The sequence below is a fragment of the Aeromonas sp. 600479 genome, assembly GCF_049175515.1.
Taxonomy (GTDB): Bacteria; Pseudomonadota; Gammaproteobacteria; order Enterobacterales; family Aeromonadaceae; genus Aeromonas; species Aeromonas veronii_A.
This window is the reverse complement of record NZ_JAAKVF010000010.1, coordinates 1-115343: the sequence shown is the minus strand read 5'-3', so window position 1 is coordinate 115343 and position 115343 is coordinate 1. Positions and strand designations below refer to the sequence as shown.

Annotated in this window: 98 protein-coding genes, 3 tRNA genes and 1 pseudogene (1 of these 102 running past the window's edge); 68 read left to right on the top strand and 34 right to left on the bottom strand. The window is 56.7% G+C overall.

Annotation, left to right across the window (positions count from 1 at the left end; translation table 11 throughout):
• From rsxD to G5149_RS12275, 5 genes are all read right to left on the bottom strand, one after another.
• Positions 1-881, bottom strand: the 5' portion of a protein-coding gene (gene rsxD, locus G5149_RS12295) for an electron transport complex subunit RsxD (protein ID WP_005337606.1). Its footprint begins 172 nt before the window's first position; 881 of the gene's 1053 nt are visible here — the first part of the coding sequence; the start codon lies at positions 879-881; its stop codon lies beyond the left edge, outside the window.
• An 11-nt stretch (positions 882-892) separates the two neighbouring features.
• Positions 893-3649, bottom strand: coding sequence for an electron transport complex subunit RsxC (gene rsxC, locus G5149_RS12290; RefSeq protein ID WP_421212518.1), 2757 nt, complete (start codon positions 3647-3649; stop codon positions 893-895).
• A gap of 14 nt (positions 3650-3663) precedes the next feature.
• Positions 3664-4242, bottom strand: coding sequence for an electron transport complex subunit RsxB (gene rsxB / locus G5149_RS12285; RefSeq protein ID WP_108541074.1), 579 nt, complete (start codon positions 4240-4242; stop codon positions 3664-3666).
• 2 nt (positions 4243-4244) lie between these two features.
• Complete coding sequence (rsxA, locus tag G5149_RS12280) at positions 4245-4826, bottom strand: electron transport complex subunit RsxA (protein ID WP_005337600.1); 582 nt, start codon at positions 4824-4826, stop codon at positions 4245-4247.
• Between the two features lie 181 nt (positions 4827-5007).
• On the bottom strand, positions 5008-8151 hold the full coding sequence (locus G5149_RS12275; RefSeq protein WP_421212528.1) for a DUF3427 domain-containing protein: 3144 nt from the start codon (positions 8149-8151) through the stop codon (positions 5008-5010).
• 214 nt (positions 8152-8365) lie between these two features.
• On the opposite strand from G5149_RS12275, the gene G5149_RS12270 reads away from it, so the two are divergent.
• Positions 8366-8629 carry a hypothetical protein gene (locus G5149_RS12270; RefSeq protein WP_042056561.1) on the top strand — a complete coding sequence of 88 codons (264 nt, stop codon included), beginning with the start codon at positions 8366-8368 and terminating at the stop codon, positions 8627-8629.
• A 204-nt stretch (positions 8630-8833) separates the two neighbouring features.
• Positions 8834-9202, top strand: coding sequence for a VOC family protein (locus G5149_RS12265; protein ID WP_127005825.1), 369 nt, complete (start codon positions 8834-8836; stop codon positions 9200-9202).
• Positions 9203-9325: 123 nt separating this feature from the next.
• Here the strand turns inward: G5149_RS12265 and G5149_RS12260 are convergent, their stop codons facing one another.
• Positions 9326-10906: an alpha/beta hydrolase gene (locus G5149_RS12260; RefSeq protein ID WP_421212517.1), complete on the bottom strand. Its 1581-nt coding sequence runs from the start codon at positions 10904-10906 to the stop codon at positions 9326-9328.
• 345 nt (positions 10907-11251) lie between these two features.
• Between G5149_RS12260 and G5149_RS12255 the strand changes: the two genes are divergently transcribed.
• Entirely contained in the window at positions 11252-11374 is a 123-nt protein-coding gene (locus tag G5149_RS12255; RefSeq protein ID WP_258721269.1) for a hypothetical protein, read from the top strand.
• Complete coding sequence (gene rluF, locus G5149_RS12250) at positions 11364-12380, top strand: 23S rRNA pseudouridine(2604) synthase RluF (protein WP_421212516.1); 1017 nt, start codon at positions 11364-11366, stop codon at positions 12378-12380. The genes G5149_RS12255 and rluF overlap by 11 nt, the downstream gene beginning before the upstream one ends.
• An 80-nt stretch (positions 12381-12460) precedes the next feature.
• On the opposite strand, the gene G5149_RS12245 is transcribed toward rluF, so the two are convergent.
• On the bottom strand, positions 12461-13735 hold the full coding sequence (locus G5149_RS12245) for a cyanate transporter (protein WP_421212515.1): 1275 nt from the start codon (positions 13733-13735) through the stop codon (positions 12461-12463).
• Entirely contained in the window at positions 13728-14249 is a 522-nt protein-coding gene (locus G5149_RS12240; RefSeq protein WP_421212514.1) for a nucleoside deaminase, read from the bottom strand. Before G5149_RS12240 ends, G5149_RS12245 begins: the two co-directional genes overlap by 8 nt.
• Before the next feature lie 109 nt (positions 14250-14358).
• Here G5149_RS12240 and G5149_RS12235 point away from each other — a divergent pair, with 109 nt between their 5' ends.
• Entirely contained in the window at positions 14359-15201 is an 843-nt protein-coding gene (locus G5149_RS12235; protein WP_421212513.1) for a LysR family transcriptional regulator, read from the top strand.
• Positions 15202-15248: 47 nt separating this feature from the next.
• Here the strand turns inward: G5149_RS12235 and rsmS are convergent, their stop codons facing one another.
• From rsmS to G5149_RS12220, 3 genes are all read right to left on the bottom strand, one after another.
• Positions 15249-15404 carry a pleiotropic regulatory protein RsmS gene (rsmS, locus tag G5149_RS12230; RefSeq protein ID WP_076493688.1) on the bottom strand — a complete coding sequence of 52 codons (156 nt, stop codon included), beginning with the start codon at positions 15402-15404 and terminating at the stop codon, positions 15249-15251.
• Between the two features lie 94 nt (positions 15405-15498).
• Positions 15499-15969 (bottom strand): acyl-CoA thioesterase, encoded by a 471-nt coding sequence (locus tag G5149_RS12225; protein WP_337072759.1) that lies wholly within the window; start codon positions 15967-15969, stop codon positions 15499-15501.
• Between the two features lie 20 nt (positions 15970-15989).
• Entirely contained in the window at positions 15990-16292 is a 303-nt protein-coding gene (locus tag G5149_RS12220; protein WP_088869296.1) for a hypothetical protein, read from the bottom strand.
• Between the two features lie 141 nt (positions 16293-16433).
• On the opposite strand from G5149_RS12220, the gene G5149_RS12215 reads away from it, so the two are divergent.
• Positions 16434-17072 carry a tellurite resistance TerB family protein gene (locus tag G5149_RS12215; protein ID WP_042656069.1) on the top strand — a complete coding sequence of 213 codons (639 nt, stop codon included), beginning with the start codon at positions 16434-16436 and terminating at the stop codon, positions 17070-17072.
• 242 nt (positions 17073-17314) lie between these two features.
• Positions 17315-18385, top strand: coding sequence for a hypothetical protein (locus tag G5149_RS12210; RefSeq protein WP_263717544.1), 1071 nt, complete (start codon positions 17315-17317; stop codon positions 18383-18385).
• Between the two features lie 51 nt (positions 18386-18436).
• Here the strand turns inward: G5149_RS12210 and G5149_RS12205 are convergent, their stop codons facing one another.
• Positions 18437-19855 (bottom strand): PLP-dependent aminotransferase family protein, encoded by a 1419-nt coding sequence (locus G5149_RS12205; protein WP_421212512.1) that lies wholly within the window; start codon positions 19853-19855, stop codon positions 18437-18439.
• 122 nt (positions 19856-19977) lie between these two features.
• Between G5149_RS12205 and G5149_RS12200 the strand changes: the two genes are divergently transcribed.
• From G5149_RS12200 to G5149_RS12165, 8 genes are all read left to right on the top strand, one after another.
• Positions 19978-21549 (top strand): cytochrome ubiquinol oxidase subunit I, encoded by a 1572-nt coding sequence (locus tag G5149_RS12200; protein ID WP_421212511.1) that lies wholly within the window; start codon positions 19978-19980, stop codon positions 21547-21549.
• Entirely contained in the window at positions 21549-22688 is a 1140-nt protein-coding gene (cydB, locus tag G5149_RS12195) for a cytochrome d ubiquinol oxidase subunit II (protein ID WP_421212510.1), read from the top strand. Before G5149_RS12200 ends, cydB begins: the two co-directional genes overlap by 1 nt.
• A 16-nt stretch (positions 22689-22704) precedes the next feature.
• Positions 22705-22815, top strand: coding sequence for a cytochrome bd-I oxidase subunit CydX (cydX, locus tag G5149_RS12190; protein WP_005337572.1), 111 nt, complete (start codon positions 22705-22707; stop codon positions 22813-22815).
• A gap of 146 nt (positions 22816-22961) precedes the next feature.
• On the top strand, positions 22962-23921 hold the full coding sequence (locus G5149_RS12185; RefSeq protein ID WP_042081514.1) for an MBL fold metallo-hydrolase: 960 nt from the start codon (positions 22962-22964) through the stop codon (positions 23919-23921).
• Positions 23914-24240: a hypothetical protein gene (locus tag G5149_RS12180; protein WP_216978461.1), complete on the top strand. Its 327-nt coding sequence runs from the start codon at positions 23914-23916 to the stop codon at positions 24238-24240. The genes G5149_RS12185 and G5149_RS12180 overlap by 8 nt, the downstream gene beginning before the upstream one ends.
• Complete coding sequence (locus G5149_RS12175) at positions 24228-25085, top strand: DUF692 domain-containing protein (RefSeq protein WP_421212509.1); 858 nt, start codon at positions 24228-24230, stop codon at positions 25083-25085. Before G5149_RS12180 ends, G5149_RS12175 begins: the two co-directional genes overlap by 13 nt.
• Positions 25078-25872 (top strand): putative DNA-binding domain-containing protein, encoded by a 795-nt coding sequence (locus tag G5149_RS12170; protein ID WP_421212508.1) that lies wholly within the window; start codon positions 25078-25080, stop codon positions 25870-25872. Before G5149_RS12175 ends, G5149_RS12170 begins: the two co-directional genes overlap by 8 nt.
• The gene (locus G5149_RS12165) at positions 25869-26477 is read left to right on the top strand and encodes a DoxX family protein (RefSeq protein ID WP_421212507.1); all 609 of its coding nucleotides are present in this window, start codon (positions 25869-25871) and stop codon (positions 26475-26477) included. Before G5149_RS12170 ends, G5149_RS12165 begins: the two co-directional genes overlap by 4 nt.
• A gap of 114 nt (positions 26478-26591) precedes the next feature.
• Here the strand turns inward: G5149_RS12165 and G5149_RS12160 are convergent, their stop codons facing one another.
• Together G5149_RS12160 and G5149_RS12155 are read right to left on the bottom strand one after the other, a co-directional pair.
• Complete coding sequence (locus G5149_RS12160; RefSeq protein WP_216978464.1) at positions 26592-27263, bottom strand: NAD(P)H-dependent oxidoreductase; 672 nt, start codon at positions 27261-27263, stop codon at positions 26592-26594.
• Between the two features lie 143 nt (positions 27264-27406).
• Complete coding sequence (locus G5149_RS12155) at positions 27407-28585, bottom strand: MFS transporter (RefSeq protein WP_216978465.1); 1179 nt, start codon at positions 28583-28585, stop codon at positions 27407-27409.
• Between the two features lie 226 nt (positions 28586-28811).
• On the opposite strand from G5149_RS12155, the gene G5149_RS12150 reads away from it, so the two are divergent.
• Both G5149_RS12150 and G5149_RS12145 read left to right on the top strand, forming a co-directional pair.
• Positions 28812-30782, top strand: coding sequence for a TonB-dependent receptor domain-containing protein (locus G5149_RS12150; protein WP_421212506.1), 1971 nt, complete (start codon positions 28812-28814; stop codon positions 30780-30782).
• Entirely contained in the window at positions 30772-32280 is a 1509-nt protein-coding gene (locus G5149_RS12145) for an AbgT family transporter (protein ID WP_421212505.1), read from the top strand. Before G5149_RS12150 ends, G5149_RS12145 begins: the two co-directional genes overlap by 11 nt.
• A gap of 114 nt (positions 32281-32394) precedes the next feature.
• On the opposite strand, the gene G5149_RS12140 is transcribed toward G5149_RS12145, so the two are convergent.
• A complete protein-coding gene (locus G5149_RS12140; protein WP_216978466.1) occupies positions 32395-32778 on the bottom strand; it encodes a DUF6404 family protein in 384 nt (127 codons plus the stop codon).
• A gap of 195 nt (positions 32779-32973) precedes the next feature.
• Here G5149_RS12140 and G5149_RS12135 point away from each other — a divergent pair, with 195 nt between their 5' ends.
• On the top strand, positions 32974-33876 hold the full coding sequence (locus G5149_RS12135; protein WP_216978467.1) for a LysR substrate-binding domain-containing protein: 903 nt from the start codon (positions 32974-32976) through the stop codon (positions 33874-33876).
• Between the two features lie 171 nt (positions 33877-34047).
• Here G5149_RS12135 and G5149_RS12130 read toward each other — a convergent pair whose 3' ends face one another.
• The 4 genes from G5149_RS12130 to G5149_RS12115 form a co-directional block, all read right to left on the bottom strand.
• Complete coding sequence (locus tag G5149_RS12130; RefSeq protein ID WP_421212504.1) at positions 34048-34281, bottom strand: hypothetical protein; 234 nt, start codon at positions 34279-34281, stop codon at positions 34048-34050.
• A gap of 193 nt (positions 34282-34474) precedes the next feature.
• Complete coding sequence (locus G5149_RS12125; RefSeq protein ID WP_069555018.1) at positions 34475-36451, bottom strand: methyl-accepting chemotaxis protein; 1977 nt, start codon at positions 36449-36451, stop codon at positions 34475-34477.
• A 225-nt stretch (positions 36452-36676) separates the two neighbouring features.
• The gene (gene glpK, locus G5149_RS12120) at positions 36677-38179 is read right to left on the bottom strand and encodes a glycerol kinase GlpK (RefSeq protein ID WP_421212503.1); all 1503 of its coding nucleotides are present in this window, start codon (positions 38177-38179) and stop codon (positions 36677-36679) included.
• A gap of 54 nt (positions 38180-38233) precedes the next feature.
• On the bottom strand, positions 38234-39082 hold the full coding sequence (locus tag G5149_RS12115; protein ID WP_005350866.1) for an MIP/aquaporin family protein: 849 nt from the start codon (positions 39080-39082) through the stop codon (positions 38234-38236).
• Between the two features lie 490 nt (positions 39083-39572).
• Between G5149_RS12115 and glpT the strand changes: the two genes are divergently transcribed.
• From glpT to G5149_RS12070, 9 genes are all read left to right on the top strand, one after another.
• Entirely contained in the window at positions 39573-40931 is a 1359-nt protein-coding gene (glpT, locus tag G5149_RS12110; protein WP_005337540.1) for a glycerol-3-phosphate transporter, read from the top strand.
• A 102-nt stretch (positions 40932-41033) separates the two neighbouring features.
• Positions 41034-41792, top strand: a complete 759-nt coding sequence (locus G5149_RS12105; RefSeq protein ID WP_005347045.1) for a DeoR/GlpR family transcriptional regulator — start codon at positions 41034-41036, stop codon at positions 41790-41792.
• A gap of 317 nt (positions 41793-42109) precedes the next feature.
• Positions 42110-43597: a glycerol-3-phosphate dehydrogenase gene (gene glpD / locus G5149_RS12100; protein ID WP_421212502.1), complete on the top strand. Its 1488-nt coding sequence runs from the start codon at positions 42110-42112 to the stop codon at positions 43595-43597.
• 106 nt (positions 43598-43703) lie between these two features.
• Positions 43704-44792 carry a glycerophosphodiester phosphodiesterase gene (gene glpQ, locus G5149_RS12095; protein ID WP_421212501.1) on the top strand — a complete coding sequence of 363 codons (1089 nt, stop codon included), beginning with the start codon at positions 43704-43706 and terminating at the stop codon, positions 44790-44792.
• Between the two features lie 218 nt (positions 44793-45010).
• Positions 45011-45493 carry a serine protease inhibitor ecotin gene (eco, locus tag G5149_RS12090; protein ID WP_005337529.1) on the top strand — a complete coding sequence of 161 codons (483 nt, stop codon included), beginning with the start codon at positions 45011-45013 and terminating at the stop codon, positions 45491-45493.
• A 297-nt stretch (positions 45494-45790) separates the two neighbouring features.
• Positions 45791-46162: a DUF413 domain-containing protein gene (gene maoP / locus G5149_RS12085; RefSeq protein WP_005337527.1), complete on the top strand. Its 372-nt coding sequence runs from the start codon at positions 45791-45793 to the stop codon at positions 46160-46162.
• The gene (gene hdfR, locus G5149_RS12080; protein ID WP_164536511.1) at positions 46162-47034 is read left to right on the top strand and encodes an HTH-type transcriptional regulator HdfR; all 873 of its coding nucleotides are present in this window, start codon (positions 46162-46164) and stop codon (positions 47032-47034) included. The genes maoP and hdfR overlap by 1 nt, the downstream gene beginning before the upstream one ends.
• 171 nt (positions 47035-47205) lie before the next feature.
• Positions 47206-48147 (top strand): hypothetical protein, encoded by a 942-nt coding sequence (locus tag G5149_RS12075; protein ID WP_421212500.1) that lies wholly within the window; start codon positions 47206-47208, stop codon positions 48145-48147.
• Positions 48148-48292: 145 nt separating this feature from the next.
• The gene (locus tag G5149_RS12070) at positions 48293-49483 is read left to right on the top strand and encodes an amino acid aminotransferase (protein WP_219264082.1); all 1191 of its coding nucleotides are present in this window, start codon (positions 48293-48295) and stop codon (positions 49481-49483) included.
• 106 nt (positions 49484-49589) lie between these two features.
• Here the strand turns inward: G5149_RS12070 and G5149_RS12065 are convergent, their stop codons facing one another.
• Together G5149_RS12065 and G5149_RS12060 are read right to left on the bottom strand one after the other, a co-directional pair.
• Positions 49590-50093 (bottom strand): DUF2062 domain-containing protein, encoded by a 504-nt coding sequence (locus G5149_RS12065; RefSeq protein ID WP_421212527.1) that lies wholly within the window; start codon positions 50091-50093, stop codon positions 49590-49592.
• Positions 50087-50605, bottom strand: coding sequence for a DUF2062 domain-containing protein (locus G5149_RS12060; protein ID WP_219264081.1), 519 nt, complete (start codon positions 50603-50605; stop codon positions 50087-50089). The genes G5149_RS12065 and G5149_RS12060 overlap by 7 nt, the downstream gene beginning before the upstream one ends.
• 27 nt (positions 50606-50632) lie before the next feature.
• Between G5149_RS12060 and G5149_RS12055 the strand changes: the two genes are divergently transcribed.
• The 12 genes from G5149_RS12055 to G5149_RS12000 all read left to right on the top strand — a co-directional run bounded on the left by G5149_RS12055 (position 50633) and on the right by G5149_RS12000 (position 62315).
• Positions 50633-52834 (top strand): DNA internalization-related competence protein ComEC/Rec2, encoded by a 2202-nt coding sequence (locus tag G5149_RS12055; protein ID WP_421212499.1) that lies wholly within the window; start codon positions 50633-50635, stop codon positions 52832-52834.
• A 104-nt stretch (positions 52835-52938) separates the two neighbouring features.
• Positions 52939-54702, top strand: coding sequence for a lipid A ABC transporter ATP-binding protein/permease MsbA (gene msbA / locus G5149_RS12050; RefSeq protein WP_157160501.1), 1764 nt, complete (start codon positions 52939-52941; stop codon positions 54700-54702).
• Positions 54702-55697, top strand: a complete 996-nt coding sequence (gene lpxK / locus G5149_RS12045; RefSeq protein ID WP_421212498.1) for a tetraacyldisaccharide 4'-kinase — start codon at positions 54702-54704, stop codon at positions 55695-55697. The genes msbA and lpxK overlap by 1 nt, the downstream gene beginning before the upstream one ends.
• 123 nt (positions 55698-55820) lie before the next feature.
• Positions 55821-56009 carry a Trm112 family protein gene (locus G5149_RS12040; protein WP_005347033.1) on the top strand — a complete coding sequence of 63 codons (189 nt, stop codon included), beginning with the start codon at positions 55821-55823 and terminating at the stop codon, positions 56007-56009.
• Positions 56006-56755: a 3-deoxy-manno-octulosonate cytidylyltransferase gene (gene kdsB / locus G5149_RS12035; RefSeq protein WP_279502422.1), complete on the top strand. Its 750-nt coding sequence runs from the start codon at positions 56006-56008 to the stop codon at positions 56753-56755. Before G5149_RS12040 ends, kdsB begins: the two co-directional genes overlap by 4 nt.
• Before the next feature lie 212 nt (positions 56756-56967).
• Complete coding sequence (uvrY, locus tag G5149_RS12030) at positions 56968-57612, top strand: UvrY/SirA/GacA family response regulator transcription factor (RefSeq protein WP_005337448.1); 645 nt, start codon at positions 56968-56970, stop codon at positions 57610-57612.
• 127 nt (positions 57613-57739) lie between these two features.
• A complete protein-coding gene (uvrC, locus tag G5149_RS12025) occupies positions 57740-59593 on the top strand; it encodes an excinuclease ABC subunit UvrC (RefSeq protein ID WP_421212497.1) in 1854 nt (617 codons plus the stop codon).
• 199 nt (positions 59594-59792) lie between these two features.
• The gene (gene pgsA / locus G5149_RS12020; protein ID WP_031227442.1) at positions 59793-60347 is read left to right on the top strand and encodes a CDP-diacylglycerol--glycerol-3-phosphate 3-phosphatidyltransferase; all 555 of its coding nucleotides are present in this window, start codon (positions 59793-59795) and stop codon (positions 60345-60347) included.
• 181 nt (positions 60348-60528) lie between these two features.
• A tRNA-Gly gene (locus G5149_RS12015) sits at positions 60529-60604 on the top strand.
• Between the two features lie 35 nt (positions 60605-60639).
• Positions 60640-60713 (top strand) — tRNA-Cys (locus G5149_RS12010).
• A gap of 41 nt (positions 60714-60754) precedes the next feature.
• Positions 60755-60841 (top strand) — tRNA-Leu (locus tag G5149_RS12005).
• Between the two features lie 160 nt (positions 60842-61001).
• The gene (locus tag G5149_RS12000) at positions 61002-62315 is read left to right on the top strand and encodes a tyrosine-type recombinase/integrase (RefSeq protein WP_408855175.1); all 1314 of its coding nucleotides are present in this window, start codon (positions 61002-61004) and stop codon (positions 62313-62315) included.
• Between the two features lie 40 nt (positions 62316-62355).
• Here G5149_RS12000 and G5149_RS11995 read toward each other — a convergent pair.
• Positions 62356-62820: pseudogene (locus G5149_RS11995) on the bottom strand (ATP-binding protein); the annotation flags it as partial.
• A gap of 149 nt (positions 62821-62969) precedes the next feature.
• Between G5149_RS11995 and G5149_RS11990 the strand changes: the two are divergent.
• From G5149_RS11990 to G5149_RS11920, 15 genes are all read left to right on the top strand, one after another.
• On the top strand, positions 62970-63206 hold the full coding sequence (locus G5149_RS11990) for a helix-turn-helix transcriptional regulator (RefSeq protein WP_201922935.1): 237 nt from the start codon (positions 62970-62972) through the stop codon (positions 63204-63206).
• A 10-nt stretch (positions 63207-63216) separates the two neighbouring features.
• The gene (locus tag G5149_RS11985) at positions 63217-63549 is read left to right on the top strand and encodes a hypothetical protein (RefSeq protein WP_408855174.1); all 333 of its coding nucleotides are present in this window, start codon (positions 63217-63219) and stop codon (positions 63547-63549) included.
• Entirely contained in the window at positions 63546-65807 is a 2262-nt protein-coding gene (locus G5149_RS11980) for a DUF5906 domain-containing protein (RefSeq protein WP_408855173.1), read from the top strand. Before G5149_RS11985 ends, G5149_RS11980 begins: the two co-directional genes overlap by 4 nt.
• 696 nt (positions 65808-66503) lie before the next feature.
• Positions 66504-67091, top strand: coding sequence for a hypothetical protein (locus G5149_RS11975; RefSeq protein ID WP_421212496.1), 588 nt, complete (start codon positions 66504-66506; stop codon positions 67089-67091).
• 348 nt (positions 67092-67439) lie between these two features.
• On the top strand, positions 67440-68363 hold the full coding sequence (locus G5149_RS11970) for a WYL domain-containing protein (RefSeq protein WP_408855171.1): 924 nt from the start codon (positions 67440-67442) through the stop codon (positions 68361-68363).
• Entirely contained in the window at positions 68360-68758 is a 399-nt protein-coding gene (locus G5149_RS11965; protein ID WP_408855170.1) for a hypothetical protein, read from the top strand. The genes G5149_RS11970 and G5149_RS11965 overlap by 4 nt, the downstream gene beginning before the upstream one ends.
• Before the next feature lie 26 nt (positions 68759-68784).
• Positions 68785-70905 carry an HsdM family class I SAM-dependent methyltransferase gene (locus tag G5149_RS11960; RefSeq protein ID WP_408855169.1) on the top strand — a complete coding sequence of 707 codons (2121 nt, stop codon included), beginning with the start codon at positions 68785-68787 and terminating at the stop codon, positions 70903-70905.
• Positions 70905-72428, top strand: a complete 1524-nt coding sequence (locus G5149_RS11955; protein WP_421212495.1) for a hypothetical protein — start codon at positions 70905-70907, stop codon at positions 72426-72428. Before G5149_RS11960 ends, G5149_RS11955 begins: the two co-directional genes overlap by 1 nt.
• Positions 72429-72487: 59 nt before the next feature.
• Positions 72488-73663 (top strand): hypothetical protein, encoded by a 1176-nt coding sequence (locus G5149_RS11950; protein ID WP_408855167.1) that lies wholly within the window; start codon positions 72488-72490, stop codon positions 73661-73663.
• Positions 73656-77942 (top strand): hypothetical protein, encoded by a 4287-nt coding sequence (locus G5149_RS11945; protein ID WP_421212494.1) that lies wholly within the window; start codon positions 73656-73658, stop codon positions 77940-77942. The genes G5149_RS11950 and G5149_RS11945 overlap by 8 nt, the downstream gene beginning before the upstream one ends.
• Positions 77939-78769, top strand: a complete 831-nt coding sequence (locus G5149_RS11940) for a hypothetical protein (RefSeq protein WP_421212493.1) — start codon at positions 77939-77941, stop codon at positions 78767-78769. Before G5149_RS11945 ends, G5149_RS11940 begins: the two co-directional genes overlap by 4 nt.
• 3 nt (positions 78770-78772) lie before the next feature.
• A complete protein-coding gene (locus G5149_RS11935; protein WP_421212492.1) occupies positions 78773-79915 on the top strand; it encodes a hypothetical protein in 1143 nt (380 codons plus the stop codon).
• Complete coding sequence (locus tag G5149_RS11930; RefSeq protein WP_252377465.1) at positions 79912-81597, top strand: ATP-binding protein; 1686 nt, start codon at positions 79912-79914, stop codon at positions 81595-81597. The genes G5149_RS11935 and G5149_RS11930 overlap by 4 nt, the downstream gene beginning before the upstream one ends.
• On the top strand, positions 81590-82168 hold the full coding sequence (locus G5149_RS11925) for a hypothetical protein (RefSeq protein WP_408855163.1): 579 nt from the start codon (positions 81590-81592) through the stop codon (positions 82166-82168). The genes G5149_RS11930 and G5149_RS11925 overlap by 8 nt, the downstream gene beginning before the upstream one ends.
• Positions 82165-83637, top strand: a complete 1473-nt coding sequence (locus G5149_RS11920) for a protein kinase domain-containing protein (protein WP_408855162.1) — start codon at positions 82165-82167, stop codon at positions 83635-83637. The genes G5149_RS11925 and G5149_RS11920 overlap by 4 nt, the downstream gene beginning before the upstream one ends.
• Positions 83638-85415: 1778 nt before the next feature.
• Here G5149_RS11920 and G5149_RS11915 read toward each other — a convergent pair.
• Positions 85416-85760, bottom strand: a complete 345-nt coding sequence (locus tag G5149_RS11915; RefSeq protein ID WP_421212491.1) for a hypothetical protein — start codon at positions 85758-85760, stop codon at positions 85416-85418.
• Between the two features lie 513 nt (positions 85761-86273).
• On the opposite strand from G5149_RS11915, the gene G5149_RS11910 reads away from it, so the two are divergent.
• From G5149_RS11910 to G5149_RS11885, 6 genes are all read left to right on the top strand, one after another.
• Positions 86274-86975 carry a hypothetical protein gene (locus G5149_RS11910; RefSeq protein WP_005346840.1) on the top strand — a complete coding sequence of 234 codons (702 nt, stop codon included), beginning with the start codon at positions 86274-86276 and terminating at the stop codon, positions 86973-86975.
• Between the two features lie 132 nt (positions 86976-87107).
• Entirely contained in the window at positions 87108-87761 is a 654-nt protein-coding gene (locus G5149_RS11905) for a hypothetical protein (protein WP_421212490.1), read from the top strand.
• A gap of 326 nt (positions 87762-88087) precedes the next feature.
• Positions 88088-88567: an AAA family ATPase gene (locus G5149_RS11900; RefSeq protein ID WP_421212489.1), complete on the top strand. Its 480-nt coding sequence runs from the start codon at positions 88088-88090 to the stop codon at positions 88565-88567.
• Positions 88537-89544: an ATP-dependent nuclease gene (locus G5149_RS11895; RefSeq protein WP_421212526.1), complete on the top strand. Its 1008-nt coding sequence runs from the start codon at positions 88537-88539 to the stop codon at positions 89542-89544. Before G5149_RS11900 ends, G5149_RS11895 begins: the two co-directional genes overlap by 31 nt.
• The gene (locus G5149_RS11890) at positions 89525-89785 is read left to right on the top strand and encodes a hypothetical protein (RefSeq protein ID WP_421212488.1); all 261 of its coding nucleotides are present in this window, start codon (positions 89525-89527) and stop codon (positions 89783-89785) included. The genes G5149_RS11895 and G5149_RS11890 overlap by 20 nt, the downstream gene beginning before the upstream one ends.
• 1 nt (position 89786) lies before the next feature.
• Positions 89787-91397, top strand: coding sequence for a UvrD-helicase domain-containing protein (locus tag G5149_RS11885; RefSeq protein WP_421212487.1), 1611 nt, complete (start codon positions 89787-89789; stop codon positions 91395-91397).
• A 283-nt stretch (positions 91398-91680) separates the two neighbouring features.
• Here G5149_RS11885 and cysS read toward each other — a convergent pair whose 3' ends face one another.
• Positions 91681-93057: a cysteine--tRNA ligase gene (gene cysS, locus G5149_RS11880; RefSeq protein WP_421212486.1), complete on the bottom strand. Its 1377-nt coding sequence runs from the start codon at positions 93055-93057 to the stop codon at positions 91681-91683.
• Positions 93058-93269: 212 nt separating this feature from the next.
• On the opposite strand from cysS, the gene G5149_RS11875 reads away from it, so the two are divergent.
• The 4 genes from G5149_RS11875 (at position 93270) to G5149_RS11860 (ending at position 99704) form a co-directional block, all read left to right on the top strand.
• A complete protein-coding gene (locus G5149_RS11875; RefSeq protein WP_005337417.1) occupies positions 93270-93767 on the top strand; it encodes a peptidylprolyl isomerase in 498 nt (165 codons plus the stop codon).
• Positions 93757-94554, top strand: coding sequence for a DUF4269 domain-containing protein (locus tag G5149_RS11870; RefSeq protein WP_421212485.1), 798 nt, complete (start codon positions 93757-93759; stop codon positions 94552-94554). The genes G5149_RS11875 and G5149_RS11870 overlap by 11 nt, the downstream gene beginning before the upstream one ends.
• The gene (gene lpxH / locus G5149_RS11865; protein WP_421212484.1) at positions 94551-95306 is read left to right on the top strand and encodes a UDP-2,3-diacylglucosamine diphosphatase; all 756 of its coding nucleotides are present in this window, start codon (positions 94551-94553) and stop codon (positions 95304-95306) included. Before G5149_RS11870 ends, lpxH begins: the two co-directional genes overlap by 4 nt.
• A 279-nt stretch (positions 95307-95585) precedes the next feature.
• Positions 95586-99704, top strand: coding sequence for an ImpA family metalloprotease (locus G5149_RS11860; protein WP_421212483.1), 4119 nt, complete (start codon positions 95586-95588; stop codon positions 99702-99704).
• Between the two features lie 168 nt (positions 99705-99872).
• Here G5149_RS11860 and nrfD read toward each other — a convergent pair whose 3' ends face one another.
• The 4 genes from nrfD to pdsA all read right to left on the bottom strand — a co-directional run bounded on the left by nrfD (position 99873) and on the right by pdsA (position 102946).
• Positions 99873-100826 carry a cytochrome c nitrite reductase subunit NrfD gene (gene nrfD / locus G5149_RS11855; RefSeq protein ID WP_421212482.1) on the bottom strand — a complete coding sequence of 318 codons (954 nt, stop codon included), beginning with the start codon at positions 100824-100826 and terminating at the stop codon, positions 99873-99875.
• Positions 100827-100895: 69 nt separating this feature from the next.
• Complete coding sequence (locus tag G5149_RS11850) at positions 100896-101564, bottom strand: 4Fe-4S dicluster domain-containing protein (protein WP_005346807.1); 669 nt, start codon at positions 101562-101564, stop codon at positions 100896-100898.
• Positions 101561-102181, bottom strand: a complete 621-nt coding sequence (nrfB, locus tag G5149_RS11845) for a cytochrome c nitrite reductase pentaheme subunit (protein ID WP_005346804.1) — start codon at positions 102179-102181, stop codon at positions 101561-101563. Before nrfB ends, G5149_RS11850 begins: the two co-directional genes overlap by 4 nt.
• Positions 102182-102334: 153 nt before the next feature.
• Positions 102335-102946 carry a periplasmic diheme shuttle PdsA gene (gene pdsA, locus G5149_RS11840; RefSeq protein WP_337072735.1) on the bottom strand — a complete coding sequence of 204 codons (612 nt, stop codon included), beginning with the start codon at positions 102944-102946 and terminating at the stop codon, positions 102335-102337.
• A 245-nt stretch (positions 102947-103191) separates the two neighbouring features.
• On the opposite strand from pdsA, the gene G5149_RS11835 reads away from it, so the two are divergent.
• From G5149_RS11835 to G5149_RS11820, 4 genes are all read left to right on the top strand, one after another.
• On the top strand, positions 103192-105276 hold the full coding sequence (locus G5149_RS11835; protein WP_288729484.1) for an OmcA/MtrC family decaheme c-type cytochrome: 2085 nt from the start codon (positions 103192-103194) through the stop codon (positions 105274-105276).
• A gap of 55 nt (positions 105277-105331) precedes the next feature.
• A complete protein-coding gene (locus G5149_RS11830; protein ID WP_227342431.1) occupies positions 105332-106306 on the top strand; it encodes a DmsE family decaheme c-type cytochrome in 975 nt (324 codons plus the stop codon).
• Between the two features lie 11 nt (positions 106307-106317).
• The gene (locus G5149_RS11825; RefSeq protein ID WP_421212481.1) at positions 106318-108303 is read left to right on the top strand and encodes an MtrB/PioB family decaheme-associated outer membrane protein; all 1986 of its coding nucleotides are present in this window, start codon (positions 106318-106320) and stop codon (positions 108301-108303) included.
• 252 nt (positions 108304-108555) lie between these two features.
• Positions 108556-109911 (top strand): 8-oxoguanine deaminase, encoded by a 1356-nt coding sequence (locus tag G5149_RS11820; RefSeq protein ID WP_337072731.1) that lies wholly within the window; start codon positions 108556-108558, stop codon positions 109909-109911.
• Between the two features lie 170 nt (positions 109912-110081).
• On the opposite strand, the gene G5149_RS11815 is transcribed toward G5149_RS11820, so the two are convergent.
• From G5149_RS11815 to G5149_RS11790, 6 genes are all read right to left on the bottom strand, one after another.
• Entirely contained in the window at positions 110082-110900 is an 819-nt protein-coding gene (locus G5149_RS11815) for a substrate-binding periplasmic protein (protein WP_005346788.1), read from the bottom strand.
• 104 nt (positions 110901-111004) lie between these two features.
• Positions 111005-111769, bottom strand: a complete 765-nt coding sequence (locus tag G5149_RS11810) for a substrate-binding periplasmic protein (protein WP_005346786.1) — start codon at positions 111767-111769, stop codon at positions 111005-111007.
• Positions 111770-111896: 127 nt separating this feature from the next.
• Complete coding sequence (locus tag G5149_RS11805; RefSeq protein WP_005346783.1) at positions 111897-112643, bottom strand: substrate-binding periplasmic protein; 747 nt, start codon at positions 112641-112643, stop codon at positions 111897-111899.
• 71 nt (positions 112644-112714) lie between these two features.
• Positions 112715-113233: a GDYXXLXY domain-containing protein gene (locus G5149_RS11800; protein WP_337072728.1), complete on the bottom strand. Its 519-nt coding sequence runs from the start codon at positions 113231-113233 to the stop codon at positions 112715-112717.
• Complete coding sequence (locus G5149_RS11795; RefSeq protein WP_421212480.1) at positions 113230-114234, bottom strand: DUF4401 domain-containing protein; 1005 nt, start codon at positions 114232-114234, stop codon at positions 113230-113232. Before G5149_RS11795 ends, G5149_RS11800 begins: the two co-directional genes overlap by 4 nt.
• Positions 114227-115165 carry a DUF2157 domain-containing protein gene (locus G5149_RS11790; protein ID WP_337072726.1) on the bottom strand — a complete coding sequence of 313 codons (939 nt, stop codon included), beginning with the start codon at positions 115163-115165 and terminating at the stop codon, positions 114227-114229. Before G5149_RS11790 ends, G5149_RS11795 begins: the two co-directional genes overlap by 8 nt.
• Positions 115166-115343 lie beyond the last annotated feature (178 nt).

The window sequence follows — 115343 nt, the reverse complement described above, 5'->3', positions numbered from 1 at the left end:
GTGGTGCAGGCACTGACCGGATCGGTGGCGATAAAGAAGGCTCCCAGCATAGTCGCGCCGCTGAATAGATGGAACATGGGCGTGGCAGTCGCATCCGGGCTCACCAGATAGCCGATGGTGGAGGCCGCCAGCAGGGCACCGAGAATGGCGGTGGGAATGCGCCAGTTGATCACCTTCTGTTGCAGCAGGAACAGGCCGCCCAGCAGATAGCCGAGGTTGACCCAGCTCCAGCCGATGCCGCCCCAACCCTCAAACAGCGGGCCGCTCAGGATCTCGCCGGTGGTGAGCCCCTGAGTCAGGCCGGTTTTCAGGGTATCGAGCGGAGTCGCCATGGTGAGACCATCCACCCCCTGCTTGAGCTGGGCCATGCTGTAGCCGTCGAGGCTAAAGCCGGTGAAGATCACCGACGCTGCATCGCCAAAGCCGAGGCTGTAGGCGCGCACGCTCTCCGGCGGCAGCCAGCTGGTCATCTGCACCGGGAAGGAGACCAGCAGCAGCACATAGGCGACCATGGCCGGGTTGAACAGGTTCTGACCCAGTCCGCCGTAAAGGTGTTTGGCTACGATGATCGCAAAGGCCGTGCCCACCACCAGCATCCACCACGGCAGCAGCGGCGGCAGGGAGAGACCGATCAGCACGGCGGTGAGCGCCGCACTGCCATCCATCAGGGCTGGTTTGATGGCGCGGCCACGGAGCTTGAGCACCAGCGCCTCGCACAGCAGCGCAGTCACCAGCGCCAGCAGGATCTGGATAAAGGAGCCCCAGCCGAAGAACCAGGTCTGGGCCAGCAAGCCCGGCACGCAGGCCAGGATCACCAGCAGCATCAGGGTTCGGGTCTGTTTGCGGTTATGGGCAAACGGCGCAGTCGCGATATTGAACATGAGTCTGTCGATTACCTTGTGGTTGTTCGGTCGGCTGACGGGGCATCTTCAGCGGCGGTCTCTGCGGCTCTGGCCGCCTCGGCTGCCAGCTTCTTCGCCTTGGCGCGGGCCACGGCGGCTGCAATGGCCGCTTTTTTCGGATCAACCGGGGCATCAGCCGCAGGGGCGCTCGCTTCAGGAGCCTCTGCGACGGCAAGTGGTTGCTCACTGCTGGCTGCATCGGTTTGCATCGGCTCAGCCAGTGCGCGCTCACCCTCAGCTCCGGCACTCTCTACCTGAGTTCCGGCACTTTCTACCTCAGCACCGGCATTTTCTACCTCAGCACTGGTACTTGCGCTCTGCTGGGCCAGCTTTTTGGCTTTGGCACGGGCGATGGCTGCGGCGATAGCGGCCTTCTTGGGAGCGACCGCTTCACTTGCAGCCGTATCGCTGTGGCTGGTGGTTACTTCGCTCTTGGCTACCGCCACGTCGCGGGTCTCCTCGCTGGCAGTTGGCTCACTCTGCGCACCCTCAGCACCGGCACTTTCGCCCTGCTGGGCCAGCTTTTTGGCCTTGGCGCGGGCAATGGCAGCAGCGATAGCGGCTTTCTTGGGATCGACCGCTTCGCTGGCCGCAGATGGCGCATCGTTTTGGGTTGCAGCGGATTCGCTGGTGCCTGCGGTTGCAGTCAGATCGCCCTCAGCGCTGTCGCTCTGCTGGGCGGCCTTCTTGGCTTTGGCCCGGGCGATGGCGGCAGCGATAGCCGCTTTCTTGGGATCAACTGCTTCGCTGGCAGCAGATGGCGCATCGCCTTGCGAGCCTGCGTCTGCTACCGCGCTGTTGGCTGTGCTTACCGGTTCACCATTCGCCTCGGCCTTTTTGGCCTTGGCTCGGGCGATGGCGGCGGCAATCGCCGCTTTTTTCGGATCAACCTCTGCCTTTTGCTGAGCAGCATCTACTACTGCAGGGGCAGCAACGGCTTCGGCAGTCACAGGCTCGGCGCTATCGCCAGCCTGAGCGGCTTTCTTGGCCTTGGCGCGGGCCAGTGCGGCAGCGATGGCCGCTTTCTTGGGATCGCTGGCGGGGTCAACCGCCTCGGCGGATTGGGGCGCTGCGGCGGCAGTGTCGCTGTTTGCGCTCTCCGCCAGCTTGGCGGCGCGGCGCGCCTCCGCTTCCCGTTTGCGGGCTTCGCGGGCGGCAATCACCGCGCTGTTGTCAGGCAAGCCCTCGGCGGTGGCGGCAATGGCAGTGATGGGGGCATCCTGCTTGGCCTTGATGCGGGCGAGAGCCGCTGCCACCGGATCTTCGCCGCCTGCGGCCGTCATGGTCTGACGGCGCTGGGCGGCTGCTTCGGCATGGCGCGCTTCGCGGGCCGCTTTCTCCCGCTCGAAACGGGCCTGCTTGGCCTCGAAACGCTGCTTGGCGCGCTCGGCCTTTTCGGCCTCGGCACGGGCTTCGCGAATGTCGTCTTTGGCGATCTTGTAGTACTGCACCAGCGGGATCTCGCTCGGGCAGACCCAGGCGCAGGCGCCGCACTCGATGCAGTCCATCAGGTTGAGCTTCTCGGCCTTGTCATACTCCTTGGCCCGGCTGTACCAGTAGAGCTCTTGCGGCAGCAGGGTGGCCGGGCAGGCATCGGCGCAGGCGCTGCAACGGATGCAGGGTTGCTCCGGGCCGGGGGCAGGCAGTTCGGCCTGCGTCGGCGCCAGCAGGCAGTTGGTGGCCTTGACCACAGGCACCATGGCGTGGGGCAGGGTAAAGCCCATCATGGGGCCACCCATGATCACTCGCTGCTCCGCTTCCGGTTGCAGCTCGAAACGCTGCAACAGCCAGCGCACCGGCGTACCCAGGCGCACCCAGGCGTTGCCGGGCTTTTTGAAGCTGTCGCCGGTGAGGGTGACGATCCGCTCGATCAGCGGCTCGCCGTCGATAATGGCGCGTTTGATGGCAAACACGGTGGCCACGTTAAGCACCATGATGCCGATATCGACCGCGCGGCCCCCCTTGGGTACCTGACGGCCGGTGAGCAGCTCGATGGTCTGTTTGGCACCGCCAGAGGGGTACTTGGTCGGCACCGTTTTGACCAGCACATCCTCATCGATGGCGTGGCGGGTCAGCTGCTCGATCGCCTCGGGCTTATTGTCTTCTACCCCGATCAGGGTGAGTTTCGGTTTGAGCAGGTGCTTGAGCACCCGGATGCCATCCATGATCTCGTCGGCATACTGCTGCATCAACCGATCGTCGGTGGTGATATAGGGCTCGCACTCCAGCCCGTTGACGATCAGGATCTCGGTGAGCTGGCCGCGGCCGTCGAGCTTGCTGTGGGTGGGGAATACGGCGCCGCCAAGGCCCGCTACCCCCGCCTGCTGGATGCGCTCGAGCAGCTCGCCCCGCTCCAGATTCCAGTAATCGGGTTTGCCATTGCGCTCGCCCCACTCATCCTCCCCATCGGGGGTGAGAATGACACAGAGATCGCCGAGCCCGGAGGGGTGGGCAACCGTGTGGTTGCCAATCTCGGTGATGGTGCCAGAGGTGGAGGCATGGACAGGGACGATCCGCCCCTTGGCATAACGGGTCAGCGGCTGCCCTTTTTTGACCTTGTCGCCCACCTGCACCAGCAGATCGCCGGCGGCGCCTGCGTGCTGGCGCAGCGGAATGATGAGGCGTGGCGGCAGACCGGCGTCTACCACCGGGCTCTGGCTTGATTGCAGCTTGTTGTCGGCGGGGTGAATGCCACCGTGAAAGTCCCAGAGCGTGCCGGCTTTGATACGTTCGAGTAAGGAATGCATGGTTGCTCCGCTGTTTATTCCACTATCTTGACCGGAATCTTGCCCGGAACATGCACGTTATTGAGATCCCACTTCCAGTTATCGACCGTGGTGGGCACCGGGATCATCTCGATGCAGTCGGTCGGGCAGGGATCAACACAGAGATCGCAACCGGTGCACTCGTTGGCAATCACGGTATGCATTGCCTTGGTGGCGCCGACGATGGCATCCACCGGGCAGGCCTGAATGCACTTGGTGCAGCCGATGCACTGATCTTCGTGGATAAAGGCGACCTTTTTGACTGGCACGGCGGCCTCGTCACTGTCCCCCAGCGGCTGGGGCTCGACCCCCATCAGATCGGCAATCTTGCGCATGGTGGCCTCGCCACCGGGCACGCACTTGTTGATCTGATCGCCGTTGGCGAGCGCCTCGGCGTAGGGTTTGCAGCCGGGATAGCCGCACTGGCCACACTGGGTCTGGGGCAGCAGGGCATCGAGCTGATCGACGATGGGGTCTGCTTCCACATGAAACTTGACGGCGGCAAAGCCCAGGATAATCCCGAACGCCAGCGCCAGCAGGGTGAGCACCAGAATGGCAAAGAGAATATGGATCATGGTTATATCTTGATTAGGCCGGTAAAGCCCATAAAGGCCAGCGACATCAGACCGGCGGTGATCATGGCAATCGATACCCCGCGAAACGGCGCGGGCACATCGGCGGCGACCAGACGCTCGCGCATGGCGGCAAACAGGATCAACACCAGCGAGAAGCCGGTGGCGGCGCCAAAGCCGTAGATCACGCTCTGGATAAAGTCGTGTCGCTCATTGATGCTGAGCAGCGCCACCCCGAGCACCGCGCAGTTGGTGGTGATGAGGGGCAGGAAGATCCCCAGCAGGCGATAGAGGGTCGGGCTGCTCTTGCGCACCACCATCTCGGTAAACTGCACCACCACGGCGATCACCAGAATAAAGGCGAGGGTGCGCAGATAGGCGATATCCAGCGGCAGCAGGATATAGTGCTCCACCAGATAGGAGCTGGCACTGGCGAGGGTCATCACGAAGGTGGTCGCCAGCCCCATGCCGATGGCGGTTTCCAGCTTGCCGGAGACCCCCATAAAAGGGCAGAGGCCGAGGAATTTCACCAGCACGAAGTTGTTAACCAGCACGGTGCCGATCAATAAAAGCAGGTACTCAGTCATCAATTACCGTCACTGAAAGTCGGGTTATCGGGGTTTGAAGGCGGGCGGTATTATCTGACGTTAGGGCCAGTTAAACAACCGCAAGGCCGCATGGTTATTATGCAACTGGATAATTTAGCCGGGGTTTTGGGCGAGAATCCGGTGGGTTTTGCGTCATCTTCCCACCGGGTGAGAAGCCTTACTAACCAACAGCCAGTTTGGCGGCCTCTTTCCACATAAATGGCGGCATCGGAGTAGTGAGACGCCATTTAATGTTCATCGGTTGGCTGCCAGTGTGGGATACGTACTCCACCTCACCAAAGTTCACAAAGCCAAGGGTGTGGCCAAATTCATCTTTGCTCTGCTCACGAACGAACAGAAACAAGCGCTTACCTTCTGCTCTGTGGTTTATGTAACTCAGCCCTTTACCCCGTTCTGGGCGAGCGCTGTTTTGGCTCTGCCAATGAAACAGCGACTCGTTGATGGCGTAGTCGTGATAACGGGTAGTGGGGGAGAAGTGCTGTTCCGTTTTGTTCAAGGTCACGAACAGCAACTCGATATTTTGCTCTGCGATGACATAGACCCCTTCGCGAGCCGTGGGTTGCTGCGCGAAGGTGGTCGCGCCAAAGCCAACCAGCACCTGCTCTCTGGCATAGCGAGCATGCAGTTGCAGCGGATTACCGGGAAGGTTTGGCATGGCGCTTTGTTCGTGTTGCACCCGGTTGAGCAGCATGGGCAACAGATCTGCCAGCTCGGCCCTTAACTCTGGTTGATTGAGTTGTTTCAGGCTGTGCGCCAAGGAGCTAAAGCCTGCATTGGGGCCGCTCTGTTGCCAGAAGTCGTAATGGCACATCAAGGCCATACGTTCATCGTGTTCGGCCGTTAAGGTAAAGGCGTCTGCCACCAAGGTTTGTAAGAATTTCAAGTAATGGAGCGCATCGCAGCCCAATAGCCGGGTTTTGATGGCCCGGGTGTAGAGGGTCGACAGCTTCTCATCGCTCATTTCAGAAATGGTATGGTTGCTAGCCTGTTTGACCAAGGCGCTCCAGTTACCGCGCTTGTAGATCTCCTCAAGGCTGATGTGAGGGTAGAACTTCAAAAAGTTCGCCAGCGTCAGCGGTAAATCACAATCCAGTGAGAAACGGCGGATCAGGCCCATGAGGCGCGAGGTATTGAGGGTCGCCTTTTTGATATTGCTCAGAATTAACTCTTGGGTCTGTTTTGAGAGTTCGATGCGGCAGCCCAAGGGGGCGTGAGGGAAGCCCTGTTTGATTTCGTGGCTGATCGCCTTGTTGGTTTTGCCCACCAGTGCCCGGAATTTCTGGGCAAAGTCATACTCCGCACGGGCATTCCCAACAAAGTCCAACACGGTGCAGCACTCTTTATCGCTCGCCAGCCGCAGGCCGCGCCCTAATTGCTGTAAGAAGATGGTGAGACTTTCCGTTGGTCGTAAAAACAGCAAGGTATCGACTTCCGGGATATCAACCCCTTCGTTGAAGATGTCCACCACGCAGAGAATATTGATAACGCCGGTACGCAAATCTTGTTGTTTACTATGCCGCTCGTCTCGGTTATCGCTGGTGAGGATGTCAGCCTTGATGCCCTTCAATAAAAATGCCTTGCACATAAAGTCGGCATGTTCACGGCTCACACAAAATGCCAGTGCTTTGATCTTGGTAATATCGGTGACGATCTCATTGAGGCTCTGGACTATTTTCTGTACCCGCTGCTGATTGTGGGTATAGATATTGGTGAGTTCAGTGATGTCATAACGGCCATTTTTCCAAGCCACTTGGCGCAAGTCAGTATCATCATCGATACCAAAATATTGGAACGGACAGAGATGGCGACGATTGATGGCCTCGGGCAAGCGGATCTCTGCTGCGATGACACCACAAAAGTCGGCAAGAATATCATCGCCATCATGGCGCTCTGGCGTTGCGGTTAATCCCAACAGAATGTGAGGTTCAAAGGCGGCGAGCAAACCACGATAACTGGCCGCAGCAATATGGTGAACCTCATCAATGACGATGTAATCGAAATAGTCTGGGCTAAGACGTAAATTAGCCAGCTGGTTATTTAAGGATTGCACCGAGGCAAATAGTTGACGGTAGTGGGTTGGCACGGTGCCGCCGACCAAGAGTTCGCCAAAATTGGATTGCTTGAGCACTCCGCGGTACGAGGCTAATGCTTGGCGCAAGATCTCCTCTTTGTGGGCGACAAACAGAAACTTGGCATCGGGTTTGGTTTTCAAAAAACGCGCAAAATCAAAGGCGGATATCAGGGTTTTCCCTGTACCGGTAGCCGCTACCACCAAGTTACGAAAGCGCTGATGTAAAGCGCGTTCCATCGCCAATTGTTCAAGGATCTCCAGTTGATGGGGAAACGGCGTGATATCAAAGAAATAGGCAGGGCTATTTTTGTCCCCATCCCCACGGGCCTCTTGCAGCGCATGCTGCAATTTTGTACGGCTTTCGAGCTTGCCATCAAACAGCTCAAAATCATCGGATTCCCAATAGGTTTCAAAGGTACTCAGGGATTTCTCGATAATATGAGGGATCTCTTGCGAGGTGATTTTTAGGTTCCACTCCAAACCGCTGGTGAGGGCAGAGTGAGAGAGATTGGAGGAACCTATATAGCCGGTATGAAAGCCGGTATTTCGGCAAAAGAGATAGCTCTTGGCATGCAATCGCTCGCGCTGGGTGTTATAGCTGAGTTTGACCTCGGTATTTGGGAGGTTGGCTAAAAATTCAACTGCCTTGGCATCGGTCGCTCCCATATAAGAGGTAGTAATTACTTTTAATTGGCGGCCGCTGCGAGTGAACTCTTCCAGCTCATGACGGAAAATCCGGATACCTGCCCATTTGATAAATGAGACCAGCCAGCAGATGCTATCTGCAGACAATATCTCCCGTTTAATCTCCGACTCCATCGACAAACCCGCATTGCTGCCACAAAACAGTTCGCTCTGAGTGAGACCTGTCAGAGGGAAAATATCCTCGGCATATTGCTTTAAATTGGCGGAGATGGGGTTATCCAACTGGTAGAGCGCGGTCAGAATTTTCCCCTGACTATCGATGAGGTTCTCGCCAATAAAGTCTGGGTCTTGGGTGCGATCCCTTAGCCAAAGCAATAACTGGTTAGCCAGCTCAATCTGCCGTTGCAGCTGATTCTCTCCAGTTACCGAACCCACCGCATATTCCAAAACCCGACTCAGAAATCTGGATAACCAAACTGCCGCTTCGGCAGGTTCAAGTTGGCGTTCCCCTACGTAAAAGTGCTCGCGGTCGAGTCGAGATGTCAGCAGTTGAGTAATGAGCTGTTCATAAATACCGCATTGTTGCATCACGCACGAGCCTCGAACATTGTCTATAGAAGAAAGAGATAATATCATTTTTTTCATCTAAATCAGCATGTTATTATCGGTGGCATGTTTGGTTATGGAGCCCGTATTATTAATTTTTTCACGTGGCTCACAGATTCAAGATGTGGCAGCATTTTTTTCTTACCCCATGCAGGGCTTTATTACTGCCACTATCTGCAGTGACTGAGGAGTACAGATGTTCAAGAAACCGGTAGCGGTTGAACTGGAGGCCATCAATCAGGAAGGTGAGATACAGGTGGTGCGTGACAGCGGTCTGACCGTTCAAGGCTACAGCGTTTACCTGCGAGTCGAAGAGAGCAACGGCTGTGCCTTGGCAACCTGTGTGGCAGACTACGACACCATCGGCCCTGCCTACGAACTGGCGGAGCGGTTGAGTCAGGCGCTGGCCATCCCGCTCATTGTGATGACTCCAGAAGCATTAATGCCAGTGAAGAGTTAGCCAAACGCGACAACAGCAGCCATTGCAACGCCCAACTGAACACCCCTTAAAAATTACATCATCATTTGCGCTCGCTTTGCGCGTCACGGCACACATGGGCTTCCCCTTGCCGGGTATGATGGGGTAGCCCGCCGTGGCGACGACAGTCGGATGCTTGCGGGCATATGTCAGTCACATCAGCCAGATCACCACCAGGAGGTAACCATGATCAGCCATATCGACCATCTGGTATTGACGGTCAGCGATATCGAACGGGCCGTGGCGTTTTACAGTTCGGTGCTCAATATGGAGGCCATCACCTTCGGTGCGGGGCGCCGGGCGGTAGGGTTTGGCAACCAGAAGATCAATCTGCAACTGCTGGGGCAGGAACCACGCAATCGGGCGCAGGTGGGGTCGGGGGATGTCTGCCTTATCACCCGCTGGCCGCTGGAGCAGGTGATGGCCCAGCTGGCCTGCCACGGGGTGGAGATTGTCGAGGGGCCTGTGACCAAAAGCGGGGCTTGCGGGCCTATAGAATCTGTCTATTTCCTCGATCCAGACCAAAACCTGATTGAGGTCAGCCGTTATCCCTGAGTCCACCAAGCCATCAGTTCCATCGCCATCATCAATAGAAAGGGGCCGTCAATTGACGGCCCCTTTCTCGTATCGCTATCGCGCCAAGTGCCCGCGCAGCTTCGCCGATTCGCCACACACGCCCTAGAAAGGCGCGCTGCTCTCGTCGCTCTCCTGTAAAAACTGCTCCAGTTCGGCCTGATAGGCCGCATCATATTGACCACTGCTGGTTGGGGTTACGGCGGCAGACGGGGCGACGGGAGGGGCGGTGAGGGTCTCCATCACCCGCTGCTGCAGATAGGGGTAGAAGGGGTTGGAGGAGGTGCGGGTGAGGGCGCCGGGGTTGACGATCAGCACGCCGCGCTCGCCACGCAGGGCCAGACCACCGAGGTTGATGCCGTATTGCTCCCGCTGCTGCGGGCGCGCTGCCATGCCATAGAGGGGGTCGTCCATCGGGAAGGGGAGCGCCACATGGGAGAGGGAGTAGATCTCCTTGGGATAGTCGATACCCAGCGAGCGGAGCTGCTCAGGCTGATCTGCGCTGGCCAGCGTTCTGGCCTGCGTCGCGGGGGCGGTTGGTGCGACATTGCCCACCACGGTGAGGCGATAGTGCCCGGGGGCGTTTGGCAGCAAGCGGTGCAGCGCCAGCTCGGAGGCCGAGCTCATCAGCGGGCCAAACAGGGTGCTGCGGTTGATATCAAACAGCACCAGTTCGCTGCCGTTGGCCGGCAGGTAGTGGTAGAGATCGGCAATGATGGAGCGGGTGCTGACGGTATAGTCCATCACCGACTGGAAGGTGAGGGCGGGGGGAAACGCCGCCAGCTCGCCACTGGCAGCCAGTTGGCGCACCTGCTGCTGGATGGCGTGGGTCAGGCGGTAGGACTGGCGCGCGCCGTTGACCGGAAACGAGTTGTATTTGAACGGGTTGAACTCCGGCATGGTGTCGAGCCAGGCTGCGTTGGCAAAGGCGGGCAGCAGTGCAGGCACGGCCTTGAGCCCGGCGAAGCGGGCAAAGCGGGTCACCCCGATCATCGGGGAGATCAGCACCAGCCGATCCGGTTTTGCCAGCGTGCCGCTCGGGTCGGCCAGCGCATCGAGCGCATATTTCACCGCCAGCGCGCCGCCGTTGGAAAAGCCCACCAGATGCAGCGGCCGCTTGCCCGGCGCCAGCAATCTGGCCTCCCGCACCGCCAGTCGGGTGGCGGCCAGCCAGGTCTCCCAATCCACATCCACGAGGCCAGCGGGCACTGTGCCGTGGCCGGGGATCCTCAGCCCCAGCGCGATAAAGCCCTGCTGCTGATAGCGTCTGGCCAGATGGCGCAGGCTGTAGGGGGAGTCGGTCAGGCCGTGCAGCAGTACCGCCACCCCTTTGACTTCCCCCTCGGGGCGCAGCAGGTAGGAGCGGTTCCAGTTCTGCTGAAAGCGGGCGGGATTGATGGGGGCGTCCTGATAGTAGCGATTGCTGGCCAGTTGCTGATCGGGCGGCGCTTTGGCGACTACCTCGGTGGCTACCAGTTCGAACAGCTCTGCTTCGCGGGCCAGATAGGCTTGCCAGTCGCTGCTGTCGAGCTCATCGGCGCTGAGTTCGGGGGGCACCACTGTGTGCCACAGCTGCAGCGGCGCTGCCTGCCAGGCGAAGTAGGCGATCACCGCCCATGCGGTCAGCAACAGCAGCAACAGGGTCAGCAGAGCACGGCGGATGAGGCGGCGAGTGTGAGCCAGCATGGTGCAATCCTTGGCGATAGGGGGGGATCCGCCTCTGGGCGGGCAAGTTTGGCGCAGCACATCGGGCGTAGCCAACCGGCTTAAAGCCTAATGGAAACAAGGTGATATGTATAGTTGATGGCGTTCGTCCGCGCTGGCTGTGGGCGCCTAATCCCGCCGTTGGCATCAGGCTGGCCGTTCGAAGGCTGCATCGCGGGCCATCTGGCGGCGTGAACTTATCCGCAGATGCCCGCTTGGGTGCTGCGAACTTGCAACTATCTGCCCCTTAAAGAGGGCAATTATGCTACTGTAGCGGCGTTTTTTGATGGATAAGCTGGCATTGGCCTTTTTTGAAGATGGAATGGTATGCAGAACTTTGACGTAGTGAATTGGCTGATGCAGCAGACAGCCTCCCCGGCGCAGCCGGAACAGGCGATGGCACAACCGGGCGCGGCCCAGAACTTGTGGCAGGTGCCCCATGCTGGCTAACGAATCCATGCGCCTGAACAAATACATCAGCGAGAGCGGTATCTGCTCGCGCCGCGAGGCCGACCGCTTTATCGAGCAGGGCCATGTCTTTATCAACGGCAAGCGCGCCGGGATTGGCGATCAGGTGCAGGTTGGCGATCTGGTCAAGGTGAACGGTCAGGTGATCGAGCCGCGCGAGGCGGACAGTCTGGTGCTGATCGCCCTCAACAAGCCGGTGGGTATCGTCAGTACCACAGAGGCGGGCGAGAAGGACAACATCGTCGATTTCGTCAACCACAGCACTCGGGTCTTCCCCATCGGGCGTCTCGACAAGGATTCGCAGGGGCTGATTTTCCTCACCAACCACGGCGATCTGGTCAACAAAATCCTGCGGGCGGGCAACGATCACGAGAAAGAGTATCTGGTGACCGTCGACAAGCCGGTGACCGACGAGTTTGTGCGCGGCATGGCGGCCGGGGTGCCGATCCTCGGTACTGTGACCAAGAAGTGCAAGGTGAAGAAAGAGGCGCCGTTCGTCTTTCGCATCACGCTAGTGCAGGGGCTTAACCGCCAGATCCGCCGCATGTGCGAGTACTTCGGTTTTGAAGTGACCAAGCTCGAGCGTATCCGTATCATGAATGTCAGCCTCAAGGGGCTGCCAGTGGGCGAGTGGCGCGATCTGACCGACGACGAGCTGATCGATCTGTTCAAGCTGATTGAGGACTCCTCCTCCGAGGTGAAACCGGCCAAAGGCGACAAACCGAAGGCGGCCAAGGCCCCTGCGGCGCCAAGCGCCAAACCGGCCCAAGGCAAGAAGCCGCGCCGTGATGATGATCATGAGATTGGCGGGCGTCCCAATGTGCCGGGCCCGGAAGCCTTCGAGAAGAAGCTGCCGGTGGGCAAGGGTGGCGCGGGCAAAGGTGCTGCCAATAAAGGTGGTGCTGGCAAAGGGGCACCCAAGGGTGGCAAACCGGCCGCTGGCAAGCCGCGCACCGCTAACACCGGACGGCAGAAGAAGGGGCGCTGAGTTGCCCCTCTGAGTGGCATCAGCCGCCAGTCATCTCCAATACGGTTATCCCCAACACTATTATCTCCAACACACCGGCCTCAGGCCGGTGTGTTGCTTTGGGCCGCAGAGCTGGTTGGGAGGGGCGCCGAAAGGGTTGGCTCGCTGGCGGTCGGTAACCCCATGACGCGAGGGTAGTGGCGCGGGTCGAGGCGCAGCACCAGCAGGCTCATCAGCAGCAAGCCTCCCAGTTGCCACTGCCAGGCGGCGGCGAAGTCACCGAACAGGTGATAGAGGCGGGCGGCGACCCAGGGGCCGGTGGCGGCCAGCATAAAGCCGAAGCCCTGCATCAGGGCGCTCAGGGTGCCGGCGCGGCGCGGGTCGGGCAGGTGATCGAGCGCTATCACCATGATCAGCGAAAAGCTGCCGCCCAGACCGGCACCGCACAGCATGCACCAGAGAATGGGGGCACTGGCTGGCGCCAGCCAGAGGCCGCCAAATCCCGCCAGCTGCATGGCGATGGCCAACCCCATCCATGGCCGCCGATCCTGACTGCGGGCGGCCAGCAGCGGCAAGCCGAGGCCGCTGGCGGTCTGCGCCAGTGCCAGCCAGGTAACCAGCTCGCCAGCCTGCGCAGCGTTCCAGCCCTGCGCCATATAGGCGGGGGCCAGCCAGGCCACCACGATGCCGTACCCGCTATTGATGATGCCAAAGCAGACGATCAGCAACCAGCTGCGGGGCAGGGTGATTAGCCGCTGTTCGCCGTGTGGAATGGCGACCGCCGTGGCCCGTGGCAGACGCACTTTCCACCCTAGCCAGACGAGGGCCAGCAGCACCGGCAGGCTCCAGATCGCCAGTGCCTGCGACCAGTCGAGGCTCGCCGCCAACCGTGGCGTGAGGCTGGCGCCGAGCGCCCCGCCCCCCATCATGCAGGCAGAGAAGATCCCCATCACTTGCGGCACCTTGCGGGCAAAGTGCTGCTTGATAAGGGCGGGCAGCACCCCCTGCACCAGCGCCGAACCCAGGCCGCAGAGGGCAGCGGTGGTGATCAGCAGGGCGCCGCTCTGGGCATCAAAACGCAGGGCACTGCCCGCCGTGAGCAGCAGCAGGGCCAGCCCCAGCAGGGTGATAGCACTGGCAAGGCTGCGCAGGCGCGGGGTGAGCAGCACGCCGACCCCGATCAGCCACAGCGGCAGCAGGGTGAGCCAGGCCAGGGTATCCATCTCGAGCGACAGGGCGCGGCCAATCTCGCCGCTCAGCGGGCCGATGGCGGTAAGAAAGGGGCGCAGGTTAAGGCCAGTCAGGATCACCAGCACCAGCAGGGCAAACTGCTGGCGGCGCGCCTCTGCCGGGCGTTCGCTTGTCCCCTTACTCATGATCAGGCGCTGCTTGTTGCGGCTGGTGGCCGTAGAGGTCTGCCGCCGTCAGGGTGACGGCCAGTTTGACCAGTGGCAGAGGTGGCGGCGCCAGCGGCAGCCCCAGCTTTTGATAGGCGGCGGTGCTGTCAAAGCCGAACGGGGCTGCATCGGCGTTATCAAAGGCGTAGTAGACGGCGGCGATGCCGTTCATCACCAGCGCGCCGAGGCACATGGGGCAGGGGTGACCGCTGGCATAGACGATGCTGCCCGCGAGCGGCCCGCACTGGCTTGCCCTGCGCAGCGCCTCCAGCTCGGCGTGACGGGTCGGATCCCCATCCAGATGGATGCCGTTGACCGCGCTCGCCACCAGCTGCTCATCGCGCACCAGCAGGGCGGCGAAGGGGCGGCCACCCTGCTGATGATTTTCTCTTGCCAGTTGCACCGCCTGCTCCAGCCATTGTCGGTGAGTCTGGAGTGAGGTTGATGGGGTGAGCGAGCGAAGAGGGGTAGACGCTACAAGAGGCTGTGACATGATGAAAAACCCTGATTTGACTGAACAAATGCCAGCCTAGCGGCGAAACAAACCATTTGGAAATTAAATGATAAAATGAGTTTCAGTGGTTTTATAAATGGAGAAACCCATGCTGGATCCCCTGTTACTGCGCAGTTTTGTCGCCATTATCGACACCGGCAGCTTCACCCGGGCCGGTGAACGGGTCCATCTGACCCAATCCACCATCAGCCAGCAGATGCGCAGGCTCGAACAGCAGATCGGCTGCCCGCTGCTGGATCGCTCCGGTCGGCAGGTGGTGGCGACGGCCGAGGGGGAGCAGCTGCTGGGGCTGGCCCGCCGCATTCTGGCGCTGCTGGCACAGGCCGAGGAGCAGGTGAGCGAGGGGAGCATATCCCTCAGCCTCGGGGTGCCGGAGGATTTCGCCGCCGGTGCCATCACCCCGGTGCTGGCCGCCTTTGCCCGCGACTACCCCGAAGTGCGGCTGGAGGTGGAGAGCGGCCTGAGCCACCACATCTGGCAGCGCTTCGCGGCGGGGGAGCTGGATCTGGCGCTGGTCAAGCAGGTGCGCGGACAGGGCTCGCCGCTCGCCAGCTGGAGTGAGCCGCTGGTGTGGGTCGATAGCCGCGACTGGCCCGCCCGGGAACGGGATCCGCTGCCGCTGGTGGTGTTCCCGAGCGAAGGGCTCTATCGGCGCCAGATGACCGAGGCGCTCGATGGTCTGGGGCGGCGTTGGCGTATCGCCTATGTCAGCGCCAGCCTCGCCAGTTTGCAGGGGGCGGTGAGCGCGGGGATCGGGGTGAGCTTGCTGCCCAAACGGCTGATGCCCGCCGATCAGCTGGCGCTGACCCAGTGGCCCAAGGTGGCGCCGGTGGAGCTGGCGCTCCATGCCGGGGGAAGCGGGAGCGAGCCGCTCACCCGCTTGAGTGCGGCCCTAATCGCCCTCTGTGACGAGGTGATGGGGCCGCAGTGAGTGGCTATGTGGTGAAAAACTGAAGTCGGAAAGATAAAACGGGGGGATCAGTGATCCTTCCCCTCCGCCAGCTTGCGCTCGTAGTCATTTTTTACGATGGTCAGCGCCGCCAGCACCAGCTCGGGGGCCAGCTCATTGGTTTCCAGCAGTTCAATCAGATCCACCGCGAGTTTCACCTCGGGCGGGGCAGTTTCCAGTGACATGGGCAGGGTTCCGGTTGCGGGAAGAGGGGGGATTATACAGGGGCGCCGTCGTTGGCCGAAAGCGCCCGCTCTGTCGGGTTGTGAGGCACCAAGGTCAGAGGTGCTGGCGCATCTCCTTGTCGATCTCCTCGCGCAGGGCGATGAGCTTTTTGGCGTACTGCTGCAACTGCAGATCGCTCTCGCTCACCGGCTGCCACTGGGGCACCGGGGTCGGTTTGCCCTGCTCATCCATCGCCACAAAGATGATGATGCAGTGGGTGGTCTTGTGGCGCTCGGTGTCGGTGGGGTGGCGGCTGTAGACATCCACCGCCAGATGCATGCTGGTGGTGCCGGTGTGGATCACCTGAGCGTGCACCTCCACCAACTGGCCAATCTGGATGGGGCGCAAAAAGCGGATCCCCCCCACATAGACGGTCACCGCATAGCCGCCACACCAGCCAGCGGCGCAGGCATAGCCCGCCTGATCGATCCACTTCATCACCATGCCGCCATGCACCTTGCCGCCGAAGTTGACGTCAGAGGGTTCGGCCAAAAATTGCAGGGTCAGTTCACGGGGGGGGATCATGCTCTCTCCTTGGTTCGGGGTCATTGACGGTAGCTCTTGCGGTAGGCGTCAGCCTGTTGGCAGGGGGGCAGGTTGTTGAGGTCGGGCCGCTTGTTGCCCTCGCGCTGGCCGAAGCTGGCGAACTCCTGCTGGCACTTGTCGGCCTTGCCGCCCTCCTTGATGCAGGCGTCGATCCGCTGTTGCTTGCCCTGCTCGACCAGTTGCTGCTGAGCTTGCTGGCAGGCGGCATCCAGCTTGGCCTGCTGGGCTGAGCGATCCAGCTCGCTGGCGGCACTGGCAGTGCCGCACAACAGCAGAACCACGAAAGGGGTGATGATGCGCATCCTGATGCTCCTTGTTGACCTGTTTCAGGTATACCGCGAATGGCGGCAGGATGCACAGGGGACGGCGCAATAATGGGGCCCATTCACTCTTGGTTCATGACGCCAGCGCCAGCATGGGGCGAACAATAGCGAGGTGTCACGATGAAACAGATGCTGGAACAGTTGCTGGGGGCTGGCAAAGGCTGGCTCAACGAAGGCGGCGACAAGCGCAAGGGGCAGATGCAGGGAGCGCTGGCCGGTGGCGCGCTCGGTCTGCTGCTGGGCAATAAAAAAGTGCGCAAATATGGCGGCAAGGCCGCTGCCGTGGGCGGCGCGGCGGCCCTTGGCGGGCTGGCCTACAAGCTCTATCAGGATTGGCAGGCCCAGCAGGCGGCACCCGCCCAGCCCACCCATCCCATCAGCGGGCTGGAAGGCAATGCGCTGGATGCCCGCGCGGCGCTTTTGGTGCGCGCCATGGTGGCTGCGGCCCGGGCCGATGGCCATATCGACGGCGCCGAGCGCCAGAAAATTCAGGAGTACCTGACCGAACAGGGTCAGAGCGATGTCGCCCGCTGGATTGACGCCGAGCTGGCCCGTCCCCTCGACCCCCACGCGCTGGCGCGGGAAGTGACCGACATGGAGCTGGCCACCGAGGTCTATCTCGCCTCCCTGCTCGCCATCGAAGTGGATCACTTTATGGAGCGCGGTTATCTCGACGAGCTGGCACGCGCCCTCAAACTCGATGACAACCTCAAAGGGAGCATCGAGCGGCAGGTGGCCCAGCTTAACGCCCCCGCCTGATATCCCTCATCGCCATGGATTGCCGATAACGCCCCGCTCAAGGGGCGTTGTTGTTTAGGTTGCTCGTCAAAAGATGCGGATGAGCCTATTTGGATTGCGGGACACAGCCCCTAAGATGGCGCAGGACCATCACTTTTTTGCAAGGAGCAGTAGTGGGAAATGCGACACTCGTTTATTAACTGAACTCCACATCATGTTAATGTCAAAGAACAATATCAACGTTTGCACAAGGAGCGTGCGTAATGTCAACTTCCCCGGCCGAGCTGGCCAAATATTATAGTGTTGATGATTTAACCAGTGCAACAACGGGTGGAGGCAGGCTCAATAACCTGCTTTTATCAGTTCAAAAAGGCTTGCCACTATCTATTTGGAGTCAGCAATACCTTGAGTCTAAAGGACTTAATGCCTTGCTCGGTTTTCTTACCGGGTCGTTATCCAAAGAGGAGTTTTATAGACGTGCCTTATTAGAGCGAGAACAGCGTATCGCAATTGCTAAAAAGCGGCAGCTTGAACTTGAAGCCATTAAAATAGCCGAGCAGAAAGCTGCCGCCTTGAGGTATGAAATGCTCCAGGCTCAATATGAAGCTGCACGTATAAAACGTGAGAACGATCCAAAGTTTATTGCGAGGAGAAAAAACCAAGAGCTTCGTCGGAAGTTTGGAATTGAATCCTTTGTGGAAAAACATCATTTCAAGCAACTGATGCAGATTTTGCGTACGCTGGATGCCAAGTCACGACTTTCTGAACTTGATTCTATATGGCTAAAAGTTGAGGGGCGGGACTATCAGACAGATGAGATATGGCATGCTTATCATCGAATAGAAGCTGATTTTTATATTTCAGAGTACAAGAAAACCTGCGATCCATGGCAAGCAGTCAATGCCAGTGCGCATCTTCGAAAATGTGCAGCAGCAGCCTCGGCTGTTGAATTGCTCTCGGCTATTCCAGTTAAAGACCAAGAGCATGCGAAGCTCAAATCTGCGATTAGAACAACCCATGGTGGGGCGTTGCGTGACTTGGGAAAGCGTACAGATGCTCTGAAAATGGGGGCTGAGGCTCATGCATTGCAACCGAATAATTTCAGACCATGCACACTGTTAGGTGCGCTCAATATTGAGCTGGGGAATATTGAAGAAGGACATAATTGGTATCTCATGGCGGAGGCTCGTGGTGCTAAGCGGGATAGTATCGAATACGAATTGCGTTCTCTGCTTTTGCGTATGAGTGAAGATAAGCGTAATGCGACTATTGCAGAGCTATTGAGGGTTGCCCCTCGAGAATATGGCTGGTTACGCCGACCATTGAAGAGGTAATTACAGCTGCACTTGGGTTCCTGTGTCATGAGCAGAATTATTGGCGTCATCTTACGTGCCTTGGGCAATTTGGCGATTGATAAGCTCGGCAAGTTTGAATAGGGCCTGCTCCAGCTGTTCGCTCCAGGGATGGGAGCTGTTGAGGCGCAAGCAGTGGTTGTGTTGCCCCTGACTGGAAAAGAGGGCGCCGGGGGCTACTGAAAAACCACTGCCCAGAGCCTTGGCGTGCAGGGCGCGGCTGTCGAAATGGGCAGGCAGCGCCAGCCAGAGGAAGTAGCCGCCATCGGGGGAGGAGATCCGCACTTCGTCCGGCAACAGCCGTTGCATGGCCGCCCGCATCTGCTGCTGGCGCTGGGCCAGGGTGTGGCGCAGACGGCGAAAGTGGGCATCGACCCCGCCCTGGCGCAGCATCTCGGCCAGCGCCAGCTGGCTCGGTACATTGGTGGAGAGGGTGGACATCAGTTGCAGCCGCTGCACCCGCTCTGCATGGGGCCCCGCCACTACCCAGCCGACCCGAAAGCCCGGTGCCAGACACTTGGAAAAGGAGCTGCAGAGCAGGCTGTCACCGCGCTGATCCCAGTGCTTGATGGGTTTGGGGCGCTCGCGGCCGAAGTAGACCTCGGCATAGACGTCATCCTCCACCAGCGGCACCCCATGGCTGTTGAGCAGCGCCATCAGCTGCGCTTTGTGACCATCCGGCATGGTGTGGCCCAGCGGGTGCTGCACATTGCCCATCAGCCAGCACGCCTTGATCGGCATCTGGCTGAGGGCGTCTTCCAATAGCGCCAGATCGATGCCCACCCCCGGGATGACCGGGATCTCCACCGCCTTGAGTTTCAGCCGCTCGATGGCCTGCAGGGCGCCATAGAAGGTGGGGGACTCCACCACCACCCAGTCACCGGGCTCGGTCAGCACCTGCAGGCTGAGGGAGAGTGCCTCCATGGCGCCGGTGGTGATGATGATCTCCTGCGGATTGACCGCCACCCCGTCACTGGCGTAGCGCTGGGCGATGGCGCGGCGCAGTGCCTCGTTGCCGGGGGGCAGGTCGGCCAGCGTGCTGAAGGGATCGAGCTTGCGCATGCAGCTGGCCAGCGCCCGCCCGAGCTGGGGATGGGGGAACAGGGTCGGGTCGGCCACCGACATGCCAAGGGGCACCAGATCCCGTGATTTGCTCGCCTGCAACACCTCGAACACCAGATCGTTGATATCCACCGAGCCGCTGTAGTGGGTCTGGCTCGGCGTGTGCTGCACGACCTGTGGTGAGGCGGCCTTGACGTAGTAGCCGGACTGGGGGCGGGCGAGGATCCGCCCCTGACTTTCGAGCAGTTGATAGGCCTGCAATACCGTCATGGGGCTGAGCCCGTGGGTCTTGCAGCTCTGGCGAATGGAGGGGATGCGCTCCCCCGGTTGCCAGATACCATCGTCGATCTGGCTTTGCAGGCGGTCGGCCAACTGCTGGTAAAGGGACATGATCTGGATCAACTGTTATAGGTGTAATTCAATATAACTGCATCTGTTATAGGTGTCATGCTCCGTGATGTACTTGTCACGCACGAAACGTGCAAGGCAAATACAACAAAAGAGAGTGACGCATGATCAATCCGGATGACGTGGTCAGCCTGTCTCGCCTGCAATTTGGCGCCACGGCCCTGTTCCACTTCCTGTTTGTGCCCCTCACGCTGGGGCTGTCCTGGATCCTGGTGATCGCCGAGTCGGCTTATGTGATGACCGGCAAGGTGATCTATCAGGACATCACCCGCTTCTGGGGCAAACTGTTTGGCATCAACTTCGTCATGGGGGTCACCACGGGGATCACCATGGAGTTTCAGTTCGGCACCAACTGGGCTTACTACTCCCACTATGTGGGGGACATCTTCGGTACTCCGCTGGCCATCGAGGGGCTGATGGCCTTCTTCCTCGAATCGACCCTGGTGGGGCTCTTCTTCTTCGGCTGGGACAAGCTCTCTCGCGGCAAGCACCTGCTGGTGACCATGCTGGTGGCGCTCGGCTCCAACCTCTCCGCGCTCTGGATCCTGATCGGCAACGGCTGGATGCAAAACCCGGTGGGGGCCGAGTTCAACCTGCTGACCCAGCGGATGGAGCTGGTGGATATTGCCGCCGTGCTGTTCAACCCGGTGGCGCAGGTGAAGTTCGTTCACACCGTCGCGGCGGGCTATGTGGCCGCCTCCATGTTTGTGATGGGGGTGAGCAGTTGGTATCTGCTGCGCAAAACCGAGGTGCAGTTTGCCCTGCGCTCATTCGCTATTGCCTCCGGCTTTGGGCTGGCAGCCATTCTCTCGGTCATTGTGCTCGGGGATGAGTCTGGCTATCGCACCGGCGAGGTGCAGAAGGTGAAGCTTGCCGCCATCGAGGCGGAGTGGCACACCGAGCCGGCGCCCGCTTCCTTTACCCTGTTCGGCTTTCCGGATCAGCAGGGGGAGACCACCCACGCCGCCATCAAGATCCCTTATCTGATGGGGATCATCGCCACCCGCTCCCTCGATGAGGCGGTGACCGGCATCAAGGATCTCAAGGTGCAGCACGAGGCGCGCATTCGCAGCGGCATGGTGGCGGCCGAGGCTCTCGAGCTGATCCGGCAGGGTGATGACAGCCCGGCCAACCGCGCCCGCTTCGAGCAGCACGGCAAGGATCTCGGCTACGGCATGCTGCTGACCCCCTATGCCAGCAATATCGCCAAGGCCGGTGAGGTGGAGATTGCCAAAGCGGTCGATGACTCCATCCCGCCGGTGGCGCCGCTCTTCTGGGGCTTTCGGGTGATGGTGGGGCTTGGTGTCACCATGCTGGGGCTGATGGTGATGAGCTTTGTTCAGCTCTGCCGCAACCGGCTGCAAGACTCGCCACGGCTGCTCAAGACCCTGCTCTGGAGCATTCCGCTGCCCTGGATTGCCATCGAGGCGGGCTGGCTGGTGGCCGAGCTCGGCCGTCAACCCTGGACCATCAGCGATGTGCTGCCGGTGTCGGCCTCGGTCTCTTTGCTTCAGCCGGGCCAACTCTGGTTCAGCCTCATTGCTATCTGTTCCATCTACACCCTGTTGCTGGCTGTGGAGTTGTTCCTGCTGCGCCATGTGATCCGCAAGGGGCCCGCCATTCTCCATACCGGCCGCTACAGCGGTGAACAACCCGAACTTGCGAGGATCGCCTGATGGATTACGCAACCCTGAAACTCATCTGGTGGGCGCTGGTGCTCTTCATGATGGTCGGTTTTATCGTGATGGATGGCTTCGATCTCGGCATCGCCATGTTGCTGCCGGTGGTGTCGAGAGATGACGACGACCGCCGTCTGGTGATCAACAGCGTGGGACCGGTGTGGGAGGGCAATCAGGTGTGGCTGATTGCCGGTGCCGGTGCCCTGTTTGCCGCCTGGCCGCTGGTTTACGCCGCCGCCTTCTCGGGGCTTTACATCCCCATGGTGGTGCTGCTGCTCGGGCTATTTTTGCGTCCGGTCGGTTTTGACTATCGCAGCAAGCTGGCCGATCCGGTGTGGCGCCGCTGGTGGGACCGGGCGCTGGTAGCCGGTGGCCTGATACCGGCGCTCATCCTCGGTGCGGCTATCGGTCTGGTGATGGAGGGGCTGCCGTTTCGCTTCGACACGGCGCTGCGCCTGCACTATGGCGCCTTCGACTTCCACTGGGGCTGGCTGCTCTCGGTGCTGGCCACTGCCATCAGCCTGTTGCTGCTGCACGGCGCCGGTTTTCTGCAAGCCAAGGTGACTGGCACCCCAGCGCTGCGCGCACGGGGGATCGCCATCCTGCTGGCCCCGCTGGTGAGCCTCTGCTACCTGCTGGCTGGCTGGCATCTGGTGGATCTGCAAGGGTTTCAGCTGACCGGTGTCGGCACACAACCTTTTGACCCAAATGCTGCCATCAGCCCGCTGATGAAGGGGGTGATCCCCCACGCCGGTGGCTGGCTGCGCAACTATTTTGACTATCCGCTGCTGTGGCTGGTGCCGATCATCGGGGCGCTGGCGCCGCTGGTGAGCGGGATTGCCTCCTGGCTGGAGCGGGGCCGAATTGCGCTGCTGGCCAGCGCCATCGCCTGCGCCGCCATGCTCTGCTCGGTGGCCATCGCCCTGTTCCCCTTCGTGCTGCCCTCATCCCTCGATGCGGTCAGCAGCCTGACCCTGTGGGACAGCACCTCCAGCTACAAGACCCTGGCCATTATGTTCGGCCTCGTGCTGGTGCTGATGCCGGTCAACCTGGGCTACACCGGCTGGGTCTATCGGGTGGTGCGCGGCAAGCTCGACCGTGCCCGCATCAAGCGCGACAGCCATCAACTCTACTGACCTCAAAGGATCTGCTATGTGGTACTTCACCTGGATTTTGGGCCTCGGATTCGCCCTGCTGCTGGGCCTGTGCAACCTGCTCTGGCTGGAAGCGCGCTGGCAGGCCGATGAACGGGACGGCAACTGACGGCGGGGTTCGCGCCCCGCCACGGCCGGTGGTTGGCGTTCACCCGTCGCCATCGGCCCCTCTCTCCCCCTCTTTAAACGACACAAACGACACAAACGACACAAACGACACACTTTCAACCGACAACCAACCGACAGGTAATTGTGATGAAACAGAGATTGAAAGCGGTGGCGCTGGCCATCGGGTGCGCGCTCACCGTCGCCCCGGCCTGTGCCGAACCGGTACAACTGACGCCACTGGATAAAACCTTCACCCTGCAGGTGCTCGGCAGTGGTGGCCCCATCTCCGACGACCTGCGCGCCTCCTCCAGCGAGGTGATCTGGTGGAAGGGGAAATCCCGCATCCTGATCGATGCCGGTGGCGGCGTCTACCTGCGCTTCGGCCAGGCGGGGGCCAAGCTCGAAGAGGTCGATTTTATCGGCATCACCCACTTTCACACCGACCATGTGACCGACCTGCCCGCCCTGCTCAAGGGGGCCTACTTCTTCGAGCGCAGCGATCCGCTGGATCTGGCGGGGCCCGAGGCGGGTTCGGCCTTCCCTAGCATGAGCGGCTACTTTGATGCCCTCTTCAACAAGGACAAGGGCGCTTATGCCTACCTGAGCGGCTTCAAGGATGGCACCGATGGCCTCTTCCCTATCACTCTCCATGATGTGCCATACCAGAGCCCGCAGCCTCACACCGTCTATCAGCAGGATGGGCTGACCATCACCGCGCTCGGTATCCCTCACGGTGACGTGCCCTGTCTGGCCTATCGTATCGAGAGCGCCGAGGGGACCATCGTTATCTCGGCGGATCAGAACGGCAGCAACCCGGCCTTTGTGCCGTTTGCCAAGGGGGCCGACATTCTGGTGATGCCGCTCGCTATCCACGAAGGGGCCGACCCGGTCTCCGCCTCACTTCACGCCAAGCCATCTGTGGTGGCCAAGATTGCCGCCGAGGTGAACCCCAAGCTGCTGGTGCTCAACCACTGGATGGGGGTTGGCCTCAATCACAAGAAAGAGGCGATGGCCATCGTCAAACAGCAGTTCCACGGCCAGATCGTGGCCGCCCGCGATCTCTCCAGTTACCCCGTTTCATCAGTCAAGGAGTCCGCCCATGAGTAACTCAAGCAGCAACAAAACCAACAAACTGACCCTCTCCATCGCCATGACCAGCCTGATTGTCCTGACCCCGGGGCTGGCGCTGGCGGCCACCCCGAGCGATGCGCCTGTCAAGGCCGCCCCCAGCGAACAGCACGGCGGCAAGTGCGCGGCAGGCAAGTGCGGCACCGAGAAGCGCTTTGAAAAGCAAGCCCTCGACAGTGATCCGCAGGGGCGGCTGGTGCGCGCCCGCGATGGCAAGTGTGGCGTGGCGGGCGAGGGGATTGATGGCGACAAATCCAGCCAGGGCAGCAAGATGACGGAGGGGGTATGCGGCCAATAAGCTCCCGCAGTCGGGGGATCGGGCTGCGCCAGGAGCATCTGGATGCGCTCTGCTCCTGCCCCGTCCGCCCCGGCATCGACTTTCTCGAGCTGGCGCCGGAGAACTGGATGGCCATCGGCGGAGCCAAGCGGGCGCAGCTGCATCAGCTGGCCGAGCGTTACCCGCTGGTTGCCCACGGCCTCAGCCTCTCCCTCGGCGATTGCCAGCCCCTCAATCGCACCCTGCTCAGCCAGATCCGCACCTTTCTGGATGAGTTCGGCATCGAGATCTACAGCGAGCACCTGAGCTTTTCCCGCGACCAGCAGGGGTATCTTTACGAACTGCTACCGGTGCCGCGTCAGTGGGAGAACATCCCCTATCTGGCAGAGCGGATCGCGCAGGTGCAGGAGGCGCTGGCCCGCCCGCTGGTGCTGGAAAATATCTCCTACTACCACGGCTATGACCATGAGATGCCGGAGGAGGATTTTCTCGCCGAGCTGGTGGCGCGCATCGGCTGCGAGCTGCTGCTCGATATCAACAACGTCTTTGTGAACAGCCGCAACCACGGTTACTGCCCCAAGCGGATGATCGCCGGGCTGCCGAGCAATGCGATCCGTTACTTCCATATCGCCGGTCATCTGGAAGAGGCAGACGGCACTTTATTGGATACCCATGGCAAACCGGTGTGCGAGGAGGTGGTGGCGCTGGCCCGTTATACGGTGCAGACCCACGGCCTGCGCCCCCTGCTGCTGGAGCGGGATCACCATCTGCCACCGCTGGCAGAGCTGGAGGCCGAGCTGGCGAGGGTGCATGGCTCCTGTTGCGAGGCGATTGACAGTCAGGTGCGGGAGGTGCGCTATGGATAGACGGTTATCTCTGATCACTGCGCCCAAAACGGCGCCGCAGCGGATGCAGCAGCAGACCGCCTGGCTGGCGAGCCGGGTGCGGCTGCCGCAGGATGGCATTGCCTGCCACTATGCCCGCAGCGTGCGCGCCAATGTGGCGTCGGTGCTGGAGAGCGCTTTTCCGCTCACCCACGCTCACTGGGCGCCGGTGGACAGAGGGCTGCTGGTGGAGGGCTTTGTCATCGCACACGGCGCCGAAGCCCCCGAGTTTCACCATATCGCCACCGAGTTTGTCCGCTATGTACAGCATCGCCACGGCGAGGGTTCCCTCAACTGGCCAAGGCAGCGGCTGGCGCTGCTGGAGTACGAGTGGGCCTGCCTCTGTGTCGAGATTGATGAAGGGGTAGTGCCGCAAGTTATATCGGGGGTTGAGGTGACGGCGGAGAGTCCGCTTGTGCTCAATCCCACCCTGCAACTGCTGGAGCTCCCCTTTGCCATTCGTCGCAGCGGCGTGCTGCCGACCCGGCAGGGCAGCCACTTCTATGGCCTGTTTCGCAGCCCGGAGCATCAGGTGGTGACCCAGCGGTTGCGCGAATGGGATGTGGCGCTGATCCAGCTGCTGCAACAGCAGCCTGGGATCACCCAAGCCGCGTTCCAGCAAAAGGTGCAACAGGTTCGCAGTGATTTTGATCTGATCGAGTGGGCGCGCCATTTTCGCCGGCTGGGTCTGCTTACCCTGCCCGTTGGCGAGCGCCTGCCCGGCACCCCCTTGCCCCCATTTAGCAAACACCAAGGAGAATTCCCATGAACAACACCCTGATCCAGTGGTACGAGCGGGCGGTAGCCCAGTGCAAGCGGCTCGATTTTCTGGCCCTGCTGGCCATTCGTCTCTATCTCATTCCGGTCATCTATGTGGGGGCCCACTCCAAGGTGATGGGCTTTGCCGGCACGGTCGCCTGGTTTGGTGCGCCAGTCTCGGAAGGGGGGCTCAACCTGCCGTTCCCGACCCTGCTCGCCTTTCTGGCGGCGGGCACCGAGGTGCTGGGCTGCATCTGCATTGCCCTTGGCCTCTTTACCCGCATCATGGCCATTCCCACCATCTTCCTGATGAGCGTGGCGAGCGCCATGGTGCACTGGAAGCACGGTTGGGATGCCATCGCTACCGGCAGCATGGAGGCTACCTTGCGCCTCAACGGCTTTATCGAGTGGCTGGTCGCCAATTTCCCCGGTCGCTACAACTACATCACGGAGCTCGGGGATCCCGTGATGCTCAACAACGGGATGGAGTTTGCCGCCACCTACTTCGTGATGCTGTTGGTACTGCTGGTTTACGGCGGGGGCCGTTACGTCAGCCTCGACTACTGGCTCAAACGTGCCGTGACCGGCAAAGCAGGCGTGCAACAGGCGGCATAAGACCCGCCAACGGATAACAAAAACCATAACGACAGAGCGTGAAAAACAGCGAGCGGCCGGGTGCCGCTCGCTGTTTTTGTGCTTTTGGGGGGAGAGTGTCAGCTGCGTCAGCCGTTACTGGTAGCGGCCGACCGCGATGGGGGACTCCTGCTCAATCTGGCCAAGGCGCTCGGCCCACTGGGCGAGCCAGGCTTCCCGCTCTTCTTGCGAGACCCGCACCGGGGCATAACAGATATGGGGGCGCAGCACGTCGAAGCCGACAAATTGCAGGATCCCGCGCTGGATGGGGCGCAGCACCCCGTCGATATCGCCGTTGAAGCCGTCGGGCAGATAGGTCTCGGCAGGGCCGCCGGTGGTGAGGCTCAGCAACGCCCGCTTGCCGCGAAACTTGCCGCTCTCGTAGATATGGCCCTGACCGTAGACCCGCCCCATGGCAAAGACCCTATCCACCCATCCCTTGAGGATGGCGGGCAGGCCAAACCACCAGAGCGGGAACTGGAAGATCAGCAGGTCGGCCGCCTCCAGCTTTTGCATCTCCTGCTCCAGCGGCGGGGCAAAGCTGCCCTGCTCGGTGGCAGCCAGCTCTTCGAGTTGCAGCTTGAGAAAATCGGGATCGCTGGCGGCAGTGAAGTTGCGCCGATCCGAGACGGGATCAAAGCCCATGGCATAGAGATCGCTGGTCATCACTGTGTGGCCCGCCTGTTCCAGCGCCCTGATGGCGTGGCAGAAGAGGGCACCGTTGAAGCTTTTGGGTTCGGGATGGGCATAGACGATAAGCACCTTCATAACAGACTCCGTGGCAAATGATGCGAGGGTGACCGGCTTGGTTGCTGAAACAGTTGCCGGGTTGAGGCTGTGTCACAGCATAGAAGCCTGCCGCGCCGATTGCAGCAGGCGCCACGCCCTTGCGTGACGCCTGCTGGCGCAACTTATGCCTGACAGGCGGCGAGCCGGAGGGCTTCGCGGCGCTCGCTGACATGGGTCAGCCCGTAGGCCAGCAGCACGATAAGGGCGCCGATCCAGGGGGTATGCATCAGGCCGAGGTGCTCTACCACCAAGCCACCGACCACGGAGCCGAGCGCAATGCCGACGTTGAAGGCGGCAATATTGAGGCCCGATGCCACATCCACCGCCTTGGGGGTGTGCAGCTCGGCCTGCTTCACCACCAGTACCTGCAGACCCGGCACGTTGCCGAAGGCAAAGGCGCCCCACACCAGCACGGTGAGCACGGCCAGCACCGGATGGGGTGCGGTGAAGGTGAGGGCCAGCAGCACCAGCGCCAGACCGGCAAACAGCAGTTTCAGTGCGGGCAATGGGCCCATCTTGTCGGCCAGCTTGCCACCCCAGATATTGCCGACGGCAACCGATACCCCGTAGACCAGCAGGATCAGGCTCACCGCACCGGCGCTAAAGCCGCTCACCTGCTGCAGGATGGGGGCGAGGAAGGTAAACGCAGTGAAGGCGCCACCATAACCGAGGGCGGTCTTGGCGTAGACCAACAGCAGTGGCTTCTTGGTCAGTACCGAGAGCTGTTCGCGGATGGTTGAGGCTGCCCCCTTGGGCAGGTTGCCCGGGATAAGCAGCAGGCTACCCACCATGGCGACCAGACCCAGCAGGCTCACCACCAGAAAGGTTTCACGCCAGCCAAAGACCTGACCAATCCAGGTACCGAGCGGTACGCCGGTTACCAGCGCCACGGTGAGGCCGCTGAACATGATGGCGATGGCGCTCGCCGCCTTCTCTTTGGCCACAAGACCCGTGGCGATGGTGCTGCCCACCGAGAAGAAGACCCCGTGCGCCAATCCGGTGAGGATGCGGGCCACGATCAGGCTCTCGTAACCCGGGGCCTGCCAGGCCAGCAGGTTGCCGGCGGTAAAGAGTGCCATCAGCCCCACCAGCAGCCACTTGCGCGGCACCTTGCCGGTGAGCGCCGTGAGCACAGGAGCGCCGATGGCTACGCCAAGGGCATAGAGGCTGACCAACAGGCCCGCCGAGGGAAGCGAGACATTGAGCTGCTGGGCTATGGTGGGGATAAGCCCCACAATCACAAATTCGGTAGTGCCGATCGCAAAGGCACTTAAGGTAAGGGCAAATAACGCCAGTGGCATAACAACTCCTTGGTTAGGGACTCCCGACGGGAGAATGGCGCCAGTATGCCGATGGGTTTTGTTGGCAAAAATGATGACAACATCAAATTACTTTTGCCAAATCAGCAGCAATGATAAGGCGTATCAGGCGGCAGGAACGGTTGAGAAAAGGACACCGGTAATCCGGGATAGAGGAAGTAACGACTAATAGGCTGATTTGGGTCATAAAGCCGTTTTTTAATCACCCATGAATATCAGTAATGAAAAACAATGCAAAATGATAATAATTTCCATTATAATGCGCATTTTATCGTATAATAAATCACTTAAAATGAATATAAATAATCTAAAAGTCCGAACGCCTTACATATTGAGTGCACTGATACTTCCTGCACATGTTGCAATTGCCGAGAATATTGCTGATGAAACCATGGTGGTAACAGCAACCGCCGGAAAGGAAAAAAATCTTCTTGAAGCCCCTGCAACCATGACCTTGATCGATGGTCAGGAGCAGAGTAAATATCAAATGACGGGGGATGTCGGTGATCTTTTGGTCGATGCTCCGGGCGTCAATATATCAACCCAGGCTAATGGTTCCCGTAGCATTCGCATTCGTGGCCTGAGCAATGATTACACGCAAGTGTTGTTGAATGGTCGCCGTTCTTATACCAAAGAAGCGCTTTGGCGTGGCAGTGACAGTGCATTAAGCCTTACCCCTACAGTAGCCGTTGATAGAGTCGAAGTTATTCGTGGCCCGATGTCTACCCTTTACGGTGCCGATACCATGGGGGGCGTTGTGAATGTGATAACGCGCAAACACAATGGTGCTGCTGAAGGGGCAATGAGTGTTGAAGGGCAATACAACCAGGGTGATCGAGGTGGTAATGGCCAGGTTTATGGATTGTATTACTCCATGCCTGTCAACGATGCATTGAGTTATACCGTATATGGCAACTATCTGGATATCGCCGAGTCATTTTATGCTGACTACCCTGATGCGACCAAGCGTCGCGGGCAAGAAAACTACAACTTGGTAAATACCTTCGATCTTGCTATTAATGACCAGCATTCATTAGCGCTTGATATTCAGCTATCCAATGAAGAGCAGTTGGGTACTGCGATGTTCAACAATCGGTATTATGAACAGCAACGCCGTCTGCAAAGCTACACGCTAGGATATGGCTACCAATCCTCACGACTGAACGTTGATGCCAATCTCTATTACAGTGACTTTGATGTCCAGTATGATCTCCTCACATCAAATAGTACTGAGCATAATTATGGTGGTGATGCCAAAGCCATATTATCGTTCAATCAATATGACATTACGTTTGGCACTGAAACCCGCAATGCCAAAGTAGACAATATTAGTTTTAAGGGGGGCTCCGCAGACAGAAAGAGTTCTGCAGCTTACGTTGAATTCAATCATGCATTGACTGACGCAACTACCTTGACCCTGGGTGGGCGATATGATCATGATTCATTGTTTGGCAGCGAGTTTACCTACCGTGGCTATCTCACCCAAGGGGTAGCTGAGAACTGGAGTATGAAAGCTGGTGTGGGGACGGCATTTAAAGCACCCAGCCTGGCTCAAATATCCCCATATTATTCAGCTCCTGGCTGTGGCGGTCGCTGTAATATTTATGGTAACTCGGCCCTGAAAGCAGAAACTGGCACATTCAGTGAATTGGGGATGTATTATACCAATGGTACTACGTTAGCCAGCGCAACAGTATTCTATAATCAGGTTGATGACATTATTCAACAAGCAAAGAAAAAAAATGGTGACTACACCTTCGTCAATATAGACAAGGCCACTCTGAAAGGCTTGGAACTGTCTGCTACGCATCAATGGGAATATATTGGTCTGGATGCTTCATATACATATCTTGATGCAAAAGATGATTATTCCGGAGACAGACTGGTTGGTACGTCAGAGCATGAAGCTTCGCTCAAGGCGACATGGTATGCTAACTATGCATTAAATATTTTCACTCGGTTGCATTATCGTAGTGAAGTGCGTGGCGAGCTTGGCAATAATGATGTGTCTGATCCATATACCACCCTGGATCTTGGCATGAGTTACGACCTTGCCAATGGAGTGGCACTGAAGATGGGGGTTAACAACCTGATGAATAAAGATGTGTCCAGCCCGGATACGTACACTGAGGTCATTCAGGGAAGAACTTATTATACCGGCATTAATTATGAATTCTAAAACCATGAAAAGGTCTGTTTTTGATAGTATTGAGCGATGGGGAAATCGACTTCCCCATCCGGTGTTCTTGTTCATTTGGCTATCTTTGATAGTCATGGTCGTCTCTTTTATTGCTGCCAAAGCACAACTCTCTTACACCCTGCCTGGCGAGAACACTCAGTACGTTCATAATATGCTGTCATTGGCCGGTATTCGAGAATGGCTTGGTGGCAGTGTTAAAGAGTTTATTAACTTCCCTCCTTTGGGCATAGTCATTATAGCGACGATAGGTATCGGGCTTGCTGACTCTTCCGGATTGATTAGCTACTCGGTGCAACGGTTAGTAAATAAAACTGGAAAATGGCAACTGACCATCAGCATTATGGCTCTGGGGATAGTTTCGAATGTGGTTGGCGCAGTTGGTTATATTGTTTTGATACCTCTGGCGTGCCGTGCCTATCAGGCTGCGGGTCGCTCACCCTTGGTCGGACTTGCAACGGCTTTTGCCGGTGTCGCGGGAGGGACGCATGCAACTATATTCATTACAACCTATGATGTGGTGATTGCTGGTATCACTACATCGGCAGCCCAGCTCATCGATCCTGAATACAGTGTTAGCCCATTGGCGAATTACTTTTTTATGAGTGCCAGTGTCCTTCTATTAGTCGCAGTGGGGTCTTTTATTTCTATCATGGTAGTAGAAAAACGGCAGCATCGGCTAATTGATAATGATGCTACCGATAGTCATCTAATTAGCCATGATATTCCCTGCAATAAGAAAAATGACAGGGCCATGCTGGCTTCTGGTAGCGTATTTATTTCTGCGATCATCTTCTTTGTTTTATCGGCGGCAGTGCCGGGGAATTGGCTGGCACCCAATGAAGGGCAGCAACTCGCTCGCAGCGAAATCATTAGTGGTCTACCAATAGTTATTTCTATTACTTTTGGCTTGAGTGGTTTAACTTACGGTTATCTATCTGGTAGTTTTCGGGGTGAGCAAGATCTCATCAAGGCATGCCAAAAGAGTTTAAGTCAGCTAGGATTATTTTTGCTGATTATTTTTGTGGCATCCCAGCTGATATATATATTCAAGTTAAGCCAACTTTCAGGCGTGTTGGCCATGTCGATGAGCAACATGGTTGCAGATCTGTCATTGCATCCTGCATTCATTTTGCTACTGGTTGTTATTCTCTGTGCGTTCCTCAATCTCTTTATGGGTTCACCTGTTGTCCAGTGGAGCCTTATGGCGCCAGTGCTTATACCATCACTGTTCTATGTAGATATACCTTTGGAGGTGACCCAAGCTGCATTCAGAATCGGTGACTCGGTAACCAATATCATTAGTCCACTGTTTGGCTACTTGGGGCTTATATTGGCGACGGCGCAAGACTATGACAAAAATGCCAAGTTAGGCACATTAATGTCATTAATGTTGCCGTTTAGCATGGCGTTCTTGTTTGCATGGACGGCCCTCTTGCTGTTCTGGGTATATGTATTGCAGTGGCCCATGGGGATGTAGCAGGAGATTGTCATGCCCCTCATTCCAATGAGGGGCTCTTTTCAACCTGATTTCTGACGGGCAAAGGCAATAATGTGCCCAGAACTCCTGCTTCATAACAATGCCAACGGATTATCAATCCGGTTGCTTTGTGATATCTGTTGCCGAGGATGGCAATCTTTCCCAAGGGGTCAGTTTAAGCTGCCTGGAGCGTAGCCTGAAGAGACTCGCCATGATGATGCCTGTTAATCCGGCAAACAGGGCTGTCTGGCGTAGGGCAAATAGTGGGTCTATCTCTAAGGGTTGCCAGCTGAAAAACCACAACAGAATGCTCCAGATCAGGCCAAGGCCGATGCCAAATACCAGAAAGTTGGTTAGCCAGCCCTCGTACTGAGGCGGTTTGACAGACCAACCCAGTTGGCGCAACAACCAGAACAAGGGGGGATTGTAGTTGGCATGCCATACCCCCTTGTTAGCCAGCTCCTGATGGGCGGCGGCCAGCCGTTCTTCAAATGTCATGTTATTCATCCTTGTGAAATTAAAGGTGCCATACGGTGCTTTTTAGGCTGCATTGTACTGACAAATCGCGAGCATGATGTGGGCTCGTGGTCACGTTCTTTCTCTGTAGAAAAAAAGAACTGGCCTCACCGCACGCTTGCCAATCCACAGCAGCTACGCCTATAAAGACTCATTACTCTTGTCCGGATAACAGTAATGAAGACCCATTCTGATGAACTGACCCTGTTTGTGGCGGTGGTGGAGGCGGGCAGTTTTCGCCAAGCGGCGGAGAACCTCGGCATGGATAACTCGGTGGTGAGCCGTGGCATCAAGCGGCTGGAGGAGAAGCTCTCCACCGTGTTGCTCAATCGCACCACCCGCCGTGTCAGCCTGACCGAGGAGGGGAGCTGGTTCTATCAGCGGGCGGTGAAGATCCTGACCGAGATGAGCGAGGCGGAGGGGCATCTGCTGATGCGCCGGGAACAACCCGAAGGGGTGTTGAGAGTCGATGCCGCTACCCCCTTTATTCTGCACCGGCTGGTGCCGATCATCGGCGAGTTTCGCCGCCGCTACCCTGCCATCGAGCTACAGCTGCACAGCTCGGAGGGCTTTATCAATCTGATGGAGCGGCGGGTGGACATGGCCATCCGCATCGGCGAGCTGACCGACTCCTCCCTGCGCGCGCTGCCGCTGGGCCGTTCGCGGTTGCGGCTGCTGGCCTCTCCTGCTTACTTGAGCGAGCGCGGCACCCCACGCCAACCGGCGGATCTGTTGAGCGGTCACGAGCTGCTCGGTTTTTTGCATCCCGATCACCTCAACCACTGGCCGCTGCTCAGTGCCGAGCAGGGGGATCGCTTTGCCATCACCCCCACTCTGCGTGCCAGCAGCGGCGAAACCTTGCGTCAGCTGGCGCTGGCGGGGCAGGGGATCGTCTGTCTGTCGGATTTCATGACCGGGCCGGATCGGGAGAGCTGCGCGCTGGTGGAGGTGCTGGCCCGCAGTAACAGCGGCGCCTCGCGCCCCATCAATGCGGTCTTCTACTCCGATGCCCAGAGGGATATCCGGCTGCGGGTTTGGCTCGATTTTCTCAAGGAGCAGCTGGGCAGCCATACCCTGTAGTTCAGGTTGGTTTGTGCGGTTTGTTTGAACGGTTCGTCGCTGCGGTTTGCTTAACGAAAAACAAGCCGCGCCTTCGTTGCGGCCCATCAGCATTAGCCTGGCGGCAGATAAACAGACGGCCGACTTGAGGGTCGGCCGCCGGTTCGGGAAGGTGTGTGAGCTGAAGCGCAGTTAGCGGGGCAGTTTGCCCCATACCCAGCTGAGCAGGGCGCCGCCGATCACCGGCGGAATGGCCAGCAGCAGGGTCCACTGCCAGGAGAGGCCGCCGACGGTGGCAGCCAGTACGATACAGGTGAGCACCACCAGTTGGGCCACCATCATCAGGAAGGTGCCTTCGCGGGGGGTCAGTGTCTCTTTTTGAGTGGCGACGTGAGCTACGGGCGCTTGATTGGTGGTCGGTTTCATGGCGATATCCCTCTGTTGAGTCTGATATCACTAAGCAATGGCCGTTCCACATTTTTTTATGTTATTTATCAGTGATTTGTACTGTTTTTCGTCATTCCCGTTTCGAGAGCGCAGGCAAAATGATTTGCAAAATGAAAACGCCACCCTGAGGTAGCGTCTTGGTTATTGAGAGGGAGAGGGGGAATCGCCGGGTCTAGCCAATCCGGTATTGGCGGATCTGCTCGTCGATGGCTTTGGCCAGTTCGAACAGTTCGCGGCTGGCAGCATTGCTCTCCTGCGCGTGTTCCCGCTGGTGTTCGGCCACCATGGCCAGCTCGTCAAGCGCCGTTCTGGCTTGCCCCATCTGTTGATTCTGCGCCTGCGCCAGCGCGCTGATCTCGTTGATCTCGAGGGCGGTCTGGTTGATCTGGCTGGTGGCATCAACCAGCACCTCTCTGGCCTGATTCATCCGGTTGTATCCCTCTTCGCTCAGGTTGCGGGAGTCTGCCATCGAGCTGCTGGCCTGCCGGGTTCCCTCCTGCAGGCGCAAGATAAGATCCTGCACATCCTTGGTGGCGGTCTGGGTACGCACCGCCAGCTGGCGTACCTCGTCGGCCACCACCGCAAAGCCCCGTCCCATATCCCCTGCCCGAGCCGCTTCGATAGCCGCATTGAGGGCGAGCAGGTTGGTCTGGTTCGAGACATCGCGGATGAGGTTCATGATCTGGGTGATGTTGTTGCTGTCTTTCACCACCTCATCGAGCAGGGCCGAGGAGCTGCCGATGCTGCTGCGCAAGCTGTCGAGTTGCGCGGCGCTCTGGGTCACATCCTGCTCGATGCTGAGCATATGGTTGGCGATGCGTTGGGTCACGTCGTTGACCCCTTCAGAGCGGCTGGCGATCTGCTCGGCGTTGTCACCGATGGTGGTGACCACAGTGGTCAGCTCCTGAATGCTCTGGGCCTGCTGGCACGCTTCTCCTGCCAGTGCCTGGGCCTGCTGCATGGATTGGGACGACTGGGCGGAGAGGGCGCTGCCTGACTGCTGGAAGCGGGAGAAGCTCTGGTTCAGGCTCTGGATCAGCCGATTGAAGCTTTGGGCCATCAGCCCCAGCTCCGACTCGTCAGAGAAGTCGAGGCGGGTCGCCAGATCCCGATCGGCGGTGATGTGGTGCATGCCATCGGCAGCCTGACGAATGGGGCGACTGATGGAGTGAGCCAGCCAGGCGGAGGCCAGCATGGCGATCCCGCCGATGGCGAGCGACACCATGATGATCAGCTGGCGGGATTCCTGCAGTCCCTCTTCCAGCTCGGCGCTGTTGATCTCGCCAATCAGCAGCCGGTTGAGGGTGGGGATGTAACGCACCGCGATGAGGTAGGTTTGTCCCTCCAGCGTTAGCGCCTCTACGGCCACCTGTTCCCGGGCATTGGGAATAAGCCGCTTGACGGTATCGAGGAAGGATTGCTGGTGGTGGGCGGCCCCCTCCACCTCCTGCTCGGGGTGGATCTCGATATTGCCCTCCATGTCCGCCAGATAGACCTGACCGCTCTTGCCGATCCGGTAGCCGCTGATGAGCTTGCTCAGGGCACTCATGTCAATGGAGGTGCCTGCCACCGCCAGAGTCTTGCCCTCGTGGGTGACGGCGGTGTTGATATAGAGGGAGGCTCGCTTGTCAAAATCCGAGATGTCGAGGTTCAGCTCATAGGGTTTGCTGCGTTTGAGAAAGCCGAAAAACCACCCATCTTTCGGGTCTGATTCGCTAAGCGATTTCTGGGCGGTGGGGCCGCCGCTGAAGTTGATCAGGGTGTTGCTCTGGCGGGGGGCGATAAAGACGTTGCCGCCGATCCGCCGTTGCAGATCCTGAAAGTAGCGCTCCATGGCGGGCCACTCTTGCTCTGGCATGCCAGCGGTCAGCCAGTCGATGACAAAACGGTTGCTGGCCAGCGCCTGCGCTTCGGTCAGGTGCTGGATAAGCTGCGCTGTGAGCTGGTTGGCAATGCGATCCACGCTGCTTGGCAGCTCGTAGCGCTCGACCCGCTGCTGGGCCTGACTGTGGGATATCTGCTCGAGGATCAAGGTGATGCAGCTGATGGCGATGGCCATCAGTATCGCCACGCCAGCGAGGATCCGGGTGCGGATCCCGAGCCCTGACCAGAGTGAGTGCAGTGTAAAACGGTGTATCGCCCTCTCCATATCGCTCTCCTCATAAATAAGGTCGCATATGCGACCCAGATGATGATTATAGATAGAGAACTCAATTGCGTTGTGACGGATGGTAACAACAGAGGGCGGCAGAAAAACAGGAGGGAGCAATGAGCGGGGAAGGGGGCAGAAACCGGCAAGGGAAAGCAAAAAAGAGAGGCCGACATTGCGGTCGGCCTCTTTGGTGTTTATCTCAACGGAATGTCGGGTGCCTGATCAATCCTCTTCAGCCCAACGGCGTGAACGCTCAACCGCTTTTTGCCAGCCGCTGTAACGTTTGGCGCGATCGTCTCTGTCCATCTGCGGGATGAACTCGCGGTCCACGCTGAACTTGTCTTCCAGCTCTTCCGAGCTCTTCCAGAAGCCGACGGCCAGGCCAGCCAGGAAGGCGGCGCCCATGGCGGTAGTCTCGATACGGGTCGGACGCACCACGGGGGTGTGCATCATGTCGGCCTGGAACTGCATCAGGAAGTCGTTGGCCACGGCGCCGCCGTCCACCTTCAGGGCCGCCAGCTTGATGCCGGAGTCCTGCTGCATGGCATCCAGCACGTCGCGGCTCTGGTAGGCGATGGATTCCAGCGCCGCACGGATGATGTGGTTGCGGTTCGCGCCCCGGGTCAGGCCGACCATGGTGCCGCGAGCATACGGATCCCAGTAGGGGGCACCCAGACCGACGAAGGCCGGTACCAGGTAGACGCCGTTGGTGTCGCCCACCTTGGAGGCGAAGTAGTCGGTGTCGCGGGCATCGTGGATGATCTTGAGCTCGTCACGCAGCCACTGGATGGTGGCGCCGCCCATAAACACGGCACCCTCGAGGGCATAATTCACTTCCCCTTTCGGACCGATGGCGACCGTGGTCAGCAGGCCGTTGCTGGAGCGAACCGGCTCGGTGCCGGTGTTCATCAGCATGAAGCAGCCGGTGCCGTAGGTGTTCTTGGCCATGCCCTTCTCGAAGCAGAGCTGACCGAACAGGGCAGACTGCTGGTCACCGGCGATGCCGGCGATGGGGATGCGGGCGCCGCCGCCACGGGTGGTGTAGCCATACACCTCGGAGGAGGGCTTCACTTCCGGCAGCATGGACATGGGGATGCCCAGCTCGTCCAGCATGCGCTGATCCCACTTCAGATCGCGGATGTTGTAGAGCATGGTACGGGAGGCGTTGGTCGGGTCGGTGACGTGCACTTCGCCGTTGGTCATCTTCCACACCAGCCAGGTGTCGATGGTGCCGAACAGCAGCTCGCCGTTCATCGCCTTCTCGCGGGCCCCTTCCACGTTGTCCAGGATCCACTTCACCTTGGTGCCGGAGAAGTAGGCGTCCAGCACCAGGCCGGTGTTCTCGCGCACATACTCTTCCAGGCCGCGGGCCTTGAGCTCCTCGCAGATGGCGGCGGTGCGGCGGCACTGCCAGACGATGGCGTTGTAGATGGGCTTGCCGGTGGCCTTCTCCCACACCACGGTCGTTTCACGCTGGTTGGTGATGCCGATGGCGGCAATCTCTTCGCTGCGCAGGCCGGTCTTGGCCAGCACTTCGGTAAAGACGGAGGATTGGGTCGCCCAGATCTCCATCGGGTCGTGCTCTACCCAGCCCGCTTTCGGGTAGTGCTGGGTGAATTCGCGCTGGGAGGTACCGACAATGTTGGCATCCTGATCAAACACGATGGCGCGGGAAGAGGTGGTTCCCTGGTCCAGAGCGACGACATATTTCTTTTCAGCAGACATGATGTTCTCCACGTTTCTATTTTCCACGTTTTTATACGTTGGAGGGGGCCGCTCTTATGCGGCAGCCTCTTCTTTGGCGGTTTGGGTCGCTTGCTCGGTGGTGACGACACGGTTGCCCGGGACGCAGGGAGCCAGCACTTTGACATACAGAGCGGTACCAATCTGGGCGCCAACGATGGGGCCAAGGATCGGAACCCAGAAGTAGGGGTTGTCACGACCACCGGTCAGGGCAACATCACCCCAGCCAGCAAAGAACGCGAACAGTTTCGGACCAAAGTCACGGGCCGGGTTCATGGCAAAACCGGTTAACGGGCCAAGGGAGGCGCCGATCACCGCGATCAGGATACCGATCAGCAGAGCGGCTGCGAAACCTTTGGGGGCGCCATTGTTGTTGTCACCCAGCGCCATGATGCCCAGCATCAGGACGGCAGTGATCACCAGCTCGACGGCAAAAGCTTGCATATTGGTCAGCAGGGCATTGGGATAGGTGGAGAAGATCCCGGCGGTGCCGAGGCTCTCGACGCTGCCGCGCACCACGTTATGGGTCACTTCCCACTGGGTGAAAAGGTTACCATAAAGGAAGTAGACAAGGGCGGCGAAGCAGAAGGCACCGGCCATCTGGGCGATGATGTAGGGTACCACTTTGCGCTTGTCGAACCCGCAGAAGGTCATCAGCGCCAGGGTTACAGCCGGGTTCAGGTGAGCACCTGAAATGCCGCCGGTCACATAGATGGCGATGGCCACACCCAGACCCCAGGTAATGGAGATTTCCCACTGCCCGAAGTTGGCGCCTGCCAGCACCAGTGCCGCCACACATCCGACGCCGAAAAATATCAGCAGGCCGGTTCCGATAAACTCGGCGATGCACTCGCCAAGCAGGGTATTGGGTCTTTGTATGCTCATAACGTTGTTCCTTATATCCACCCGTAGAGGCTTGATGTTCTGTTTTATCTTTTTTGTGTCTATCCGTTGTTGCCGAAAACGTTTCCCTGTTGTTTTTGTGTCTTGCGCAAACGATGTGCTCGTTTTCGCTCGTTATCGGTCGTGACAGAAAATAACCCTTCCCGTTAATTTCACCATCCCCCCGCCATGGGAAATGTGGACAAGATCCCACTCATTGCTAAGAAAATGTGACGTAAAGCAACTCAATTGCTAGTAAATACCACTTATTGGGTAAGCTATATCCCTTGCTGCACAAGGGATAGGGCTTGCTGAGCAATTGCTCATTTGGAGCTTTTTTTTGTAATAAAACTGCAATATTTGAGTATGCATCACAGATTAAATGAGCGTATATGAGCACAATTGGCTCGCTTACGAATCAATGGACTCACATGATTCGTCAGAATGATCAGGGCATCCTCAACCGCCCATAACAACAATAAGGAAGCAGAACATGCTTAGTCTCTTCAGGCCTGCGGCACATATCGACAGGCTCCCGGCTGACAAGGTCGACCCCTTCTACAAACGCATGCGTTGGCAGGTGTTTTTCGGGATCTTCTTCGGTTACGCCGGCTACTATCTGGTACGGAAAAACTTCAGTCTTGCGATGCCCTATCTGATCGAGCAGGGCTTCTCCCGTGGTGATCTCGGTTTCGCGCTCTCCGGGGTCTCCATCGCTTACGGCTTGTCCAAGTTCCTGATGGGGAACGTCTCCGACCGTTCCAACGCCCGTTACTTCCTCTCCGCCGGTCTGCTGCTCTCGGCTGCCATCATGTTCATGATGGGTACCATGCACTGGGCCACCTCCAGCATTGCCATCATGTTTGTGCTGTTGTTCCTGAACGGTTGGGCACAGGGCATGGGCTGGCCGCCCTGCGGTCGCACCATGGTGCACTGGTGGTCACAGAAAGAGCGCGGCGAAGTGGTTGCGGTCTGGAACGTGGCTCACAACGTGGGCGGCGGCATGATTGGCCCGCTGTTTATCCTCGGGATGGGCTGGTTCAACGACTGGCGCAGCGCCTTCTATGTGCCTGCGGCTGCGGCGGCCGCCATCGCGGTGATCGCCTTCTTCGTGATGCGTGATACCCCGCAATCGGTCGGTCTGCCTCCCATCGAAGAGTACAAGAACGACTATCCGAAGGATTACAACGAGAGCCACGAGCAGGAGTTCTCCGCCAAGGAGATCTTCGTCAAGTACGTGCTGCACAACAAACTGCTGTGGTACATCGCGATCGCCAACGCTTTCGTTTACCTCATTCGTTACGGTGTGCTGGACTGGGCGCCAACCTACCTGAAAGAGGCCAAGCACTTCACCGTCGACAACTCCTCCTGGGCTTACTTCCTCTACGAGTGGGCCGGTATTCCGGGCACCCTGCTGTGTGGCTGGATCTCTGACAAGATGTTCCAGGGCCGCCGTGCACCGGCCGGTATCCTGTTCATGGTGTTGGTGACCCTGGCTGTACTGGTTTACTGGTTCAACCCGGCCGGCAACCCGACCATCGACATGATGGCGCTGGTGGCAATCGGCTTCCTGATCTACGGCCCTGTCATGCTGATTGGCCTCTATGCTCTTGAGCTGGCACCGAAGAAAGCAGCCGGTACTGCGGCAGGTTTCACCGGTCTGTTCGGTTATCTGGGCGGCGCCGTGGCAGCCAACGCCATGCTGGGTTATACCGTTGACCACTTCGGTTGGGATGGCGGCTTCATGGTGCTGACCGTCTCCTGCGTGCTCTCCATCATCCTGCTGGCGATGACCCTCAAGCATGAGAACATTGCCGTTGCGGCCAAGAAAGCGGCTGCCCATAAGGCATAAAACGTGATCCTCAGCTTATTGATCCCAAAGGGGATCAGGTAAACTGCCAAAAGGCCCCGCATCTGCCGGGGCCTTTTTTTGTCTCATCATCGGAGTGTAAGCGTGAAGCAAACCCAACGACATCTGGAGATCCTGGACGTCCTGACGCGGCAGGGATTTGTCTCGACCGACGATCTGGTGACCCACTTTGACGTCAGCCCCCAGACCATTCGCCGGGATCTGAACGATCTCGCCGAACAGAACAAGATCCGGCGCCATCATGGCGGTGCCTCCCTGCATTCGAGTACCGTCAATACCGCCTACAGCGCCCGTAAAGTGATGCAACTCAAGGAGAAAGAGCGCATCGCCCGCGAGGTCGCGGCCAATATTCCCGACGGCTCATCGCTCTTTATCGACATAGGCACCACCACCGAAGCGATTGCTCGCGCCCTGCTCGATCACCGCGAGCTGCGCATCGTCACCAACAACCTCAACGTGGCCAGCATTCTGACGGCCAAGGATGACTTCACCGTCATCATTGCCGGCGGCGAGATCCGCAACCGCGATGGTGGCATCGTGGGGGAGGCGACCCGCGACTTTATCGGTCAGTTTCGCATGGACTATGGCGTCATCGGGATTTCGGGGATCGACAACGACGGCTCCCTGCTCGATTTCGACTATCACGAGGTGAAGATCGCCCAGGCCATTATCGCTCACTCCCGTCAGGTGTTCCTGGCCGCCGACCACACCAAGTTTGGTCGCAATGCCATGGTCAATCTGGGCAATCTCAGCCAGATCCACGCCCTCTTTACCGATCAGGAGCCACCGGAAAAGCTGACGCGATTGATGGCGCAACACCAGATCGCCTGCCACATCTGCTAACGGCGAAACACGCCAAGGCTGTGCCGGTCGCCCGTCAGGGCGGCCTCCTTTATCTTTATCTCCCCTAGCTCCGCACTCATCTCACCCCTTTATAGGTATTGCAAAAACCACTATTCAATCTGGTTTTTTTGGCTATCAATCCGCCGATTTTGGCCCGACGCCATTGGCTCCGCTGACCTGTCCCCTTTGCCACCTCTGGCGGGCTGTGGCGATCACACTTTCGCCATAAAATGTTCGTTTGTTGTATTTTCATGTTCTAAAATGAGCGAAATCAAACATTGCTGTTATAGCAATCATAAAAATGAAAGTAGGTGAACATGAGCGAACATTATGATCTGGTCGTCGTCGGTGGCGGCATCAACGGGGTCGGCATCGCAGCCGATGCGGCAGGACGGGGTCTGAAGGTTGCCCTGTTTGAGGCGCAAGATCTCGCCTCTGCCACCTCGTCCAACTCCAGCAAGCTGATCCACGGCGGTTTGCGCTATCTCGAGCATTACGAATTCCGGCTGGTGAAAGAGGCGTTGGCGGAGCGGGAGGTGCTGCTCGGTATGGCGCCCCACATCGCGCGTCCCATGCGTTTTCGCCTGCCGCACCGTCCACACCTGCGTCCGGCCTGGATGATCCGTGCCGGTCTGTTCCTCTATGACAATCTGGCCAAGCGCGACAAGCTCAAGGGGAGCTGCGGCGTGCGCTTTCTGCCGCAAGATGGCTTGACCGCGGGGATCAACAAGGGATTTGAATACTCGGACGCCTGGGTCGACGACGCCCGGCTGGTGGTGCTCAATGCCATGATGGCCCGTGACAAGGGGGCCGACGTGCAGACCCGCACCCGTTGCATCAAGGCGGTGCGCGGTTCCAAACACTGGACGCTCACTTTGGAGCGGGAAGGGGGCGAGCAGTTCACCGTCACCTGCCGTGGTCTGGTCAATGCCGCGGGCCCCTGGGTCAAGACCTTCTACGACGAGAGCCTGCACGAGAAATCCCCCCGCGGCATTCGCCTTATTAAAGGCAGCCACATGATAGTGCCGCGCATCCACGAGCGCGAAGAGGCCTATATCCTGCAAAACGAAGATAACCGTATCGTCTTCGTCATCCCTTATCAGCAGGACTACTCCCTTATCGGCACCACGGATGTGGAGCACCACGGCAGCCCGCGGGAAGCGAAGATCAGCGAGGCCGAGATCAATTACCTGTGCAAGGTGGTCAACGCCCACTTCACTCGTCAAATTGCGCCGCAAGATGTGATCTGGACTTACGCCGGGGTGCGCCCGCTCTGTGATGACGAGTCAGATTCACCGCAGGCGGTGACCCGCGACTACACCCTCGAACTGTCTGGCGAGTCTGACGGTGCGCCGCTCTTGTCGGTGTTTGGCGGCAAGCTCACCACCTATCGGAAGCTGGCGCAGGCCGCCTGCAACAAGCTCAAGCCTTGGTTCAGCCAGATGGGGGATGACTGGACGGCGACCAGCCGTCTGCCCGGCGGCGAGTTTGACTGCTCGGTGCGCGAGCTGGCCCGCGCCTTTGCGCTGGAGTTTGACTGGCTCGATGATCGCAGCGCCCTGCGTATTGCCGAGGCCTATGGAGCCCATGCCCGTCTTTGGCTGAAAGAGGAGCGCGGCATTCACTTCGGTGGCGGCCTCTACGAGTCGGAAGTGCGTTATCTCATCGAGCGGGAGTGGGCCTGTTCACTGGAGGATATCCTCTGGCGCCGCAGCAAGCTGGGGCTGCGCCTGAACGACTCAGAGCAGCAGATGCTGCAGATCTGGCTCGACCAATACCATCAGGCTCTGCGCAAGGCGAGCTGATGGGTGACGGTGGGCAGTGCGCTGCTGCCCACCGCTTTCCACCGTAAATATGCAACAAACCTCTGATAGAACAATTACCTACACACAATAATAAAGAGCATCACATATGAAAAAACTCACCGTTTCCCTCATTGCGTTAAGCCTTGGGGCATCCCTCTCATTACCTGTTCTGGCCGCCGATGAAGGCAAGATAGTGATTGCTCACCGGGGCGCTTCCGGCTACCTGCCCGAGCACACCCTGGAGTCCAAGGCATTGGCCTACGGCATGGGTGCCGATTATCTGGAGCAGGATCTGGTGATGACCAAGGATGACCAGTTGGTGGTGATGCACGATCACTTCCTCGATGGCATCACCGATGTGGCCGAGCGCTTCCCCGGCCGGGCCCGCCCGGATGGTCGCTACTATGTGGTGGATTTCACCCTGGATGAGGTGCGTTCCCTGCGTATGACCGAACCGTTCCAGCTGGTGGATGGCAAGCAGATGCCGGTCTATCCGGCGCGCTTCCCGTTGTGGAAGTCGAGCTTCAAGATCCACACCTTCCAGGAAGAGATCGAGATGATCCAGGGGCTCAACAAGAGCACCGGCAAGAACATCGGGATCTACCCGGAGATCAAGGCGCCCTGGCTGTTCCGTCACGAAGGCAAGGATATCTCCAAGGCGGTGCTGAAGGTGCTCAAGGAGTACGGCTACACCGGGAAGGATGACAAGGTCTATCTGCAGTGCTTCGATGCCGATGAACTCAAGCGCATCAACAGCGAGCTGATGCCCGCCATGGGTATGGATCTGAAACTGGTGCAGCTGATGGCCGAGACCGACTGGAACGAGACCATGGTCTACGACGCCAAGGGCAAGGCGACCCCCTACAACTATGACTGGATGTTCAAGCCGGGGGCGATGAAAACCATCGCCAGCTATGCCGAAGGGATTGGCCCGTGGAAGCCGATGATCGTCACCGAGCCGGGCACTTTGGGCAAGCCGGTCTTCACCGGCATGGTAAAAGAAGCCCATGCGGCGGGCCTGAAAGTTCACCCCTATACCTTCCGTCAGGATGAGGGGCAGATCCCGGCCTATGCCAAGGACTTTACCGATCTCCTTAACATCTTCCTCTATCAGGCTGATGTGGATGGGGTGTTCAGTGACTTCCCTGACAAGGCGGTGGCCGTCATCAAGGCCCATCAAGATGCGGCCAAATAGAACTCTGGCGCCATTTGAATGCAAAGCGAGGCCAATTGGCCTCGCTTTTTGTTTCAGGCTCTTGCAACGGGAGTGTGCGTCCTGTCAGAAAATAGCCAGATCACGTCATGGTGTGCCGGATCTGCATCATTTTACGCAGTTTTTACGTAGCAGATCGCTGGCATGAAATCGGCAGAGCGGTTAGTCTAGCGGCGTTGAACCAACCCCATGAGGTACAGATGAAAACCGTATTGCGTTTTAGCCTGCTGGGCGCCTTGTTGCTGGGTGGCCATGCCTTCGCCGCCGAGCCGAAAAAATTTGATATCAGCATGTTCCCAGCCGCTGACGTGAATCAGGAACGTGTGGTGATCCGCCTGCCTGAAGTCGAAAAAGAAGCCGACATGATGGTCGAGCTGCAGGTCGGCAAAAAGATGATGGTTGATTGCAACGTACCGCGTTTTGCAGGCAACCTGGAACAGCACAGCGTCAAAGGCTGGGGCTACAACTACCTGAAACTGGGCAAGGTCTCCGACCCCATCAGCACCCTGATGATGTGCCCGGATAACCAGCAGAAAGAGACCTTCGTCCAGATCTACGGTCAGGGCTTCTTCGTGAACTACAATTCAAAACTGCCGTTCGTGATCTACGTGCCGCAGGAGTATGAAGTGCGCTACCGTCTGTGGCGTGCCGACAACCTGGCTCAACCGGCCATGATTGAGTAAGCATGTTTGAACCAAGGGTTCAGCTGGTTCACCTGATGTGACAAATAAAGCGCCGTATGGCGCTTTATTTTTGCCTGCGTAACCCCAAAAGTGACGTGTAAATGGGTTGCACATTTACATAAGTTTATTATTTATCAACGTTTTTTGCGTGTTATGCCACAAAATCGGCGTCAGCGATGGGGCAAACTGACTTCGATAAAAGATATTTATTAACATAGTGAGAAAATTGATTTTGCACTCGGCGATGGCCTGATGATACTTGCCCGCAAAGGTCAAACTAACCAGAAAAAGAGCACTATGAGCTTCGAATCAGACAAGCGTTTCAACGACTTCAAACATTTTCCCCGTGGCCTGCGTCGCAGTGGCGAATTCACTGTGGCCGAAGCGGACAGTCTGGAAAAGTATGGTACCGCCATGCTGGCACTCTACCAGGGCAACCTTGCACCCCGTGACGATGTCGAGTCCGCCTTCGTCGAGCAGGTCAAATCCGGCGCAGCCGGTGCCAACCCCCATGCCAAGGTGTGGTTCAAATACCTCAAGGTGATCGGTCCCAAGCGCGTTCATCGCCTCTGCACCGTCGTTGGCGGCGCCAGCGAAGAGAGTAGCGGTGGCGGCAGCTTTGATGTCGGTGGTGGCAGCGGTGGTGGCAGTGACGAGTCCATCGATTAATGGATACCGAGCTGCTTCGGACCTTTATCGAGGTGAGCAAGACCCGGCACTTTGGCCGGGCTGCTGAAAATCTCTACCTGACCCAGTCGGCGGTGAGTTTCCGGATCCGCCAGCTAGAGCAGCAACTGGGTGTCAGTCTGTTTGCACGTCATCGCAACAATATCCGTTTGACCGCATCCGGTGAGCGTCTGCTGCCCTATGCAGACGCCATCTTGCACACCCTTGGTCGTGCCAAGCAGGATGTGGCGCTCTCGCCAGGATTCAGCCAGCAGTTGGCCATCGGCGCGCCCGCGGTGTTTTGGGAGCTCGATTTCAACGACTGGCTCAATCACATCTATGCACTGGCGCCCGGTTTGGCGGTACGGCTGGAAACGGCTTCCCGTGAGCACCTCTGCCGTCAGTTGCTGGAGCGCTCCCTCGATCTGGCCCTGCTCTCCGAGCCCACCAAGATCGATGAGATTGCCCTGCATCCCATCGGTGAGCTGGTGTTCGAGCTGGTGAGCCGGGATCCGGCCGCCAATGCCGACAACCTGATGCAGATACCGCACATCCACCTCGACTGGGGCACCAGCTTCGAGCCGCAACCCAGCCGCTTGCAGAGCCTGCAAAAGACCCCGGTGCTGCACTCCAGCTCCGCCAGCATGGCGTTGCAGTTTGTGCTGGCCAACGGTGGCGCTGCCTACCTGCCACGGCGGATGGTCAGCCCCTTCCTCGAGAAGGGCGCGCTCCATCTGGTGGAGGGGGGGCAGCCGCTGAGCCGTCCGCTCTATCTCGCCTATCTGGAGAAATCCGATCGCCGGGAGCTGATCGATCAGCTGTTGACCCTGCCACTGGGTTGGCACGATGCCGAACTGCGCCTCAACGTCGAATAAGCGTCGAGTGTTATCCAAGGAAGAGCCCACCCCACGGTGGGCTCTTCTGTTTGGGGAAAATTGCAGGGAGCGGGGTCACGTAATTGGCGCGGGAGGCTTGGCGTCATCGGTCTGTAACGGTACCTTTTCAGGCTGTTTATCCGATTGAGCACTGACAGGGATGGATTGTAATTGATCGACTTTAGTCACCCCGAATGGCGGGCACTGGCGCAGCAGTTGCTGAGCCACTCACCTGTGGTGATCCGTGGCCGCCAGTGGCAACCGCTGGTGGGCCTGCTCAAGGATAACCAGCTGCTGCTCGCCCATGGCAGCCACAGCTATGAGCTCACCCCGGCCGGGCGGCGCTATCTCACCCGCGAGCTGATGCTGGCCGAGATCGCCACCGCGCCCCCCGAGCCCGAGGAGTGGTTGCATGCTCAGGGCTGGCAATTGGGGGAGCAGGTCAACGAACGGGTGTTGGCGGCGCTCTATCGCAAGAGCGAGGTGAACTTCACCCCCAACGAGCAGATCGATTTCGAGGACAAGGGGATCCGGCTCTGTGCCGATCAGCTGTTGCGCTTGCGCGCCGCCCAGCCGTTCAGCCTCTTTTTTAGCGGCGGCACCCTGATCGACGCAGCCCCCTGGTTGCAGGCGCTGGGAGAGGTGGCGCTGCCCGAGCGCACCCTGGCGGGTCTTGGCAAGATCCTGTGGGGGGAGGGGAGTATCGAGCGGGTGATCACCACCGACAGCGTCGGCGCCTTTGCCGAGCTGCCTCTTGAACACGGCACCTTGCTGGTGTGGGCTCCCCCATCGGCTCCTCTGGCCTTGCAGCAGGTGGTGGCCGCCGTGCCCCCCAATGTGTTGTGGAGTCATCTCACCGCCCTCGACCCTGCCGGGGTGGATCGGCTGCAGGCGCTGGCCCAGCGCTTGGGTCGTCCGGCCAGCTGGTGGCTGCCCCGTGATCTGGCTCCCATCCTCAGCGCGTATGCCCAACCTTTGACTGAGGCCCGGCCCTGGGAACCGAGCCGGATCCCCAAGCCATTGTTAGCAGTTTGTAGCGGTTTGGTTGAGTCCAATGGTGGCTTATCGGCCGAGGTGTGCGCACTGGCGCCAGCGTGGCATGCCGTTGGTTGAAATTGGCCTGAAAGCGAGCCAAAAAGCGGTTTTCCCCCATTGAACGCGGTGATATAAAGAGTTGACGAAGCGCTCGCCAGATGAGCGCTTTTGTTTATCAAGCCGCTTTGCCACCCAACGAACTCAACGGAATACAGGGAATACCATGTTTGAAAAGGTTGTTGCCGCCCCAGCGGATCCGATCCTGGGCCTGACCGAAGCCTTCCGCGCTGACTCTCGCAGCCACAAGATCAATCTGGGCGTAGGGATCTACAAGGACGAGTCCGGTGCCACCCCCATTCTTCACTGCGTCAAGAAAGCCGAGCAGAAGCTGCTGACCGACGAGAAGACCAAGAACTACCTCGGTATTGAAGGCAATATCGAATATGGCCGCATCGTGCAGCAACTGCTGTTCGGGCAGCACTCTGCGCTGGTTGCCAGCGGTCGCGCCAAGACCGCGCAAGCGCCGGGCGGTACCGGTGCCCTGCGTATCGCGGCCGAATTCGTGGTGCGCAACGGTCTGGCCAAGACCATCTGGATCTCCGATCCCACCTGGGCCAACCACGTCAGCGTATTCCAGGCCGCGGGCCTGACCGTCAAGTGGTACAAGTACTACGACGCCGCCACCAAGGGGCTCGACTTTGCTGCCATGCAGGCCTCGCTGGCCGAAGTGCAGCCGGGTGAGCTGGTGCTGCTGCACGGTTGCTGCCACAACCCGACCGGTATCGACCCCACTAGTGATCAGTGGCGCGCGCTGGCCAAGCAGAGTGCTGCTGCCGGCTGGTTGCCGCTGTTTGACTTCGCCTATCAGGGTTTTGCCCGTGGTATCGAAGAGGATGCCGAAGGCCTGCGCATCTTCGCCGAGTGCCATGACGAGCTGCTGGTGGCGAGCTCTTTCTCCAAGAACTTCGGCCTCTACAACGAGCGGGTCGGCGCCTTCACGCTGGTGAGCGCGACCAAAGAGATCGCCGATGTGGCCTTCACTCAGGTCAAGACCGTCATTCGTGCCAACTACTCCAACCCGCCGTCACACGGCGCCGCTGTGGTCACCGCCGTGGTGAGCGATCCGGCTCTCTATGCCGAGTGGGTCGAAGAAGTGGCTGCCATGCGGGTGCGTATTCGCGAGATGCGCGAATTGCTGGTCGAGAAGCTGGCTACCCTCGGCGTGAGCCAGGATTTCAGCTTTATCCGCGAGCAGAACGGCATGTTCTCCTTCTCCGGCCTCACCAAGGATCAGGTGGAACGCCTCAAGAGCGAATTTGCCATCTATATCGTCGGCTCAGGCCGGATCAGCGTAGCCGGTATTACCCGCGCCAATATCGATCCCCTGTGCGAGGCGATCGCCAAGGTGCTGTAATCGCATTGCCTTGTGCTCTGGCACTATGCCATGAAAAAGCCCGTCACCTTGGTGACGGGCTTTTTTGATCGCCAACGGCTGATCGCCAAACAAGGGTAAGGGCGGCTCAGTGGTGGCGGGCACCTTGCCACAGCTTGCGCAGTTGCAACAGCAGCGCGGTCAGGGCGCCGCCGCTCAGGGCGGTGAGTACCGCCAGCAGCAGGCTGCCGAGCAGGAAGGGGAGCACCAGGGTGGCCGCCTCCTGCTCCAGCCAGTGCAGGGTCCAGCTGAGGTGGAAGGGCTCCGGTGTCTGGTGCAGTACCAGACAACCCGTGCGATAGGCGTAGAGATACATGAACGGCAGGGTCAGCGGGTTGTTGAACCAGACCGCCAGCAGTGCCAGCGGCAGGTTGAGGCTGAATGCCAGCGCCAGACCGACTGCGATGAGCGAGTGCATCGGGATTGGGAACCAGCAGGCGAAGATCCCGGCCGCCACCGCGCCGCTCAGGGCGCGGGTGCCCCCTTGCCAGAGGGTAGGGGCAAGCAGTCGCTCACCAAACAGGGCAAACCACTTCTGCTGGCGCAGGGTATCGGGATCGAGCTTGAAGCGGGCAAACCAGCGACTCAGCATGGGCGGGCCATCTTGCGTTTTTGCCACTGGCGCACCGTGCTGATCCGCCAGAAGGTGCGGATCAGGGTGTAACCGATAAGAGAACTGAGCAGGGCAAGGATCAGCGAGCCCAGCAACAGCGGGGGGGCCACTGTGCCCAGTACCGAGACCAACCAATCCCAGGTGAACTCAATCTCTATCTGCTGCGCTGAATGTCCCAGCAACTGGCAACCCACCAGATAGGCACCATAGAGCAGGGGCGGCATGGTAAAGGGGTTGGAGAGCCAGACCAGCGCCACCGAGAGCGGCAGATTGACCCGGCACAGGATAGCGCCACCGGCGGCCAGCAGCATCTGGCAGGGGAGCGGCACCCAGGCCATGAAGAGGCCCACCGCAAATGCCCCGGCAGCCGAGCGGCGGTTGAGGTGCCAGAGGTTGGCATCGAGCAGCAGTTTGCCGAACAGCCGCAGGTGCTTGTGTTCTTTCAGGGTTTGCTGATCGGGCATCCAGCGTTTAATGAGTTGTTTGGGCATATCGAAACCTTGCTAAATACTTGCTCCATGGATCTGCGTCTGTTGTCGTTTGCCCTGGGGGCAAGCTCCTCACTGCTCTGGCCATGGTTACCTTCACTCGCATGGGGGGGCCTGTTGCTGTCCCTGCTGATCCCCCTTGCATATTGCCGTGCCTGGCGGTGGCTGTTTCTCCTGCTCGGCATCCTCTGGATGCAGGCCAATCTTGCCTATCGGCTGGCCTGGCTGGAGCGGTTGGGCGATCAGACGAGCCACATGATAACCGCAGAGCTGCAAAGTGCAGAGCCCGAGGGGGATAAATTTGTCCGGCTGTTGCTGCGGGTGAGCATCCTCGACGAGCAACCGGTGACACCTGAGCCCCTGATCCGGGTCAATGCCTATCAGGCATTGCCCGCCATGACGGTAGGCAGCCGGATCACCCTGGTGACCTCGTTGAAACCGGCTCACGGTCTGGCCAACGAGGCGGGGCTGGATGGGCGGCGTCTGCTGCTGGGCAAGGGGATCACTGCCACCGGAAATCTGCGTCGGGTGATAGATATTCAACAGGCACCTGCGGGTTGGCGCGAACGCTGGTTGGGCGCGGCGACCGAGAGTTGGCGCCCACTTGATCATGCTCCCTTGCTGGCGGCGCTCACTTTTGGCGAGCAGAGTGGCATTACGGATGCCCAGTGGGAGCTGTTTCGCGGCAGCGGCCTGACCCATATCATCGCCATCTCAGGGCAACACATCGCGCTGGTGGCGGTGCTCGGGTGGTGGCTGGGCAGGCTGTTTGGTCTGCGCGTCGCCATCATCACCTCCCTGTTGTTTGCTGCCGTCTACAGCGCGTTGGCCGGGTTTGCGGTGGCCACCGAGCGGGCCCTGATCATGGTGCTGGTGTGGAGTGTGCTGCGCTGGAGCCGGCGAGAGTGGCCGGCCTGGCGCATCTGGCTGTGGGCCTTTGTGGTATTGACCCTCTGGGATCCCTTCGCCCTCTATTCGGCCGGCTTCTGGCTCTCGTTTCTGGCGGTGGCCATCTTGCTGCTGGTGGGATATGTCCACGACAAGCCGGGACTGTGGCAGATCCAGCTCTGGCTACTGCTCGGTCTGCTGCCGCTGCAACTGGCATTGTTCGAGGGGATAGCGCCCCTTGCCATGGTGATCAACCTGTTGGCGGTGCCGCTCTTTTGTATCGCCATCATCCCGCTGGCCCTGATCGGTGTGCTGCTGGCGCCGCTTTCCACCTCGCTTGCCTATGTCCTGTTCTGGCTGGCTGATCTGGGGCTCGGGTGGGTGCTGACGATCCTGAATTGGCTGGCCGATCAACTGCAACTGTGGTGGCCACTACCCGGCTGGTGGCTGCCGCTCTGCACCCTGCTGTTGCTGCTCTGGTTCGCCGCAAAGTGGCGCCCGGCACGCTGGCTATGGCTACCGGGTCTGTGTGCGCTGTTGCTGGTGCTCTGGCCAACGCCTGCCCGCTGGCAACTGCGGGTGCTGGATGTGGGGCAGGGGCTGGCGGTGCTGATCAGCAAGGGGGAGCGTGCCATCCTCTATGACACCGGCGATCGTTATCCCGGAGGTTACAACATGGCGGACGCGGTGATCCTGCCCCAGCTGAGCTATCTGGGGATCCGGGTCATCGATCGCCTCATCATCAGCCACAAGGATCGGGATCATGCCGGCAATCGCAAGCGACTGCTCAGCGCCATGCCGGTGCGTCACGAGCTCTCTTCTTATCCCTTCAGTGCGGGAACGACGCTCTGCCAGCGTGGGCAACAGTGGCGTTGGCAGGGGCTCTCGTTTGCAGTGCTCTGGCCCGAGCGTCCCGGTGGCGGGCGCAATAACGATGGCTGCGTGGTGCGTATTAGCGATGGCGAGCGCAGTGTGCTGCTCAGTGCCGATATCGAACGGCAGGCAGAGCTGCGATTGGTGGCGCTGGAGGGGGAGGGGTTGGCCAGCACCTTGCTGGTGAGCCCCCATCATGGCAGTCGCACCTCCTCCACGCCCCCTTTTGTCGCGGCGGTAGCGGCGCAGGAGGTGATCCACAGCGCCGGTTTTATGAATCAGTGGGGCTTTCCCCGTCCCGATGTGGTGGCCCGCTATCGGGATGCCCGCCAGTGGATCACCGGTCAGCAAGGGGCGATGCTGGTCGAACCCACCGCAGCGGGCTTGAGCGTCACCGCCGAGCGAGATGTGGGGCCCTGGTACCGGCGCAGTGGCGACTGGTGGCGACCGCGAGTGTGGTTTGAGCAATAATCGGCCATTTCTGCCGTGTAGGAATGCGATATAGGTGGCGGCGCTTGGTGTAAGCCTGCGCTTTGGCTAGAATAGCCCGTCATTTCCATTACTAACGGCTATTCATGCAACAAGAAACCTCACAAGAGAGCTGGCCAGTATTCAAACGCCTGCTCGGTTATGTCCGTGATCGCAAGCTGGGCCTGGTCGGTGGCATCATCGGGATGCTGGGCTACGCCGCCGTGGATACCACCTTTGTCTACTCCATCAAGCCGCTGATCGATCAGGGCATCAATGGCAACGACAGCACCGTTCTGAAATGGATGCCCTTCTTCGTCCTCGGCATCGTGGCCCTGCGCGGTGTCGCCAACTTTCTCTCCAACTACTGCATGGCCTGGGTTGGCAACCACGTCGTGATGCGTCTGCAACAGCAGGTGTTCAATCACATGGTGGCGATGCCGATGAGCTTCTTCGACCGTCAGAACACCGGTCATTTGCTCTCCAAGGTGACCTATGACGCCAGTCAGGTCTCCTCGGCGGCGAGCACCACGCTGGTGACCCTGGTGCGGGAAGGGGCGACCGTGGTCGGTCTGCTCGGCCTGATGTTTTGGCACTCCTGGCAGCTGTCGGTGATTTTCCTGGTGGTTGGCCCGCTGGTGGGGGTCATCATCGGCCTTATCAGCCGCCGTTTCCGCCAGATCAGCCGTCACATCCAGCAGGCGGTAGGGGATATCACCACCTCCACCGAGCAGATGCTCAAAGGGCACAAAGAGGTGCTGATGTTTGGTGGCCAGAAGGTGGAAGAGAAACGCTTCTTCCAGGTCAGCAACAACATGCGCCAGCAGACCATGAAAATGGTCGCCGCCGATGCCATCGGTAGTCCTGTTGTGCAGATGGTGGCCTCCATCGCGCTGGCTGCCTTCCTCTATGTAGCCACCATCGACAGTGTGCGCAGCGAGCTGACTGCCGGTACGTTTACCGTCATGATCACCTCCATGATGATGCTGCTCAAGCCGCTGAAAAGCCTGACCGACGTCAACAACCAGTTCCAGCGCGCCATCACCGCCTGCCATAGCCTGTTTGGCCTGCTCGACAGCGAGCCGGAGCAGGATACCGGCACCCGCACTTTGGAGCGCGCCCGCGGCGAGATCGAGTTTCGCAACGTCACCTTTACCTACCCGACCAAGGACACCCCGGCGCTGCACAACGTCAGCTTCAAGGTGGAGGCGGGTAAGTCGGTGGCGCTGGTGGGCCGTTCCGGCTCTGGCAAGAGTACCATCGCCAGCCTGCTGACCCGCTTCTACGACATCGATCAGGGGGAGATCCTGCTGGACGGCATCAACATCCGCGAATACAAGTTGAGCGAGTTGCGCAAGCAGTACGCGCTGGTCTCCCAGCATGTTCACCTGTTCAATGACTCGGTGGCCAACAACATCGCTTACGCGGCGGAAGACAAATACAGCCGCGACCAGATCGTGCAGGCTGCTCGTATTGCCCATGCCGACGAGTTCGTCAGCAAGATGAGCAACGGGTATGACACTGTGGTTGGCGAGAACGGTGCATCCCTCTCCGGTGGTCAGCGCCAGCGTGTTGCCATTGCGCGCGCTTTGCTGCGCGATGCGCCGGTTCTGCTGCTGGATGAGGCCACCTCGGCCCTCGATACCGAATCCGAGCGCCACATTCAGGCGGCTATCGACGAGCTTTGCAAAGCGCGTACCTCGCTGGTGATCGCTCACCGTCTCTCCACCATCGAGAAGGCGGACGAGATCCTGGTGATCGACGAAGGCCATATCGTCGAGCGCGGGAACCACGAAGCATTGATGGAGCAGCGCGGCACCTATGCCCAGCTGCGCGCTATTCAGTTTGGCAACGCGGGAAGCAAGGCCTGATGCTGGAACGGCTCTGGTATCGCAAAAGTGGCTGGTGCTGGTTGCTGGCCCCCTTTGCCCTGCTGTTTGCCATCATCAGCGGCACCCGCCGCTACGCCTATCGTCACGGCTGGCGCAAGGGGTATCGCTCCTCCTTGCCGGTCATTGTGGTGGGCAATATTTCGGTGGGGGGCAACGGCAAGACCCCGGTGGTGGTCTGGCTGGTGGAGCAGTTGCAGGCCCGCGGCTATCGCCCCGGGGTGGTGAGCCGTGGTTATGGTGGCAAGGCGCCCCATTACCCCTATCGGCTGGATGAGACCAGCACCACGGCGCAGGCCGGAGATGAGCCGGTGCTGATTGCCCGGCGCTGCGGCTGCCCCGTGGTGGTTGCCCCGAAACGGGCCGATGCGGTACGACTGCTGGAGCAGAGCGGTGAGGTGGATATCATCATCACCGACGATGGTCTGCAGCACTATGCGCTGGCCCGCGACATCGAGCTGGTGGTGGTGGACGGAGCGCGCCGTTTCGGCAATGCCTGCCTGCTGCCCATGGGGCCGCTGCGCGAGCCGGTCACTCGTCTCAAACGGGTGGACGCCATCATCTGCAACGGCGGTGAGCCGGGCAAGGGGGAGTACCCCATGCAACTGGTCGCCGACACCCCGCGCCGGGTGCGCGATGATGCACCGCTTGCCGCCCCCTTGTCGGGGCCGGTCGATGCGTTGGCGGGGATTGGTCATCCGCCCCGCTTCTTTGCCACCCTCGAAGGGCTCGGCTATCAGCTGGATCAGCAGGCCGCCTACGGCGATCATCATCCCTTCGATCGGGATGAGCTGGTGGGGCGCTTTGCCAGCAAGCTGCTGCTGATGACCGAGAAGGATGCGGTCAAGTGCCGCCCATTTGCCCTCGATAACTGGTGGTATCTGCCGGTCAGCGCCGAGTTGCCCGCCTCCTTGCTCGATACCTTGTTGCACAAGCTGGGGGCGAAGGCGAAGGGCGCGACCAAGGCGCAAGATTAATCTCTCTTGCCTGAGCGGGGGAGAAGTGGACCAATAGCGGTCCCGTATGGAATATCTGGTTGCTCGACATCCATCGCTGGCGTGATGAAGCTGCCAGCGCGACATCGTTGAAGGAGTATCGTTTTGGCTTTGGACATCAAGTTGCTCGACATCATCGCCTGCCCGGTCTGCAAGGGTAAGCTGCACTACAACAAAGCAGTTCATGAGCTGGTCTGCCGTTTTGACAAGCTGGCCTATCCGCTGGAGGAGGGGATCCCGGTGCTGCTGGAGAACCGTGCCCGTCCGCTCAATAGCGATGAGCTGCCGTCATGAGTTTCGTCGTCGTCATTCCGGCCCGCTATGCGTCAACCCGTCTGCCGGGCAAGCCGCTGGCTGATATCCATGGCAAGCCCATGGTGCAGCACGTGGTGGAGAAAGCCCTGCAATCCGGTGCCGATCGGGTGATTGTTGCCACTGACGATGCCCGGGTACAGCAGGCACTGCTGACCACCGGCGTCGAGGTGTGCATGACCTCACCGGATCACCAGTCCGGCACCGAGCGTCTGGCCGAGGTGTGCCGTCACTACGGCTTTGCCGCCGATACCATCATCGTCAATGTGCAGGGGGATGAGCCGCTCATTCCGCCCACCATCATTCGTCAGGTAGCGGATAATCTGGCCGCCGCCACGGCGCCGATGGCGACCCTGTCGGTGCCGATCAAGGATGCCGAAGAGGCGTTCAATCCGAACGCAGTGAAAGTGGTGACTGACAAGGATGGCTACGCCCTCTACTTCAGTCGCGCCAGCATTCCCTGGGATCGGGATCGCTTTGCCAAGAGCCATGAGCAGATTGGTGACCACTACCAGCGTCATATCGGTATCTACGCCTATCGCGCCGGCTTTATCCAGCGTTACGTAGACTGGGCACCGAGCGTGCTGGAGCAGGTCGAGGCGCTGGAGCAGCTGCGGGTGCTCTGGTACGGGGAGAAGATCCACGTCGCCCAGGCCCTTGAAGCGCCGCCGGTCGGGGTGGATACCCAGGCCGATCTGGAGAAGGTGCGCGCCTTTTTGGCCAAGTGATGGCCACAGCACTAACGTCATGAAAAACGGTGTCGCAAGGCACCGTTTTTTGTTTTGAAAATTTATATAATTATTTGATTTTAAACGCTAAACATGGGTTTTCTCAAACTTTTGGCGTGCATGGTTTGCCAAAGCGACGAGTTTGGTTATGATGCAAGACGCCCTGTTAACCCTAACCGGGCGGCTAAAACGAGATAAAACGGGGTGTTTGGGTGATAAATGTATTCCTGGTCGATGATCATGAGCTGGTGCGTACAGGGATAAGACGCATTCTTGAAGATGTGCGCGGGATCAAGGTGGTGGGCGAAGCACAGAGCGGCGAGACCGCAGTTACGTTCTGTCGCCAACACCATCCGGACGTGATCCTGATGGACATGAACATGCCGGGTATTGGTGGTCTGGAAGCGACCCGCAAAATTCTGCGGATCCGCCCCGATGTGCGCATCATAGTGCTGACAATTCATTCAGAAAATCCGTTCCCCACCAAGGTGATGCAGGCGGGCGCCGCCGGTTACCTGACCAAAGGGGCAGCCCCCGACGAGATGATCCAGGCGATCCGGTTGGTGCACTCCGGTCAGCGCTACATCTCCCCGGAGATTGCCCAGCAGATGGCCCTCAGCCAGTTTGCCTCCGCTGACGAGAATCCCTTCAAGTCCCTTTCCGAGCGCGAGCTGCAGATCATGATGATGATCACCAAGGGGCAGAAGGTGACCGATATCTCCGAGCAGCTCAACCTGAGCCCGAAGACGGTCAACAGCTACCGCTATCGTCTGTTCAGCAAGCTGGGGATCAACGGTGACGTGGAACTGACCCATCTGGCCATTCGCTATGGCATGCTGGATGCCGATACCCTCTAATCGGGTGGCGTGTGGTCACAAAGGCGGCGAGTGCCGCCTTTTTGCTTTTCTGCCCCTTTGCTTTTCGGGCGGCGAGGGCAGTATGCTCTGCCCGTCAATTTTTGCCTTTGTGTGAGCCGAGTAGCTGATGACCCTCTCTCCCGAACCTCTCTTCGACAGCAAGGCGTTTTTGAGCGCCGTCACCCATCAAAGTGGCGTTTACCGCATGTATGACAGCGGTGGCACCGTGATCTACGTGGGCAAGGCCAAGGATCTGAAAAAGCGGCTCGCCTCCTACTTTCGCACCAACGTCGACAGCATCAAGACCCGCACCCTGGTGCGACAGATCGCCGATATCCAGGTCACCGTCACCCACACCGAGACCGAGGCGCTGATCCTCGAGCACAACCTGATCAAGCAGTACCAGCCCCGTTACAACGTGCTGCTGCGGGACGACAAATCCTACCCCTGGATCATCATCACCGCGCACCAGCATCCGCGTATCGGCGTCCATCGCGGCGCCCGCAAGGTGAAGGGGGAGTACTTCGGCCCGTACCCCTCTGGCGGCGCGGTGCGTGAGAGTTTGCATCTGATGCAGAAAATATTTCCGGTACGCCAGTGCGAGGATGCGGTCTATGCCAACCGCACCCGTCCCTGTCTGCTCTATCAGCTCAAGCGTTGCGCTGGCCCTTGCGTACCCGGGTTGGTGAGCGAGGCCGAATATGCCCAGCAGGTGGAGCTTGCCAAACTGTTTCTGGCGGGCAAGAACCAGCAGGTGATTGGCGAGCTGGTGGGCAAGATGGAGTCTGCCAGCGGCGATCTGCGCTTTGAAGAGGCGGCCCGCTACCGGGATCAGATCCTGGCGCTGCGCCGGGTCACCGAACAGCAGTCGGTGAGCGGCAACGTACTGGACGAGCTGGATGTGGTGGGGGTCGCCTTCCAGCAAGGTGCTGCTTGCATCCACGTGCTCTTTATCCGTCAGGGCAAGGTGCTCGGCTCACGCAGCTACTTCCCGAAAGTGCCTGCTGATACCCAGCTTGATGAGGTGGTGCAATCCTTCCTGCTGCAGTTCTATCTGTCGGGGCAGGGGGGGCGGCAGATCCCGAGCGAGGTGCTGCTCGATGTGGCCCTTGAGGACGAGAGCGTCATCGCCGAGACACTCAGCCAGACCGCAGGCTACAAGGTGCGGGTGGTGAGCCGTACCCGCGCCGAACGGGCCCGCTTTATCAAGCTCGCCTCCATCAACGCCGAGACGGCGCTGCGCTCGCGGCTGGCTCACAAGAGCACCATCACCGCCCGCTACGACCAGCTGGAAGAGCTGCTGGAGCTGGAGCGTCCCATCGCCCGCATGGAGTGTTTCGATATCTCCCACACCATGGGGGAGCGCACCGTGGCCTCTTGCGTGGTGTTCAACCGGGAGGGGCCGCTCTCATCGGAATATCGTCGTTTCAACATCGACGGCATCACCGGTGGTGATGACTACGCGGCCATGGAGCAGGCGCTGGAGCGCCGCTTTGGCAAGCAGCAGGAGCCGGACAAGGTGCCTGATGTGCTGTTTATTGACGGTGGCCTCGGTCAGTTGCGTCGCGCCGAAGAGATCCTGGCCCGTCAGCTGGAGTTTCTCGGCGGTAAATATCCGCTGCTGGTGGGGATTGCCAAGGGGGTCACCCGCAAGGCGGGGTTGGAAACTCTCATCATGGGGGAGAGCCACGAAGAGCTGCATTTGCCGGCAGATATGCCCGCTTTGCACCTTATTCAGCATATTCGCGATGAATCCCACCGTTTTGCCATTACCGGCCACCGTGCCAGACGGGCCAAGGCCCGCACCAGCAGCACGCTGGAGGATATTCCGGGGGTGGGGCCAAAGCGGCGGCAGGCGCTGCTCAAATATCTGGGCGGCCTGCAGGAGGTTAAAAAGGCGAGCGTGGATGAACTGGCCAAGGTACCCGGCATCAGTCAGGAGCTGGCCCAGACCATCCACGATGGCTTGCACAGCGCCTGAGCAGGGTTAGCAGCATGGCAAAATCGCTAACTCCTTGATGCACAAGAGCCGTGACGCGGGGGGGCCGTAAATGCCATAATGGCCCTCGGATTTTGAGAAGATTGATGGATTAAAAAGACCAAGACGGGCGCCAGTGCGGTTGCATCGCAAATCGGCTTTGGCGCACTATGTAGCGACGTACAAGAAGTGGCTGAAAATAATGACAAATATACCTAACCTGTTGACGTTTTTCCGGATTTTGCTCATTCCCGTCTTCGTCATCCTGTTCTATCTGCCTTATCAATGGTCCTATCTGGCTGCCGCCATCATCTTTATTCTGGCCGCTGCCACCGACTGGTTTGATGGCTATCTGGCTCGCAAGCTCAATCAGTCCACCGCCTTTGGCGCCTTCCTTGACCCGGTTGCCGACAAGATCATGGTCGCCGCCGCACTGGTGGTTATCGTCGAACACTACAACACCATCTGGGTGACCATCCCCGCCATGACCATGATTGGCCGCGAGATCATCATCTCCGCCCTGCGTGAGTGGATGGCCGAGCTCGGCAAACGCTCCTCGGTGGCGGTCAGCTGGATTGGCAAGTGGAAGACCATGATCCAGATGGTGTCGCTCACCGGTCTGATTTGGCAATATAACGTCTGGATGGTATGGCTCGCCTATGTGATGCTCTATGTCGCTACAGTGCTCACCTTCTGGTCGATGTTCCAGTACATGAAGGCAGCCTGGGGCGATCTGACCCACCACGCTAACCTGTGAGTCACTTGCGCCGCAAGGTGAGGTTTCCGCTGATTTGAGGCAGGAAACGGGCAAAGGCGCTAAAACTGTTCAAAAAGGGCAAAAAATGCCCGAACGATCAGGTGATTAAATATTTCTGGTTGACTGAGCGAGGAACATCGCTAGAATGCGTCCTCGTAGTCAGGCAGTCAGCCAGACCAATGCGGGAATAGCTCAGTTGGTAGAGCACGACCTTGCCAAGGTCGGGGTCGCGAGTTCGAGTCTCGTTTCCCGCTCCAAATTCAGACAATAGAGAACCAACTCTCTTTTGCATGGCGCGTTAGCAAAGCGGTTATGCAGCGGATTGCAAATCCGTTTAGTCCGGTTCGACTCCGGAACGTGCCTCCATATTGACAAGCCCGCCACGCGAGCTTGATACCGATTGCGGTGCCCGAGTGGTGAAATCGGTAGACACAAGGGATTTAAAATCCCTCGACGTTCGCGTCGTGCCGGTTCGATTCCGGCCTCGGGCACCATTAATACTTCCAAAGTATTCCGAAAAAGTTCAAAAAAACCAGTGAATTCAACGTCTCTGGTTTTTTTACGTCCAGAACATTCCGAGTCATTCCTAACACATCCGCTATAAATTGGTATACGCTTAGGTATACATCGATTCGATAAAGGAGTCGTATACCAATGCCGCGAACTACCAAACCCTTGTCTGATACCGAGTGTCGCAATGCCCGCCCGCGAGAAAAAGACTATTCCCTGTTCGATGGTAATGGCTTGCACTTATTGGTCAAAAAGAACGGTACCCGTTCGTGGCGCTTCAAGTTTACCAAGCCAGATGGTAAGGCAGGGCTGATGGCGTTTGGCGACTACCCCATCCTGTCGTTGACGGAGGCCCGTGCCAAGCACGCTGCCGCACGAAATTTGTTAGCCAAGGGTATCGACCCTGTCGTTCATAAGCAGCAGTTGCGTAACGACATCACCCGCAAACAAGCGAATAGTTTTGAGGCTGTTGCCCGTGAATGGCATGCAAAAAATGCTGGCAAGTGGTCCTCCGATCACGCTTCACGTATCTTGACCCGGCTTGAAGCTGACGTGTTTCCGTCTATTGGCCATTGCCCCGTTGCCGAACTCAAGACTCGTGACCTGCTTGTTCCATTGCGCATGATAGAGCAGCGAGATGCGCTTGATCTGGCCGGACGAGTGCGGCAACACATCAACGGCATCATGCGTTATGCAGTGCAAACAGGGTTGATTGATAGCAATCCTGCCGCTGATTTGACGGGGGCGTTGTCTGTTCGCAAAGGCAAGCACCACCCTGCGTTACCACTGCAAGATATTCCTGATTTTCTGCGGAGACTGCATGGATATAAGGGACGCCTGCTGACGGTACTGGCGGTACGATTAACGTTACTTACCTTTGTACGTTCGAGTGAATTACGCTTCATGCGTTGGGATGAACTCGATATGGATCGAGCAATCTGGACGATCCCGGCGTCTCGTGACCCCATTGAAGGGGTTAAATACTCGCATCGTGGTGCCAAGATGCGAGAGCCCCATATTGTGCCGCTGTCTCGCCAAGCATTGGCAGTGATTGAGGCGATCCGCCCTTTGACCGGGCGCTTTGATCTGGTTTTTGCCGGTGACCATGATGTATCGAAACCCATGAGTGAAAATACCGTCAATGCAGTCTTGCGCCGACTGGGGTATAACACCAAGGTTGAGCTATGCGGGCATGGTTTCCGGGCGATGGCATGCAGCGCGCTACTTGAGTCTGGCCAATGGAGTAAGGATGCTATTGAACGGCAAATGAGCCACAAGGAACGTAACGGAGTTCGTGCTGCTTATATTCACTTAGCTGAATTCATCGCCCAGCGCCAGCAGATGGTGCAATGGTGGGCTGACTGGCTGGACAGTTGCAAGAATCACTACGTGCCACCTCATGAATTTTCCGGGATGGAGAGCAATGTGATTCACTTGCCAAATAGTCTGTCTGCATAGGTGGATCGGGTTGTCAATCAGGGACCCAAATTGACCAGGGTTAGCTGGCTGATTTCATCCTCTGTTTGAAGCGGTAGGAGTCGTTTCCTGTCTCGATGATCTCGCAGTGATGGGTGATCCTATCCGGCATGGCCGTCGTCATCTTCTTATCCGTAAATACCTTGCTCCATTCACTGAAGTCCAGATTGGTGGTCAGGAGCACGCTGGTGCACTTGCACAGCTTGCTGATCAGGTGAAACAGCAGGACCCCTCCGCTTTCGGCAAACGGTAGATAGCCCAGTTCGTCCAGGATCACCGCATCGACATTGACCAACCGGTTGGCAAGCTGCCCGGTTTTGCCTGCCGCCTTCTCCTGCTCCAATTAGTTGACCAGACCCACCACAGTGTAGAAACGCTCTCGCTTGCCCCGGCGTACGGCATTGCGTCCCAAGGCGATGGCCTGGTGGTTTTTACCCGTCCCGGTTCCGCCGATCAGCAGCAGAGTGCACTTCTGTTCCCGGAAGTCATCCACACCAATTCGTCATTTGATTTCCCTTGTCAAGTGCGTCTCTGACAGGGTTCACCCCTGTAGGGCTAGGGATTTGTTGCGAGATGATAAAAATAAGGAGCCATGCTGGTGCATTTTGTTCCAGTGCATGACAGGGAATAACTAACATGGCTAAAGAAAGCAAACCCACTCTGACCATTATTCGCCGTAATGAGGTTGAAGCCCGTACCGGACTCTCCCGCTCAACCATCTACGCCAAAATGCGTCCCAATCCGAAGTGCCCCAATGTTTATGACCCGACCTTTCCCAAACCTGTGTCCATCGGCGCAAAAGCCGTTGGTTGGGTTGAAGAGGAGTTGGAAGCCTGGCTCATCGCCCAGATTCAGAAGCGCCGTGAGGCGTAAGGAGGCGAGGATGACAGTCACCAATTACGCAAAAAAGAGCCGCCATGGTACGGTGGCCTCTTCGATCTATCAGTTTGAGCGGGGTCTGATTGTGGAATCTGACCCCGAGATCGTAGCACCTGCACGCTCGCTGGCAAGCAAAAGCCTGTGCCGCGCAAAGTCGGGGATAATTAGCAGGGATGCTATTTGTGGCCAGTTCGCCCTGTATGGTGCTTCCCCTAGCACCAACAGCGCGCGCATCGAGGAAATGCACCGCCTTCAGGAAGCCTATGAGAACGATGACGGCGTGTCACTGTTCGATCACAAGCGTGCCATGCTGCGCGTGGTAGGGGGTACGGTATGAACGCCACCCTGCAAGCCAAGGCTGCAAATATCGAGGCCAACGGCCACGCTGTCATTCCGTATCAGGACAACGGCAACCCGAAACCCTATGGCAATGAGCAGCGCTACCCGTCCTCCATGGTGCATGAGGATGACACCCTGTTTGGTGTTCGCTTGGATGAAATGGTCCTGCTGGACCTGGACGGTAACAAGGTACCCGAGGCGCCGCACCCCAGGGATCTGCTGGCGATGCTCGGATTGCCCAATGAGACGCTCCCGATCCAGTACCGGATGCTCACCGATAGTCAGCCGGACGGTTCGTATCATTGGCTGTTCCGCTTGCCTGCTGCGGTAGACCTTGCCAGCTTGAAGCAGAGCGTCAACAACGCGAATGGACTGGCCGGCGTAGATGTGAAGACCGGCAATCAGCTGATCTACATCAAAGCCGGTAAGGTGCTGCGCGGCGATACCATCCCCCAACTGGCCGCTCTGCCGGAGGCTCCTGCCATCTTGTTGGCTTGGATCACCAAACCCAAGCATGAGCCAAAGGTGCTGGCCCCCATGGTCAGCTCCGCAGAGACCAGCCGCTATGGCGAGAGAGCGTTGACGAGTGCCTGTGAGGCGATTGTCAGCGCGCCGATGGGGAGCCGGAACGAGACACTCAACCGGGAGGCGCTGGGGGTGGCGCAACTGGTCGCTGGCGGAGAAATCTGCCGCGCCGACGCTGAGCGTCAGTTGTTTGCTGCTGGCATGGCGTCTGGCCAATCTGTACAGGAGGTCAAGGCTACTATTGCCAGTGCGCACCAGAAGGGGATGCAGGAGCCACGCCAAGCCCCGCCGAAACGTCAACTGTTGGCCGATAAGAAGGGCAGCCAAAAAACAGGTTCTCTGCTGGCGGCCAATGTTGTTTCTCTGCGCCCCGAGCAGGACGACGCGGTGCTGCTGGATCAGATGAGTGCCTGCCAGCGCGGGGAGGCTCTCGCCTCTAGTCTGGGAACCTTGGCTATCAATGTCGCCACGAACCTGGTGTACCGTTACACCGGCAGCCTGTGGGAGCCGATGCCGGATGCGTTGCTTGCGCGCCGTATGACGGCAATGTTTAAGCAGCAAGGCGCCAAATACTACAGTGCCCGGATGATCAACACTGCAGTGGATACCATGAAACTGGGCCTTGATGAAATACCGCGTCCGGCGCTCAACCTGATTGGTTTTGCCAATGGGGTCTATGACCTAGTGCTCCACGCATTTCGCCCGCATTCCCTCGCCGATGGTTTGCTGACTCACAACGGAATCGAGTACAGCGAGCCTCTGGTGGGGGAAACCCTGGAGCATTGTGCCCCCCACTTCATGAAGTGGCTGAGCTACGCAACTGACAATGATGCGGCCAAGATGGATCGCATTAAAGCGGCGCTGTTCATGGTGCTGGCGAATCGCTACGACTGGCAACTGTTCCTGGAGGTAACGGGGGAAGGCGGCAGTGGCAAATCGGTCATGGCGACACTGTGCGAACTGCTGGTGGGCCAAGAAAACGTGGGTAGTAGCTCGATGAAGCTGCTCGAGAGCAACTTTGGTCTGGAGAACGTCTGGGACAAACGCCTGATCTTGTTGCCGGACCAACCTTCGTACGTTGGCGATGGCCATGTGCTCAAGGCGATCACTGGCGGCGATAAAGTATCGGTCAACCCTAAAGGCAAGACGATTTTCAGCACCCGGATCCCAGCTGTGTTGCTGGCCACCAACAACGTGCCGATGGTGTTTAACGAACGCAACGGGGGGATCGCTCGTCGCCGGGTTATCTTCCATTTCGGGCGGGTGGTGGCATCTGCTGATCGGGATGGGGCGCTTGGCGACAAGATTGCCGCTGAGTTACCGGTGATCATTCGCCATCTGCTGACCCGGTTTGCCGACCCTGACCTGGCCAAGCGTCTGCTGGAGGAGCAACGGGATGGTGCTGATGCGCTGGCGGTGAAGCGCGAGGCTGACCACGTACTCGACTTTTGCGCCACCTTGGCGTTTCTGGCTGAGCCGAAGGGGCTCTATATGGGGGGAAATGTCGCTTTGATGAAGGAGCCGAGAAAATTCCTTTATCACCTCTACCTGGCTTACCTGGAGTACCACGGCTTGAACCGCCCACTCTCGCTTAATTCATTCAGCAAAGCCGTCAAACAGGCTGCAAAGGAGCTGGGCGCGGAGTACAAAACGCACAAGACCAATGGTCACACTCAAACCAATGTTGTACTCACCGAACAGGCAGAGGAGTACCTTCCGCGGGCCCTGTAGGCCATATGACTTAATGAGGCCAAACGGCGATGACAAGAAGGCTCCTTGCGGGGCCTTTTTTTCTAACTTGAGGGGAGGGGGCATACCCCATTTCATAGTCACTGAGTCACTTTACTGTGTGAATGCCTTGTCCTGCCCGGGTTGGGATGCAGTGACCAACATTGATTCATGGTCACTGTTTGTCACTGGGTCACTGCCCTGATGCTTCTTGATGGATGACAGATGGGAGATGACGCAATGAGTGGATCAGTGAAAGCAGTGCTCAAAAGAGTGATGTGAGTGACTCCCAGAGACTATGAAAAATAACGGTCACTTGCTGCTAGCCCAATGATTGCGGGATGTTTATCAAAACAGTGACCAAGTGACTATCACAGACAACTTCTTGCCACACACAGTTGCGTTTGCACTGACGGGACTCCCCCTGTAGGGCTGGATATCTACCTGCCTCCTCGTAAATATTGGTCTCCTATGATCTATTCCCCTATGCATTCAACAGATTCCCCAGACTGGTACGGTATCGAACTCGCGTACTGTGCTGGCCGCCAGAGTGTGCGCCAGATAGCGCTAGATCACGGCATTTCACATACCGCCATTAACAAGTGGGCCAAGACGCACAAATGGTCAAGAGTCACAACACCCGTTAACGCTACCTCATCTTCAGGTATACCTCAGGCACCTATAAGTGGAGCTGAACATGTGAATGCCACAACTGAAGTTATGAGCCCAGTTTTCACTCCTCAGGTTTCCACTGTGGAAACCAATACGTCGAATCCCAAGACGGTAACAAGAGGCCGTCGGAGCGCATACACAAACGAGTTGGGGGAGGCCATATGTAGCGCCATTGCTGATGGGGTGAGTCTACGCGCAGTGTTGGCTCGTCCGGGCATGCCGTCCAAATCCATGGTGATGCGCTGGTTGGCTGATGAACGCTACATAGATTTTAGGGACCAGTACGCGTGCGCGCGCGAGGATCTGGCCGACAAACTGGCCGACGAGATCCTCCAAATTGCCGATGACGGCAGTAATGACACCTTCCTCGACGCCAACGGGAACGTGAAAGTTAACCATGATGTGATTGCTCGTGCCCGCCTGCAGATCGATGCTCGTAAATGGCTGGCCTCAAAGCTGGCTCCCAAGAAGTATGGCGATGGGGGGCGGCGAGAAAACTCGGGCGTTCACCACGGAAGCATGCAGGTGAAATCGACAGTCACGTTTGTGAATCCACCCAACAGGGATGAAGACGGCGATGTGATTAAGGATGACAAAACTGGTAGGAGTGAATAAACGTTTCAGGGCTAGCGTTACAAGGCCATGACGTCATAGCCCTGAAGTCCCGCCAGGTGGCTTCTGATGTTTCCAAGCAGGTTCGCGGTGTACGAGCCACGCTTGCGCTCTAGGGTCGGTAGGTCCATCTAGTATCCTGTAAATTTTCAAGTGCTGGTGATGCACAAATCATATTGATAATGATTACATATCAGTCACTTGAGGCAAGACATCACTCAGATACACAATTAAATAGTGATCATAATGCAACACATATTGGTACCATTGAGATGCGTTGGACTCATTCTATGGCTGTCGATATACTGCACCCAATAGATAGGGTAAGTAAATTCAAATGAGCCTTTATTAATGCTGAAAGATCAACTGGCAGCACTGACTCAGCCACAACGCGACCGACTCGCGTTTGTAGAGCTGCGTATACGCTTCCTTGGGGAAATGCGTCGCCAAGATCTGGTATCGCGATTTGGTATTCAGTCAGCGGCAGCATCCCGTGACCTGGCCCTTTATAAAGAGCTGGCGCCTGGCAATATCGACTACGACATCAAGGGAAAGTCTTATGTGCTAGGTCCTGCATTCAGGCCGGTTTTTGACTTTCCGGTGGCGCGGGTGTTGTCGTGGTTGACCCAGGGATTTGGCGATGGGGAACCCAGTATCCTTAAGGCATGGGTTGTCAGTGATAACCCATCACGATTGACTCACCCTGACTTGGATGTCCTTGCCTGTGTGACGCGGGCAATTCATCAAGCGGTACCACTTCGCATTGACTATCACTCGATTTCCAATGGAAAAACAGTGCGGGAAATCGTTCCTTTTGCCTTGAACGACAATGGCTTGCGTTGGCATGTCCGGGCTTTTGACCGTAAGACTCAAGAATTTCGTGATTTCGTCATCACCCGCATTCGGCATCCGAGCGTGCTTGAAGGGCAGGCGGTGGTTGCTCATGAACGTAGCGAGCAAGATATTCAATGGAACCGTGTTGTTGAGCTGGAGCTGGTACCTCATCCAGATCAGCCTAGACCCGAGATCACTGCAATGGACTATGCCATGCAAGGGGGCATCCTAAAGGTCAAACTACGTGCTGCGACTGCCGGCTATATATTGCGTAAATGGGGTGTGGATTGCTCGCCAGATCACTCCCTGCGAGGCGATGAATATCACTTGTGGCTTCGAGATCCCCTTGCCTTGTACGGTGTAGTCAATGCCACCCTTGCGCCCGGCTACCGCGCTCCTGCTCCCTCTCCATTCCATGACATGGGCGAGGGTGGCGCATGAACACGACAGATGTATTCCAGCTTATTTTGCCCAGCTTGAAGGGGGGGGCTGTCACGTCAGAACAACTCTGGATGGAGTATGGTCCTCAATGGCATCAGCTGGGGTGGAGTATCGCCCAGCTGAGGCTCTGGCTCTCTTGTGTTTCGCCACTGCAGCACTGTGAGTTGCCCGGTGGAGAGAGAGCTTGGACGTTACGTGAACATCAAAGCCTTTCCACACCAACCCTGGCTGATGAATTGGTCGCATTGTTGCAAAAAGCGGGGCGTCCCATGCCATTAGTGCAACTTATCAGTAAATTGCCAACAGGTATGTTGGCGACAGAGCCCATGCTGCGAAGTGCCGCGCAACAAGATAACCGACTCGAATTAAAAGGCCCGCTGCTGAAGCTGGCTTGAACAGACTAACTAGGAATTGAAGACCCATGGCAACACCGACACTGGATCAGCTATATCAAACCATCCGTACCCAATATCGAGACTATACAGAACATACCCCGCTCAAGAGTGGCCATGATTTCCTGCAAGCAGGCCTGGTCTGGGGCATTGATCAGGGTAACCAAACGCCACCGGTATTATTGATCGCTCTGGAGTCAGGTCATTGGGACTACTCTCGCGAGGATAAACTGGATCTGCTGGCCTATGAGCTGTTGGGCAGTGTGCAAGGTGATTGGCCAGTCTTTGCCCATCTACAAGATGACAAAAACAAGCGCTGCTTCAGCCTGTTTGGTGTCGATGGCAGTGACGGTACTCACTCGGTGGATGAAGTGCCGTCAATTGAGCTGATCCGCAACTATGAAAAGTTGGAGAAAGACCCGACCTTCCGCTGGTCAATGCGTATCTACACCCGTTTGATGCACCGCTTTGATGCCTTCCACGAGCAGGTGTTCCAAACGGTTAAAGACCGTGTCAATGACAAGAACGATATCATCGAAGAAGTGGCCAAGCTGCTGTTCCTTGAAACCTTCCGTGTCCATCATGGCGATGAACTCAGCTTTACCGACCATGACGGCCAAACTCTGCGTTTTCGCGAAGTGTTTGACCACCGCTATGTAGCCAAGCACGGGGATAAGGCCGTCGAGCAAATCAGGGCCGCATTCGAAGCGTTCAAGGCCCACGAAGATTATGTGGTGGTCAGCGATGACGGTAGCCGTAATGCTATCTTCCCGGAAGATGCTCATTTGCGCTTGGCGAAACCAGAAAACTACCGCACCTTGCTGGAGGCAATGCAAGATCTGGGGCCGGTAACCGATAACCAGGGCCGTGTCATCGCAGGCAAAGAGGTTGGCACTCTGGCCGATGTGGCGGGCGATTTGCTGGGGCGGGTGTTTGATGTGTTTTTGCGCGCCAACTTTGAATCCAAAGGCGGCCTAGGGGTGTACCTCACCCCCAATCCGGTCAAACAGGCCATGCTGGAAATTGCCATGTACGATATTCAGCAAGACAACGCCGCGATGGAGCAACTCACCTCCGGTGCCTTCCGGTTTTGCGATCCCACTTGCGGCTCTTTTGGCTTTGGCTCAGTGGCCCTCAGCCATATCGAAAGCGTGGTTGACCACTTGGGGGGGATGAGCAATGCCCAGAAACAGAATCTCAAACAGACCCTGCGCGATACCGCGTTTACCGGTGCCGATGCCGCGCCACGTATGGTGATGCTGGCCCGGGTCAATATGGCGCTGCAAGGGGCTCCCAAGGCCAAAATTTTCTATACCGACAACTCGCTTACAACCAAGGCGTTCAAGCCCAACAGCTTTGATTTGATCTGCACCAACCCGCCGTTTGGCACGCCCAAGTTCACCAGCGATAAAAAGGGTAAGGAATCGAAAGCGCGCTACGAAGCTCAGATGGAGCAAGTGTTGGGGGGCTTTCGCCCGACCGAGCAGAAACTGGAGTATGTACCCTATTTCGATCATGTGAAGAAGAGTTGGCAAGATACTGGCGACCACTATCTGGATGAGAAAGGGGAGCCACAGTGGCCGGGTTATCGCTCCGATCTGCGCAATGTCTCTACTGGCAAGAAACCTGTCTACAACTTGTTCCCGACCACCAGTGGTTTGGCGTTGGGCAGCAAGCCCGATAGCAAGGGCAATTGGAAGCCAGTGGGCGCGACCATCGATCCCGCCGTGCTGTTTATCGACCGTTGTCTGCAGATGCTCAAACCCGGTGGTCGCTTGCTGATTGTGTTGCCCGATGGGGTCTTGTGTAACTCAGGGGATCGCTATGTGCGCGAGTACATCATGGGCAAAAAGGATGAAAAGACTGGCCAGTTTGTCGGCGGTAAGGCCATCGTCAAGGCGGTGCTCTCCCTGCCGGCGGACACCTTCAAGCTCTCGGGGACGGGGGCCAAGACTTCGGTGCTCTATCTGCAAAAACGCCATGCCAGTAAAGACCAGCCCGAACAATTTCTGCCCGAGCCGCAAGGTGATGTGTTTATGGCGGTAGCTGAGACGCTGGGCTATGTGGTGAAAAACAATATCGAGGACTACTCGGCAGGCGTGCCGAATGACCTCGACAAGATTGTTGGCGCTTACAAGCGGGGTGAGTGATGTTTGCAAAACGATATCGCCCAGATGAATTGATTGAGATCATTGCGGCCCAATCATACAGCCCTGAAATCGTTGCATACGTAAAAAAGGTTGAGCACCAACCCACATTGGCGCATTACCTTAAATCGAAACCAAAGCTTGGTGTTACAGGGACGATTGCAAAAGACTACGTTGAAGCGACCACGCCAAACGCTGTTCCCTATATCTCGACGAAGCAGGTAAAAGGTCTGCATGCTTACATTGAGGATGCCAAGTACATCTCAAAAGAAGCGGATATCGAATGGAAAAAGTGTCGCGTTGATGATGGTGACATTGTGATCAATAAAAGTGGTGATGTTGGTGCTGCTGCAGTTCTATGCTGCGCACCTTACAAATATGCAAACTCTGTTTCCGACATCATCAGCATCAAGCTTTCTGAAACAGCACCAATTGATCGAGACTTTTTAGTCGTTTATCTAAATAGTCCATTTGGTCAAAAGCAGCTCCAGCGCTTGAGCGGCGGGGCAATATTTAGTCATGTCAGTTTGCATGCCATCCCGCATATCAATGTTTATACGGCCGATGTTTTAGCCCAAAAATACATCGGCGACAAAGTCCGCCAAGCTGAGCGGTTGCGGGCTTGGGCGGCAAGTGCGCAAGAAGAAACTGTTCGCGAAATGCCAGCGTACAAACCGATGATCAGTCATTACGCGGAAAGTAGTTATCGCGTGTCGCCGGATATCCTGCTTTCAGCGCGATTAGATAGTTCCTTCTTCCATCCAGACCATCGTGCGCTAGACAGCAAGATGAAAGAGAGTGGGTGTCAGTATTTCGGCAAAATGGCTTTCGCTGTTAAACCAGGCTGGAACAAAAAATCCAGCGATAGCTTTCTTTATTATGAGATTGGTGGACTCAATGTCTCTAATGGCACGATTGTTCCAGTCGAAACTCTGACATCAGAGGCTCCTTCTCGGGCAACTACAGCGGTCAAGCATGGTGATGTACTTGTCTCGACCGTGAGACCAAACAGAAAAAATGTTGGCTTTGTAATTGAAGACGAGCAAGACATCCCGATGGTGGCAACCTCTGGGTTTAGTGTGATCCGATTCGAATCGTTAGTTGACGCAGCCTTTTATCATGCGTGGCTAAGAACCGATGATGCAACCTCTCAGCTCATGCGGTGGAATTCTGGCAGTGCCTATCCTGCTATCGACGAAGATGTACCACTTCAAATATTTGTGCCGGAGTTTGATGCATCGCTGCGCGAGCGACTCGGGCAAACTTTGTTAGACACGCATTTTGCGCTTTTACATTCCGCCAAATTGACTAATGCTGCAAAACTCCTGGTTGGGGATCTTATTGAAGGCCAAATTACCGAAGCGCAATTGATCGCGGCCGAGCAAGCGCTACAAGTCGGTAACGATACGCTGGATCGCAAGATCCTGAGTCGTTTGAAGACGGACGGTATCGATGGTGACGGTGCCGCGCTATTTAGCGATCTGGATGAGCTTTACCGTTTGCTGGCGCTGGCCGAGGTGGAATGATGAGTTGTGCCCTATCCACCTTGATCCCGCGTTTGGGTACTTTGCTGGCCACGGGGTCGATGGCTGCCAACAAGCGCGATACCGATCTGCCGCTGCATGGTTTGGTTCATCCGCTGGTGGCAAGTGTCGCGGGGGATGGAGAGGAGGGCAAGCTCATCGGTTGGGTCATCAGTCAGCGCCTGCTGGCGGCGCGACCGGCCTTGGCCAGCGATGCTGAACTGCTTTGCGCTCTACTTGCCCAATACTCCGAGCTTCGGGCCGCTTGGCTGACCATTGCCGCAGCCCGTTGTAAGGAGGCAGGGCAGATGGCGGAGGGCGCAATCCTGATCGATCTGGTGTCAGGGCTGGGTAAATCCGCAGCCTGGGTTGAAGCTGCCTTGTCTAATGCGGCGATCGATGCCAGCCCTTATGCCGCACAAGAACGTGAATTGTTGGGAATGAGTCTTGAGCAGGCGGCAGCAACGCCAGCGCTGATCCGTATTTTGGCTGTGGCGGCAGAATTGGCTGAGCATCAGGATGCGTTGCCAGCCCTGCAGGCCGTGGATGTCTGCGGTATTCAGGCAGAGCAGAATTGGGTCAAGGGACGGCTGCTGGCCTTACCCACATCAGGGCTTAAGATTGACACTCGTGCGCTGTTATCCGGTGATGGTCCCCCCCAATTGGCTGCAGGTAATACCATGGCTTGGGTACTCGCCCATCCTTGGGTTCTGCTGCTGACCATGTTGAGTTATGCGCAGGATGCCTGGCGCGCAGAAAACCGGGGTGGTTTGCTATTGGAGCTGCCCGCAGGTCAAGACGCGTTTGCCCCGGCTGCAATTGCCGTTAATGTGATTGGCCATGAAGGCGATGAAGTGCGCTGTGGCACGCTGGCCGATCTGCTTCTCGATATCCTGGATCGTTTGGGTGTGGCCTGCTTTCCCGCTCAGCCGAGCCCGGCAGAATTAAATACCCAGCTCTCGCCGCTGGTGGGTTTGTTGCTCAAGCACGCCGTCTGGCGTTATCAGGACGGCGCAAGTAGTCAGTTGGGTCAGTACCAGATCCATCCGCAATTCTCCGATCAGTGTTACAGCCTACCTGCAAGCAAAGTCTTTAACCGAACTGGCAAACTGCTGTGGCAGGCCGTGCGTCTCAGTGCCGAGGCCCTGTATCAAGCACACAAACAAGTCTATCAACACCGTTCTGTCCGCGAACCAGAGGCAGAGTACGCGGTTCAGGGGGAAGTTACAGATGAATAAAAACGATCAATTTACCGCTGCGGATATTGCTGGTATGGCTCGTCGCCACAGTTGGGCGGCTACCGGTGTTTCCGACTACCCACCCCGTGATCCGCTGGTGGGTCAAAGTCGCTTCTTTAAGCGCTATCGCACGTTTATTCATACTGTGGATCAGGATGCGGATAATTTTGCCCATGTGTTTGCGGTGGAGGCGGAATGGGGGCGCGGTAAATCGCGTCTGGGACATGAGCTGATCGCCCAGATCAATGATTGCTCCAAAGGCTGGTTTGTGCGCGAAGACGGTGTGCAGCTGGAAGATAAAAAGCTGTTTGATCAGGCCACGCAAGATAAGTACCTGGCGCTGTATATCCGCTATTCGCAGGTGGCTTCTGACTACCAGAACTCGGATAACTGGTTCGGCTATGGTCTTTATAAGGCGTTACTGCCGTTGGCAACGGGGTCGTTCGATGGCTCTATTCAGAGCAAGATCGCCGAACAGGCGCTACATCGGTTGAATCCGGCAGGCTTCGACCCTCAGCAACTGGCGCAATGCCTGGAGTTGGATCAGGCCCACTCTGAGGAGGCACTCTACGAAGAAGAGGGCTTGGTCGTGCGCCTGGTGCAGGCAGCCTACAGCTATTTGCAAAAGTTTGGCATTGGCTATGTGTTGGTGGTGCTGGACGAGCTGGAAACCGTGGCAGAGGCGGCCACCTTTGGCTTGGAGCAAGACGATGCCAAGCGACTCGACGGCCAAGCCATCCGCCTGATCGGCAAAGCCATCAAGGAAGAGGACCCACGACGCAAGCTGCCTTGGCTACGGTATGTGGCGTTGTGCTCGCCTTTGCTGGGCCAGCAGCTGCGCGAGATCCAGTCTGTCGCCCGCCGTTTTGAACTGGTGGAGCTGGAGCACAATGCGTTTGCCGATGTATCTGACTATGTGGCGCAACTTCAGGCAGAGCGTAAGCTGGCCCACGATTACCCGACCGGACTGGTGGAAGCTGCCTATGCGATGAGTGGTGCCAACTTTGGTTGGTTCAACGTGATCATGGCCAACGTGGATGCGGTGCTGGCTCAGTATGAGGCTGCGGGTAAGCCACTGACCAATATTGGTGAGCTGTTCGATGCAGTGATCGAGAGTTCAGGGCGTGTGGCCGAGCATGTGTTGGACAAGCACGCCATAGAGGGCATCAAAACCGGTGACCACGATTTGCGTGCCATTGCGCAGGAGTTGCTGTACGGCCAACTACCCGTGGCGCTGGATGCTATACCAACGCGTAGCAAAGAGCTGTTGCAGTTGGTCAATGAAGATGGCGAACCGGTCGCCAGCCTGTATCGCAAGATGCCATTTGACGCGATCCAATGCCGCCAGGCGCTGATCGATGCCAAGTTCAAACGTGAAAAGGATGAATGGCTGTACCCTGCTGTCGAGCAGGCACTCAGCCTCACGGCCCTGCTGCAAAACCTGCGTACCTTTGCCATCAATGAGGCTGAGAAAGATGTGCTGCTGATGCCGCTGTCGCGCGGGGAGTTCAAGCATCTATTGAGTTTGCTCTATGACCACCCGGCCGTAGAGTTCGCCGCCGATGCGCTTTGGCAAAAGCTGATTGGCGGCGACCAGTTCATTCCGAATGATGAAGCCACCCATATTGGTCCCAGCGTGGCAATGCTGTTGCGACTGGATTTGCGCTACCGTAACCAGCAACACAATTCGATGATCTTCCGCGACCCGGTGGATGCGGATCTGCACGAGGCGGCGATAAAGACCTTCTTGCAGGCCAGTAGCCACAACCCGGGTTTGCGCTGGACTGCTCGCCTGATCGGGTTAATGCGTTTGTTAGACAAGAACTGGCAATATGCACAGGCCAGCCTCGCCAACAAAGAGAATTTGCACATTCAAACCAGTTTGCGTGGGCAAGGGGCAGGTCAGCGTGGAGGCTTGTTGTATTGCGAGGGATTGAAGCTGCACCCGGACAATCTGGCGTGGTTTGTCTGGGTGAACAACCGTGAGGAGCTGGATCGCCTGCATCAATTGGCGGCAACGCGCCACTCGGATGAAGGCCGCTTCCCGGTGATGGCATTCACTGCTTCTACCCACTTAATGGAGCAGTACAACCGGGGCGATGTCAGCGAAAAGCTCAAAGACGATTTGCTGCTCTATTACCTGAACCCCAGCGAAGTGGAACAGTTGGAGCGCATCGGCCTCTCACCCGAGCAGTGCAAGGGCCTGGTGTTGGATGAGTCACGACTGACCAGTAAGTTCAAGAACAAACTCAATGCCCTGCGCGACTTTGCCTATCAAGCGATCCACCAATGGCGTGCCCGCTTGAATGAGCGAGGTTTGATTGCGTGGCCATTCAAACCGACTGGAAAGATCAATGCTCAAGATCGCGATCTGTTACTGCGTGCTTGGACGCTATTTATGTTCAAGGAGCCAAAGCTCTCGGGCTTGCATGATTTGGAAACTCGGCACGGCATTGATGCCGAAGATATCGCATCACTGATGCAACGTCTGGCGCTGCCAAACAAACTCTTGAGCTTAGGGTTCACTAAGGAAGAGCACGCAGGCTTGTTTAGCGATCTGGCTAACCCGCAGCAGGCGCAAGCAATATTTCCCTACTTTTTGGCTCGTATAGCGAATCCAGCCAGTATTCAGGAATGGACGTTGGATAAGGCCAAGCGCGATTGGTATTGGGGCTATTTGCAGCATGCCAACGTGACAGCCAAGAACGTGTTTGACGACTGGATGTGGTGGTGCGGGGAGCTGTATTTGTTGCAGCTACAAGACGCAACTGCTGCAACCGCCAAATGGCAAAGCCTGCCGCGTGCCAAGCTGGATAACGCCATCAACGAGGCGCAGAACTGGTTTAATGGCGACGGGGCTGACGGCTACAAGGCTGTGGTTGCCAAGTTGGAACGTGTTTTCGGTTATGACCGGATCCCTGGCCTTTTCGCACCCTTGGGTAAGTCACCCACCGGTACTGAAACGGTGGAAGCGCACGAATTGCTCAAGGCGGCCCGCTGCGCCTTTGACGCACTGAAGGTCGGTGAAGAAGCGCTCGCCTTGCAAGGTGCCGCTGATTTGTCTGCTATTGCTGAGAAAATGCCCACTCTACTCGCCGGACGTTATGAAGTGCTGCAGCGCGTTGCAGGTGTCAAACCGGAGTGCGTGCCTGAGATTACCTTGGGTAATATCAATACCCTGCGCCTCGACGATAAGAGCCAATCGCTCTATCAGCGCATCGAACAGGCCCGGTTGTTTGCGGATTATGTTGAGAATGCAGCATCTCATATCAAACAAGGCATTGATCATCTGATCACCGACATTGAGGCTGATATACAACATCTGCCTTTGTTCCCGCGTAGCCTATTCACCCTATCGCTACAGACGGTGACCAACATTCTTGATGGGGCGTTGCAGCAACACAACGCCAGCGGTACCGCAGCGGCAGAGGGCACGGCGAGCTCAGACACCTTGTTGCATTACCTGCGCTCACTTCAACTGGACAAGGCGGCGGATCGCCTGCGCCTGCTCGCTGAAGAAGCGGGCGTCAATATCGACAATGGAACTGCTTTGGGTCTGGCTGAGAACCTTGGCTGCATTGCCAGTAGCTACAGAGCAGGCAAGAAAAAATTTGTTGAGATCACCGAATACCTTGCACAGTTGCAAGGGCGATGTGCAGAGGCTGCGCGAGTTTTGGAGCCCATGCCTGCAGATTACGCGACACCGGCACACGGACAAGAGCTAGCAGCACTTAGACAAAAATTGGTGTTGATTGGCGATGCGTTTGAAGACTTGGCTGACACGGCGAAGAGCGAACGTGAGAAATTCCGAGAGCAAGCACGCAAGGGTCAGTTCAGCGCCATCCGTGATGTTCCGGATCGTTTATTGAATCCCATCCAAACTCAGTTGAATGTTATTGGCGGCGCTATCACGAAGATTGACAATACGATTCTGTCTCATCGTGAGACTTTGGTCCGTCAGACCAATGATCGTTACCTTCCAGTGCTAATGCCACTGTTCGCTGCTTGCAACGAAGCTGCACCAACGGCAATTAGCCTGAGTAGCTTATCTCCACTTTCCTTGCATGACCTGCATGTGACGATAGATGTGCAGCAAGCGCAGTGGGAAGCCAAAGCGACGCAATTGTTAAGCGGGACAGATCTTGACTTCACGGGCTGGCAAAATTTGGCAAAGGCGATTGCCGATGGCAAAAGTCCAGCACTGTCACAGTCCACTCAAGAGGCTTTGGTGGCCAAGGGCATCCTGAAAATGAAACTCTATTTCGGGGGGAATGCGTGAAGCTTTATTTGACCCCGGAATTGCAGGCGCACCGCAGAGGCCGCTTTTTAGCCAGCTTGTTGGATATTAACTTGTCGCCCGAGCATGGCTTACCGCAGACAGGTTTTGTTCTGATGACAGGTGAGCAGTTGCAGGCATCGCCAGATTTGCAGGAAGAGTGTGCAGCTTGGGTGCGTCAACCTGGTTGTTCATTACTGCTGCTCCCACCCTACAAGGAGGGGCGTATTTCCCATTTTCTCGACTGGGAGATTGAGTTGGTACCGTCATTTCTGGTTGCGGATCAACAGCCATCGTTGGAGAACTTGCTTAAGGATGAGGTCTCGTACCGGCTGCGTGGTATTGAGGGCGAATGCATAGAGCAAGCCTCTTCGAGTGAACTGGCTAGCCATACTCGATATTGGAAAACCCATTCCAATAGCGGCTTGATCGCAGCAACAACACTACCGCTTTGGTCGATTAGTTTATTGGATCAGGCTGCACTAGTTAACGACTTTCTGGTTAAGGTCGAGCGACATTGTGGGGTGCAGTCTGTTACTACTGAGGTTGAAGAAAAGAAGCCTCAAGAAGATGCTATACGTCCTCAGGATGCCACTGTATTGGTGTGTTGCTACGGGTTCAATGTTGCTACGACCGAGGAATTGCTGAGCAGATTGAAGACAAATGCAGTGCCACTATTGAATTTAGCCAGCTTCGATCTGCCTGAAAATATGTCGCGCCTGAGAAATGCTGGATTGCTCAATGATCGCGGAGTGACCGAGCAGGGCGTTACTCACTTGATGGAATCTAAGTACTGGGGATTTGCCGAAAATTTGAGAAAAGAGGCCTAGTTGATGAAAACAACCAATCTTGCACAAGCACTGGCTATTGATAGTCAGTTGAGATTGCCTGGCAGTGCTGGTCGCTTACTCAAACAGATTCGGGATATTGAGCAAATGGCGCCCCTATTTCGGGATGCAGGCTTAATTAAGTCGGTAAAGCGACCATCAGTCGTCAATCTCGCGGTCTCCGGTATAGCGAGTCATTCATGTATTCACCGTGCTTTAGGGGGATTTATCTATGCCTCCGCTGCGATAAGAACAGATCTGACGATACAGGATAATAAGGTCAGCACTGCTGGATCTGATTCTGTATCTGAGCTTGATGATATTGATTTCGAAGCACAGAGAAAGCGCCTCGATTTGGTGGAGATGCGGCACAGCTATGCCTTGGTGGAGCGGCTGCTGCAACAGAAGGGTTCTGCCAATCTGATTCTTATTGATACCCCGTTGTTCATTGATCGTGACATGGTCCCATTGAAACGGAACGTGCGGCACTGGGCTGAATTTGAAAAGACTAGGGATACAATCGAGCGGTTTTGGCAGAATAACCGAGCATCCCTGTTTCCATGGAATCCGGAAGGCCCTGTCCTCACCAGCATTCTGGCTGAGCGATTCTCTGCCATTGTCAGTATCGCTCGGCAAGATTTGCGCACTGAAGAAGGCCGTAAGCATATTTTAACCAGCGACGGTTTTGCGCCGAACACGGCTGCCTTGCTCGAAGGATTGGAAGAGCGTCTAAGCGGCATTGGCGATACTCGTTTTATCAATGGCATATTGGGTAACTTCACCCGAACTATCGCTTTTCGGATGACCGAGAATCGATCACGAATGGAACCTGCTGGTGAGGTGGGACAAGGAGTCATTGGTTTTCATTTTCGCAGTGCGCGCTCAAGTCAAATAAAACTGGCCCAGTTGGCTGGAGAAGAATCCGATTGGAATTCCACCTTGCTGGATACAGTGGCATCCCGATTGATGATTCTGGATATGCAAAGCAGGAAGCAAGCAATGCCATTGCCGCAGCTGTTAAGTCGGCAGCAACTCAATATTCTCGAAAAATTCACTGCCTACTATCAGCAAGGGTTAAATGAAGCTCTGCGTAGTAATGATGTTGAAAGTACGTGGTTATCCGGTCTCGATGAAGGGTTTGAATCATGAAACACAAGGTACTTGGAAAGCTGGTTGGCAATACCGGTGACGCAGCGCAACTGACGATGGTGGTTCAGGATTCCTTTTCCGTACGCCGAGGGGAGTTTGTCCGCATCATGCATCAGGAGCGCGCCGATGAAGGCGTTGTGCCTGTGCTCGGACGAGTTACCAGAATTACTCGAACTAATATGCTGTTCAATGCTGGCTTTGGCGATGGCGTGACTGAGCTCGAATTACTCCCGGGCGCCAGCGTTACTGGCGAGAATCTCTATGCAAATGTTGAACTGGTTGGTTACCGCGATCCGGTGTCTCGTCAGATAAAAATTCCGCGCCGCCCGCTCGATCCCGGCGCTGCCGTTGAAACGGTGGATTTTCAATTTTTAAGCGACTTCTACGAATTCAACGAACACTCGAGTTTGCACCTAGGAAATCTCGTTGGGTATGAGCGCGGCGATAACACAGTGCCCGTCTTTTTAGACGTAAACAAACTGGTCACTGAGCATATGGCCGTTTTGGCGATGACTGGTTCAGGTAAGTCCTACACAGTTGGCCGTATCATTGAACGCTTGGTGGCACTGAACAATGGAACTGTTGTTGTTTTCGACCCGCATGGTGAATATGGAAAAGCCTTGGCGAAAGGGCAATTAAACTTCTCAGAAGGCCTGTCAGAAAGCGAAGATGGACGCGATCGCACTACGCTTCCGAAAATCCGCGAGACCTTGGAACGATTACAGCAAGCTGGAGCGGGAATCCATGTTTACACACCACAAAATGATTCGTTCAAGCACAAATACGCAGGCAAAAACACCCAGCTTGCGCTGCAGTTCGATCACTTTGAAATGGATGATGTGGCAGAGATTCTGCCAGGACTGACCGAGCCACAGCAACGTGTTCTTGATGTGGCGTTGCGCTACTGGCGGACAGCAGACAAGACTGAGCCAAGAGATATCAATCGCCTTCGATATCTTCTCGGTGATGGCATTGAAGAGTTACGAGAATGGGATGATCTTTCTGAAGCAGAAGGCAAAGCATTAAACGGCCGCAGTGCGGCTGTGACTTCGATGAAGTTGTCTCGGGTACTCAACGAAGCGCAAAGTTTCTACTCTGCGGCTATGGCCGCCCCGACCGATGTTTACAAAATGGTCGGCCGCCCTTCGAATAAACAGGGGCGTCTCGTTGTGATCGATCTGCAAGGGCTGAGTGATACGGCCAAACAGGTGATCTGCGCGCTACTTTCCAGTGAGATTTTACGTGCTGCGTCCAGCAAAACAGATCCACTGCGACCTTGTTTCCTGGTTTATGAAGAAGGACATAATTTTGCTCCTGCCGGCGGAAATGCGGTTAGTCACCGGATCATCAAGAAAATTGCAGGTGAAGGGCGCAAATTTGGCGTTGGCTTTGCCATTGTTAGCCAGCGTCCATCAAAGTTGGACGCAGATGTGACATCACAGTGCAACACCCTGATTACCATGCGACTGAAAAACCCAGACGACCAGCGCTTTATCGCAAAAGCGTCTGACATGGTAAGTAAGGCCGACTTGGACGAGTTGCCTAATTTGTCAACGGGTGAGGCTTTGGTATGTGGGCGATCTATTCCTGCTCCACTCTTGGTTAAAGTGGGTGGCAAGGCTCTGATACACGGCGGAGAATCGCCTGAAGTGCTGCGAGTTTGGGGAAGCTTTGGTGACTGATCTCGTAGGGCGTATTTGCGCAGAAATGTCCTCACTCGAGTTTGTCGGTCGCAGTTACCCCATGCTGTCTAGCTGGGGGGTTCGTGACGAGGATGTCTTAATTCACAGCTTAGGTTGCAGTGCTTGGAATCAGCTAGGATATGAACTTGGTTTTATGGCGGTAACCGAGTATCCGGTGCCGATGACGCATGGTGCTGATATTCGTTCTGACTCAACCTGGTTTTGCCGAACGAAACGGACGCCTGATGTCTTGATTGAGTTTGAACGCTTCGATGGAACCGCTCGGGGGAAAAAAAAGCTCGACGAGAAGCTTTGCAATTTACTCGAGGCATCCATGAGGTGGGGTGATGCTCCTTCAGTGCTGATTCTTTCGGCCTGGAGCAAGGGGGTTGTCTCTGCGCCAAATAAAGATGTGCTTCTACAGCGATGTCGACAAGGTTTCAAATCGTCGGTTGGTGTGCAGGTCCCGGCAATACGAAATACAGCTGTTATTTTTAACCGGTTTATTTTTGAGGTTGAGTCAAGTGGAACTCTACTTCTCAAGCAGATTCGTAGTGAGAGGTTGATGTGAATATTAAGTCTGCACACTTTCTGCCAGGTACTAATAAACGCTTAGGCAATAGGTATCTCTTGCTCGAATGTCTCGGTGATGGCAGTCATGGTTGGGTATGGCGTGCGGAGAGACTGTCAGACAACACCATTGTCGCGGTGAAGATACCTAAAGACCTGACTAAAGATGATCGTCTACTTGCCGAAGGAAAAGAGCTTCTAACAGTAGATCAACATCCTAATATCGTTCGGATTTGTGATATGGGGAGAATTCCTCCAGAGAACGAATGGTTCTTCATAGAAATGGAGTACTTTCCGAGTCAAAGCCTTGCTCAAAAACTGGAGCAAAGAGATAAACATTTCGGTAACACGTTTGAGTGGCTGTTCGGCATATATGCGCAGGTGCTTGACGCGGTTGGTTTTTTGGCAACCTTACCAACCCCTATTTCGCATGGTGACATCAAACCACATAATATTCTTGTGGGGGCGGGAGATTTGGTGAAGTTGACTGACTTTGGAAGCTCCGCTCTTCCCGAAGAAATTTATGTCCGAACTCGGGAGAATGGGGGTACAGTTCTGTATGCTGCACCAGAGTTTTCCGATAGTGTTTCTCGCAAAGGAACATTTGAGGATTTATTGAGAGGTGATATCTACAGCCTCGGTGTTCTTTTATATCAATTGTTAACGGGACAGCTCCCGCATGACACACCTTCTCAGGTGCGCCGCCATGCACCCTTCAAGCGCCCCAGTGAAATCAACACCAACATTGTTCCTGCTGTGGATGCACTGATCCTGAGGTGCATGAGGAAATTACCGTCTGAGCGATACTGCGATATTGAATCTCTTCGATCCGATTTTGAGCTGGCAAGGCAAAATCAATTAAGCGCTCCGCAATACACCGTAACGCCATCAGGCGGGCAGGTCTCTACGGATTGGTCAACATCGGTTGTTACGGCCTTGGAGGAAAAAGACTACCTAAAGGCCGCAAAAGTAGCTGGGAGTGAGTTTGCTCGCAGCCATGATTTTACTGCTTTGGTACAGCAACTGAATGCGCTCTATCGTGCAAATAGACTGTTTGATTTTGAAGAGGTATTCCTCCGAGAATACAAAAGCTGCCTACAGGGGAGTGATCAACAATCAATCCGATTGCTTGGCATAAAGGCGTTTCTTACGCTTCGAAAAACTAATCCAGCAAAAGCTCTTATTCAGGAGGCTGAAAGGCTGGATGGTGGGTCGCTAGAGCTTGATTTTCTGCGTGCAACGTTGTTTGGCTTGGAGGCTAATTTCTCGGAGGCACGCGAAGCGCTTGAGGTAATAAATAGAAAGTGTCCGAGTAAACCTCAAGTTCTAATCTGCTTGATCCAGGTTTGTGAACAGATGCGAGACTATTCAGCTGCTGCTGGCTATCTAAAGCATGCTTTGCGCATCATCAATAATTCGGTGGAATTGGAATCTAAGCGGCAGTTTTACCAGGGATTAGGACTTTGGTAAATGGAAGGTATGTTCTCGGAATGGTAAATAAAGTGGGGGGATGAACGTGTAAATCTCTGTCAAAATCCCCCGGAAAGTGAGCGGTTGTCATTGGAAGTTGGTTTATGGTTGGTCTGGTGTTGCTCAAAAGTGAGAATAGACAAGGGCTGCATCGCTACGAGCTTTGCTACATCTGGTACCGATAAGATGTTCGGGGGGGTTACCGTCTCAGTGATGCATGCTTACCCAGGCTAAATCAGCCAGTATGATGCCCCTCTTCATATAACGGGCATTATCACGCAAGATGCTGCACAGCAGTGGCTCCACCTATGCAAGCAGTTCACGGGTGTCTGCAGCCTGCTCGATATCTGGTTGTTGTAGTAGGTTTCTCGCTCTGAGAGTTGGCAACCCCTTACAAAGAGGGCGACCTTGTCCCTCAGCATGTAGCTTCTTTGCTGCTTGGCCTTGGCCAATTGAACCAGATCGGTACTGGGTGTCGATACATGCAGGACGGTAGCACTAAAATATTATTGGTATACGGATAGGTATACGATGAAATTTTTACAATGAGTGTTCGTTGATTTTAAAGGTTTTGAGGTGCTATTTTCGATTCCGGCCTCGACCATATTAGAGTCTTAAAAATACCAAAACCCGCATAGCCAAAAGCTTTGTGGGTTTTTTGTTGTCTCTCGTCGGCTAATCTGGCCTTGTGATATTCCTCCGTGATTAGGGGACGCGTGTTCCGGCAGGGGGAAAAAAGCCCTCCATATGCTTGCTATGCCTGGCTGTGAGGTGGTGGATTATCCTCCCTGCACTTGTCATCTACTCCCAATTGAAACGGGAGAGCCCTCCATTTCGCCATCCGACTCCATGGGGTCACAAGTAAGGGGCGCTGGTCAGCAGCAGAGGCTGCCTGATGAAATAGGCCCTCCCTATCGGGGGAAGTACAGGCGCCTCAGGTTCTGCCCCGGTAGAAAGGAGAGGGGCTGGTACCAGTTGTCTATCCAGAGGTTTCCTTGAAAGAGGCAAGGGCCAAGAGAGAGGAAGCTGCAGGCTGCGGGCGGATGTTATCGGCCCAAGTCTTGCCCGAAAGCAGAGCAAGGTGATCCGCGGCTCATCAGTGAGACCCGCTTTGCGGTTATTGCCAGAGTAGCACCAGAGTCGGCTAGCCATGCACCAGCGCCGCGGCGGACAACTGGTGGCGGGCGATAAGCTGTTCGACATCGAGCCCCGCTATGGCGACATCCACCTCATTCCACTTGCCGCCCATAACCGCTGCAGTTCGAGCGTCTGAGGGGCCTCCTTCGTCAGACTCGAGGTATCGTTGGGGGGCGCCCCATCCACCCCCAGTCCCACCGGCCGCCCAAAACCCAGATAGTCATCAACTAATCGTCAGTTAATAAAAGTTTGTGCCAGCGCAAAAAATCACTCTTTTCTGATAGTTAGCCCATTAAAACCATAGATAAGACCACTCTGGCTCCGTAATATGGCGACGGGCGTCTGTTGGCCCCTTTTCCGAGATCAATGGTCAACGGCGCAATCTGGTAGCGAGAGTCAGGGGCGGTAGCCACTTTAGCGTAGGGTCGATTAGCGAAGCGTAATCGTCCGCGGTCACCATCTTTACCTTCATATGGGTGAGGCGCATGTCGCAATCCACAAAGCCTGTTGCCACAAGCAAACCTGCGCCGAATAGAGGTGCAATTCACTTCCTTCGTTGCATCCTGCGGTATGGGTCACTGGCTGGTCAGCATATTGATGCCGTTTGGCCCAACGCCCGTCGCTACTGAGCATGCTCAGCGTTATTTGACCCGCATCAGGCGATGGCGGATGTCGCCCAGCTCGAACTGGATTACCTGGGATCGCTGCATGGCATCTACCCGCTGCAGCATGTCGGCGTTGTACTGTTTGCGCCGCATCCACTGCATAGGCTCTTCGAAGCTGCCTTCATTGACGATAAAGGTATCCGTGTAGTTGTCGTTCGTTATGCTGACCACCCAGATGCGCTGCTGAAACTCCGAGATTTCTGCGAAGAGCGCTGCGCCGCGAGTTGCGAGCCAGCGTACTGCCCGAGTGATCCTGTTTTTACTCTCGACGAGCCGGTTTGCCATAAGTGATAAGGGTTGGATAAGAAAACGGTTGGGCATCCTAGCACTCCAGTGGATGGGTCACCAAGCAGCGGGAGTGCGCCTCTCCCACCACGGGATGAGGCGCAGGGTGCAATAAGCCTGTAGGGTCGATTAGCGAAGCGTAATCGTCCGCGGTAACCATCCCCTCTCCCCTTGCGGGAGAGGGTTAGGGGTTCGGTAACATCTTTACATGGCGGAAAATCATCTCCCTAAATGGCATGCCTTCGCCATGCAGGACACGAGGACTCCGTCCTCGACGGGGTTTCGCCGCCGCTGCGCGGCTTGGCGAGTGACTTTTCTTTGCGTGGCCAAATAAAAATCTCTCTGCAACCGGTTAATAGTACCTCGTGTATTCGAAGTTATGATGTGGAAAATCCTAGATACCCACCCATTTGGCATCTTAAATATATTTATACAGAATAGTCATACTTACGCAGGTAATAACATGCCTAGGAGAAACAAACTTAATCTTAGAGATCGAATAAGGCAATAAAATACGAACAATATATTAAATTTAAAATAGGTGACAAGATGACAAAAAGACATAGTTCTAATCGTGCAATATTAATTCTAGAATCACCATGGGAACTTGATTATAGTGACTCTAATAGAACAAGCGTCCTTCCTTTTGTTGAAGGTGTGGGTAAGCTTGCTGGTGACACAGAGGTTTATCATGCTAACTTTTATGATAAAAGTAGTTTTGTAAAAGCTTTAGACTGTTTGTGCAAAAGAAAATTCACAAATACCACTGTCTATATTGCTGCTCATGGCTACAAGAAAAAAGTCGGCAATGTATCAATTTCAGACCTCATCTGGGCGGTGGGGTTACGCTCAAAAGAATGCAATATCACAGGGTTGATGATAGGTTCATGTTTTGTTGGCGAAAACACAAGCACAATGGAAGCTTATTTAGAAGGTACTAATCTTAAATGGTGTGCGGGATATTCCTCTACTTCTTTATGGCTGGAGGGAACATTGATTGACTGCGCGATATTATCCAGAATGACCGATTTAGATGAAACTGACTATGCAGACAAAGACAATATGATTCATCACTTCGCAAGTTCCATCGCAGCATTTTCTGACTCTTTTAGGATTGGTCGAGACTACAAAGAAGAGCCAGTTCCTTTAAATCGGTCCCTTCAATTTGTCATACAACCAAGTGGAAAAGGAAAGCGAGCTAAATGTGTTAGTGAAGAGGTTTTTGAAGTAAGGGAATCACTACAGCTTTAATTTAAGACTAAAGCCCCCATGAAAGCAATCATTTTATTCATTTTGAAAAATCACGGCAAAGCTATTCACTGGGGGCATTAGCATTGCCATTCTCTCACATAAAATAATTAACCATCTAGCTCTGTGAATTATATGGACGTTGACATAATTTCAAACTTGAAATCATTTAACCGCAAAGAGCGGTTTTACCTAATTGGCCAAATGCTGGGAAACCCAGAATTTCGCATGGATGAAAACCAGCTTGATAAGATATCCAAGCTAATCAAGGTAAAAATACCTAGTGAATACTTTGCTGCTATGGATTATCACCTTGACTGGATCTATGCCAGCTTGTTTCTCACCCAAGAGCATGGTGAAAAAATATTTCAACGAAACTTCATCGATAATAATAAAAAGGTTGATTTGCAAATATCAGGCACTCAAGAGGATGTAGATTTTCTCCTTGCCTTCATTGATCCCGAAAATAAAACCCATTTAGTGATGATTGAAGCTAAAGGCGATAGCTACTTTAGTAATGGTCAGCTAGATAGCAAAAATAAACGATTTAAGGCTATTTTTGGTAACGAAAACACATGGCCAAATGTAAGGCCTCACTTCATAATTTGCAGTCCTAAAAAGCCACAAAAGATAAACATAGAAGAACCAGCCTATTTTATGTTTAAAAACTTTACATTACCTTGGCTTGAGCTCGATATGGGTAATGGAAAAAACAAAGTTACTCGATGTGATAAAGAAGGTGAACCATATAATAATGGTGAACATTGGAAGGTTGAAAGTCGCTTTTAAAAATATGGGTGCAACTCCGCTCACTCATTATCTCTGTTCTATCCTAGGCAAAGGTCAGGAGGGTTGTTATCTCGCAGCCAGCCCCTCGCCCACCTCATGGCGAGAGCAGATTGTCGCACCTATGCAACAGGAATCATCGAAATAACTGCATAGGTGGAAAAATTATGGCGGGTACAGCAGCAAGCGGCAGATATCATAATTGGAAAAACGGTTATATATTGAAGGCCCGATAGTGAGTATTTCATCGTAATAACACCTTATTTCTCGAACGTCCGATTACGCTTCGTTAATCGAATCCACGTATCTAATATTAAAAGGATCCGAGATTGAAAATCAGTAATGTACATTTAATTGGATTTAGAAATTTTGCGGACTCCAGCATCAACTTCAAAGACAACACCTTAATAATTGGTTCCAATGACATAGGGAAAAGTAATCTCCTACATGCATTGAGAATTTTATTAGACAAAAGCTTATCTGAGGCCGACCTTGAACCTAATGAGCTAGATTTTCATATTGGTCTAACCGATGTTAGTAATGAAATATCAATTACTATAAAATTCACTAATGTCATCGAAGATGCAGTCATCTCAGTTCTTAAAGGAAATGTGAGTGATGATAATGAAACATTTCTTAGATACGTAGCACAGAGGAATAATTTAGATTACAAACTTTACATAGGCCCCTCACTGAGTGAACTAGAAGAAATTAGCGGACGGTTCTATCTAAAATACATGCATTTAAAATATATTGAATCACAACGTGACTTAGAACAATTCATAAGAAAAGAAAACGGCAACTATTAAGAATTGCACAAGAGTCTCTTTCAGAAAAAGAAAAAGAGGAAGACGATGACTTGCTCCGTGAGATAGGCCATGATTTAGAGTTATTAAATGAAAAGATAGCACAGTTAATTTATGTTGACAAAGCGACTCAAGATGTTAATGATGAGCTTAAAAAACTAGCTTACCATTATTCTGATTATGAGGTACAACTTGATACTGGCGCAATAAAAGTCAATGACTTTATAGAAAAACTACAGCTTGGAGCTAATACGAACGGTTCTAACGTGATGCTTGGTGGTGATGGAAGGAATAATCAAATATTACTAGCTTTATGGAAAGCTAAAAGTGCCAGAGAGCATGATTTAGAAAATGAAGTTATATTTTATGTCGTCGAAGAACCTGAGGCACATTTACACCCTCATCAACAAAGAAAACTAGCATCATATTTGATTGATGAGTTACCAGGCCAAACTATTATTTCATCACACTCACCACAGATAACCGTAAACTTCTCTCCAGACTCAATCATTAGATTACTACGTCAAGATACAGCTACTATTGCGGCAAGTGGTGGCTGTTCAGACTGCATAGAATCTGATTGGGATAATATGAGCTACAGGATGAGTATCCTGCCTGCAGAAGCATTTTTCTCCAATGGAGTATTTTTAGTTGAAGGGCCATCTGAAATACTTTTATATCAGTCACTATCGAAATCTATTGGTATAGATCTAGATTATGAAAATCTGTCAATTCTTTCCGTAGATGGAATTTCCTTTAAAGTTTACACATCAATATTAAATGCTCTCGCTATCCCATGGACAATGAGAACTGATAATGACACATCAAAAGTACCCGGAAAAAATGAGTGGCAATACTCTGGCATCAATAGATGTTTAAGCATATCGGGTCAACCTCAACTAAAAAATAGTGATATAGAGCTTACTTCACAAAAAGTATTAGATAATGGCATGTGGGAACATGTATCTGGCCATTATTAATGGACAAGGCATTTTCTTATCAAAAATAGACTTAGAAACAGACTTGGTTAATGAGTTGCCAGATGAAATAAACGATGCTCTCGGAAAGACAGATATTGATTCATCTATTAAATATCTACAAGAAAAGAAAGCACTAAGAATGAGAGGTCTTCTTTTATCTATCGAGGACAAACTTTATAAGTTGCACGATGGTGAATTAGTCCGACCATTACGAAAGTTAATAGAATTGAGAAAATCATAATATGGCTATATTTAATCCCACTCCACAACAACAGGCAGCGATAGACTACCCAGATAGTATTGTTGTTACAGCATGCCCAGGCAGCGGTAAAACCACAGTGATGAGTGAAAAAATCCGCTTGGTAACCGCAAGCCAACCAGGTCATAAAGGTGTCATTGCTATCACATTTACTAAAAAGGCAAGTGAGGAGTTAAAGAAACGCTGCAAAAAAAATTCTCATGATACAAAACTAAGTTTTTTCGGTACAATTGATAGTTTCTGTTTGAAAGAAATCATAGTCCCATTTCTAGGAAGGATATGGGGCGGCAAACCATCTAACTGTAAGATAATAAAAAGGCTTGAAACTCACCATAGAGGATACCTTTCTCAGAATTACACATCCCCCACAGAAAGAGATCTCTATTCTGATGATGGATTTCAAAGACTCTATAATGACGATATATTGTGGATGAGTAGTTTTTCTGCATTATCGCTTTTTATTCTCAATCATTCAACTTCAGCACAACGTTATTTAAAAGCCCGCTATTCACATGTTTTTATAGATGAATACCAAGATTCATCAGAAGCACAGCATGAGTTATTCATTAAACTACACCAGCTTGGTTTAGTCGCAACAGCTGTTGGTGACATTGATCAGTCAATATACAGATTCAGAGGAAGTCAACCTGAATTACTACTTGAATTAACTAGAGATATAGTTAACTTCAAGCATTTTAAACTTTCTCTGAATCATAGATGCCACCCATCAATCATTAACTATAGCTCTCGTATTCTTGACCCTTCATGTGACTTAATAACACATAAAGATGACATTAGAGTTTATAGACTGCGATTTAATGGAAATTTAATCGAGACAGCCAATCAAATTACTCCTTGGATAACAGGATGGTTGGAGTCAGGACAAATTAGACGAGCTTGTGACATTGCTGTCTTAGCTAAGAAAGAAATATCTTTGAGGGAATTTTCATCCGGCTTAGGCGTTAATTACAGACTATATAATGACACGCCTTTACATGACATAGGCTCTGAACCATCAGATATTTATTTAGATTTTCTTCTTTATAAGCACACAACTATTTTAACTGCGCAAGACTTTATTGATAAATATTCTAACCGATTAGTAGGAGAGAGAATTGCCGGTCTCAGAAAAACACTAAAAGCCATTAGAAATGAACAAGACGTCAATAGCTTTATAGAAAAATGCTGTAGTTTTATGCGTCTGATGGGATATATGAATTTCGATGAAGAAAATGATGCCGTTAGATCTGTATGGGCCAATGAATCGTTAATAAAGTTATTTATGCCAGTTACTGATGATGAAGTTCAGTTAATGACATTACATAAATCCAAAGGATTGGAGTTTAAGATTGTCTTACATCTGGACATGGAGGAATGGTCTTTCCCCCACAGAATACCCGGTGTCAACCGCAGTGACATAAATTATCCCAGTCTAGAAGAAGATACTAATTTACATTATGTTGGTATCACTAGAGCTGAAGAATATTGCATTTTAGTTCAAACAAATATGAGGCGAAATGCGAATTGTGGCTATGCTCCCTCACGTCCATCATATTTCTTAAACCTACCTCAACTAACAGGTTTATATCAATAAAGATAAACTAGATTAGATCTAGACGAGAGACCCCGCACAACAACGGCGATGCCATCCAAGCATTGGATGATATTCCGCCGGAGAATGACGTTAGCCCCCCTCACCCTAACCCTCTCCCACAAGGGGAGAGGGGATCAGAGCGCAGGCCACCGAGGCTTAAGCGGATCGCAGAGGCTTAAGAGGTGTCGAGGGAAGAGACACAAACAAAAACCGCAGCACAAGGGCTGCGGTTTTTTTATTCGCTCAACCTGTTGGCACTAGACGCCAACAAGGCCAACCAGCCTTAGGCACGGCGCCAGCTGGTTTTACCGGCGCTGTCTTCCAGCACGATACTCATCTCGGTGAGACGGTTGCGGGCGGCATCCGCCGCGGCCCAGTTCTTGTCGGCACGGGCCTGATTGCGCTCGGCGATCAGGCGCTCGATCTCGGCAACCTCTTCGTCCGCTTCGTCACCCTTCAAAAAAGCCTCGGGATCTTGCTGCAGGATGCCGAGCACGGCGCCCAGCTCGCGCAGACGGGCGCCCAGCGCGGCGGCAACGGCCATGTCTTCACCCTTCTGGCGGTTGATCTCGCGCACCAGATCGAACAGGGCGGAGTAGGCTTCCGGGGTGTTGAAGTCGTCGTCCATCGCTTCCTTGAAGCGAGCCACCTGCTCGTCGCCACCGGCAGCGGCGGCTACTGGCAGATCGCGCAGGGCGGTGTACATGCGCTCCAGCGCGGCGCGGGCTTGCTTCAAGTTATCTTCCGAGTAGTTGAGCTGGCTGCGGTAGTGGCCAGACATCAGGAAGTAACGGACGGTTTCGGCATCGTAGTGGGCCAGCACGTCGCGGATGGTGAAGAAGTTGCCAAGGGATTTGGACATCTTCTCTTTATCCACCATCACCATGCCGCTGTGCATCCAGGTGTTGACGTAGTCGCCACCGTGGGCGCAGCAGGACTGGGCGATCTCGTTCTCGTGGTGCGGGAACTGCAGATCGGAGCCGCCGCCGTGGATGTCGAAGTGGTTGCCAAGGTGCTTGGAGTTCATGGCAGAGCACTCGATGTGCCAGCCAGGACGGCCCGGGCCCCAGGGGCTTTCCCAGGTCGGTTCGCCCGGCTTGGACATCTTCCACAGCACGAAGTCGAGCGGATTGCGCTTGGCATCGACCACGTCAACGCGGGCACCGGCTTGCAGCTGCTCCAGATCCTGACCGGAGAGCTTGCCGTAGTCGGCGTAGGATTCGACGATAAACATCACATCGCCGTTGTCCGCCACGTAAGCGTGCTCTTTATCCAGCAGGGATTGCACCAGCTCGATGATCTCTTCGATGTGCTGGGTGGCGCGCGGTTCGATATCCGGGCGCACCATGCCGAGGGCATCGAAGTCGGCGTGCATGTCGCCAATCAGACGCTCGGTCAGCTCGTCGCAGGTGACGCGGGTTTCAGCGGCGCGCTTGATAATCTTGTCATCCACGTCGGTGATGTTGCGCACATAGGTGAGGTCATAACCGGCGTAACGCAGGTAGCGAGCGACCACATCAAAGGCGACGAAGGTGCGGCCGTGGCCGATATGACAGTGATCGTAGATGGTGACACCACACACATACATGCCCACCTTGCCCGGGTGGATAGGTTTGAATTCTTCTTTTTGACGAGTGAGTGTGTTGTATATCTTCAGCATCTTCTAACCACTGCCTGTGAGTAAAATGGTTGGTCATAATACCCCGTTCAGGGGCAGAAAACGAGGCAGAAAAGCGGGCCAATCCCGCCTGCCAGCACGGTTACGGCGCCTGAGAGACTATGCCGCCAGCCCCTGATGGGCTAGAATTGCCACCACTTTATGCCATACACCTGCGGGCACTTCGTCGCCCGCATCAAATGAAAGGACATATCATGGTCACTCTGCACACCAATCACGGCGACATCACCCTCACCCTGAACGCTGAAAAAGCCCCGGAAACCGTGGCCAACTTCCTGCAATACTGCCGTGACGGTCACTACGACAACACCATTTTCCACCGCGTCATCGACGGCTTCATGATCCAGGGCGGCGGCTATGCTCCGGGCTTTGAAGAGAAAGACACCCGCGCCCCCATCAAAAACGAAGCGGCCAACGGCCTGTCCAACAAGATCGGCACCATCGCCATGGCTCGCACCATGGAGCCGCACTCTGCCAGCGCCCAGTTCTTCATCAACGTGAACAACAACGACTTCCTCGACTTCAAATCCGCCACCACCCAGGGTTTCGGCTACTGCGTATTCGGTGAAGTGACCGCCGGTATGGACGTGGTCAACAAGATCAAGGGCGTCAAGACCGGTAACTACGGCCGCATCCACCAAGACGTGCCGGTAGAAGACGTAGTGATCACCAAGGTGACCCTTGCTGACTGATCTCTGCCGACTCGGCACTGACAAAACTGCGGCCCCGGCCGCAGTTTTTCCATCTGTCTCTTCCACTGCCAGTCCGAACTGGCGCCGCCTCGACTATCTGGCCCACGGCAACCCGCGCCAGCGCTCGGCCCATGCCCTGCTCACCGCCGGTGTGTGGGATGAGCTAGCTGCGCAGTGCGCCGATATGGCGCTGGTGAGTACGCTTGCCATCGGCCTCGATCGGCCGGACAGCGATCTCGATATCCTCTGCCAGCATCCAGATCCCGCCGAGTTTGCCGCTACGCTTGCAACCCAAGGTTGGCTGGCAAGCATCAAGGGCGACAATATCTGGCTGCTGGAGCGCACCTTTTCCTGCCTCGACCAGAGCTGTGCTAATAGCGGTTCTGACAAGGGCGATGTCTGCTGGCTGCTTGAGCTCTATGTCACCCCAGCTCCCATCGAGACGCTGAACGGCTGGCGCCACCTCACCCTGATGGCGGTTTTGCTGCAACGCTTTGGCGATGCTTTCTATCAGGAAGTCTTGCGCCTGCGCCTTGAAGAGGGACTAAAAGGGGAAGCAGCCATGTGCCGGTTGCTGGGGCTGGCGGGCGATCCTTATGCCGCGCTGCTGACGCTGGAGGAACGAAATCTGGCCGAGTTGTCATGGCAGCCGCCATCCCGTGACGGTATGCATACATCCACTGATGCGATGGTGCCCGCAGCGCACTGTTCGTCCCCTGTTGTTTCTACTATCTCTGCCACCCCCGTTTGCCCTGTTTCGACCGAGAGCCCGATCCCCACATCATGAGCACCCTCTTTATCAGTGACATTCACCTCTCTGCCCAGCGGCCCGATATGACCGCGGCACTGGTGCGCTTTCTCGAGCACGACGCCCCCGGCGCCGATGCCCTCTATGTGCTGGGGGATCTCTTCGAATTCTGGATTGGCGATGATGACCCCAATCCGCTCCATCAACAGATGGCCGACGCCTTCTTGGCCCTGAGCCAGCAGAACGTGCCCATCTACTTTATCCACGGCAACCGCGACTTTCTGCTGGGCCAGCAGTTTGCCAAGCGCGCGGGGATGACATTGCTGGGTGACCCTTGCGTTATCGACCTCTATGGGGAGCGGGTAGTGCTGAGCCACGGCGATCTGCTCTGCACCCTGGATGAGGGGTATCAGAAGTTTCGTCGCATCACCCAGCTCAAGTGGCTGCGCTGGATCTTTTTGCGGCTGCCGCTCGCCCGCCGTCAAGCCATCGCCTGCAAGATGCGCGGCCAAAGCCAGATGGAAAATGCCCACAAGAGCCAGATCATCATGGATGTAACGCCCGCGGCGGTGGACGAGATGCTGCGCCAGCAAGACTGCCGGATGATGATCCACGGCCACACCCACAGACCCGCCATCCACGACTTCACCCTCGACGGCCAGCCGGCGCGGCGCATCGTGCTGGGAGACTGGTTCGAACAAGGCTCGGTGCTGATCTGCCGCCCCGGCGAGCAGCGGCTGGAAATGCGGGCGCTGGCAACGATCGAACCTGCTGCTCACCCATCCGCCTGACATCCCCCTGTTCGGGTTGCAGGCAAAACCTGCGGCCCGGCATCCCACGCCTGTACACCCGGTGAACCGACGTAGAACGGCGAGTTCGGTATGCCGATGTGCTGTTCGGCCCATCTGTAGCGGTTCTGCTGCACCAGCAACGGCAACAATCGACCAAAAAGCATGCAAGATGCTGAAAATAAAGATAATTAACCATTCAATCAACGTTGAAATAAGCAAGGTCGCTCATTAGACTACCGACTCCTCCCACCCGTCGTAACACAAGGAATGTACCAAACAATGAAAAAGACGGTTCTCACCCCCTTACTCGTGCTGTTGATCACAGGCTGTGGTGGCGGTGATGGCGAACAGGAAGAGAGTCCTATTGCTCCCCCTACTGAAACGCACTATTTCGAGGTGTCCAGCCTGAGCAGCCAGGGGGGGCAGTTAACTCCCACCCGCCTGAGGCTGGGGGAGGGGGAACAGGGGCGCTTCTCGGTACAGGCTGACAGCGGTTACGTGCTGACCGGGATAACCGGATGTGATGGCTCCCTGGACGGCCTCACCTATACCACAGGTCCCATGAGCAGCGATTGCCAAATCTCGGCCAGCTTCACTCAGGAGAGTGCCGCCGTCTATTTCAACGCCACCACCCAAGCTTCTCTGGGGGGCGCGCTCAGCCCCGACTCCCTGCGCCTGAACGTGGGTGAGCAGGGGCGTTTCACCGTGCAGCCCGAGAGTGGCTTCGTGCTGGCACAGATCGCAGGATGTGAAGGCACCCTGGACGGCCTCACCTATACCACAGGTCCCATGCGTGGCGATTGCCAAATTTCGGCCAGCTTCACTCAGGAGAGTGCAGCCGTCTATTTCAACGCCACCACCCAAGCTTCACAGGGGGGCGCGCTCAGCCCCGACTCACTGCGCCTGAATGCGGGTGAGCAGGGGCGTTTCACCGTGCAGCCCGAGAGTGGCTTCGTGCTGGCACAGATCGCAGGGTGTGAAGGCACCCTGACGGGTAACACCTACACCACCGGCCCCATGCGTGGTGATTGCCAAATTTCGGCCAGCTTCACTCAGGAGAGTGCCGCCGTCTATTTCAACGCCACCACCCAAGCTTCTCTGGGGGGCGCGCTCAGCCCCGACTCCCTGCGCCTGAATGCGGGTGAACAGGGGCGTTTCACCGTGCAGCCCGAGAGTGGCTTTGTGCTGGCAAACATCACAGGGTGTGAAGGCACCCTGACGGGTAACACCTATACCACAGGCCCCATGCGTGGTGATTGCCAAATCTCGGCCAGCTTCACTCAGGAGAGTGCAGCCGTCTATTTCAACGCCACCACCCAAGCTTCTCTGGGAGGCGCGGTCAGTCCCGACTACCTGCGCCTGAATGCGGGTGAACAGGGGCGTTTCACCGTGCAGCCCGAGAGTGGCTTCGTGTTGGCAAACATCACAGGGTGTGAAGGCACCCTGACGGGTAACACCTACACCACCGGCCCCATGCGTGGTGATTGCCAAATCTCGGCCAGCTTTATCAGCGATGCCGCCAATGCCATTACCCGGGAAGATCATACCCTTGCCAGCGAACAATCCCTGATCGCCCATGCCCGCGCGGCGATTGCCGACAGTGAGGCGCACCGCACCGAGCTGGTTCGCAGCCTCTATCAGGGGATGGCACAAATCAGCTGGAACCCGAGCCACGACTCCATCACCTTCTCCAGCTTCCAGCCGGAGAGCACGGTGACCCTGCTCCCCTCCAACATCAATGGCAAGGGGGAGAGCGAGATCCGGGGTCTGGTGATGGTCTCCGAGCAAGCCGATTACCGTCAGGCAGCCATGGGGGCGAACCTGTTTTCCGTTGACCGTACAGCGCAGAGCGAGGCGCTGCTCAAGGGGCTGATTGGCTGGCTGACCCGGGGCAAGGATAGCGATGGCCTGCGCATCATTACCACCCAGATGCCAAGCCGCGCCGATAGCGTCTATTTTCCCCACAACGAAGGCGTGCGGGACTGGCTCAAGGCGATCTATCCCGACAAGCACAGCATCAACCCGGCCAATGCCTGCGATTATCAGGCGCTGAGCGACTGTATCGACACCATGGCGCCGGAGCTTATCGTGATCAGCGATATCGACCGCCAGGGGCTGGGGTATCAGGGGATCGCACAGGGTATTGCCAAGGCCAAAGCGGCCGGGATCCCGCTGCTGCTCTCCAACTACCGGCGCGATGCCAGCCCGCTGCTAAGCCCCCTCTATCTCGATATGGGGCTGGTCACCTGGGGCAACTACTGGTCAAAACTCAGAGCCAGCGATCTGGCAGTGAACACCATCATGGCACCCGACGCCCAGCTGATGGCGGTCGATACCCTGCTTGGCAACCTTCAGGATCGCAACTTCACGACCCAGTGGCTCGATAGCTGCGGCGGCAACTTTATCAATTGCAGTGGCTCGGAGAGCTTCAACCAGCAGTTCAAGCAGGGGGCCGACTGGCTGAGAAATGGGGCTATCACCCTCGACAAGGCCGGGATCAGCCCCTTTGCCCGTGACGGCATGACACTGCTGCCCGCCACCCTGTTGCTGGCCGACAAATACCGTGCCGCCATCGACTACCCCATTGCCTGGGATGAGCATCAATCCTGGCAGCAGGCGATGTTTGCCGACTGGCTGGTGAGCTATGCCCGCACCCGTACCCCAGCCCAGCCCGATCTGGGGGAGTACGTCACCGATCGCAGCAAGGTGGTGAAGGGACTCGCAGCTCACTACGCCTATCCCGCAACGCTCACCGACAGTCGGCGCATTACGGTTCCCTACAGCGGGCAGTGGACCACCACCGGCTGGTATGCCCTGCCGGGACAAACCATCACCCTGAGACGCACCGATAACGCCGATGTGTCCGCCACCGTCCGGCTCAACTACCACAGGCCCAACACCAATCGCGCCTATGAGCAGAAGATCTATCGGGCGCCACTGGAGCTGACTACCGGGCGGTTGACCTTGGCCAAGGGGGGCCGTGTCACCTTCACCTCGCCCTATGGCGGCCCTATCTATCTCTATCTGGAAGGGGGGGCAGCATCGCTGGCCGTCCAGGTGAGCGCCACAGGCGTCACCCGTCATCCGGCCATCCTGGATTTCAGTGATGAGCAGCAGATCCGCGAGTTCAACGAGCGGCTGGCGCAAACCGAGCTGCCTCATATCGATCTGCGAGCCGATGGCGCCGAACAGCATCTGCGCCGGGATCGCTTCACCAATGCAGTGGGTGGCGTTATCCCCGACACCAATGCCCTGCTCGACAGCATCGCCCGGGATCACATCAATGGCGTCTACATCCTGGCGGGCCTGAAAATTCAGGGCAAGGGGCTCGATGAGTCGCTGCCGGCAGATGTTAAAAACGCCTGTGTGGCACTGCTGGGGGAGGGGTGTCTCGATGAATCGCTCCACACCCGCACCATCATCCAGCATGCCAACTATGACCAGAATGCCCATTGCGGCAGTGGTTGCAGTGGCAACCCGTGGGACTCTTCCGGCAGCATCAGCCCGACCGGCTGGCTCGACAATCACGAGCTGGGCCACAACCTGCAGACCAACCGGTTGAACGTGCAGTACGCGGCGGCAGGCGATGCCGACAACTGGAGTGGCTACGGCAGCCGGGCGGGGGAAAACTCCAACAATATCTTCCCTTATGTGGTGAAGTGGCGCGCCCATTATCTGAGAGATGGCAACACGGCGCCCATCAAGGATGGACACATGAATCACAAGGATCTCTTCTATGTGTTCATGTCTGATGCGGCGCAGGTACGGGACAGGAGTGGCAACCGCGTCGTGCTCGGGGCCAACTGCAAGGTGCTCGATATCGGCGAGAGTCGCTACGAAGCCCCCTGGAAGAGCAATGCCTACGCCGTTCATAACGGCTATCGCATGGCGTTTTATATCCAGATGGCATTGCGCGCCCACGGTATGATCCTGACTGATGGCACCCGGCTGAACGATGGCTTCACTCTCTTCACTCTGCTTTATCAGCACTCACGGATCTTCGGCGCGGCAGCAGACAGTGAAGCGCAGTGGAATGCCAGCAAGGATAGGCTCGGCTTTAGCCTGTTCCCCTACTCGGGGCATGCGGTCTATGGCGGCAAACGGGTGCGCGACATACCGGGCAATGACTTTATGCTGGTTGCACTCAGTCGGCTCACCGGTTGGGACTGGCGCAATCACTTCGATCTGCTTGGCCTGCGTTACTCAAGCCTCGCGGTCGCTCAGGTGCAGGCCAACCAGCGTTATGGCAGCCTGCCGATGGGGATGTATGTGCTTGAGGATGACCTGCCCCCAGCCAACATGAGCGAAGGTGTCACATTCTTGCCACTCTCCGAGAGCGACGGGTCCACTCTCTGGCCCCGCAACAGTGGCTCGCCGAGCATCTGCCCGGTTCCCTGAATCCGGTCATCACGATAACTACGACAAGCGCCCGGCAGGGCGCTTGTTATTTATCCCGCCTTTGGCCCCATGGTGGATGCCGAGGAGGTGGGGGGGAGAAGAACGAGCCGAAAGTGTGTCAGCCCATGCAAGGGTGGGGCTCATAAGTGACCCATTCACGCGACCATGTTACAGCACCGTCATCTGACCGGCATAGAGGATGAAGTAGCGCAGCAGCAAGATCCCCACCAGGCTCATGCTGCAGACCAGCACCAGATGGGAGCGCTGGTGCTGGCGAGCTGGCGAGCTGAGCAGCCCCAACAGTTGGGGAAGCAGGATGCCGATGCCAATCACGCCAAACCAGAAGACCTGCGACCAGAAGCCGCCGCCTATGGCCGCCCACATCGCTGCCTCCCGCTGGCCGCCACCGAAGTAGAGGCCGGTGAAGAAGCAGACCAGCAAGAAGACCTCGATGGCCACGATGGGGCGCTCGAAGCGATGTACAAAGCTCACCCCCTTGCTATGGCTGCTCTCCTTGAACAGAGTCACCGCCAGCAAGATGGTGGAGGCTACCCCCGAGCTGATACCGGATACCAGGAACAGCGCCGGCAGGATCGGGTTGTTGAGCATGGGGTAGGTCTTGAGCGCCGAGAGCAGGAAGCCGGTATAGGCCCCCAGCAGTACTGCCAGCAACAACAACAGGGGAGTAAGCAGTCGCTCAAGCTGTGCCACCTTGCCTATCAGGGTATCGATGAAGGCGAACCTGTCCGCCAGCAGGTGCCGCCGCAGCCCCTCGATCTCGGCTCTGAAGACCACCGCCAGCCAGGCAAACAACACAGTCATATAGACCTGAAACAGCATGACCCCCATCGACATCACGGAATCGAACTGATAGTGGAACATCAGCTTCCAGAAGGTCCAGGGACGAGCCAGGTGGAAGATGAGGATCAGCAGCCCCAGTATCACGCTGAGCGGGGCCAGAATGGCGGTCGCCCTGATGATGCCCTTCTCGCTGCCGGCCCCGCGCTGGCGCAACAGCACCGAGAGGGTGACTGAACCGGCGGAGATCCCCAGCAGAAAGAGGTAGATGGCGATGGGACCATCCCAGACCAGTGAGTCGAAGTGAAATGCGTTATGCCACATGGTACACACCTCCCATTTCGCTACTCACCATCTGCAGAGGGATACCGCCATGATGCGGGTTATGTGGACTCATGATTTTATCTCCCCTTTTGGTACCCGATACATCTTGGGCGAGGTGCCGAGGAACTGTTTGTAGCGATAGGTGGTCTCGTGCACCAGCCGCTTGGCGATCGGGCTGTGAGGATCATCCAGATTGCCGAACACCAGCGCCTTGGTAGGGCAGGCTTCGACACAGGCGGGTTGCTTGCCGTTGGCCAGATTGGTTTTGCGGCAAAAGTCGCACTTGTCGGCAGTGCGGGTGACCGGGTTGATAAAGCGGACCTGATAAGGACAGGCTGCCAGACAGTAACGGCAACCGACACAGAGATCGGGGTTGATGTCGACGATGCCATCCTCGGCCCGGATATGGGATGCGCCCGTCGGGCAGACATGCACACAGGGGGCGTTATCACAGTGCTGGCAGGACTTGCGGAAAAACCGGTACTCCTGATCCGGATATTCACCCACAGGCCCGGTACGCAGGATCTGCAGGCGGGCTACCCCTTGTGGCACCTGATTGACTTCCCGGCAGGCATCCATGCAGGCGGTACAACCGATGCAGGCGGTCTCATCGTGGATCATGCCGTAGCGTATCCCCCCGATGGTCATGCTGTTGGCCAGGGCGCGGGGCGACCCCGTCATCAGGATCAAGGCGCTGGCACTCATCCCCACCATAAACTCGCGACGGGTCGTGCTCATGCGCCCTCCTTGGCCGCGGCTTGCTGCCTGGCCTCATGCTGCTTGCTGTGGCAGTCGACGCACAGCTTGATGCGGGCCTTCTCGGGGATGCCGACCATGGGCTCTTTGGCCGGGTGCAACTGATGGCAGCTGGTGCAGGTCACGCGAGTCGCATGCACGTCGTGGGCCCACAGCGCCTTGCGCAGATCATCGGGCTCATGGCAGCTCATGCAGACGCCGTTTTGTTGGCTGAGCGGGAAGGCATCGTCGCCAAAGCGCATCACGTCGACAATGCCGCCACGCTGTTTGCGGTGCTGGGCTGACGGGTTGCCGTGACAGTTGGTACAGGTCACCGCTTCATTGGTATTGGGGTTGGTGACGCTGGCATGCTTGCCATGCATCCCCTCGTTTCCGTCGTGGCACTTGTCACACTTGGCGAAACGGGCGGCCGCTTTTTTCTCGGCTGCGGCTTTCTTCGCGGCTTTGGCCTGGCGTGCGGCCAGAGCATCGGCGGCACTGCTATCGGCCACAGTGCTGACGGCGGCAGACGCTGGTTCGACGGCGGTCGCGGCGAGGGCAAACTCGCTTGCACCCAGACAGATCGTGGCAAGCAAGGCCCACTGCATTATTTTTTTCATACTGGACTCCGGATCAAAGAGGTTCAGCGGCGTTATCCACCCCCTGACAAGAAAAAGAGCGACAAATACCTCCCAAAATGCCAGAAACGGGCAAGAGTCCCCCACCCACGACAGAGTGGGGGCTTGATCAATGGATAAACCTGACCGCTTTGGTTATTGCTGGCTGGCGTAGTACTCGGCCAGCGCCTTGAGGTCGGCATCACTCATGGCAATGATGGCGTTATTCATCTTCTCGTCATTGCTGCGCTTGCCAGCCTTGAACTCTTGCAGGGCCATCAGTATGTAACCTTTTGGCTGACCGGAGAGGATGGAGGCTTCATCGTCGGCAACGGAGCCGCCTTCGGAGTGACACTTCTTGCAACCAGACTCTTCATGCAGTTTTTGTCCTGCTTTGGCCAGTGCGGCATCGAACGGTTGTTTCATCGGTTGGTAGGGCAGTTCGGCATAGTAAGCTGCCAACTCGTCGATCTGATCGTCGCTAAGACCCTTAACAATGTCGGTCATGTTTCCCTGTTTGCTGGTGTCACCGGTGACATGATTAACGGTCTTAGCAGGGCGGCCATCCAGGTAGCTTCGCATCTGCTCCGCAAGATTAGATTCTGCTATTCCGGCGATTGTTGGAATATCTGTATGTGAGCTGATCCCTTGATTACCGTGACATGCGTTACATGTTTTGGCCATCTCGTCGACCCCGGCAAAGGCTGGCCCAATTGAACCAATCAACAGAGATAACCCCACCACTTCCAATTTCATGCTTCGCTTCATTTTGCACTCCTAGTGACATAAAAATCGTAAAAGCCAGTCTATACAGTTTTTTTATTCGAAAAAGTGGGCTTAATCCCGCTTTTGAGGCTTCTATCAACGTCGAGCACTATATAAACCTTATAATTCGGATGGAAATGGTTTTTGACCCAAATAGGGTCCAAAGGGGCCTAATGTTGCATGTTTTTGGGACTTTTCTGACACGGCTCATACATGAAATAAAAATCCGATAAAAAAGGATAAACAAGATGAAATACTGGAAAGCGCTGGTGGCCGCTGCAATGGTGCTCACCCTCTCGGCCTGCGGTGGCGGGGGGGATGGCAGTGACAAGAGTGAGCCGCCCCCCCCTCCTCCTGGAACCCCTGACTCTCTGACTATCTCGGCCTCGACACCGGTTCTCACCCCGGATGGTCAGCTCTCGGTGCAGTTCAACGTGGCGGACAAACAGGGTTCGGGTTACGACCTGGGCGCTACGATCCCCTCCTTCACCCTCAACAAGGTGATCCCCGGCCGCGATACCACACGGCAAGACCCGGCCATCTGGAAGAGTTTTATCTACCGTTCCGGCAAAGCCACCAGTGAAAACAGCGGCAAGCTGGAGCCACTGGGCAATGGGCAATATCGCTACACCTTTGCGATCAACCCCACCACAGTGCAGGATCCCTATCCTTCTGATTCACAAAGCAATAATGGTGTAATTAGCTGGGATGAGACGGCGACTCATCGTCTCGGTATCTTTTTTGGTGGCAGCAACAATGTTCCCGTTACCAACTATGTGCTGGACTGGGTGCCGGCAGGGACGCCCGCCGCTTTGACCCGGGATATCGTGGATCAGAGCAGTTGTAACAGTTGTCACATGAAGCAAGCGATCAAACACGCGGATCGCGCTGACCCCAAACTCTGTGTCACCTGTCACAACGAGAGCAATCCGACCATTGCTACCCGCCGTTCTCTGACGACCATAGTGCACAAGTACCATGGCAATCTGGATAGCACGGATACCAAGACGGTCAGCCACTTTCCGCAAGACCCGCGCAACTGCGATACCTGCCATAAGGACGCTACGCCAGCCACCCTCAATGCCGGTAACTGGCAACATGCCCAGGAAAAAGCGTGTGGTGCCTGTCATGCCGATTCAACCAGCGCCACAGGTTTTGATGCTCACATCACCGGCAAGATCAACAGTGGCGCAGTCTGCACCCAGTGCCATGGCGCTGATCCGGCCAGCAGCAAGTCACCTTATATGGTTCACCTGGGTTACATGGCCAACGAGGCGATTGGACGCGACAAGCTGCAGTTCACGTTCGATGACGTTCGCTATGCCGCTCCCAATATCGAGGTCGAACTGACCGTCACCGTCGACGGTACGCCGGCCGAGAGCGTTAATGACGTGCTGAAATATGTCAAAGATGGCAATCCGGCCATTCTGGTCAACTGGGATCAGGGCCAGGGATTCGAGCTGGCCACCACCAATCCGCAGACCTTCGTCTCTGGCAACAAGATCGAGTTCAGCAAGTGTGTCAGCCAGGGCACAGGCCGCTTCCTGTGCAGCAAAGAGACGGGCAACGAGGTCAACGGCACCCTGGCTGCGACCATCGCCGACTTGAGAGTCTGTGTGGCGCGTAAAGCCGATCGCAACGGGGCGTTTGCCGCAGGGGATCTGCTGCCTTGCAGCAGCACAGCCAGCGCACTCTCCCTGATCGCCATCAATCCGGTCAACGCCTACTTCCGTGCCGAAGGGGGCATCGACAGCAGCTATCTGCTCAAGGCCGGTGCGGATCTCGCTTCCTGCAACAGTTGTCACAAGGATCTGGCAGTCCACATGAGCAATCATGCGGCCAAGGATATGAGCCAGTGCACCAGTTGCCACAACGCGACCCGTACCTCGTTCTATGCGGGGGTGCCGGGGGACCTGAAATATCACGTCCACTCCTTCCACGCGCTGGGCGCCAAACATGGGGGAAGTGCTACCTTCCCGGGCGATATCAGCAACTGCGAGTCCTGTCATACCCAGGGGCAATACAATCTGCCCAACCAGCAGAACGCGCGTCCCTCTCTGGTCGCCACCACGGCTGACAACAAACAGCCCAAATACTTCAGCCCGGTGCTGGTGGTCTGCTCCAGCTGTCACCTCAAATCACCGCTGGGGTTGGTCAAGCCGGATAGCCCGGTGGCAGGGGATGAGTGGGCTACCCACATGAAGAATAACGGCGCCGTCTTTGGTGCAGAGACGATCGAAGCCGCAACCGGTGTTGAACAGTGTGCCTCTTGCCATGCCGTCGGGCAGGAGCAGGGTGTCGACAAGGTTCACAAGGTCTACGACTTCCGTTGATGAAATCCTGCGGTCAGGGGGTAACCCCTGGCCCTTCGCCGTTGAAGGAAACAAGATGAAAAAGACCATCACGCAGTGGTTATTGGCTGGCATGCTGGCCCTGAGCTGCCTGTCAGCCTGGGCCAAGAGCGATGCCGCGCAACCCGCTGGCGATGCAGATCCGCGACTCCAGATTGAATCGGCTCTGGACAAGAAATTTGACCAGGGAAAATACTCCCCGAAGGGAGCTGATACCTGCCTCAAGTGCCACGATTCAGATTCACGCAAACCCGCGACCGGCATATTCCACAGTGTGCACGGCAATCTGGGCAACCAGAATGGCCCCATGGCCGACCGGCAGTGTGAAGCTTGTCATGGTCCGGCAGGCAACCACACGCGCAATCCTCGCAAAGGAGAGAAACGGGAGCCGATGATCACCTTTGGTCCCGATTCACCTGTGCCGGTCGAGAAGCAGAACAGTGTCTGTCTCTCCTGTCATACCGATACCAACCGGATGGGCTGGCATGCCAGTGTTCATGCGGTCGAGGATCTCTCCTGTACCAGCTGCCACACATTGCACCAGGCCAAGGATCCGGTGATGGACAGCAAGAAACAGGTCGAGACCTGCACCAGCTGCCATGCCGCAGAGAAATCGGATCTGCACAAGCGCACCAGTCATCCCATCCTGAATGGCGAAATGCCCTGCTCCAGCTGCCACAACCCGCATCAGTCACAAAATGAGGCCAGCCTGAAACAGCCAACCGTCAACGAGAGCTGTTACGAGTGCCATGCCGAGAAGCGGGGCCCCTTCCTGTGGGAGCACGAACCGGTGACCGAGGATTGCTCTCTATGCCACAGCCCCCACGGTTCCATCAATCAGGCGCTGCTCAACAAGCGCGTGCCCCAGTTGTGTCAGGAGTGTCACAGCGCCCCCCATGCCAACGTGTCCATCCCCGAGGGGGATCTCAAGGTGCGCGGCGGCAGTTGCCTGAACTGTCATAACCAGATCCACGGGACCAACCATCCGAATGGGCAGTCCCTGCGACGTTGAGGAGAGAAGTCATGAAACATTCAACACTTTGGCTCTCCTTGCTGACCATCTTCTCGGCCCATGCCACCGAGGAGCCGCTGGCTGTCGAGGATTACTCCCTGCAATCGGCCAGGGAGGCCAAAACCGCGCGCTGGCGCTGCGCATCCTGTGAAAGCGAGAGTGGCTGGTTTGGTGAGGTGGGGCTGGGGACAGGCTACATCAACGATGATGGCGCGACCCGTTTTCGCAACTGGGTGCCCGCCGCCAACGATACCGGCATGCTGGGGATCTTTAACGCTGACCTGCAGTATCGGGGAGAGGGATCCCGTTACGGCGCACTCGAGGCCAGGGATCTTGGAATGCGCCGTTTCAGCATGTCACTGGAGCAAGGGTTCTATGATGGCGCGCGCGCCAAAATTGGCTACTCCGAAACCCCCTTTTACTGGAACAGCCATGGCAAGAGTGTCTATCGCTCTGACGATGCGCCGATGGCGGCTGGTGCGCTGGCCGAATTTGACAAGGAGGTGGTCCGCAAGAAGCTGACCATGGGGCTTGCCTATACCCCCAAGAGCCCATGGCGCCCTTATGCCGATTTCTCTTATGAGAAAAAAGAGGCAACGCTGGCCACTTATCAGTCCAGCATCCCGGGGATAGGCAGTACGCCGGGCTTTGTACCCAAGCTGGTCGATGGCAGCACCACCACCCTGGTCAAGAGTGGCATCAGCTACCTGGGTGAAGGCTGGCTGGTTGATCTGGCCTACAACGGCTCACTCTATCGCAACGAGGAGACCGCATTCTATTTCGGTTCGGCAAGCGACCCCTATGCCAATGAGCGGGCTTACGAACCCGACAATAGCTTCCATCAGGTCAGTTTGTCCGGCCAGTACAACTGGAACCGGCAGAGTCTGAGCGGTCGCATTCTCAGCAGCCGAGCAACGTCGGATGGCAATCTGACCGCCTTCCGACAGGTGCCGATCACCCGGAGCGATTTCCATGGCGAGATCGATACCATCCAGACCAATGCCAAATGGGTGGGGCGTTTTGGCCGGGATTTGACTCTGCGTGCCGGGGGCGAATACCGGGATCGGCAGGACAACTCGGACAAGCAGGTAGTGATTGGCAAACAACGGCAGCCGGGGGATCGTTCTCACAGTAAAGCCAATCTGGAAGCGGATTACCGCCTGAGTCGATCGGTCAAGGTAACCGGGGGTTACCAGTATCGTGCCGATGAACGGGAGTACGCGGATCGTCGCAAGACGGATGAGCAGACGTTGTTCCTCAAGAGTCGCTATCGCCCGGTGGGTGATCTGCAACTGGGGGGTAAACTCTCCTGGAGCACCCGGGATGGCTCTGAGTGGAAGAATAACAATACCAATGTCAGCCCGACCTTGCGTCAGTTCTATCTGGCCAATCGTGACAGGTTCGAGCTGCGTGGCGATCTGCAGTATGCCTTCAGCGAGCAGTTAAGCTCCTCGCTGGAAGGGTGGTGGGCACGGGCCAACTATCCGGAGCCTGACATCGGACTCAGTGAAGGGGAGGACTATGGTATCGATCTGACCCTTAACCAGCAGTTTGATGAGAACCTCAGTGGCCATCTCTTCAGCAACGTACAGTGGATCACCTCAAGCCAGAACCATGCCTACACCGGTGCCCCGGACTGGCAGCCCTATTCGACCCGGGTGCGTGACCAAATCACTACTCTGGGAGTGGGACTAAGCCAGAAGAAGGCGTTTGATTTGGCGCTGGAACTGGGGGTGGATTACAGCTTCTCCTATGGCCGTGGCCAGACAGATGCCAGCAAGGGTTATGACTACCCCGATCTGACCAGTAAACAGCACCGTCTGGAAGGTTACGCCCTTTATCAGCTCGACGAGAAGCAGTCGCTGCGCTGGGATATGCGCTACGAGTTCTACCATGACGTGGATTACCTCTATACCGGTGAGGAGTACAGCATGGGTCATGTGAACCAGAACTATAACGGTTACTTCACCGCTATCTCCTGGCTTTACAAGTTCTAATGCAGCCCATCTTGTAAGGGGAGCCAGGCTCCCCTTTTTTATGTCTGCGGCTCATGCCTGGTCGCTGATTGCAATTGATGCATCTATGCCGTAAGCAGAGTAGCTATCCCCTTGATTTTATAAGGTGATCACAGATTTTTTGCCGCCGCTGGATAGACTGGAGCCACTGCGGTACTGCGCCGCCTCTGGATCAGCAGACAGGGTATAACTGAGCTGGCTCACCCCTATGTGTCACTGATGGAGGAGTCGGCCATGTCCGCTACCCGTATCTGGATCAAAAACCCCCTTGCCACCTTTACCCGCGAAACGGTCGATGGCCGCGGCGGACTGGTGATTGAAAACGGTCTGATTAGCGAGGTGCTGGCGGCAGGCCAGCAGCCTGCCCGGCCTTGCGAGCAGCTGTTCGATGCCCGTGACCATGTAGTGCTGCCGGGCCTTATCAATACCCACCACCACTTCTACCAGACCCTGACCCGTGCCTGGGGGCCGGTGGTCAATCAGCCGCTTTTCCCCTGGCTCAAGACCCTCTATCCGGTGTGGGCAAGATTGACGCCGGATGGGCTGGCGCTGGCGAGCAAGGTGGCGATGGCGGAGCTGCTGCTCTCGGGCTGCACCACGGCCGCGGATCACCACTACCTCTTCCCGCGCGGGATGGAGGAGTCCATCGATATTCAGGTGGCGGCGGTGCGTGAGCTGGGGATGCGCGCCACGCTGACTCGCGGCTCCATGAGCCTTGGCGAAGATGAGGGGGGGTTGCCACCACGCCACACGGTGCAGGGGCAGCAGCAGATCCTCGATGACAGCCTGCGGCTGGTGCGCCAGTACCACGAGCGCGGCGCCGGGGCGCAGATCCAGATTGCGCTGGCTCCATGCTCCCCCTTCTCGGTCACCGAAGAGATCATGGTGGAGAGCGCCAGGCTCGCGGCCGAGTTCGATGTGCGGCTGCACACCCATCTGGCGGAGACGCTGGATGAGGAGGCGTTTTGCCTTGAACGCTTTGGCCTGCGCACCGTCGATTATCTCGAAAAGGTGGGTTGGCTTGGCGATCGCACCTGGCTGGCCCACGGCATCCACTTCAATCCGGACGAGATTGCGCGGCTGGGGGCGGCAGGCACCGGGGTGTGTCATTGTCCCGTCTCCAATATGCGGCTCGCCTCCGGTATCTGCCCGACCCTGGATCTCGAAGCGGCCGGTGCGCCGGTGGGGCTCGGAGTGGATGGCTCGGCCTCCAACGATGCCTCGAACCTGATGCAAGAAGCTCGTCAGGCGCTCTATCTGCAGCGACTGCGTTACGGCGCCGAGCGCATCACCCCACGCAAAGTGCTGGAGTGGGCGACCGTAGGTTCGGCACGGCTGCTCGGGCGCGACGATCTCGGCGAGCTGCTGCCCGGCAAGCAGGCGGATCTGGCGCTGTTCAAGCTCGACGATCTGCGCTTTAGTGGCTGTCACGATCCCATTGCAGCAATCATTTTGTGCGGCGCCGAGCGTGCCGATCGGGTGATGGTGGGTGGCAAGTGGCGGGTTGTGGATGGCGCCATCGAGGGACTGGATGTCGAGGGTCTCATCGCTCGTCACAAGGTGGCCGCCGCGGCGCTGGTGCGTGGTTGAACGCAAAGGTCTGTACGAGTAACTCAATGTGGGCAACCCAAGGTGAATAGCCAAAGGAGAGTGCTCGACAAGAACGTACAGGTCGTGTGCACTTGAGTACAGTGAGCCACAAAACCAGAGGGGCCCATATCGGGCCCCTCTGTATTGGCGGTGTTAAAAGGTGAGGGCTGCTAGTTGGCTGTGCTGGTGGGGGCGCTGTTAGCCGATGTCGTGTTGGCTGCTTCACTTTTGGCTGCCGCAGGGGCGGGCGCCGGGAAATATTTGCTGTGCAGCAGCGGATATTCACTGCTCGCCAGTACCTGGGTCAAACCGGTCTGGAACTCTTTGACCAGCTCGTCGCTCACCGGATGGCTGAAAGCGAAGCAGAACTGCTCTGAGCTCAGTACCCATTGTTCTTTGAATCGTGCAGGATCAAGCTTTTGCTCCACGATCAGCTGTTCCATGGTGGTTTTGTTGGTGGAGACCAGATCGATCCGACCTGAGGTGAGCATCTTCAGCGCTTGTGCCAGCCGATTGGCGGCCATCAGCTTGGTCTCGTCAAAGCCGTTGTTGAGTAGCAACTGTTCTCCCACATCAGCCCGCACTGCTCCGATATTGAACGCTTTGGCATCATCGAGTTTGGAGATGGTGATATTGCGCTCGGCCAACCCTACGAGCACGATTTCGGCGTAACCGATGGGACAGGCCCATTTGAACAGGGGATCCCGCGCCTGGGTGCGAGCGGTGGAGAAGAGTACTGCATTGGGTTTTTGGGTCAGCAGGTAGTAACCGCGCGCCCATGGCATGATGGTGATGGGCTGCGGCGGCGTATTGGTCTTTTTCCATACCAGTTGCAGCAGCTCGACCGCGAGGCCGGTGGGGGAGCCGCTGGCATCGGCGTAGTTGTAGGGTTTGTACTCTTCGGTGATGTAGTGCAGTTTGCCGAGTTCAGGACTCGCCTGTGCGAGAGTGGCCAGCAGCGCCCCGGCCAATCCAATCCATGGTTTCATTTTTGCCATCCTGATCAAGGGAATATCATGCTCAAGTGTGACCAAGCTGGCCGATTTCGCCAAGGCAACAGAGCATGTTTGGCAAAAAACGCGGGCGGTCGTGGCTATCCCGGCCCATGTGTTGGCTGCAGCGCCAGGTATTTGGCTTGCAGTTGCAAAAATTGAGGTGATGCCCGTGCTCTATCCAGAGCTTGTTGAAATCTGTCGATATCCCTGTCTGGCACCTGACGGCTAAAGGCGTAGCAGAGTGGCTTGCTATCGAGGACGAAGGCCACATTGAAGTCCTTAAGATCCAGATTGAGGTTCTTGAGGGTTTGGTAGCCGACCAGCTTGTTGGTGGCAAAGAGATGGGTGCGGCCCGATGCGAGCATTTTGGCTGCTTGGCTGAGACGGTTGGCCTCGACAAGGTTGCTCTCATCCAGACCCCTTTCCCGCAACAGCTGATTCGACACGGTCGAGCGTACCACCGCAATCTTGAAATTTTTTATTTGCTCGATGGAGGAAAGGTTCAATTTGTCAGCGGCGCGGCCAAGCAGTACAAAGTCCGAGTTGTCGATGGGACAAGCCCACTTGAAAAGCACCTCCCGCTCCGGTGTCCGGGCGGTGGCAAATAGCACGACATTGTGCTTGCTGTTCAACTCTTGATAGCCTCTGGCCCACGGCAGGATTCGTATTGGTTGGGGAGGCGTATTGCTGTATTGCCAGGTCATCCGCAGCAGTTCGACGGCAAGGCCGGTGGGCTGACCCTGTGCGTCACTGAAGTTAAAAGGCGGGGATATTTCTGTCTTGTATTCGAGAGAATCCAGGCCTGCCCATGCAAAACTGGTCCACAGGAGCAGCAAGATGTGGGAGAGATGCCATGTTCTCATGAGTGAGACCCTTCACTATATATCGACGATGCCAAACAGTGTGACGACTCGAGTGCACAATAGCCAGCCCCCTGACAGGTAGCGATCGTACGGTAAAAATGCTCAATCCTCGCCATCGGATGAAAGATCAGTGTATCGGCAGATATTTGGCCTGCAATTTTCGAAACTCCTCCGAGGCGAGGGCGCGGGTCAGGGCCTGCTGAAAGAGGGTGATCTCGCTGTCGGGCACCTGACGGCTGAAGGCATAGCAGAGCTGTTCGGCACTCAGCACCATAGCCACGTTGAAGTCGCCGCTGTTGAGCTTCAATTCGCGGATGGCGTCATATCCCGCCAGCTTGCTGGTGGCGAGCAGGTCGGCGCGGCCGGAGAGCAGCATCTTCAACCCCTGGGAGAGGCGGTTGGCCGGGATGATGTTGTTGTCATCCATGCCGTTGTTGAGCAGCAGCTGTTCGGCGGCATCCGAACGCACCGCGCTGATCTTGTACTGACTCATCTGATCAAAGGTGGTCAGGGTGATGTTCTGTGCTTTGCGGCCCAGCAGTATGTACTCCGAGTAGCCGATGGGGCACACCCACTTAAAGAGATTTTCCCGCGACTGGGTACGGGCGGTGGAGAAGAGCACCACATTGGGCTTCTGGGTTAGCAAGTAATAACCTCGAGCCCAGGGCAGGATGCGCACCGGCTGGGGTGTCACGCCGCTGTGTTGCCAGATCATCTGCAGCAAATCGACCGCAAGGCCGGTGGGCTGGCCTTGCTGATCGCTGAAGTTGTAGGGGGGGTACTCTTCGGTGAGATACTCGAGCTTGCCCAGATCAGCTCGTGCCGTCGAGGCTAAGCAGAGCAGCAATAGATGACAGATCAGCCATATCCTCATTGGGAACATCCTTAGCGATCAACCTTCTCTTGAGTGTGACCATCAACAGAGTAAATAGCCACTCACGGCCGTTACCAGCGGGCGCGGATCTGCCCGATGGGCTGGTAGGCCTCATCCCGCAGCCCCACCAGCAGGGTCTTGCCATCCGCTTGCAGCCGGAACTCGCCGTAGCGGGCCGCTTCGTACTGCTCTCCCGACCCCTCTTCAAAGAAGTAGGCATCGGGGCCGATCTGCCACTGCCGCTCGCTCTGGTGCACCTGCAATAGCCGCTCATCGCTGGCGAGCCGATCCGGTTTGCCATCGGCCACCAGACTGGCCACCTGATGGGCATCGAGGCGGATCACCAGGGTATCGCTGCCCTTGTTTTGAGTAGCTCTGGCGTCGCGGCTGGTCAGCTCGCGGGCAATTTCATAGTTGAGCCGCATGTAATCCCCCTGCATCAGGGAGCGAGGATCGACCGGGGCGAGCCGCAGCAGCACCACTTCGCCGCTGCTCATGGCGTGCTCATAGCGCCAGACGGTGGCATTGATGCCCGCCAGGATGGCGAGGCCGCTCAGCAACAGGGCGAGCTGTCGGGTGACGGGTTTCATGAGTCGCTCCTTGCCGCGAAGGTGGTGAGCAGCTGGCGGGCCCCCAGCAGCAGGATGCCGGAGCCCAGCAGCAGCCAGGATTTGGTCATCAGGGTGAGCCCAAGATCGTAGTAATAGAGCGAGCCATAGCCGAGCAGCAGCAGGGCCGAGAGTGTCATCAGCCCCAGACTGCCGGCATAAAACCCGAGGATCAGCACCAGTGCGCCCGCTCCCATGCCGGGGATGATGGCGCTGATCAGCACTAGTGGCAGGCCAAACAGCAGAGGGAGCCTCAGCTTCACCATCACCGCCAGCAGCAGGGCGGCGCAGAGCAGGGGATTGAGCCAGAGCGGCAGGCGCGATAGCCCCAGTTCGTCCAGCACGCTGCTGCCTCCATCCCACAGCGGGTGGTGCAGGCGGCCCAGCACCAGCAGGGAGAGGGCGAGCCCCAGCGTGATGGAGTGATAGAGCTGGTGGCGCTCTGGATCCCTATCTGCCCGCAGCCAGCAGAAAGTGATGGCGGTCATCACCAGCGGCAGCGCCAGCAGTTGCAGCCCGAGGCAGGCGAGACCAAGGGTAAGCAGCAGGGCCGCCGCCACGCTGTGAAACAGCCGCACCAGCCAGTGATCGAACAGCACGGCAATGGCGAGCGAGAGCAGGGCAAGCCCGAACCAGAGCAGGGTGTGATGATAGTCAATCTGATCGATCAGGCCATAGAGCAGCCAGGCATCGGCCGCCAGGGTGAGGGCCAGCACGAACTGATCCCAGAGATCGCCGCGTTGGCTGCGATTGAGGGCGTAGGCCACCACCAGCAATACGGGCCCCAGCAGCAGGGCGCTGTTGGCCTCGCGGGTCAGCTGCTCGAAGGTCATAAAGAGAAAAAAGAGCAAGAACAGGGCGGCAATCCACCCCACCAGCCCCAGCATAAAACGGCTCGACCAGTGAGGTTGGGTGTCGCGGGGCATCTCCCCGTCCACCATATTGGCCTGTTGTAGCGCGTGCCAAAGGGTCAGATTACTCATGTAACCTCCGTTGTTGTTGCAACCAGCGGGCAGCAGTGACGGAAAGGCCGATGGCGATCAGGCTAAGCAGCAAGAAGCCGTTGATATCGGGCTCCATCCATTTGCCAAGGGCGGCGAGGATGATGGCAATCAGGCTGAGGCACCCCATGGCGAGTCCGGCGATAAATCTGTGATGCCAGAGGGCATAGGCCGCGGCGAGCCAGCCAAGCCAGAGCGGCCACACCAGCGGGGAAGCGGCATCAAACAGCGCCAGCAGTGTGAGCAGAGTGGCTCCCAGACCCGCGGCCAGACCCGCCAGCCAGCTTGGCATCAGGCGCCAGCGGGTTGGCGCCAGCAGAAGCAGACCCCAGAGGGCGGCATTGAGCAGGGTAAGGCACCAGCCCAATCCCTCTTCATCGAAGGTAAAGAAGAACGTAAACAGGCCGAGCCGCCAGTAGAGCACCAGCGCCAGCTGGCCGAGCAGCCAGCTTAAGGTCCAGAGCAGAGGGCTTTGGCCAAATGCCGCCAGCGGTACCAACATCAGCGCCCAGGTGGCGAACAGCTGCCAGGGATCAGCACCGGTTTGGTAGGTTTGACCCACCAGCGCCAGCAGAGCGCCGATATTGAGGGAGATAGCGAGCAGTAGCGCCTGACGGGGGGTATCCCCAAGGGGCTTGCGCCACAGCAGAAGCAGCATGGCGAGCAGCGGCGCCTCCAGCAGGGCGAGGCGGGAGACCCGACCCAACTCATGCCAGTTGAAGGCGACGAAGAAGACCAGTCCAGCCCCGATGCAGAGGGCGCCGAGCCAGAGCAGCAGCCGGTCAAACAGCCACTGCCAGCGTGCCGGATTGGGGGGAAGATCGGCGAGGGCTCGGGCGGCGGCCAGTTGCGCTGGTGCCAGTCGTCCCTGTTTGACCCATTCGAGTAGCGTCTCTCTTGATACGTTGTGCATGGGTGGCTCCACGAGGTTTGCCCCATTATGACATGAGGCCCCCGCAACCGTGCACTGCTCCTTGGCTCTGCGGCTGGGGGTTGCGACAGCGGGTTACGTAATGTCTAGTCCTGAAATAGGTTTACACATTTTCAACTAGCATTTCTCTACTCAGAACCCCCTATGTACCGCATCGGGG

Coding starts and splice junctions, on each gene's coding strand:
- G5149_RS12130 (WP_421212504.1), bottom strand. CDS start 34,281: ATGAAACCGACCACCAATCAAGCGCCCGTAGCTCACGTCGCCACTCAA.
- G5149_RS11930 (WP_252377465.1), top strand. CDS start 79,912: ATGAAACACAAGGTACTTGGAAAGCTGGTTGGCAATACCGGTGACGCA.
- eco (WP_005337529.1), top strand. CDS start 45,011: ATGAAAACCGTATTGCGTTTTAGCCTGCTGGGCGCCTTGTTGCTGGGT.
- G5149_RS11970 (WP_408855171.1), top strand. CDS start 67,440: ATGCTGAAAGATCAACTGGCAGCACTGACTCAGCCACAACGCGACCGA.
- G5149_RS11810 (WP_005346786.1), bottom strand. CDS start 111,769: ATGAGAACATGGCATCTCTCCCACATCTTGCTGCTCCTGTGGACCAGT.
- G5149_RS12265 (WP_127005825.1), top strand. CDS start 8,834: ATGATCAGCCATATCGACCATCTGGTATTGACGGTCAGCGATATCGAA.
- G5149_RS12165 (WP_421212507.1), top strand. CDS start 25,869: ATGAACAACACCCTGATCCAGTGGTACGAGCGGGCGGTAGCCCAGTGC.
- G5149_RS11955 (WP_421212495.1), top strand. CDS start 70,905: ATGTTTGCAAAACGATATCGCCCAGATGAATTGATTGAGATCATTGCG.
- G5149_RS12225 (WP_337072759.1), bottom strand. CDS start 15,969: ATGATCCCCCCCCGTGAACTGACCCTGCAATTTTTGGCCGAACCCTCT.
- G5149_RS12115 (WP_005350866.1), bottom strand. CDS start 39,082: ATGAGCATACAAAGACCCAATACCCTGCTTGGCGAGTGCATCGCCGAG.
- G5149_RS12150 (WP_421212506.1), top strand. CDS start 28,812: ATGAATATCAGTAATGAAAAACAATGCAAAATGATAATAATTTCCATT.
- nrfD (WP_421212482.1), bottom strand. CDS start 100,826: ATGTGGCATAACGCATTTCACTTCGACTCACTGGTCTGGGATGGTCCC.
- G5149_RS11825 (WP_421212481.1), top strand. CDS start 106,318: ATGAAACATTCAACACTTTGGCTCTCCTTGCTGACCATCTTCTCGGCC.
- G5149_RS12155 (WP_216978465.1), bottom strand. CDS start 28,585: ATGCCACTGGCGTTATTTGCCCTTACCTTAAGTGCCTTTGCGATCGGC.
- cysS (WP_421212486.1), bottom strand. CDS start 93,057: ATGCTGAAGATATACAACACACTCACTCGTCAAAAAGAAGAATTCAAA.
- G5149_RS11990 (WP_201922935.1), top strand. CDS start 62,970: ATGGCTAAAGAAAGCAAACCCACTCTGACCATTATTCGCCGTAATGAG.
- lpxH (WP_421212484.1), top strand. CDS start 94,551: ATGAGCACCCTCTTTATCAGTGACATTCACCTCTCTGCCCAGCGGCCC.
- G5149_RS11905 (WP_421212490.1), top strand. CDS start 87,108: ATGGACGTTGACATAATTTCAAACTTGAAATCATTTAACCGCAAAGAG.
- G5149_RS12000 (WP_408855175.1), top strand. CDS start 61,002: ATGCCGCGAACTACCAAACCCTTGTCTGATACCGAGTGTCGCAATGCC.
- cydX (WP_005337572.1), top strand. CDS start 22,705: ATGTGGTACTTCACCTGGATTTTGGGCCTCGGATTCGCCCTGCTGCTG.
- G5149_RS12240 (WP_421212514.1), bottom strand. CDS start 14,249: ATGTCACAGCCTCTTGTAGCGTCTACCCCTCTTCGCTCGCTCACCCCA.
- G5149_RS12055 (WP_421212499.1), top strand. CDS start 50,633: ATGGATCTGCGTCTGTTGTCGTTTGCCCTGGGGGCAAGCTCCTCACTG.
- pdsA (WP_337072735.1), bottom strand. CDS start 102,946: ATGAAGCGAAGCATGAAATTGGAAGTGGTGGGGTTATCTCTGTTGATT.
- G5149_RS11960 (WP_408855169.1), top strand. CDS start 68,785: ATGGCAACACCGACACTGGATCAGCTATATCAAACCATCCGTACCCAA.
- G5149_RS12205 (WP_421212512.1), bottom strand. CDS start 19,855: ATGTCCCTTTACCAGCAGTTGGCCGACCGCCTGCAAAGCCAGATCGAC.
- msbA (WP_157160501.1), top strand. CDS start 52,939: ATGCAACAAGAAACCTCACAAGAGAGCTGGCCAGTATTCAAACGCCTG.
- G5149_RS11980 (WP_408855173.1), top strand. CDS start 63,546: ATGAACGCCACCCTGCAAGCCAAGGCTGCAAATATCGAGGCCAACGGC.
- G5149_RS12235 (WP_421212513.1), top strand. CDS start 14,359: ATGCTGGATCCCCTGTTACTGCGCAGTTTTGTCGCCATTATCGACACC.
- nrfB (WP_005346804.1), bottom strand. CDS start 102,181: ATGAAAAAAATAATGCAGTGGGCCTTGCTTGCCACGATCTGTCTGGGT.
- G5149_RS12065 (WP_421212527.1), bottom strand. CDS start 50,093: ATGCTGAGTCGCTGGTTTGCCCGCTTCAAGCTCGATCCCGATACCCTG.
- G5149_RS12160 (WP_216978464.1), bottom strand. CDS start 27,263: ATGAAGGTGCTTATCGTCTATGCCCATCCCGAACCCAAAAGCTTCAAC.
- G5149_RS11945 (WP_421212494.1), top strand. CDS start 73,656: ATGAATAAAAACGATCAATTTACCGCTGCGGATATTGCTGGTATGGCT.
- maoP (WP_005337527.1), top strand. CDS start 45,791: ATGAGCTTCGAATCAGACAAGCGTTTCAACGACTTCAAACATTTTCCC.
- G5149_RS11850 (WP_005346807.1), bottom strand. CDS start 101,564: ATGAGCACGACCCGTCGCGAGTTTATGGTGGGGATGAGTGCCAGCGCC.
- G5149_RS12175 (WP_421212509.1), top strand. CDS start 24,228: ATGCGGCCAATAAGCTCCCGCAGTCGGGGGATCGGGCTGCGCCAGGAG.
- G5149_RS11935 (WP_421212492.1), top strand. CDS start 78,773: ATGAAAACAACCAATCTTGCACAAGCACTGGCTATTGATAGTCAGTTG.
- G5149_RS11915 (WP_421212491.1), bottom strand. CDS start 85,760: ATGCCCAACCGTTTTCTTATCCAACCCTTATCACTTATGGCAAACCGG.
- glpK (WP_421212503.1), bottom strand. CDS start 38,179: ATGTCTGCTGAAAAGAAATATGTCGTCGCTCTGGACCAGGGAACCACC.
- uvrC (WP_421212497.1), top strand. CDS start 57,740: ATGACCCTCTCTCCCGAACCTCTCTTCGACAGCAAGGCGTTTTTGAGC.
- lpxK (WP_421212498.1), top strand. CDS start 54,702: ATGCTGGAACGGCTCTGGTATCGCAAAAGTGGCTGGTGCTGGTTGCTG.
- glpD (WP_421212502.1), top strand. CDS start 42,110: ATGAGCGAACATTATGATCTGGTCGTCGTCGGTGGCGGCATCAACGGG.
- G5149_RS12260 (WP_421212517.1), bottom strand. CDS start 10,906: ATGCTGGCTCACACTCGCCGCCTCATCCGCCGTGCTCTGCTGACCCTG.
- glpQ (WP_421212501.1), top strand. CDS start 43,704: ATGAAAAAACTCACCGTTTCCCTCATTGCGTTAAGCCTTGGGGCATCC.
- G5149_RS11790 (WP_337072726.1), bottom strand. CDS start 115,165: ATGCACAACGTATCAAGAGAGACGCTACTCGAATGGGTCAAACAGGGA.
- G5149_RS12275 (WP_421212528.1), bottom strand. CDS start 8,151: ATGCAACAATGCGGTATTTATGAACAGCTCATTACTCAACTGCTGACA.
- G5149_RS11795 (WP_421212480.1), bottom strand. CDS start 114,234: ATGAGTAATCTGACCCTTTGGCACGCGCTACAACAGGCCAATATGGTG.
- G5149_RS12220 (WP_088869296.1), bottom strand. CDS start 16,292: ATGCGCATCATCACCCCTTTCGTGGTTCTGCTGTTGTGCGGCACTGCC.
- G5149_RS11820 (WP_337072731.1), top strand. CDS start 108,556: ATGTCCGCTACCCGTATCTGGATCAAAAACCCCCTTGCCACCTTTACC.
- glpT (WP_005337540.1), top strand. CDS start 39,573: ATGCTTAGTCTCTTCAGGCCTGCGGCACATATCGACAGGCTCCCGGCT.
- kdsB (WP_279502422.1), top strand. CDS start 56,006: ATGAGTTTCGTCGTCGTCATTCCGGCCCGCTATGCGTCAACCCGTCTG.
- G5149_RS12255 (WP_258721269.1), top strand. CDS start 11,252: ATGCAGAACTTTGACGTAGTGAATTGGCTGATGCAGCAGACAGCCTCC.
- G5149_RS11985 (WP_408855174.1), top strand. CDS start 63,217: ATGACAGTCACCAATTACGCAAAAAAGAGCCGCCATGGTACGGTGGCC.
- G5149_RS11860 (WP_421212483.1), top strand. CDS start 95,586: ATGAAAAAGACGGTTCTCACCCCCTTACTCGTGCTGTTGATCACAGGC.
- rsxB (WP_108541074.1), bottom strand. CDS start 4,242: ATGATCCATATTCTCTTTGCCATTCTGGTGCTCACCCTGCTGGCGCTG.
- G5149_RS12125 (WP_069555018.1), bottom strand. CDS start 36,451: ATGGAGAGGGCGATACACCGTTTTACACTGCACTCACTCTGGTCAGGG.
- G5149_RS11910 (WP_005346840.1), top strand. CDS start 86,274: ATGACAAAAAGACATAGTTCTAATCGTGCAATATTAATTCTAGAATCA.
- G5149_RS11805 (WP_005346783.1), bottom strand. CDS start 112,643: ATGAGGATATGGCTGATCTGTCATCTATTGCTGCTCTGCTTAGCCTCG.
- G5149_RS11800 (WP_337072728.1), bottom strand. CDS start 113,233: ATGAAACCCGTCACCCGACAGCTCGCCCTGTTGCTGAGCGGCCTCGCC.
- G5149_RS11885 (WP_421212487.1), top strand. CDS start 89,787: ATGGCTATATTTAATCCCACTCCACAACAACAGGCAGCGATAGACTAC.
- G5149_RS12145 (WP_421212505.1), top strand. CDS start 30,772: ATGAATTCTAAAACCATGAAAAGGTCTGTTTTTGATAGTATTGAGCGA.
- G5149_RS11950 (WP_408855167.1), top strand. CDS start 72,488: ATGGCTGCCAACAAGCGCGATACCGATCTGCCGCTGCATGGTTTGGTT.
- G5149_RS12210 (WP_263717544.1), top strand. CDS start 17,315: ATGTCAACTTCCCCGGCCGAGCTGGCCAAATATTATAGTGTTGATGAT.
- G5149_RS12060 (WP_219264081.1), bottom strand. CDS start 50,605: ATGCCCAAACAACTCATTAAACGCTGGATGCCCGATCAGCAAACCCTG.
- G5149_RS12185 (WP_042081514.1), top strand. CDS start 22,962: ATGAAACAGAGATTGAAAGCGGTGGCGCTGGCCATCGGGTGCGCGCTC.
- rsxA (WP_005337600.1), bottom strand. CDS start 4,826: ATGACTGAGTACCTGCTTTTATTGATCGGCACCGTGCTGGTTAACAAC.
- G5149_RS12215 (WP_042656069.1), top strand. CDS start 16,434: ATGAAACAGATGCTGGAACAGTTGCTGGGGGCTGGCAAAGGCTGGCTC.
- G5149_RS12140 (WP_216978466.1), bottom strand. CDS start 32,778: ATGACATTTGAAGAACGGCTGGCCGCCGCCCATCAGGAGCTGGCTAAC.
- G5149_RS12180 (WP_216978461.1), top strand. CDS start 23,914: ATGAGTAACTCAAGCAGCAACAAAACCAACAAACTGACCCTCTCCATC.
- G5149_RS12170 (WP_421212508.1), top strand. CDS start 25,078: ATGGATAGACGGTTATCTCTGATCACTGCGCCCAAAACGGCGCCGCAG.
- G5149_RS12135 (WP_216978467.1), top strand. CDS start 32,974: ATGAAGACCCATTCTGATGAACTGACCCTGTTTGTGGCGGTGGTGGAG.
- G5149_RS11830 (WP_227342431.1), top strand. CDS start 105,332: ATGAAAAAGACCATCACGCAGTGGTTATTGGCTGGCATGCTGGCCCTG.
- G5149_RS12270 (WP_042056561.1), top strand. CDS start 8,366: ATGTTCAAGAAACCGGTAGCGGTTGAACTGGAGGCCATCAATCAGGAA.
- G5149_RS11890 (WP_421212488.1), top strand. CDS start 89,525: ATGTATCTGGCCATTATTAATGGACAAGGCATTTTCTTATCAAAAATA.
- G5149_RS11875 (WP_005337417.1), top strand. CDS start 93,270: ATGGTCACTCTGCACACCAATCACGGCGACATCACCCTCACCCTGAAC.
- G5149_RS12200 (WP_421212511.1), top strand. CDS start 19,978: ATGATCAATCCGGATGACGTGGTCAGCCTGTCTCGCCTGCAATTTGGC.
- G5149_RS12070 (WP_219264082.1), top strand. CDS start 48,293: ATGTTTGAAAAGGTTGTTGCCGCCCCAGCGGATCCGATCCTGGGCCTG.
- G5149_RS11965 (WP_408855170.1), top strand. CDS start 68,360: ATGAACACGACAGATGTATTCCAGCTTATTTTGCCCAGCTTGAAGGGG.
- G5149_RS11835 (WP_288729484.1), top strand. CDS start 103,192: ATGAAATACTGGAAAGCGCTGGTGGCCGCTGCAATGGTGCTCACCCTC.
- G5149_RS11815 (WP_005346788.1), bottom strand. CDS start 110,900: ATGAAACCATGGATTGGATTGGCCGGGGCGCTGCTGGCCACTCTCGCA.
- cydB (WP_421212510.1), top strand. CDS start 21,549: ATGGATTACGCAACCCTGAAACTCATCTGGTGGGCGCTGGTGCTCTTC.
- hdfR (WP_164536511.1), top strand. CDS start 46,162: ATGGATACCGAGCTGCTTCGGACCTTTATCGAGGTGAGCAAGACCCGG.
- G5149_RS12245 (WP_421212515.1), bottom strand. CDS start 13,735: ATGAGTAAGGGGACAAGCGAACGCCCGGCAGAGGCGCGCCGCCAGCAG.
- rsxC (WP_421212518.1), bottom strand. CDS start 3,649: ATGCATTCCTTACTCGAACGTATCAAAGCCGGCACGCTCTGGGACTTT.
- pgsA (WP_031227442.1), top strand. CDS start 59,793: ATGACAAATATACCTAACCTGTTGACGTTTTTCCGGATTTTGCTCATT.
- rluF (WP_421212516.1), top strand. CDS start 11,364: ATGCTGGCTAACGAATCCATGCGCCTGAACAAATACATCAGCGAGAGC.
- rsmS (WP_076493688.1), bottom strand. CDS start 15,404: ATGTCACTGGAAACTGCCCCGCCCGAGGTGAAACTCGCGGTGGATCTG.